The sequence below is a fragment of the Pseudomonas sp. KH_017 genome, from assembly GCF_057840285.1.
Map to the genome: position 1 here is coordinate 6,057,913 of NZ_CM174509.1, position 112,977 is coordinate 6,170,889.

The 112,977-nt window shown below is 60.7% G+C and carries 104 protein-coding genes, 1 other RNA gene and 1 pseudogene (2 of these 106 cut by a window edge); 36 read left to right on the forward strand and 70 right to left on the reverse strand.

The annotated features are described in order from the left end of the window. On the forward strand, positions 1–166 hold the end of the coding sequence (locus AC3IT6_RS27650) for a DUF2868 domain-containing protein (protein WP_489353740.1). 1,205 nt of this gene lie to the left of the window's left edge; only the last 166 of its 1,371 coding nucleotides appear in the window; its start codon lies beyond the left edge, outside the window; the stop codon is at positions 164–166. Then, complete coding sequence (locus AC3IT6_RS27655; RefSeq protein ID WP_489353741.1) at positions 159–1,523, forward strand: GTPase/DUF3482 domain-containing protein; 1,365 nt, start codon at positions 159–161, stop codon at positions 1,521–1,523. The genes AC3IT6_RS27650 and AC3IT6_RS27655 overlap by 8 nt, the downstream gene beginning before the upstream one ends. Positions 1,524–1,676: 153 nt before the next feature. Here the strand turns inward: AC3IT6_RS27655 and AC3IT6_RS27660 are convergent, their stop codons facing one another. The 7 genes from AC3IT6_RS27660 to AC3IT6_RS27690 form a co-directional block, all read right to left on the reverse strand. Then, a complete protein-coding gene (locus AC3IT6_RS27660) occupies positions 1,677–2,234 on the reverse strand; it encodes a phosphonate degradation HD-domain oxygenase (RefSeq protein WP_489353742.1) in 558 nt (185 codons plus the stop codon). Next, a complete protein-coding gene (locus tag AC3IT6_RS27665; RefSeq protein ID WP_489353743.1) occupies positions 2,234–3,367 on the reverse strand; it encodes a TIGR03364 family FAD-dependent oxidoreductase in 1,134 nt (377 codons plus the stop codon). The genes AC3IT6_RS27660 and AC3IT6_RS27665 overlap by 1 nt, the downstream gene beginning before the upstream one ends. Positions 3,368–3,495: 128 nt before the next feature. Then, positions 3,496–4,521: a putative 2-aminoethylphosphonate ABC transporter substrate-binding protein gene (locus AC3IT6_RS27670; protein WP_489353744.1), complete on the reverse strand. Its 1,026-nt coding sequence runs from the start codon at positions 4,519–4,521 to the stop codon at positions 3,496–3,498. A gap of 38 nt (positions 4,522–4,559) precedes the next feature. Then, the gene (locus tag AC3IT6_RS27675) at positions 4,560–6,284 is read right to left on the reverse strand and encodes a putative 2-aminoethylphosphonate ABC transporter permease subunit (protein ID WP_489353745.1); all 1,725 of its coding nucleotides are present in this window, start codon (positions 6,282–6,284) and stop codon (positions 4,560–4,562) included. Then, positions 6,284–7,360, reverse strand: coding sequence for a putative 2-aminoethylphosphonate ABC transporter ATP-binding protein (locus tag AC3IT6_RS27680; RefSeq protein WP_489353746.1), 1,077 nt, complete (start codon positions 7,358–7,360; stop codon positions 6,284–6,286). Before AC3IT6_RS27680 ends, AC3IT6_RS27675 begins: the two co-directional genes overlap by 1 nt. A 228-nt stretch (positions 7,361–7,588) precedes the next feature. Then, on the reverse strand, positions 7,589–8,452 hold the full coding sequence (locus AC3IT6_RS27685; protein WP_223445229.1) for a LysR family transcriptional regulator: 864 nt from the start codon (positions 8,450–8,452) through the stop codon (positions 7,589–7,591). Between the two features lie 16 nt (positions 8,453–8,468). Further along, positions 8,469–10,730, reverse strand: coding sequence for a heavy metal translocating P-type ATPase (locus AC3IT6_RS27690; RefSeq protein ID WP_489353747.1), 2,262 nt, complete (start codon positions 10,728–10,730; stop codon positions 8,469–8,471). A 93-nt stretch (positions 10,731–10,823) separates the two neighbouring features. Here AC3IT6_RS27690 and cadR point away from each other — a divergent pair, with 93 nt between their 5' ends. Next, a complete protein-coding gene (gene cadR / locus AC3IT6_RS27695) occupies positions 10,824–11,273 on the forward strand; it encodes a Cd(II)/Pb(II)-responsive transcriptional regulator (protein WP_150725011.1) in 450 nt (149 codons plus the stop codon). Between the two features lie 141 nt (positions 11,274–11,414). On the opposite strand, the gene AC3IT6_RS27700 is transcribed toward cadR, so the two are convergent. The 3 genes from AC3IT6_RS27700 to AC3IT6_RS27710 form a co-directional block, all read right to left on the reverse strand. Further along, positions 11,415–12,386, reverse strand: a complete 972-nt coding sequence (locus AC3IT6_RS27700) for a thymidylate synthase (protein WP_489353748.1) — start codon at positions 12,384–12,386, stop codon at positions 11,415–11,417. Positions 12,387–12,435: 49 nt separating this feature from the next. Next, the gene (gene lgt, locus AC3IT6_RS27705; protein ID WP_489353749.1) at positions 12,436–13,242 is read right to left on the reverse strand and encodes a prolipoprotein diacylglyceryl transferase; all 807 of its coding nucleotides are present in this window, start codon (positions 13,240–13,242) and stop codon (positions 12,436–12,438) included. A gap of 97 nt (positions 13,243–13,339) precedes the next feature. Continuing rightward, entirely contained in the window at positions 13,340–14,122 is a 783-nt protein-coding gene (locus AC3IT6_RS27710; RefSeq protein ID WP_150725009.1) for a sulfite exporter TauE/SafE family protein, read from the reverse strand. A gap of 134 nt (positions 14,123–14,256) precedes the next feature. On the opposite strand from AC3IT6_RS27710, the gene AC3IT6_RS27715 reads away from it, so the two are divergent. After that, complete coding sequence (locus AC3IT6_RS27715) at positions 14,257–15,003, forward strand: NRDE family protein (RefSeq protein WP_489353750.1); 747 nt, start codon at positions 14,257–14,259, stop codon at positions 15,001–15,003. A gap of 114 nt (positions 15,004–15,117) precedes the next feature. On the opposite strand, the gene ptsP is transcribed toward AC3IT6_RS27715, so the two are convergent. Beyond that, on the reverse strand, positions 15,118–17,397 hold the full coding sequence (ptsP, locus tag AC3IT6_RS27720; RefSeq protein WP_489353751.1) for a phosphoenolpyruvate--protein phosphotransferase: 2,280 nt from the start codon (positions 17,395–17,397) through the stop codon (positions 15,118–15,120). A 22-nt stretch (positions 17,398–17,419) separates the two neighbouring features. After that, complete coding sequence (locus tag AC3IT6_RS27725) at positions 17,420–17,899, reverse strand: RNA pyrophosphohydrolase (protein WP_003229203.1); 480 nt, start codon at positions 17,897–17,899, stop codon at positions 17,420–17,422. Between the two features lie 143 nt (positions 17,900–18,042). On the opposite strand from AC3IT6_RS27725, the gene AC3IT6_RS27730 reads away from it, so the two are divergent. Beyond that, positions 18,043–18,699 carry a histidinol-phosphatase gene (locus tag AC3IT6_RS27730; protein WP_223445194.1) on the forward strand — a complete coding sequence of 219 codons (657 nt, stop codon included), beginning with the start codon at positions 18,043–18,045 and terminating at the stop codon, positions 18,697–18,699. A gap of 122 nt (positions 18,700–18,821) precedes the next feature. Here AC3IT6_RS27730 and AC3IT6_RS27735 read toward each other — a convergent pair whose 3' ends face one another. Further along, on the reverse strand, positions 18,822–19,247 hold the full coding sequence (locus tag AC3IT6_RS27735; protein ID WP_150755057.1) for a DUF2269 domain-containing protein: 426 nt from the start codon (positions 19,245–19,247) through the stop codon (positions 18,822–18,824). 40 nt (positions 19,248–19,287) lie between these two features. Beyond that, positions 19,288–20,802, reverse strand: coding sequence for a threonine ammonia-lyase, biosynthetic (gene ilvA / locus AC3IT6_RS27740; RefSeq protein WP_223445192.1), 1,515 nt, complete (start codon positions 20,800–20,802; stop codon positions 19,288–19,290). A 145-nt stretch (positions 20,803–20,947) separates the two neighbouring features. Here ilvA and rpiA point away from each other — a divergent pair, with 145 nt between their 5' ends. Further along, on the forward strand, positions 20,948–21,622 hold the full coding sequence (gene rpiA, locus AC3IT6_RS27745) for a ribose-5-phosphate isomerase RpiA (RefSeq protein ID WP_489353752.1): 675 nt from the start codon (positions 20,948–20,950) through the stop codon (positions 21,620–21,622). 146 nt (positions 21,623–21,768) lie between these two features. On the opposite strand, the gene AC3IT6_RS27750 is transcribed toward rpiA, so the two are convergent. From AC3IT6_RS27750 to AC3IT6_RS27765, 4 genes are all read right to left on the reverse strand, one after another. After that, entirely contained in the window at positions 21,769–22,686 is a 918-nt protein-coding gene (locus AC3IT6_RS27750) for an SdiA-regulated domain-containing protein (RefSeq protein WP_489353753.1), read from the reverse strand. A gap of 106 nt (positions 22,687–22,792) precedes the next feature. Further along, positions 22,793–23,719, reverse strand: a complete 927-nt coding sequence (locus AC3IT6_RS27755; RefSeq protein ID WP_223445188.1) for an SdiA-regulated domain-containing protein — start codon at positions 23,717–23,719, stop codon at positions 22,793–22,795. A 271-nt stretch (positions 23,720–23,990) separates the two neighbouring features. Then, entirely contained in the window at positions 23,991–24,656 is a 666-nt protein-coding gene (locus AC3IT6_RS27760) for a fumarylacetoacetate hydrolase family protein (protein WP_150755054.1), read from the reverse strand. Between the two features lie 38 nt (positions 24,657–24,694). Further along, positions 24,695–26,089, reverse strand: coding sequence for an FAD-binding oxidoreductase (locus AC3IT6_RS27765; RefSeq protein WP_489353754.1), 1,395 nt, complete (start codon positions 26,087–26,089; stop codon positions 24,695–24,697). A 204-nt stretch (positions 26,090–26,293) separates the two neighbouring features. Here AC3IT6_RS27765 and serA point away from each other — a divergent pair, with 204 nt between their 5' ends. Next, positions 26,294–27,523: a phosphoglycerate dehydrogenase gene (gene serA, locus AC3IT6_RS27770; protein ID WP_489353755.1), complete on the forward strand. Its 1,230-nt coding sequence runs from the start codon at positions 26,294–26,296 to the stop codon at positions 27,521–27,523. 62 nt (positions 27,524–27,585) lie between these two features. Here serA and AC3IT6_RS27775 read toward each other — a convergent pair whose 3' ends face one another. Beyond that, positions 27,586–28,008 (reverse strand): DUF4399 domain-containing protein, encoded by a 423-nt coding sequence (locus tag AC3IT6_RS27775; protein ID WP_489353756.1) that lies wholly within the window; start codon positions 28,006–28,008, stop codon positions 27,586–27,588. Positions 28,009–28,143: 135 nt separating this feature from the next. Here AC3IT6_RS27775 and AC3IT6_RS27780 point away from each other — a divergent pair, with 135 nt between their 5' ends. Then, complete coding sequence (locus tag AC3IT6_RS27780) at positions 28,144–28,728, forward strand: transporter substrate-binding domain-containing protein (protein ID WP_489353757.1); 585 nt, start codon at positions 28,144–28,146, stop codon at positions 28,726–28,728. Positions 28,729–28,851: 123 nt separating this feature from the next. Here AC3IT6_RS27780 and AC3IT6_RS27785 read toward each other — a convergent pair whose 3' ends face one another. Then, positions 28,852–29,337 (reverse strand): 2-thiouracil desulfurase family protein, encoded by a 486-nt coding sequence (locus AC3IT6_RS27785; protein ID WP_489353758.1) that lies wholly within the window; start codon positions 29,335–29,337, stop codon positions 28,852–28,854. A 2-nt stretch (positions 29,338–29,339) separates the two neighbouring features. Next, a complete protein-coding gene (locus AC3IT6_RS27790) occupies positions 29,340–29,972 on the reverse strand; it encodes a 2OG-Fe(II) oxygenase (RefSeq protein WP_150757513.1) in 633 nt (210 codons plus the stop codon). A 108-nt stretch (positions 29,973–30,080) separates the two neighbouring features. On the opposite strand from AC3IT6_RS27790, the gene AC3IT6_RS27795 reads away from it, so the two are divergent. Then, entirely contained in the window at positions 30,081–30,833 is a 753-nt protein-coding gene (locus tag AC3IT6_RS27795) for a DUF2059 domain-containing protein (RefSeq protein WP_150757512.1), read from the forward strand. Between the two features lie 143 nt (positions 30,834–30,976). On the opposite strand, the gene bipL is transcribed toward AC3IT6_RS27795, so the two are convergent. Beyond that, a complete protein-coding gene (gene bipL / locus AC3IT6_RS27800; protein ID WP_489353759.1) occupies positions 30,977–31,924 on the reverse strand; it encodes a phospholipase BipL in 948 nt (315 codons plus the stop codon). Between the two features lie 96 nt (positions 31,925–32,020). Between bipL and AC3IT6_RS27805 the strand changes: the two genes are divergently transcribed. Together AC3IT6_RS27805 and AC3IT6_RS27810 are read left to right on the forward strand one after the other, a co-directional pair. Next, positions 32,021–32,602 carry a DUF6436 domain-containing protein gene (locus AC3IT6_RS27805; protein ID WP_489353760.1) on the forward strand — a complete coding sequence of 194 codons (582 nt, stop codon included), beginning with the start codon at positions 32,021–32,023 and terminating at the stop codon, positions 32,600–32,602. 103 nt (positions 32,603–32,705) lie between these two features. After that, entirely contained in the window at positions 32,706–35,105 is a 2,400-nt protein-coding gene (locus AC3IT6_RS27810; RefSeq protein ID WP_489353761.1) for a penicillin acylase family protein, read from the forward strand. A 141-nt stretch (positions 35,106–35,246) separates the two neighbouring features. On the opposite strand, the gene AC3IT6_RS27815 is transcribed toward AC3IT6_RS27810, so the two are convergent. Then, positions 35,247–36,212 (reverse strand): GlxA family transcriptional regulator, encoded by a 966-nt coding sequence (locus tag AC3IT6_RS27815; protein ID WP_489353762.1) that lies wholly within the window; start codon positions 36,210–36,212, stop codon positions 35,247–35,249. Between the two features lie 290 nt (positions 36,213–36,502). On the opposite strand from AC3IT6_RS27815, the gene AC3IT6_RS27820 reads away from it, so the two are divergent. Further along, a complete protein-coding gene (locus tag AC3IT6_RS27820) occupies positions 36,503–37,144 on the forward strand; it encodes an HD domain-containing protein (protein WP_489353763.1) in 642 nt (213 codons plus the stop codon). Between the two features lie 150 nt (positions 37,145–37,294). Here AC3IT6_RS27820 and AC3IT6_RS27825 read toward each other — a convergent pair whose 3' ends face one another. The 7 genes from AC3IT6_RS27825 to AC3IT6_RS27855 all read right to left on the reverse strand — a co-directional run bounded on the left by AC3IT6_RS27825 (position 37,295) and on the right by AC3IT6_RS27855 (position 45,682). Next, entirely contained in the window at positions 37,295–38,185 is an 891-nt protein-coding gene (locus AC3IT6_RS27825; RefSeq protein WP_008048751.1) for an ABC transporter permease subunit, read from the reverse strand. Next, positions 38,182–39,063: an ABC transporter permease subunit gene (locus tag AC3IT6_RS27830; protein WP_191624904.1), complete on the reverse strand. Its 882-nt coding sequence runs from the start codon at positions 39,061–39,063 to the stop codon at positions 38,182–38,184. Before AC3IT6_RS27830 ends, AC3IT6_RS27825 begins: the two co-directional genes overlap by 4 nt. A gap of 35 nt (positions 39,064–39,098) precedes the next feature. Further along, the gene (locus tag AC3IT6_RS27835; RefSeq protein ID WP_095964263.1) at positions 39,099–40,241 is read right to left on the reverse strand and encodes an ABC transporter ATP-binding protein; all 1,143 of its coding nucleotides are present in this window, start codon (positions 40,239–40,241) and stop codon (positions 39,099–39,101) included. 71 nt (positions 40,242–40,312) lie between these two features. Further along, complete coding sequence (locus AC3IT6_RS27840) at positions 40,313–41,410, reverse strand: polyamine ABC transporter substrate-binding protein (RefSeq protein WP_317853300.1); 1,098 nt, start codon at positions 41,408–41,410, stop codon at positions 40,313–40,315. 188 nt (positions 41,411–41,598) lie between these two features. Next, complete coding sequence (locus tag AC3IT6_RS27845) at positions 41,599–42,711, reverse strand: polyamine ABC transporter substrate-binding protein (RefSeq protein ID WP_008048745.1); 1,113 nt, start codon at positions 42,709–42,711, stop codon at positions 41,599–41,601. Between the two features lie 188 nt (positions 42,712–42,899). Beyond that, positions 42,900–44,264 (reverse strand): aspartate aminotransferase family protein, encoded by a 1,365-nt coding sequence (locus tag AC3IT6_RS27850; RefSeq protein ID WP_489353764.1) that lies wholly within the window; start codon positions 44,262–44,264, stop codon positions 42,900–42,902. Between the two features lie 59 nt (positions 44,265–44,323). After that, positions 44,324–45,682: a glutamine synthetase family protein gene (locus AC3IT6_RS27855; protein ID WP_489353765.1), complete on the reverse strand. Its 1,359-nt coding sequence runs from the start codon at positions 45,680–45,682 to the stop codon at positions 44,324–44,326. A gap of 667 nt (positions 45,683–46,349) precedes the next feature. Between AC3IT6_RS27855 and AC3IT6_RS27860 the strand changes: the two genes are divergently transcribed. Further along, on the forward strand, positions 46,350–47,726 hold the full coding sequence (locus AC3IT6_RS27860) for a glutamine synthetase family protein (protein ID WP_150716318.1): 1,377 nt from the start codon (positions 46,350–46,352) through the stop codon (positions 47,724–47,726). 156 nt (positions 47,727–47,882) lie between these two features. Further along, the gene (locus AC3IT6_RS27865) at positions 47,883–48,521 is read left to right on the forward strand and encodes a TetR/AcrR family transcriptional regulator (RefSeq protein ID WP_150724984.1); all 639 of its coding nucleotides are present in this window, start codon (positions 47,883–47,885) and stop codon (positions 48,519–48,521) included. Positions 48,522–48,697: 176 nt separating this feature from the next. On the opposite strand, the gene AC3IT6_RS27870 is transcribed toward AC3IT6_RS27865, so the two are convergent. From AC3IT6_RS27870 to AC3IT6_RS27910, 9 genes are all read right to left on the reverse strand, one after another. Then, the gene (locus AC3IT6_RS27870; protein WP_007967989.1) at positions 48,698–48,913 is read right to left on the reverse strand and encodes a TOBE domain-containing protein; all 216 of its coding nucleotides are present in this window, start codon (positions 48,911–48,913) and stop codon (positions 48,698–48,700) included. A 33-nt stretch (positions 48,914–48,946) separates the two neighbouring features. Further along, complete coding sequence (ssuB, locus tag AC3IT6_RS27875) at positions 48,947–49,753, reverse strand: aliphatic sulfonates ABC transporter ATP-binding protein (protein WP_489353766.1); 807 nt, start codon at positions 49,751–49,753, stop codon at positions 48,947–48,949. Then, on the reverse strand, positions 49,750–50,532 hold the full coding sequence (ssuC, locus tag AC3IT6_RS27880) for an aliphatic sulfonate ABC transporter permease SsuC (protein ID WP_489353767.1): 783 nt from the start codon (positions 50,530–50,532) through the stop codon (positions 49,750–49,752). Before ssuC ends, ssuB begins: the two co-directional genes overlap by 4 nt. 9 nt (positions 50,533–50,541) lie before the next feature. After that, entirely contained in the window at positions 50,542–51,690 is a 1,149-nt protein-coding gene (gene ssuD / locus AC3IT6_RS27885) for an FMNH2-dependent alkanesulfonate monooxygenase (protein ID WP_489353768.1), read from the reverse strand. Positions 51,691–51,716: 26 nt separating this feature from the next. Further along, positions 51,717–52,709, reverse strand: coding sequence for a sulfonate ABC transporter substrate-binding protein (locus AC3IT6_RS27890; RefSeq protein WP_489353769.1), 993 nt, complete (start codon positions 52,707–52,709; stop codon positions 51,717–51,719). A gap of 90 nt (positions 52,710–52,799) precedes the next feature. Then, positions 52,800–53,393 (reverse strand): NADPH-dependent FMN reductase, encoded by a 594-nt coding sequence (ssuE, locus tag AC3IT6_RS27895; RefSeq protein WP_007993145.1) that lies wholly within the window; start codon positions 53,391–53,393, stop codon positions 52,800–52,802. 333 nt (positions 53,394–53,726) lie between these two features. Continuing rightward, positions 53,727–54,365, reverse strand: a complete 639-nt coding sequence (locus tag AC3IT6_RS27900) for a peroxiredoxin (protein ID WP_150724979.1) — start codon at positions 54,363–54,365, stop codon at positions 53,727–53,729. A 292-nt stretch (positions 54,366–54,657) separates the two neighbouring features. Continuing rightward, entirely contained in the window at positions 54,658–56,001 is a 1,344-nt protein-coding gene (locus AC3IT6_RS27905) for an OprD family porin (RefSeq protein WP_489353770.1), read from the reverse strand. A gap of 412 nt (positions 56,002–56,413) precedes the next feature. Then, positions 56,414–57,745 (reverse strand): OprD family porin, encoded by a 1,332-nt coding sequence (locus tag AC3IT6_RS27910; protein WP_489353771.1) that lies wholly within the window; start codon positions 57,743–57,745, stop codon positions 56,414–56,416. A gap of 361 nt (positions 57,746–58,106) precedes the next feature. Between AC3IT6_RS27910 and tauA the strand changes: the two genes are divergently transcribed. Then, the gene (tauA, locus tag AC3IT6_RS27915; protein ID WP_489353772.1) at positions 58,107–59,099 is read left to right on the forward strand and encodes a taurine ABC transporter substrate-binding protein; all 993 of its coding nucleotides are present in this window, start codon (positions 58,107–58,109) and stop codon (positions 59,097–59,099) included. Between the two features lie 48 nt (positions 59,100–59,147). On the opposite strand, the gene argA is transcribed toward tauA, so the two are convergent. Then, positions 59,148–60,446 (reverse strand): amino-acid N-acetyltransferase, encoded by a 1,299-nt coding sequence (argA, locus tag AC3IT6_RS27920; protein WP_489353773.1) that lies wholly within the window; start codon positions 60,444–60,446, stop codon positions 59,148–59,150. A 258-nt stretch (positions 60,447–60,704) separates the two neighbouring features. Continuing rightward, entirely contained in the window at positions 60,705–61,856 is a 1,152-nt protein-coding gene (gene argE / locus AC3IT6_RS27925) for an acetylornithine deacetylase (protein WP_489353774.1), read from the reverse strand. Between the two features lie 157 nt (positions 61,857–62,013). On the opposite strand from argE, the gene AC3IT6_RS27930 reads away from it, so the two are divergent. Next, the gene (locus AC3IT6_RS27930; protein ID WP_489353775.1) at positions 62,014–63,381 is read left to right on the forward strand and encodes a CYTH domain-containing protein; all 1,368 of its coding nucleotides are present in this window, start codon (positions 62,014–62,016) and stop codon (positions 63,379–63,381) included. Positions 63,382–63,479: 98 nt separating this feature from the next. Here AC3IT6_RS27930 and AC3IT6_RS27935 read toward each other — a convergent pair whose 3' ends face one another. Next, positions 63,480–63,944, reverse strand: coding sequence for an Lrp/AsnC family transcriptional regulator (locus AC3IT6_RS27935; protein WP_008015415.1), 465 nt, complete (start codon positions 63,942–63,944; stop codon positions 63,480–63,482). A 126-nt stretch (positions 63,945–64,070) separates the two neighbouring features. Here AC3IT6_RS27935 and AC3IT6_RS27940 point away from each other — a divergent pair, with 126 nt between their 5' ends. The 5 genes from AC3IT6_RS27940 to AC3IT6_RS27960 all read left to right on the forward strand — a co-directional run bounded on the left by AC3IT6_RS27940 (position 64,071) and on the right by AC3IT6_RS27960 (position 68,133). Continuing rightward, positions 64,071–64,409, forward strand: coding sequence for a hypothetical protein (locus tag AC3IT6_RS27940; protein ID WP_489353776.1), 339 nt, complete (start codon positions 64,071–64,073; stop codon positions 64,407–64,409). A 90-nt stretch (positions 64,410–64,499) separates the two neighbouring features. Next, positions 64,500–66,284 (forward strand): type IV pilus assembly ATPase TfpB, encoded by a 1,785-nt coding sequence (tfpB, locus tag AC3IT6_RS27945; protein WP_223443921.1) that lies wholly within the window; start codon positions 64,500–64,502, stop codon positions 66,282–66,284. A gap of 84 nt (positions 66,285–66,368) precedes the next feature. Then, positions 66,369–67,289, forward strand: coding sequence for an SPFH domain-containing protein (locus AC3IT6_RS27950; RefSeq protein ID WP_489353777.1), 921 nt, complete (start codon positions 66,369–66,371; stop codon positions 67,287–67,289). Positions 67,290–67,297: 8 nt separating this feature from the next. Beyond that, on the forward strand, positions 67,298–67,747 hold the full coding sequence (locus AC3IT6_RS27955) for an NfeD family protein (protein ID WP_489353778.1): 450 nt from the start codon (positions 67,298–67,300) through the stop codon (positions 67,745–67,747). A 68-nt stretch (positions 67,748–67,815) separates the two neighbouring features. Next, positions 67,816–68,133 (forward strand): DUF2388 domain-containing protein, encoded by a 318-nt coding sequence (locus AC3IT6_RS27960; RefSeq protein ID WP_150724968.1) that lies wholly within the window; start codon positions 67,816–67,818, stop codon positions 68,131–68,133. Positions 68,134–68,327: 194 nt separating this feature from the next. Here AC3IT6_RS27960 and gcvP read toward each other — a convergent pair whose 3' ends face one another. From gcvP to AC3IT6_RS28010, 10 genes and pseudogenes are all read right to left on the reverse strand, one after another. Then, positions 68,328–71,201 (reverse strand): aminomethyl-transferring glycine dehydrogenase, encoded by a 2,874-nt coding sequence (gcvP, locus tag AC3IT6_RS27965; RefSeq protein WP_489353779.1) that lies wholly within the window; start codon positions 71,199–71,201, stop codon positions 68,328–68,330. 145 nt (positions 71,202–71,346) lie between these two features. Next, the gene (gcvH, locus tag AC3IT6_RS27970; RefSeq protein WP_489317624.1) at positions 71,347–71,730 is read right to left on the reverse strand and encodes a glycine cleavage system protein GcvH; all 384 of its coding nucleotides are present in this window, start codon (positions 71,728–71,730) and stop codon (positions 71,347–71,349) included. Positions 71,731–71,780: 50 nt separating this feature from the next. Next, on the reverse strand, positions 71,781–72,863 hold the full coding sequence (gene gcvT / locus AC3IT6_RS27975; RefSeq protein ID WP_489353780.1) for a glycine cleavage system aminomethyltransferase GcvT: 1,083 nt from the start codon (positions 72,861–72,863) through the stop codon (positions 71,781–71,783). 156 nt (positions 72,864–73,019) lie between these two features. Beyond that, the gene (locus AC3IT6_RS27980; RefSeq protein ID WP_150724964.1) at positions 73,020–74,636 is read right to left on the reverse strand and encodes an ABC transporter permease; all 1,617 of its coding nucleotides are present in this window, start codon (positions 74,634–74,636) and stop codon (positions 73,020–73,022) included. 138 nt (positions 74,637–74,774) lie between these two features. Next, on the reverse strand, positions 74,775–75,779 hold the full coding sequence (locus AC3IT6_RS27985; RefSeq protein WP_489317627.1) for an extracellular solute-binding protein: 1,005 nt from the start codon (positions 75,777–75,779) through the stop codon (positions 74,775–74,777). Positions 75,780–76,027: 248 nt separating this feature from the next. Continuing rightward, positions 76,028–77,245 (reverse strand): 2-octaprenyl-3-methyl-6-methoxy-1,4-benzoquinol hydroxylase, encoded by a 1,218-nt coding sequence (locus AC3IT6_RS27990; RefSeq protein WP_489356689.1) that lies wholly within the window; start codon positions 77,243–77,245, stop codon positions 76,028–76,030. A 9-nt stretch (positions 77,246–77,254) separates the two neighbouring features. Further along, positions 77,255–77,378 (reverse strand): annotated as a pseudogene (locus tag AC3IT6_RS27995) (tetrameric acyl-CoA thioesterase); the annotation flags it as partial. A 27-nt stretch (positions 77,379–77,405) separates the two neighbouring features. After that, complete coding sequence (gene ubiH, locus AC3IT6_RS28000) at positions 77,406–78,593, reverse strand: 2-octaprenyl-6-methoxyphenyl hydroxylase (RefSeq protein ID WP_489353781.1); 1,188 nt, start codon at positions 78,591–78,593, stop codon at positions 77,406–77,408. Further along, complete coding sequence (gene pepP, locus AC3IT6_RS28005) at positions 78,590–79,924, reverse strand: Xaa-Pro aminopeptidase (protein WP_489353782.1); 1,335 nt, start codon at positions 79,922–79,924, stop codon at positions 78,590–78,592. The genes ubiH and pepP overlap by 4 nt, the downstream gene beginning before the upstream one ends. A gap of 27 nt (positions 79,925–79,951) precedes the next feature. Beyond that, positions 79,952–80,509, reverse strand: a complete 558-nt coding sequence (locus tag AC3IT6_RS28010) for a YecA/YgfB family protein (RefSeq protein ID WP_150724959.1) — start codon at positions 80,507–80,509, stop codon at positions 79,952–79,954. A gap of 208 nt (positions 80,510–80,717) precedes the next feature. Between AC3IT6_RS28010 and AC3IT6_RS28015 the strand changes: the two genes are divergently transcribed. The 4 genes from AC3IT6_RS28015 to AC3IT6_RS28030 all read left to right on the forward strand — a co-directional run bounded on the left by AC3IT6_RS28015 (position 80,718) and on the right by AC3IT6_RS28030 (position 82,142). After that, positions 80,718–80,927: a TIGR02449 family protein gene (locus AC3IT6_RS28015; protein ID WP_007982902.1), complete on the forward strand. Its 210-nt coding sequence runs from the start codon at positions 80,718–80,720 to the stop codon at positions 80,925–80,927. Further along, positions 80,924–81,241, forward strand: coding sequence for a cell division protein ZapA (locus AC3IT6_RS28020; RefSeq protein WP_007982900.1), 318 nt, complete (start codon positions 80,924–80,926; stop codon positions 81,239–81,241). The genes AC3IT6_RS28015 and AC3IT6_RS28020 overlap by 4 nt, the downstream gene beginning before the upstream one ends. A 30-nt stretch (positions 81,242–81,271) precedes the next feature. After that, positions 81,272–81,450, forward strand: a non-coding RNA gene (ssrS, locus tag AC3IT6_RS28025) — 6S RNA. Positions 81,451–81,536: 86 nt separating this feature from the next. Continuing rightward, a complete protein-coding gene (locus tag AC3IT6_RS28030) occupies positions 81,537–82,142 on the forward strand; it encodes a 5-formyltetrahydrofolate cyclo-ligase (RefSeq protein ID WP_150724958.1) in 606 nt (201 codons plus the stop codon). A 35-nt stretch (positions 82,143–82,177) separates the two neighbouring features. Here AC3IT6_RS28030 and AC3IT6_RS28035 read toward each other — a convergent pair whose 3' ends face one another. Next, positions 82,178–82,333, reverse strand: coding sequence for a hypothetical protein (locus AC3IT6_RS28035; RefSeq protein WP_007982896.1), 156 nt, complete (start codon positions 82,331–82,333; stop codon positions 82,178–82,180). Positions 82,334–82,528: 195 nt separating this feature from the next. Here AC3IT6_RS28035 and AC3IT6_RS28040 point away from each other — a divergent pair, with 195 nt between their 5' ends. Continuing rightward, the gene (locus tag AC3IT6_RS28040) at positions 82,529–82,981 is read left to right on the forward strand and encodes an EVE domain-containing protein (RefSeq protein ID WP_223443903.1); all 453 of its coding nucleotides are present in this window, start codon (positions 82,529–82,531) and stop codon (positions 82,979–82,981) included. Between the two features lie 142 nt (positions 82,982–83,123). Here the strand turns inward: AC3IT6_RS28040 and AC3IT6_RS28045 are convergent, their stop codons facing one another. Further along, positions 83,124–83,531: a flagellar basal body-associated protein FliL gene (locus AC3IT6_RS28045; RefSeq protein WP_489353783.1), complete on the reverse strand. Its 408-nt coding sequence runs from the start codon at positions 83,529–83,531 to the stop codon at positions 83,124–83,126. Positions 83,532–83,681: 150 nt separating this feature from the next. On the opposite strand from AC3IT6_RS28045, the gene AC3IT6_RS28050 reads away from it, so the two are divergent. Continuing rightward, the gene (locus tag AC3IT6_RS28050; protein WP_489353784.1) at positions 83,682–84,659 is read left to right on the forward strand and encodes an NADPH:quinone oxidoreductase family protein; all 978 of its coding nucleotides are present in this window, start codon (positions 83,682–83,684) and stop codon (positions 84,657–84,659) included. Positions 84,660–85,048: 389 nt separating this feature from the next. Continuing rightward, positions 85,049–86,398 (forward strand): glycerol-3-phosphate transporter, encoded by a 1,350-nt coding sequence (gene glpT, locus AC3IT6_RS28055; RefSeq protein ID WP_489353785.1) that lies wholly within the window; start codon positions 85,049–85,051, stop codon positions 86,396–86,398. On the opposite strand, the gene AC3IT6_RS28060 is transcribed toward glpT, so the two are convergent. The 7 genes from AC3IT6_RS28060 to AC3IT6_RS28090 all read right to left on the reverse strand — a co-directional run bounded on the left by AC3IT6_RS28060 (position 86,374) and on the right by AC3IT6_RS28090 (position 94,725). Then, entirely contained in the window at positions 86,374–87,042 is a 669-nt protein-coding gene (locus AC3IT6_RS28060) for a gamma-glutamylcyclotransferase (protein ID WP_223443898.1), read from the reverse strand. The genes glpT and AC3IT6_RS28060 overlap by 25 nt on opposite strands. Before the next feature lie 320 nt (positions 87,043–87,362). Then, positions 87,363–88,331, reverse strand: coding sequence for a CDP-6-deoxy-delta-3,4-glucoseen reductase (locus AC3IT6_RS28065; protein WP_489353786.1), 969 nt, complete (start codon positions 88,329–88,331; stop codon positions 87,363–87,365). Further along, positions 88,331–89,797 carry a 4-hydroxy-3-polyprenylbenzoate decarboxylase gene (gene ubiD / locus AC3IT6_RS28070; protein ID WP_008048693.1) on the reverse strand — a complete coding sequence of 489 codons (1,467 nt, stop codon included), beginning with the start codon at positions 89,795–89,797 and terminating at the stop codon, positions 88,331–88,333. The genes AC3IT6_RS28065 and ubiD overlap by 1 nt, the downstream gene beginning before the upstream one ends. Before the next feature lie 69 nt (positions 89,798–89,866). Next, the gene (locus tag AC3IT6_RS28075) at positions 89,867–91,864 is read right to left on the reverse strand and encodes an acyltransferase family protein (protein WP_489353787.1); all 1,998 of its coding nucleotides are present in this window, start codon (positions 91,862–91,864) and stop codon (positions 89,867–89,869) included. 196 nt (positions 91,865–92,060) lie between these two features. Continuing rightward, the gene (rho, locus tag AC3IT6_RS28080) at positions 92,061–93,320 is read right to left on the reverse strand and encodes a transcription termination factor Rho (RefSeq protein ID WP_046039047.1); all 1,260 of its coding nucleotides are present in this window, start codon (positions 93,318–93,320) and stop codon (positions 92,061–92,063) included. A gap of 247 nt (positions 93,321–93,567) precedes the next feature. Continuing rightward, positions 93,568–93,897 carry a thioredoxin TrxA gene (gene trxA, locus AC3IT6_RS28085; protein ID WP_003206727.1) on the reverse strand — a complete coding sequence of 110 codons (330 nt, stop codon included), beginning with the start codon at positions 93,895–93,897 and terminating at the stop codon, positions 93,568–93,570. A gap of 120 nt (positions 93,898–94,017) precedes the next feature. Further along, entirely contained in the window at positions 94,018–94,725 is a 708-nt protein-coding gene (locus AC3IT6_RS28090) for a FadR/GntR family transcriptional regulator (RefSeq protein ID WP_056726675.1), read from the reverse strand. A 256-nt stretch (positions 94,726–94,981) separates the two neighbouring features. On the opposite strand from AC3IT6_RS28090, the gene AC3IT6_RS28095 reads away from it, so the two are divergent. The 5 genes from AC3IT6_RS28095 to ppx all read left to right on the forward strand — a co-directional run bounded on the left by AC3IT6_RS28095 (position 94,982) and on the right by ppx (position 99,588). Continuing rightward, entirely contained in the window at positions 94,982–95,767 is a 786-nt protein-coding gene (locus tag AC3IT6_RS28095; RefSeq protein ID WP_008048680.1) for a transporter substrate-binding domain-containing protein, read from the forward strand. Between the two features lie 22 nt (positions 95,768–95,789). Beyond that, positions 95,790–96,458, forward strand: coding sequence for an amino acid ABC transporter permease (locus AC3IT6_RS28100; protein ID WP_046039042.1), 669 nt, complete (start codon positions 95,790–95,792; stop codon positions 96,456–96,458). Further along, positions 96,455–97,105 carry an amino acid ABC transporter permease gene (locus tag AC3IT6_RS28105; protein WP_489353788.1) on the forward strand — a complete coding sequence of 217 codons (651 nt, stop codon included), beginning with the start codon at positions 96,455–96,457 and terminating at the stop codon, positions 97,103–97,105. The genes AC3IT6_RS28100 and AC3IT6_RS28105 overlap by 4 nt, the downstream gene beginning before the upstream one ends. Further along, positions 97,092–97,829 (forward strand): amino acid ABC transporter ATP-binding protein, encoded by a 738-nt coding sequence (locus AC3IT6_RS28110; protein ID WP_489353789.1) that lies wholly within the window; start codon positions 97,092–97,094, stop codon positions 97,827–97,829. The genes AC3IT6_RS28105 and AC3IT6_RS28110 overlap by 14 nt, the downstream gene beginning before the upstream one ends. A 256-nt stretch (positions 97,830–98,085) precedes the next feature. Continuing rightward, a complete protein-coding gene (gene ppx / locus AC3IT6_RS28115) occupies positions 98,086–99,588 on the forward strand; it encodes an exopolyphosphatase (protein ID WP_489353790.1) in 1,503 nt (500 codons plus the stop codon). 186 nt (positions 99,589–99,774) lie between these two features. Here ppx and ppk1 read toward each other — a convergent pair whose 3' ends face one another. Continuing rightward, positions 99,775–102,003 carry a polyphosphate kinase 1 gene (gene ppk1, locus AC3IT6_RS28120; RefSeq protein ID WP_223443885.1) on the reverse strand — a complete coding sequence of 743 codons (2,229 nt, stop codon included), beginning with the start codon at positions 102,001–102,003 and terminating at the stop codon, positions 99,775–99,777. 18 nt (positions 102,004–102,021) lie between these two features. Next, the gene (gene hemB, locus AC3IT6_RS28125; RefSeq protein WP_489353791.1) at positions 102,022–103,035 is read right to left on the reverse strand and encodes a porphobilinogen synthase; all 1,014 of its coding nucleotides are present in this window, start codon (positions 103,033–103,035) and stop codon (positions 102,022–102,024) included. Between the two features lie 475 nt (positions 103,036–103,510). Here hemB and AC3IT6_RS28130 point away from each other — a divergent pair, with 475 nt between their 5' ends. Continuing rightward, a complete protein-coding gene (locus AC3IT6_RS28130) occupies positions 103,511–104,143 on the forward strand; it encodes a DedA family protein (protein ID WP_150757487.1) in 633 nt (210 codons plus the stop codon). On the opposite strand, the gene AC3IT6_RS28135 is transcribed toward AC3IT6_RS28130, so the two are convergent. Beyond that, a complete protein-coding gene (locus AC3IT6_RS28135) occupies positions 104,124–105,359 on the reverse strand; it encodes a sterol desaturase family protein (protein WP_489353792.1) in 1,236 nt (411 codons plus the stop codon). The two genes, AC3IT6_RS28130 and AC3IT6_RS28135, sit on opposite strands and share 20 nt — an antisense overlap. Before the next feature lie 115 nt (positions 105,360–105,474). Between AC3IT6_RS28135 and elbB the strand changes: the two genes are divergently transcribed. Further along, positions 105,475–106,143: an isoprenoid biosynthesis glyoxalase ElbB gene (gene elbB / locus AC3IT6_RS28140; RefSeq protein WP_489353793.1), complete on the forward strand. Its 669-nt coding sequence runs from the start codon at positions 105,475–105,477 to the stop codon at positions 106,141–106,143. A 122-nt stretch (positions 106,144–106,265) separates the two neighbouring features. Here elbB and AC3IT6_RS28145 read toward each other — a convergent pair whose 3' ends face one another. The 5 genes from AC3IT6_RS28145 to AC3IT6_RS28165 all read right to left on the reverse strand — a co-directional run bounded on the left by AC3IT6_RS28145 (position 106,266) and on the right by AC3IT6_RS28165 (position 112,243). After that, entirely contained in the window at positions 106,266–106,721 is a 456-nt protein-coding gene (locus AC3IT6_RS28145; protein WP_046039029.1) for a YaiI/YqxD family protein, read from the reverse strand. 107 nt (positions 106,722–106,828) lie between these two features. After that, positions 106,829–108,727 carry an FTR1 family protein gene (locus AC3IT6_RS28150; RefSeq protein WP_489353794.1) on the reverse strand — a complete coding sequence of 633 codons (1,899 nt, stop codon included), beginning with the start codon at positions 108,725–108,727 and terminating at the stop codon, positions 106,829–106,831. Positions 108,728–108,867: 140 nt separating this feature from the next. Further along, positions 108,868–109,500: a homoserine/homoserine lactone efflux protein gene (gene rhtB, locus AC3IT6_RS28155; RefSeq protein WP_223443875.1), complete on the reverse strand. Its 633-nt coding sequence runs from the start codon at positions 109,498–109,500 to the stop codon at positions 108,868–108,870. A 251-nt stretch (positions 109,501–109,751) separates the two neighbouring features. After that, positions 109,752–110,333 carry a mechanosensitive ion channel domain-containing protein gene (locus AC3IT6_RS28160; RefSeq protein ID WP_489353795.1) on the reverse strand — a complete coding sequence of 194 codons (582 nt, stop codon included), beginning with the start codon at positions 110,331–110,333 and terminating at the stop codon, positions 109,752–109,754. Further along, the gene (locus AC3IT6_RS28165) at positions 110,333–112,243 is read right to left on the reverse strand and encodes an ATP-binding cassette domain-containing protein (RefSeq protein WP_489353796.1); all 1,911 of its coding nucleotides are present in this window, start codon (positions 112,241–112,243) and stop codon (positions 110,333–110,335) included. Before AC3IT6_RS28165 ends, AC3IT6_RS28160 begins: the two co-directional genes overlap by 1 nt. Positions 112,244–112,293: 50 nt before the next feature. Here AC3IT6_RS28165 and AC3IT6_RS28170 point away from each other — a divergent pair, with 50 nt between their 5' ends. Next, positions 112,294–112,758, forward strand: a complete 465-nt coding sequence (locus tag AC3IT6_RS28170; protein ID WP_489353797.1) for a TIGR02444 family protein — start codon at positions 112,294–112,296, stop codon at positions 112,756–112,758. On the opposite strand, the gene AC3IT6_RS28175 is transcribed toward AC3IT6_RS28170, so the two are convergent. Next, positions 112,755–112,977, reverse strand: partial view of an AlgP family protein gene (locus AC3IT6_RS28175; protein WP_489353798.1) — the 3' end only. 911 nt of this gene lie beyond the right edge of the window; only the last 223 of its 1,134 coding nucleotides appear in the window; its start codon lies off the right edge, out of view; the stop codon is at positions 112,755–112,757. The genes AC3IT6_RS28170 and AC3IT6_RS28175 overlap by 4 nt on opposite strands.

Sequence of the window (112,977 nt, forward strand, 5' to 3'; positions counted from 1 at the left end):
ACTGGCCCGCAGCGCCAGCGCCACCCGCGTGTGGTTGTTGCAGGCGCCCCCCGGTGAAGCGCTGGACGCCGAACGCCTGGGCGACTGGCACGTGGCGCTGCAACAGCTTGAGCTACCTTTTGCCGATTGTGCGCCGATGAACTGGCTGGAGACGGGTCATGACTAACCCTCTGAAACTCGCCGTCGTCGGCCACACCAACGTCGGCAAAACCTCGCTGTTGCGCACCCTTACCCGTGACGTGGGTTTCGGCGAGGTGTCCCACCGTCCCAGCACCACACGACACGTAGAGGGCGCACGGTTGTCGGTGGACGGCGAGCCCTTGCTCGATCTCTACGACACCCCGGGCCTGGAAGACGCCATCGCCCTGCTCGACTACCTCGAACGCCTGGAGCGTCCCGGCGAACGCCTCGACGGCCCGGCGCGGCTGGCGCGCTTCCTGGATGGCAGCGAAGCCCGGCAACGCTTCGAGCAGGAAGCCAAGGTGCTGCGCCAGTTGCTGGCGTCGGACGCCGGGCTCTACGTGATCGACGCCCGGGAGCCGGTGCTGGCCAAGTATCGCGACGAGCTGGAAGTACTGGCCAGTTGCGGCAAACCCTTGCTGCCGGTGCTGAATTTCGTCAGCAGCACCAACCACCGCGAGCCGGCATGGCGTGAAGCGCTGGCGCGGCTGGGCTTGCATGCCCTGGTGCGCTTTGACAGCGTTGCGCCGCCGGAGGATGGCGAGCGTCGACTCTATGAAAGTCTCGCCCTGCTGCTAGAATCTGCCCGGCCGCAACTGGAACGCCTGATCGCCGATCAACAAGCCCAGCGTCTGGCTCGCCAACAAAGCGCAGAGCGATTGATTGCCGAATTGCTGATCGATTGCGCAGCTTGTCGGCGCAGCGTGGTCAGTGAAGCCGAGCAGGAACAACAAGCGATCAACGAACTGCGCAAAGCCGTACGCCAGCGTGAGCAGCGTTGTGTCGAGGCCCTGCTCAAGCTCTACGCCTTCCGCCCACAGGATGCCGCTGCCAGTGATTTACCGCTGCTCGACGGCCGTTGGGGCGATGATTTGTTCAATCCGGAAACCCTGAAACAACTGGGCGTGCGGGTCGGTGGCGGAATCGCTGCCGGCGCGGCTGCCGGGGCCGGGGTCGATCTGCTGGTCGGTGGCATCACCCTCGGCGCCGCGGCGCTGGCCGGGGCTATCGCCGGCGGCGCCCTGCAAACCGCCCGCAGTTATGGCAGCCGCTTGCTCGGCAAGCTCAAGGGCCAGCGCGAACTGACGGTGGATGACAACGTGCTGCGCCTGTTGGCGCTGCGTCAGCGGCAATTGCTGCAAGCGCTCAATGCCCGTGGGCATGCGGCGATGGACAGCATTCAGGTGGCCACGCCACAGGATAAAACCTGGCGCGAAGGCAAACTGCCTGAGGTGCTGAACAAGGCGCGGGCGCATCCGCAGTGGTCGTCGTTGAATCCTCATCCCAAATTGAATCAGGCGGAGCGGCAAGAGCAGGTTGAGGTGTTGGCGCTGCAGCTTTAGTGGCCTGACCGATGATTTATGGTGTCAGCGCTGGCCTCTTCGCGAGCAAGCCCGCTCCCACAGGGTTTTGTGCTGGAACAACAATCCGTGACCAGACACAAATCCAATGTGGGAGCGGGCTTGCTCGCGAAGGCAGCCACTCGGTGCCGAGACTTACACCGCCAGCAAACGCACCGCTTTGCCCTTCAACACCGCCAGATCAATCACCGACACATGCATCTCTTTCGCCATTTCATCCCACTGACGCATGCGCAAGCTCACGGCACACAGCGGGTCCAGCTCGAACGCCTCAGCCTCTTCAGCGGTCATCACCCCACCCTGATATTCCAGGGTTCGGCGACTGGCCTCACTCAAACGCTCGTAGTATCCCGCCTCTTTCAGCGTCAGATAACGCTTGGCCTGCACGTGGTATTCGACCAGCCGCGCCATGCGCTCGCTGAATCCGGCGCGGCGCAGATAATCCGCGCCCAGACGCTCATGGCTGACCACACCGAAGCCGCCCATGTTCTCCGCGCGCTCAGTGCAGATATGCCCGATGTCGTGAAAGAACGCCGCCAGAATCACCTCATCGTCGAAGCCTTCGGCCATGGCCAGCTCAGCGGCCTGGGACATGTGCTCGATCTGCGACACCGGTTCACCGATGTAATCGCTGTCGCCAAAACGCTCGTACAAACCGAATACTTCGGCGACAACTTGTTCATTGCGCTCCATCAGACTTCCCCCAACACAGCTGCGATGTTTCGTTCAGCCATCGCCGGGCCGACGCTCATGCCGACACCGGTGTGCATCAATGCCACGCCCAGGCCCTTTGCCGGGCGCAGGAACGAGAACGGTCCCGGCCCCCGTGAACCATAGACCCCCTGCCAGCGTTCGATCACTTGTACCTTGCAACCCAGGGTCTGCTCGGCCAGCTCGATCATCCAGTCGTCGACCTGCTCGGCATTGAAGGGTGACGGATCGCTGCCGTAATGGTGCGAATCACCAATGATCAACTCGCCATAGGGCGTCGGGCTGATCAGCAGGTGGATGCCGTTTTCATACAGATGCGGCGCGTAATTCAGGATTTCTGCCTGTACCGCCGCGGCCTCCGGCAAGTCGGCGAAGGCGCCGTAGTGCACGCAACTCAATCCGGTCAGCAACGCGTGTTGCAGGTTGAGGTTGATTTGCGGGCGGGCACGGAGCATTTGCAGGCGGCAGATTTGCGGCTCCAGTTCGGCGATCTGTTCGGCCAGCAACGTCTGATAATCGTGGCCGGAGCAGACGATGATCTGCTCGGCACTGAAGCTGCCGGCGGTGCTGTGCAGGTGACCCGGCTCGATATCGCGCACCAGGGTGGAGAAGTGAAACTTGACGCCCAGATCGCGGCGCAGGAAGTCGATCAGCGCCGGAATCGCTTCGCGGGAATACAGTTGCTGGTCGTCCATGCCATGCAAGGCCGCGCGGTGATGGCGGAACTGGCCGCCGTACAAATCGCGCAGCGCGGCGCCGCGCAGCAGGTCGACACGGTAACCGTGTTCGACGGCGCGGCCCTCGCAGAAGGCTTCCAGCAGTTGCTCTTGCGCTTCGGTGCGGGCGAACAGGTACGAGCCATTGCGCTTGAGTTGCAGGCCGGCGAGCTGCGCCCAATCGCCCCAGATTGCGCGACTGGCGCGGGCGAGTTCCAGCATCGGTCCCGGTGGTTGGCCGGTGACCAGTGCCTGGCCGAAGTTACGCACCGAAGCGCCAACAGGCGTTTCGCTGCGCTCGAAAACCGTGACCTTCAGACCGCGCTTGGCGGCGGCATACGCGTGGGACAAACCCAGGATGCCGGCGCCGACGATCAGCATGTCGTTGTGTTGTGTCATCTAGAGATGCCCTGAATTTGAATCCGCTATCGCGAGCAAGCTCGCTCCCACATTGGTTTTGTGTTCGACGCACATCCCCTGTGGGAGCGAGCTTGCTCGCGATGGGGCCCTGTCAGTCGATAAAGATCTTACTTGGCCGCCACTTTCTCGGACTTGCCGTCATAGCGCTTGCGCCATTCGGTCAGGATCTGGTCGCGGTTTTTCGAGGCCCAGGCAAAGTCGTTCTTGATCAGGCGCTGTTCGTAGTCGGCCGGCAGTTCGGTCTGCGGCTTGGCGATGCCAGGCTGGGCGAGCACGGCGAAGTTTTCTTTGTAGAGCTCCATCGCCTCGGGGCTGGCGGAGAAGTCAGCCAGTTTCTTCGCCGCTTCTTCATGGGCAGTGCCCTTGATCACCGCAGTCGCTTCGATCTCCCAGCCCAAACCTTCCTTCGGCAGGATGATGTCCAGCGGCGCGCCCTGGCGCTTCAGCTGAACGGCCGGGTACTCAAAGGAAATACCGATCGGGAATTCCCCAGCCGCCGCCAGTTTGCAAGGCTTGGAACCGGAGTGAACGTACTGGCCGATGTTCTGGTGCAAGCCGTCCATGTAGGCCCAACCCTGCTTCTCGCCGAAGGTTTGCAGCCAGGCGCTGACATCGAGGAAACCAGTGCCGGACGAGGCCGGATTCGGCATGACGATCTTGCCCTTGTACTCAGGCTTGGTCAGGTCCTGCCAGCTCACCGGCTTGGTCAGGCCCTGCTTCTCGGCTTCGACGGTGTTGAAGCAGATGGTCGCGGCCCAGACGTCCATGCCGACCCAGGCTGGCGGGTTTGCAGCGTCGCGATAGTTGGCGCCGATCTTGCCCAGGTCTTTCGGTGCGTAGCTTTGCAGCATGCCTTGCTGATCGAGAATCGCCAGGCTCGAAGCGGCCAGGCCCCACACGGCGTCAGCCTGCGGACGGGCTTTTTCGGCCAGCAGTTTGGCGGTGATGATGCCGGTGGAATCACGCACCCATTTGATTTCGACGTCCGGGTTGGCCTTTTCGAAAGCTTCTTTGTAGGTCTTCAGTTGTTCGGCTTCGAGGGCGGTGTACACCGTCAACTCGGTTTTCGCCGCAAAGGCGTTCAGGCTGAAAGCGGTAAGGACAGCAGCGGCCAGGGCCATAGGCTTGAACATGATCTTTTCCTGTTTTTGAGTTGAGGGGTTGTGCAGATTCATTGACCGGGCGCGGTCTGCCGCCAGGCCTGGGAACGGCGCAGCAAACCGCGCGAGGCCCAGGCCAGCAGCAAGGACACGCCCGCCGAGGTAATCAGGATCAGGGTCGACATCGCTGCCGCACCGCCGACGTTGCCGGCGTCATCCATGTTCAGCACCGCCACCGCCGCGAGGATGGTGTCGGGGCTGTAGAGGAAGATCGCCGCCGAAACGGTGGTCATGGCCGAGACGAACAGGTAGCGCACGATGTCCAGCAGCGCCGGCAGGCAGATCGGCACGGTGACACGCAGGTAATGGCGGTACAGCGGCGCCTTGAGCGACAGCGCGGCGGCTTCGAACTCGGCATCGAGTTGACGCAGCGCGGTGGTGGCGGTCATTTGTGCGGTGGTCAAATAGTGCGCAATAGTGCAGACGATCAGCAGGGTCATGGTCCCGTACAGCACGTGCAGCGGGTTGCCGGTGAGGTTGAAGAAGAAGACGTAACCCAACCCCAGTACCAGGCCCGGCACCGCCATCGGTACGAAACTGAGCATGCGCAGCGTCAGATTCAAGCCGCGCTGGTCCTTGGTTTTTTCCATCAGGTAGGCGCCAGTGAAGATCAGAATGCTGCCGATCAACGCCGTGCCCAGGGCCATCTTCAGGCTGTTGCCGTAGGCCAGCCAGCCACCGCCGGCGGTTTCGTTGAACTGATAATGGTTAAGCGACAGCGACAGGTTGTACGGCCAGAACTTCACCAGGGACGAGAACACCGCCATGCCGAACACCAGCAGCAGCGCGGCGCAGATCAGCAGGACGATGGCCAGGTAGCAGCTGTCGCGCAGCTTCGAAGGCGCGGGTTTGAACACCTGGGCGCGACCGCTCATGGAGTCACCGTGACGACGACGCAACCAGGCATCGACCCCGAAACTGAACAGCGCTGGCAGCAACAGCACCATGCCGATCAACGCACCACGACCGAACTGTTGCTGGCCGACCACCGCCTTGTAGGCTTCCAGCGCCAACACCTGATAGTCGCCACCGACCACCACCGGCACACCGAAGTCAGTGATAGTCAGGGTGAACACCAGACAGAATGCAGCGAACACGGCCTGACGGGTCGCCGGCCAGGTGATGCTGCGGAAGGCTTTTGCAGGACTCGCGCCCATGCTGGAGGCCGCGTCGAACAGTCGTGCATCGGCCAGGGACAGGGCCGACAGAAGAATCATCAAGGCGTGCGGGAAGGTGTAGATGACTTCACCAAGCACAATGCCCCAGAAGCCGTAGATGTTGTCCGAGAGCAGGCCACGCAGCATGCCCTGGTTGCCGAACAGATAAACCAGCGCGATGCCGGGCAGCATCGATGGCGCCATCAATGGCAGCAGCGAAATGCCACGCCAGATGCCTTTGGCCGGAATCAAGGTGCGTTGCAGCGCGTAGGCAAACAGGTAAGCCAGCGGTACGACAATGGCCGCGACGCTGAGGGAAACCTTCAGGCTGTTACCGAGCAACCAATGGAAGTTTTCGCTGGTCACCAGTTCTTTCGCTGCGACCCAGCCACCACCCTGCCCGGCTTCGGCGCTGAAGCCGCGCCAGAAAATCGCCAGCAACGGCATCAATACGGCAACACCCAACAACACCAGCATGAGGACTTTGCCGCCGACCACGAACAACCGGTCACCGACCTCGGCGCGGGTGGTTTGTCGAACCTGCTTGTGCGGCAGCGGCAGCGCGATGTTCGCGCTCATCAGGCAAACACCTGCAGGCTGCGCGGCGGCAAGGCGACCATGATCTGCTGGGCGCCAAGGCGCGGCATGGCTTCCGGTGCCAGTTCGGCCAGCAGCGCATGGCCCGGCAATTGATCGAGTTCGAAGCTCATGCGGCAGCGGTTGCCGAGGAAGGTGATTTCACGAACCTTGGCCGGGAACAGGTTTTCCTCGTGCACCAGCGGGTTGACGTTGATCGCTTCCGGACGGCAGAACAAACGGCCGGACGCGGTCTTGGCGCCGCCATCGGCCAGACGCATGCTCATTCCACCGACCTGGGCGTGGCTGTCGCTGCTGCGCTGGAAGGGTAGCCAGTTACCCTGGCCGACGAACTCCGCCACGAATGGTGTGGCCGGGCGGTTGTAGATTTCCTGCGGTGTGGCGTATTGCTCGACCTTGCCATTGTTCATCACGGCGATGCGGTCGGCCATCAGCATGGCCTCGTCCTGATTGTGGGTGACCATCAGGGTGGTGATGCCGAGGTTGCGTTGCAGTTGGCGCAATTCGGTGCACAGATGCTCGCGCACCCGGGCATCGAGGGCCGACATCGGTTCGTCCAGCAACAACAGCGAAGGTGCCGGTGCCAGGGCGCGAGCCAGTGCCACACGTTGCTGTTGACCGCCGGACAACTGGCCCGGGTATTTTTTCTCGCTGCCGGTCAGGCCGACCAGTTCCAGCATCTGGCCGACACGACGGCGCACCTCGTCGCGACTGCTGCCGGCGAGGCCGTAGGCAATGTTCGCTTCGACGGTGAGATTGGGAAACAACGCGTAGGACTGGAACAGAATGCCGTAGTCCCGCGCCTGGGGCGCCAGGTGGGAAACGTCGCGATCACCCAGGTACAACTCGCCGCTGTCCTGCTTCTCCAGACCGGCGATGCAGCGCAGCAAGGTAGTTTTGCCACAGCCCGACGGCCCCAGCAGACACACCAGTTCACCGGCCGCTACGTCGAGGGAAACGTTATCCAGCGCCGTGAAGGCGCCAAAGCGTTTCTGTACGCCGCGCACTTTCATCGGTGCGCCGGGGTTGGTCAGGGCAGTTGCGATCGAGTTGTTCATGGACGGGCCTCATCTGGCAGATGGGGCCATCCTAGGGTTGTAATGAGTCCGTCATGTGGCAGTAAGGCAAAAACTGCCGATAGTGGTATTCGGGATTTTTGGTTAAGCCTTCAAGCCCTGTGTTGTTTGATCTGGCGCCTTCGCGAGCAAGCCCGCTCCCACAGTTGATCGCGGTCCCCTGTGGGAGCGGGCTTGCCCGCGAAGAGGCCAGAACAAGCACCACAAATCTCAGGCCGGAGCCATTTCCTGCGCCAACCCCAGAAACGCCGCCGGCAGTCGCGCGTTTTTACGCTCCTTGAGGCAATACAGGTATTCGGGAATCTGCGGCGCATTCTCGATGGTCAGCACCCGCAGTTGCGGATCATGGGGCACTTCCTGCCGGGCAATGATGCTGATGCCGATGTTGCGCAGCACCGCTTCGCGGATCGATTCGCGGCTGCCGATTTCCAGCAGCGGACCGAAACACACGCCGGCGCTGGCCAGCAACTCTTCGGTCAAACGACGGGTGGTCGAGCCCGGTTCGCGCATCAGCAGGGTGTGCCCGGCCAAGGCGCCGAGCGGCACGTGATCATGAACCGCCAGCGGATGATTGCGATGCACCGCCAGCACCAGCGGATCACTGCCGAGCACCCGGCGAACCAGTCGCGCGTCATCGAGCAACTGCGACGACGCCGCGACATCGACCCGGTAATCTTCCAGCGCTTCAAGCACCTGTTGGGAGTTGCCGATTTCCACCGACACCTCAACCTGCGGCAGGCGCTCGCGGAAGGTTTTCACCAGATCGAGGATGTAATACGGCGCCGTAGCGGCAATACGCAATGTGCCCTGGACCTGACCGCAGTTACGCAGGAAAAACTCGATGTCGGCTTCCTGCTGCATCAGCACCTTGACCATCGGCAGCAGCCGCGCGCCCTCCTCGCTGACGCTGAGACGCCGGCCGCCACGGTAGAACAGCTCGACCGAGTACTGACTTTCGAGGTTGCGGATCTGCGTCGTCACCGTCGGCTGGCTCAGGCCGAGCTTTTTGGCAGCCTGGGTAATGCTGCCCAGGCGGGCCACCATGTAAAACGCCTTCAGCTCCGCACTCAGCACAACCGTCCCTCATCCTTTACTTGCGCAGCAGGCGCAAACCGTTGAACACCACCAGCAGACTCACGCCCATGTCGGCGAACACTGCCATCCACATGGTAGCGACCCCGGCGAAGGTTACCCCAAGAAAGATCGCCTTGATGACCAAAGCCAGGGCGATGTTCTGTTTGAGGATGCTCGATGTCTGCCGCGACAGGCGAATGAATGCCGGGATTTTGCGCAGATCGTCGTCCATCAGGGCGACATCGGCGGTTTCGATAGCGGTATCGGTGCCTGCGGCGGCCATGGCGAAACCGATCTCGGAACGCGCCAGCGCCGGGGCGTCGTTGATGCCATCGCCGACCATGCCGACCCGATGCCCCTGGGCATAAAGAGCCTCGATGGCCTGCAATTTGTCGCCCGGCAACAGGTCGCCCTTGGCCTCGTCGATACCGACCTGCGCAGCAATGGCCTGGGCGGTGTGGACGTTATCGCCAGTGAGCATCAGGGTTTTGATGCCCAGGTCATGCAGCTGCAGGATGGCTTCGCGGCTGGACACTTTTACCGTATCGGCGACGGCGAACAGCGCCAATGGGCCAGACGAATCAAGCAGCAGCACCACCGACTTGCCCTGTTTTTCCAGGGCAAACAGCTTTTCTTCCAGCGCCGGCGAACACAGGCCCAGATCCTCTACCAGTCGATGGTTGCCCAAATGGTAGAGCTGGCCGTTGATCTCGCCGCGCACACCGCGCCCGCCCAGCGCTTCGAAGTTATCCACAATCAATGAGACGGTCTGGTTATCCACAGCCGCTTTGGCGATGGCCAGGGAAACCGGGTGATCCGAGCGCCCGGCCAGCGCGGCAGCAATGGCAGGTGCCGCGTCGTCGGCGGTCGGGGCCAGCGACAGGTAATCGGTCTGCACCGGCTTGCCGTGGGTGATGGTGCCGGTCTTGTCCAGGGCCAGATAGTCGAGCTTGTAACCGCCCTCCAGATAAACGCCGCCCTTGACCAATATGCCTTTGCGCGCCGCCGCCGCGAGGCCGCTGACGATGGTCACCGGCGTGGAAATCACCAGCGCACACGGGCAGGCCACCACCAGCAGCACCAGCGCCCGGTAGATCCAGTCGAACCACAACTCGCCCATGAACATTGGCGGGATCACCGCCACGGCCAAGGCCAGGATGAACACTGCCGGGGTGTAGATTTTCGAGAAGCTGTCGACGAAACGCTGGGTCGGCGCCCGCGCGCCCTGAGCCTGCTCGACGGCGTGGATGATGCGGGCCAGGGTCGAGTTATCCGCCGCGGCGGTCACCGCGTACTCCAGGGAACCGGCCTGATTGATGGTCCCGGCGAAGACTTTGTCGCCGAGGGTCTTTTCTACCGGCAAACTTTCACCGGTGATTGGCGCCTGGTCGATGGTCGAGCGACCGGACAGCACTTCACCGTCCAGGCCGATACGCTCACCGGGACGGACCCGTACCCGCGCGCCGAGCCCAATGCTTTTGACATCCTGCTCAAGCCAGCTCCCGTCAGCCTGCAACACCGTGGCCGTGTCCGGGGTCATCTGCATCAGGCCGCCGATGGCGTTACGCGCACGGTCTAGGGATTTGGCTTCGATCAACTCGGCCACGGTGAACAGGAACATCACCATCGCCGCTTCCGGCCACTGGCCGATCAGCACTGCGCCGGTCACGGCAATGCTCATCAGGGCATTGATGTTCAGGTTGCGGTTTTTAAGGGCGATCCAGCCTTTTTTGTAAGTGCCGAGGCCACCACTGAGGATCGAGACCAGCGCGATAACCGCCACCACCCAGTTCGGCGCGAAACCGGTGAAGTGGATAACTTCTGCCAGCAATGCACCAACACCGGACAGCGCCAAGGGCCACCACGGCTTTTTCCGAGGCGCCGGCGTCGGGGCTTCAGCACCCTGGTCCAGCGGTTCGGCCTGCATGCCCAAGGACTTGATGGCCTCGACGATCGGCTCGACTCCGGGAAAATCGTGGGTCACGCCGAGCACCCGATTAATCAGATTGAACTCCAGCTGCTGCACCCCGGTCAGTTTACTTAGCTTGTTTTGAATAAGTGTCTGCTCGGTCGGGCAGTCCATTGCCTCGATACGGAAACTACTCAGCCTAGCGCCAATCGTCGGCGATTCGCTCAGTTTTACCAGCGCAGGCGCTGCCGCTTTAGATGAGCAACAGGCGTCGCCATGATCGCCGTGGTCATGTTTTTGCACGGGTTTGAGCTTGTGGTTGTGCTCGTGTTCAGCCCCGGGTTTGCGGGAATGCAGGGAATCGCTCATTGGTTACGTCCATAGGAGTGCCTGTTGCCAAGTAAAGACCCTGTAGCCACTATAGGGTCAAGCACCCTTTCTGGAGTTTTGGAGATTGGCGTCATGAAAATTGGAGAATTGGCGAAACTCACGGACTGCGCCGTGGAAACGATCCGCTACTACGAGCGCGAGAACCTGCTGCCGGAACCGGCCCGCAGTGATGGCAATTATCGCGTCTACACCCAGGCCCACGCCGAGCGCCTGACCTTCATCCGCAACTGTCGCACCCTCGACATGACGCTCGAAGAAATCCGCAGCCTGCTGGCGTTTCGCGACAGTCCGCAGGATCAGTGCGAAAGCGTGAATGCGCTGATCGACGAGCACATCCACCATGTAAAGGCGCGGATCGACGGCTTGCTGGCCTTGCAGACGCAACTGCTCGACTTGCGCCAACGCTGCGACGAGGGGCCGGGGGTCGATCAATGCGGGATTTTGCAGCGGCTGGAAGTGAGCGGCGGGGTGGTGGCGACGGAGGTGGAGCATTCCCATGTCGGCCGTAGTCACGGCCACTAAGAACACCGCAAAACCAAATGTGGGAGCGGCGGTGCGACGATTCGACTTGCTCGCGAATACGGTTGTTCATTCAACATTGATGTCGACTGATCCACCGCTTTCGCGAGCAAGCCCGCTCCCACATTGGTTCGGTGTCGTGCTTCAGACCGCCATCGGCGCGGTCATCGGCGCGTGGTGTTCGTAGCCTTCCAGCGAGAAATCGCCCGGCTCCACCAGCTCCAGCCATTCCGGCTGGTAAAAGCCCGTCTTGGCAAACTCCGGCACACGGTCGGAAATCACCAGTTGCGGCATCGGGAACGGCTCGCGCTTGAGCTGTTCGTTGAGCATGTCCAGGTGGTTTTCGTAGACGTGCGCATCACCGATGAAATAGGTGAACCAGCGCGGAGTGTAGCCCGTCAGACGACCAATCAGGCTCAGCAACGCGGCGCCTTCGGTGAGGTTGAACGGCGTGCCCAGGCCCAGGTCGTTGGAGCGGATGTAGAGGGTCAGGGAAATCTCCCTGGTCTCGACATTCGGATGGAACTGGTACAGCAAGTGGCACGGCGGCAGGGCCATTTCATCGAGCTGGGCGCAGTTCCAGCCGTGGAACAGGATGCGGCGGCTGCCCGGGTCCTTGATGATGGTGTCGACGCACTGGCGAACCTGGTCGATGGCCTTGTACAGCACCACGTAGGCCTGACCGTCCTCCTCGCCTTCGGCAATCTGGCGATAGCCTTGCTTCAGGGTCTGCTCGATGGCAGCCGGGTTGCTGACCGGGATCTGCTTGTACGCCGGCCATTTGCGCCATTGCACGCCGTAGATTTCGCCGAGGTCGTCTTCGCCCTGGCGGAACGGGTTGGCCAGCCACTGGGCGTTTTCGTTGGCGTTCTGGTCCCAGACCTTGCAGCCCAATGCGCGGAATTCGGCAGCGTTGTTCACGCCACGCAGGAATCCGCACATTTCGCCGATGGCCGATTTGAACGCCATCTTGCGCGTGGTGATCGCCGGGAAACCTTCCTGCAGGTCATAACGCAGCATCGCACCGGGAAAGCTGATGGTGTTCACGCCGGTACGGTTGGCCTGTTTGGTGCCGTTCTTGATGACGTGGGCGACCAGTTCGAGATATTGCTTCATGAATTACCTGTGTCCTTGAACCCGCAACCATCGCTGCGGGGTTCGAATTTTATACGGCTGCCGCTGGAGTCGCCGGGGCGCGGTGATACGCCAGCCAGATCAGGAACAGCCCGCCGACGATCATCGGCACGCACAGCACCTGGCCCATGGTCAGCCAGTTCCAGGCCAGATAGCCCAGCTGGGCGTCCGGTACGCGGACGAACTCGACGATGAAACGGAAGATGCCATAGAACAGCGCGAACATCCCCGATACCGCCATGGTCGGCCGCGGCTTGCGCGAGAACAGCCAGAGGATCAGGAACAGTGCCACGCCTTCGAGGGCGAACTGGTACAGCTGCGACGGATGACGCGCCAGTTGCGCCGGATCGGTCGGAAATACCATCGCCCACGGCACATCGGTTGCCTTGCCCCACAACTCGGCGTTGATGAAGTTGCCGATGCGCCCGGCACCCAGGCCAATCGGCACCATCGGCGCAACGAAATCCATCAGCTGGAAGAACGACTTGTTGTTCTTCTTGCCGAACCACAACGCCGCCAGCATCACACCGATGAAACCGCCGTGGAACGACATGCCGCCCTTCCACACTTCGAAAATCAGCGTCGGGTTGGACAGGTAAGCGCCCAGGTCGTAGAACAGCACATAACCCAGACGTCCGCCGACGATCACCCCCATCGACATCCAGAACACCATGTCGGAGAGTTTCTCCTTGGTCCAGGTCGGGTCGAAGCGGTTCAAGCGGCGGGACGCCAGCAGCCAGGCGCCGCCGATGCCGATCAGGTACATCAGACCGTACCAGTGGATTTTCAGCGGACCGATGGCCAGGGCCACCGGGTCGATCTGCGGGTAAGGCAGCATTGCGACTCCTCGTTAGAGTTCAAATCTTAAAAATTCCCGGGCGACGCTGCCACCTCAGGATTAAGCCAGGATTGCGCTGCCCGTCAGAGCAGATGCTTCAGACTAGAAAGTTCAGACCGACGCAGAACAGCAAAGCGGCAAACAGCCGTTTCAGCAACTTCGGCGACAAATTGTGGGCCAGTCGCGCACCGAAGCGGGCGAAGACCATGCTGGTCAAGGCAATGCCCAGCAACGCCGGCAGATAAATGAAACCGAGACTATGGGCCGGGAGCAATGGATCGTGCCAGCCCAGAATCATGAAACTTAATGCACTGGCCAAAGCAATCGGCAGACCGCAGGCCGATGAAGTGGCCACGGCTTGCTGCATCGGCACACTGCGCCAGGTCAGGAATGGCACGGTCAACGAACCACCGCCAATGCCGAAAATCGCCGAAGCCCAGCCAATTACGCTGCCGGCCACGGTCAGACCGAGTTTGCCCGGCACGGTTCGGCTGGCCTTGGGTTTGACCTCCAGCGCCAGCTGAGCGGCGATCACCAAGGCGAATACACCAATGAGCTTCTGCAGGTTGGGGCCGGAAATCGCTTCGGCCGTCAGCGCGCCGAACCCGGCACCGACCAGAATGCCGACGGTCATCCACATGAAGATCGGCCAACGCACGGCGCCACGGCGGTGATGCTCACGTACCGCGTTGACCGAGGTAAAGATGATTGTCGCCAGGGAGGTGCCCACTGCCAGGTGCGTGAGGATCGACGGATCGAACCCCTGGGCCTTGAAGCTGAACACCAGCACCGGGACGATGATGATCCCGCCGCCCACGCCAAACAGCCCGGCGAGTACACCTGCACAGGCGCCGAGCGCCAGATAGAGCAGAAATTCCATGGTCGTCCCGCCCGTATCCCCAAAACCGGAGCGGCATGGTAACGGATGCATGGCCTCAAGCTCCACTGCGCAAGGCGATGGATCGATGAGCGATGTCTGCGTAGAGTGAGCAAAAAACACACAAGGACAGCCTGATGTGCCTGATTGTTTTTGCCTGGCGACCGGGTCATGCCCTGCCGCTGGTCGTGGCGGCCAATCGCGATGAATTCTACGCCCGCCCCAGCCTGCCGCTGGCGCCATGGCCCGAAGCGCCGCACGTGCATGCGGGGCGCGACCTCGAGGCCGGTGGCACCTGGCTCGGTGTCGGTGCCAACGGACGATTTGCGGCGTTGACCAACATCCGCGATCCCCATCGACCGCCAGGGCGCAAGTCTCGTGGGGAGCTGGTCGCGCGATTCCTGGAGGGCGACTGCTCGATTGACGACTATTTGGCCGACGTTGTCAGGCGTTCGCCTGAATATGGCGGTTTCAATCTGTTGGTTGGCAACAGGAACGAGCTCTGGCACTTCAATGCCCGGGAGACGGAAGCCGTGATGCTGCAACCGGGAGTCTACGGCGTGTCGAACGCCGGGCTGGATACGCCGTGGCCGAAGCTGCTCAAGGCCAAGGCTGCATTGAGCGAGGTGCTGGATGATCCGCTGCCTCAGGCGCTGTTGGCGTTATTGAGCGATGCGCAGACCGCGCCGTTTGCCGAGTTGCCGGACACCGGTGTCGGGCTGGCTACCGAAACATTGCTGTCGAGCGTGTTCATTGCCAGCCAGAGTTATGGAACGCGGGCGAGTACGGCGTTGATTGTGCAGGCGGATGGGGCGTTGCATATGGTCGAAAGGAGTTTCGGGCCGTATGGCGGGCATCTTGGGGAAGTGGAGATCAGGCTGTAGTTGTGTGTTGTCTGGACTGGCGCCATCGCGAGCAAGCTCGCTCCCACAAGGGATTTGCGTCGTACACAGATCCAGTGTGGGAGCGGGCTTGCCTGCGATGGGGCCGTCAGCGTTTTAGAGAGGCTTGATCGCTGCCGGATTGATCATCCGCGCCAACCCGAGGTTCTTCAGCGCCAGCTGCAACGAGCTGTGAATCACTTGCGGGTTGTCGATGGTCATTAGTTCCGCCAGTAATTCCTTGGCCTTGCTCAGGTTGATCTGGCGCAGCATCCACTTCACTTTCGGCAAGTTGGTGGCGTTCATCGACAGGCTGTCGAAACCCATCGCCATCAACAGCACCGCCGCCGCCGGATCACCGGCCATTTCACCACAGATACTCACCGGCTTGCCTTCGGCGTGGGCATCACGCACCACGTTCTGCAGCGCCTGAAGCACCGCCGGGTGCAGGTAATCGTAGAGGTCGGCCACCCGCGGGTTGTTGCGGTCCACGGCCAGCAGGTACTGGGTCAGGTCGTTGGAGCCGACCGACAGGAAGTCCACTTGCCGCGCCAGCTCCTTGGTCTGGTACACCGCCGCCGGAATCTCGATCATCACGCCAATCGGTGGCATCGGTACATCGCAGCCCTCGTCACGCACTTCACCCCAGGCACGGTGGATCAGGTGCAGGGCTTCCTCCAGCTCGTGGATGCCGGAAATCATCGGCAGCAGGATGCGCAGGTTGTTCAAGCCTTCACTGGCCTTGAGCATGGCGCGGGTCTGCACCAGGAAAATTTCCGGGTGATCAAGGGTGACGCGAATACCGCGCCAGCCGAGGAACGGGTTGTCTTCCTTGATCGGGAAGTACGACAGCGATTTGTCGCCGCCGATGTCCAGGGTTCGCATGGTCACCGGTTGCGGGTGGAACGCGGCCAGTTGTTCGCGGTAGATCGCCAGTTGTTCCTTTTCGCTCGGGAAGCGCTGGTTGATCATGAACGGCACTTCGGTGCGGTACAGGCCCACGCCTTCGGCACCACGCTTCTGCGCACGCGCCACATCCGCCAGCAGGCCGGTGTTGACCCACAGCGGCATGCGGTGGCCATCGACCGTCACGCACGGCAGATCGCGCAGCGCATCCAGCCCGAGGGCCAGTTGCTTCTCTTCCTCGACCACTTCGGCGAACTGCTTGCGCAGCACTTCACTCGGGTTGGTGTAGACCTCGCCGTGGTAACCGTCGACGATCATCTGGATGCCGTCGACCTTCGAGTACGGCAGGTCGACCAGGCCCATCACCGTCGGGATACCCATGGCGCGGGCGAGGATGGCGACGTGGGAGTTACCGGAACCGAGTACCGACACCAGGCCGGCCAGCTTGCCTTCCGGCACCTCGCCGAGCATCGCCGGCGTCAGCTCTTCGCTGACCAGAATGGTGTTGTCGGGGTAGACCAGGGTTTGCTGGCGTTCTTCCTGCAAGTAAGCCAGCAAGCGACGGCCAAGGTCCTTGACGTCGGATGCACGCTCACGCAGGTAAGCGTCGTCCATCAATTCGAAACGGTTGACGTGATCGGTGACCACCTGGCGCAACGCGCCCTGAGCCCACTGGCCGGTCTTGATCACGGTGGTGACTTCGCTGCCCAGCGCGGCATCGTCGAGCATCATCAGGTAGACGTCGAACAAGGCCCGCTCTTCCGGGCGCAACTGTGTGGCGAGCTTGGCGGACAAGGTGCGCATGTCGGCGCGTACGCCTTCGATGGCGGTCTTGAACAGCCCGAGTTCGGCGTCGATGTCGCTGATGGCCTTGTCCGGCACCACGTCCAGATCGGCCGGTGGCAGCATGACCACCGCCGTACCGACTGCCGCACCCGGCGAGCCCGGCACGCCGACGAACTTGGCTTCCTGGATACCTTTGCCCTGACGACCGAGGCCACGGATCGAGCCGGTGGCTTCGGCGTGGGCGATAACGCCGGCGAGCTGCGCGCTCATGGTCACGAGAAAGGCTTCTTCCCCTTCATCGAACTGGCGACGTTCTTTTTGCTGGATGACCAACACGCCGACGACGCGACGGTGGTGAATGATCGGCGCCCCAAGGAACGAAGCGAAACGCTCTTCACCGGTTTCGGCAAAGTAGCGGTAGCGCGGGTGGTCCGCGGCGTTTTCGAGGTTCAGGGGTTCTTCACGCGTGCCGACCAGACCCACCAGACCTTCGTTGGGGGCCATGCTGACCTTGCCGATCGAGCGCTTGTTCAAGCCCTCGGTGGCCATCAGCACGAACCGGTTGGTCTCCGGGTCAAGCAGGTAGACCGAGCAGACCTGGCTGCCCATGGCCTCTTTGACGCGCAACACAATAATCCCCAACGCCGCCTTGAGATCCTTGGCGGAGTTAACTTCCTGGACGATCTTGCGCAGCGTATTGAGCATGGCTCGGGGTCGAACTCCGTCGTCAGTCGCGCGCTAAAAGGCGCGGGGCAAGCTCTTTGAGAGCGCGTCGATACACCTCGCGCTTGAATGTCACCACCTGGCCCAACGGATACCAATAGCTGACCCAGCGCCAGCCATCGAATTCCGGTTTACCGGTCAAATCCATCCGCACCCGCTGCTCGTTGGAGATCAGGCGCAGGAGAAACCATTTCTGTTTCTGGCCGATGCACAGCGGTTGGCTGTGGGTACGTACCAGACGTTGCGGCAAACGATAGCGCAACCAGCCCCGGGTGCAGGCGAGAATTTCAACATCTTCGCGTTCAAGGCCCACTTCTTCGTTCAGCTCGCGGTACAAGGCGTCTTCCGGCGTCTCTTCGGGGTTGATTCCCCCCTGCGGAAACTGCCAGGCATCTTGATTGATTCGGCGAGCCCATAGCACCTGGCCGGCGTCATTCGTCAGAATGATCCCGACATTGGGGCGAAAACCATCGGGGTCGATCACGGCTACAACCTCGCAAACGCATGTCGTCGCATTGTTCCACAAAGGTTGTGAAGGCGGCAACGAAGGTTCCTACCTTATGTGCACTCTTGTGAAAAGACCGTATTCTTGTCGCCTTTTTACTGACTTTTCAGCGGGTAACTGCAATGCGCCTGGCTTTATTCGATTTGGACAACACCCTTCTGGGCGGTGACAGCGATCACGCCTGGGGCGATTACCTGTGCGAGCGCGGCTTTCTCGACGCCGTCGCCTACAAGGCACGCAACGATGAGTTCTACCAGGATTACCTGGCCGGCAAACTGGATAACGCTGCTTACCTGAACTTCTGCCTCGAAGTCCTCGGCCGCACCGAAATGGCCACGCTGGATCAATGGCACAGCGACTACATGCGCGACTGCATCGAACCGATCATGCTACCCAAGGCTATCGAGTTGCTGGCCAAGCACCGCGCGGCTGGCGACAAACTGGTGATCATCACCGCGACCAACCGCTTCGTCACCGGGCCGATTGCCGAGCGCCTGGGCGTCGAAACCCTGATCGCCACCGAATGCGAAATGCTCGACGGCCGCTACACCGGGCGCAGCACCGACGTGCCGTGCTTCCGCGAGGGCAAGGTGACGCGCTTGAATCGCTGGCTGGAGGAAACCGGGTTTACGCTGGAAGACAGCTACTTCTATAGCGACTCGATGAATGATTTTCCGTTGCTGGAGCAGGTGACCCATCCGGTGGCGGTCGATCCTGATCCGAACCTGCGGGCCGAGGCCGAGAAGCGGGGTTGGCCGGTAATCAGTCTGCGCGGCTGATATTGCTTTCGCGAGCAAGCCCGCTCCCACACTAGATATTCAGTGAACACAGATTTTGTGAACGACGCCGATCAAATGTGGGAGCGGGCTTGCTCGCGAAGAGGTCGACGCGGTCTCAAGCCTTAAACCGGCTTGGCCCCCATCAGCCCGGCAATGGCCACAAGACAGACAAAACTGAACAACGCCAAGGCAAAGGTGAATTTCCCCACGCCACCCGGCGTCTTGCGCAGTTTGTTCAGCCGCACCAGCAGCCAGAACCACGCCAGTGCCGCCACCGTGTAAAGCACGCTGGAGGCCAGCAACCAGGTCTGCCCCAGCGGCCAGCCCATCAGGTGCACCATCCACCAGCCGGTAAACGGCATGCTCAGCAGCGCCAGGCCCATCAGCAGCCAGATGAACACCCTTGGCCGCTGCAAGGTACGACTACCCGCCGTCGCATCACCCTTGCGCCGCGCAAGAAAAACCCAGACTCCCAGCCCCAGCGCACAAGCCAGCAGTACAACAGTTGCCACCATGTGCGCCGCTTTCAGGGCAGTTAACGTTTCCATTGTCAGATTTCCTTATTGCCTTGCCCGTCAGCGTAGCCGTTCAGCCAAGAAACAGCTGATAGGCCGGGTTGTCGCTTTCGTCCCAGTACGGGTAACCGATTTCTTCCAGCGCCGCCGGCACCAGGTGGCGCTCGTCGTGGGGCACTTGCAGGCCCGCGACGACCCGGCCATCCGCCGCGCCATGGTTGCGGTAGTGGAACATCGAGATATTCCAGCGCCCGCCAAGCTTGTTGAGGAAGTTGAACAGCGCCCCCGGACGTTCCGGGAATTCGAAACGCAGGATCACTTCATCGACCACATGCGCCGCACGCCCGCCCACCATGTGGCGGATGTGCAGCTTGGCCAACTCGTTGTCGGTCAGGTCCAGCACCGGGAAACCTTGCTCGCTCAGACTGGCGATCAACGCACTGCGCGGGTCGTTTTCCGGGTGGGTCTGCACGCCGACAAAGATGTGCGCTTCGCTGCCGGTGTTGTAGCGGTAGTTGAATTCGGTGATCTGGCGCTTGCCGATGGCCTCGCAGAACGCCTTGAAGCTGCCCGGTTTCTCGGGAATGGTCACGGCGATGATCGCTTCGCGGCCCTCGCCCAGCTCCGCACGCTCGGCGACGTGGCGCAGGCGATCGAAGTTGACGTTGGCCCCGGAGTCGATGGCCACGAAGGTCTGGCCGCTGACGCCGCGCTGCTCGACATACTTCTTGATCCCGGCCACGCCCAAGGCGCCGGCAGGTTCGGTGATCGAGCGGGTATCGTCGTAGATATCCTTGATGGCGGCACAGATTTCGTCGGTGCTGACGGTGATCACCTCATCGACATAGTCTTTGCAGATATCGAAGGTGTGCTGACCGATCTGGGCCACCGCCACGCCGTCGGCGAAGAGGCCCACAGTCGGCAGCACCACTCGCTCGCCGGCCGCCATCGCCGCTTGCAGGCAATTGGAGTCATCCGGCTCGACGCCGATGACCTTGATGTCCGGGCGCAGGTACTTCACGTACGCCGCGATGCCGGCGATCAGGCCGCCGCCGCCCACCGGGACGAAAATCGCATCCAGCGGCTGCGGGTGCTGGCGCAGAATCTCCATCGCCACGGTGCCCTGCCCGGCAATGGTGTGGGGATCGTCATACGGGTGAATGTAGACGTAGCCTTTTTCGTCGACCAGTTTCAGCGAGTAAGCCAGGGCTTCCGGGAACGAATCGCCATGCAGCACCACTTTGCCGCCACGGGAGCGCACGCCTTCGACCTTGATCTCCGGGGTGGTCTTGGGCATGACGATGGTCGCTTTCACGCCCAACACCTTTGCCGCCAGGGCCAGGCCCTGGGCATGGTTGCCCGCCGACGCGGTGACCACGCCGCGAGCGCGTTCTTCGTCGCTCAACTGGGTCAACTTGTTGTAGGCGCCGCGAATCTTGAACGAGAACACCGGCTGCAAGTCTTCGCGCTTGAGCCAAATGCTGTTGCCCAGCCGCTCGGAGAGCTGGCGGGCAGTCTGCAGCGGGGTTTCTACGGCAACGTCATAAACGCGCGAGGTGAGGATCTTTTTGACGTACTGTTCAAGCATCGGAAAGCATCACTGAGCGGGTTGGGCAGGACCAAGGAGTCTAACCCGGCTTTCAGCTGTACGACCACACGAATGCAGAGGTTTCAGCCCCGCTTAGGGCTATAATGCCGGCCTTTCGTCCCCTCCTCGGCACCCCGGAGCCCGCATGAACCAGGATCAACTCAAACAGGCAGTGGCTCAGGCCGCCGTCGACTTCATCCTTCCGAAACTCGACGACAAGAGCATCGTCGGGGTCGGCACCGGCTCCACCGCCAACTGTTTTATCGACGCGCTGGCCAAGCATAAGGGCGCATTCGATGGCGCCGTCGCCAGTTCCGAAGCCACCGCCGCGCGCCTCAAGGGCCACGGGATTCCGGTGTACGAACTGAACACCGTCAGCGACCTGGAGTTCTATATCGATGGCGCCGATGAAAGCGACGAGCACCTGAACCTGATCAAGGGCGGCGGCGCTGCCCTGACCCGCGAGAAGATTGTCGCGGCCGTGGCCAAGACCTTCATCTGCATCGCCGACGCGAGCAAACTGGTGCCGGTCCTCGGTACTTTCCCGTTGCCGGTGGAAGTGATCCCGATGGCCCGCAGCCACGTGGCCCGCGAACTGGTGAAGCTTGGCGGCGACCCGGTTTACCGCGAAGGCGTGCTGACCGACAACGGCAACATCATCCTCGACGTGTTCAACATGCAGATCACCAATCCGGTGGAACTGGAAACGCAGATCAATGCGATCGTCGGCGTGGTCACCAACGGTTTGTTCGCGGCGCGTCCGGCGGATCTGTTGTTGCTGGGTACCAGCGAAGGTGTGAAAACCCTGCGCGCCGAGTAACCAAGACCGCCCACATTTTTGTGAGCAGATGAAAAAACCTGTGGGAGCGGGCTTGCTCGCGAAAGCGGCCTGTCAGTTGATATCTCTGTCGACTGACACGACCCCTTCGCGAGCAAGCCCGCTCCCACAGTATTTTGTGGTGTTGGTTAGAGTTGCGTGGGTTTCTTGAACACGTAGAACAGGTTCGGCTCACTGACGAGGTACAGCGTACCGTCGTCGTCCACGGCGATCCCCTCCGCTTGCGGCACGGTTTTTTGCAGGCCATGGCGCCCCTTGCTCAATGACATTGTGCTCAGCGGCCGCCCATCCACATCCAGTTCCAGAATCAATCGCGACTCATCCGACAGCGCCAGCAAATGCCCGCTGCGCTCGTCGTATTGCAGGCTCGACAGATCCCGCACGAACATCCCGGCATCACGCTTGGGGTCGTTGATCACGTGCACCGAGTAGGATTCTTCAGGGTTGAAGCGCGGAAAACCGTGCACCTCGTAGATCAGCATCGGGTTGCGCTCCTTGGCGACGAACAGGCGCTTGCCCACCGAATCGTAAGCCAGACCCTCGAAGCCCTTGTTGCCGCCCATGTGTACGCCAATGGTCATCTGCTCGGCGTCTGCCGCATCGACGAAGGTGGTGTCCTGCTCCAGACGAATCTTGATCAGCCGCTGCTGGCTTTCGTCAGTGACCACGTAGATGTCCTCACTGATGAACTCCACCGCCTCCGGATCGCCGAAGCCAACCAGCGCCACACGACGCAGGATCCTGCCGTCGAGGGACAACTCGATCAGCTCGCTCCGTTTGTTGGTGACGGTGAACAGGCTTTTGCGCACCGGGTCGTAGGTCAGCGCCGAAACGTTGTCGGCCAGGCCATCGATCACCTGCGCTTCGGTCACGACCTGATACTGGTCCAACCCCATGGAGCGGGAACTCACCGGCTGCCACAGCGTATGCAGATTGAACCAGGTGCGCTCGAACAGACGCATGTACTGGGCGATCGCTATCAACGCGATCAGCAAGATCACCGACAGGATCAGAATCAGGGATTTGGGGCGGGCAAATCGACGCATTCGGGTGGGCTCGGGTCAGAACAGGCGGATGAAATATCACGCCCGTCTGAACTGAAGCTTAATGGCCGCTGGCCTTTTACGTACAGGCAATCAGCGCAGGCGTTGGTTACTTCTGTTTTTCGAAGCGATAAAACAGGTTCGGCTCACTCACCATGTACAGCGTGCCCACTTCATCCATTGTTACGCCTTCGGCACGGGGAATGGTATTTTTCAGGCCGTTGAAGCCACGCAGCAGAGTGATGAAACTGACCTGCTCACCCTTCTTGTCCAGTTCCAGCAACAGGTGCGAGTCGGCGGACAGCACCAGCATGTGGCCAGTCCGTGGATCGACGGCCAGGGCAGACAGGTTGCGCATGTCCAGTGCATGGCTGGCCAGCTTCAGCTTGTCGCCGGTCAGGACCTTGCCGTCACCTTTCCAGGCAAACAATGCCGGCGGGCGCTCTTCGCCCAGCAGCAGTTGCTGATTGCTCGAATCCCAGGTGACACCCTCGAACGCTTTGTTCTGGTCTTTGGAAGGCCCGAGGTCGTATTTCGGGAAGTCGGCCATATTCAATTCGCGGGTCTCGGCATCGACCTTGACGATAGCAATCAGATGCTCGCGCTCATCGACAATGGCCAGTCGGCCGTCACCCAGCACGGTGATGCCCTCAGGGTTGCTCCAGCCGACCAATGGCATTTTGCGCAGCACATCGCCCTGCAAGTTCAATTCGACCAGGAACGGGTTCTTGCCCATGACCGCAAACAGAGTCTTGGTCTGAGGGTCGTAGGCCAGGTCCGATGCTTCGTCCTTCTCCATGCCCGGCAACGGCTTGGCATCGATCACCGCCCGGTAGTCCGGGAGCCAGATACTGGCCTGACGCTCGGCCGGGCTTTTGAATTGCTCTTTCACCCAGAGCACGCCCCGCGAATCCCAGTGCATGGCAAATGCGACGCCGTAGGCAACAACGGCCACCAACAGCAGCCAGGTGTGCCAACGCAGGGCGAAGCGCGAGCGGCGGACAGGTTCAAGCGTGGAAAGCGGAGGAGTGGCCATCGGGGAATGCGTTCCAGAAATTCAGGCTAGGGGTAATAGCACAGTTTGGGGTCGGCTCAGAGGCCGAAGACCCTGAAATTTTATCCAGACTGGATGTGAAAAAAACGGGAAATGACAGGGTGGAACTGTGTGGAATCCGGACTTCAGCCCACCAAATACTTCTGTGGGAGCGGGCTTGCTCGCGAAGAGGGTGTGTCAGGCAACACTTATGTCGACTGACACGCCCTCTTCGCGAGCAAGCCCGCTCCCACAGGGTTTGGCGGTGTCTGGACTAGCGAACGCTGCTGGTGAAGCTGCTTACGCCCGGCAATTCCAGAACGATCTCGTCACCGACATTCAGCGGACCAACGCCCACTGGCGTGCCGGTGAGGATCACGTCCCCGGCCTGCAACGAGAAGCAGCCGGCCATGTGCTGGATCATCGGCACGATCGGGTTGAGCATCGCGCTGCTATTGCCATCCTGGCGCACTTCACCGTTGATGGTCAGGCGGATGCCGATGTCGGTCAGGTCGGCAAACGAGCTGCCGGACACGAACGGAGCAAGCACTGCCGCGCCGTCGAAGGACTTGGCGATTTCCCAGGGCAGGCCCTTGGATTTCAGCTCGGCCTGCTTGTCGCGCAGGGTCAGGTCCAGGGCTGGAGCGAAACCGGAGATGGCGTCGAGCACTTCTTCACGGCTCGGCTTGGTCGACAACGGCTTGCCGATCAACACCGCGATTTCCGCTTCGTAATGCACCGAACCGCGCTCGGTCGGAATGCTGAAACCGCCTTCCAGCGGCACCACGCAACTGCCCGGCTTGATGAACAGCAGTGGCTCGGTCGGCACCGGATTGTCCAGTTCCTTGGCGTGTTCGGCGTAGTTACGGCCGATGCACACCACTTTTCCCAGCGGGAAGTGAATGCGCGTACCGTCGACATACTGGTGCTGATAGCTCATTACCGACTCCTGCTTCGTTGGCTCTTAAAGTTCGAAAATCAAACAGCGAAAATCTTGCCCGGGTTCATGATGCCGTTCGGGTCGAACACCGCTTTGACCGCTTTCATGTACTCGATCTCGACCGGTGAACGGCTGTAGGTCAGGTAGTCACGTTTGGTCATGCCCACGCCGTGCTCGGCGGAGATCGAACCGTTGTACTTCTCGACGGTTTCGAACACCCACTTGTTGACGGTCGCGCACTTGGCGAAGAACTCATCCTTGCTCAGGTCATCCGGCTTGAGGATGTTCAAGTGCAGGTTGCCGTCGCCGATGTGGCCAAACCAGACAATTTCGAAGTCCGGATAGTGTTCGCCGACGATCGCGTCGATTTCCTTCAGGAATGCCGGGACTTTCGATACGGTGACCGAGATGTCGTTCTTGTACGGCGTCCAGTGGGAAATGGTTTCGGAGATGTATTCGCGCAGTTTCCACAGGTTCTGCAACTGGGTTTCGCTCTGGCTCATCACGCCGTCCAGCACCCAGCCCTGCTCGACGCAGTGCTCGAAGGTTTCCAGGGCATGGTTGGCTACTTCTTCGGTGGTCGCTTCGAACTCCAGCAGCGCGTAGAACGGGCAATCGGTTTCGAACGGCGCCGGTACATCGCCACGGGCCATGACTTTGGCCAGGGCTTTGTCGGAGAAGAATTCGAAGGCGGTCAGGTCAAGCTTGCTCTGGAAGGCGTGCAGCACTGGCATGATCGAGTCGAAATCGGCGGTGCCGAGAACCATCGCGGTGAGATTTTTCGGCGCGCGGTCCAGGCGCATGGTCGCTTCGACCACGAACCCCAAGGTGCCTTCGGCACCGATGAACAGCTGACGCATGTCATAGCCGGTGGCGTTCTTGATCAGGTCGCGGTTCAGTTCCAGCACGTCGCCCTTGCCGGTGACCACTTTCATGCCGGCGACCCAGTTACGGGTCATGCCGTAGCGAATCACCTTGATCCCGCCGGCATTGGTGCCGATATTGCCGCCAATCTGGCTCGAACCCGCCGAAGCGAAGTCCACCGGGTAGCACAGGCCCTTTTCTTGCGCGACGTTCTGCAGGTGCTCGGTGACCACGCCCGGCTGGCAAACGGCTGTGCGGTCAGTGAGGTTCACGTCGAGGATCTGGTTCATGTAGTCGAAGGACACCACGACTTCACCATTGGCCGCCACCGCTGCTGCGGAAAGACCGGTACGACCGCCGGACGGCACCAGCGCCACCTTGTGTTTGTTGGCCCACAGGACAATGGCCTGGACTTGCTCGGTGGTCTTGGGGAACACGATGGCGGTCGGGGCTGGGGCGAAATGCTTGGTCCAATCCTTTCCGTAAGCATTCAGGGAGTCGGCATCGGTCAGCACCTTGCCAGGCTCAACCAAGGTCTTCAGCTCTTCAATCAGGGCAGGATTGGTCATCGACAGAACTCTCGAACAATTCATGGTCATCCTGAGAACGCTTCACGTCGCAGGAATGAGTGTTTAGCGGGGTGCATATGCTAGCATAACGACCCCGCAGGATAGTGCCCAAGGGCTGTTCTGCGGTGACGGTTTAGTTGCCGTCCGGGTCAGCATCTGTTGACCATTTCCTGCCATTTTTCTCCGGGATACAGGTTTACGCAGATGAGCAAGACTTCTCTCGATAAGAGCAAGATCAAGTTCCTTCTTCTCGAAGGCGTCCACCAATCGGCTGTCGACGTCCTCAAGGCGGCGGGCTACACCAGCATCGAGAACCTCACTGGTTCTCTGCCGGAAGCCCAGCTCAAGGAAAAGATCGCTGATGCTCACTTCATCGGCATTCGCTCCCGCACTCAACTGACCGAAGAGATCTTCGATCACGCGAAGAAGCTCGTGGCTGTAGGGTGTTTCTGCATCGGCACCAACCAGGTCGACCTGGACGCCGCCCGCGAACGCGGCATCGCGGTGTTCAACGCGCCGTACTCCAACACCCGTTCCGTAGCGGAGCTGGTGCTGGCCGAAGCGATCCTGCTGCTGCGCGGCATCCCTGAGAAGAACGCTTCCTGCCACCGTGGCGGCTGGATCAAGAGCGCGGCCAACTCCTTCGAGATCCGCGGCAAGAAGCTGGGCATCGTCGGCTACGGCTCGATCGGTACTCAACTGTCGGTCCTGGCGGAAGGCCTGGGGATGCAGGTGTACTTCTACGACACCATCACCAAGCTGCCGCTGGGTAACGCCACTCAGGTAGGCAACCTGCACGAGCTGCTGGCGATGTCCGACATCGTTTCGCTGCACGTACCGGAAACCGCCGCCACCCAGTGGATGATGGGCGAGAAGGAAATCCGCGCCATCAAGAAAGGCGGCATCCTGATCAACGCCGCCCGCGGCACCGTGGTCGAACTGGACCACCTGGCGGACGCGATCAAGGACAAACACCTGATCGGCGCGGCCATCGACGTATTCCCGGTGGAGCCACGCTCCAACGACGAAGAGTTCGAAAGCCCGCTGCGTGGCCTGGACAACGTGATCCTGACCCCGCACATCGGTGGCTCCACCGCTGAAGCCCAGGCCAACATCGGTCTGGAAGTGGCGGAAAAGCTGGTCAAGTACAGCGACAACGGTACTTCGGTATCGTCCGTGAACTTCCCGGAAGTGGCCCTGCCGGCTCACCCTGGCAAGCACCGCCTGCTGCACATCCACGAAAACATTCCGGGCGTGCTCAGCGAGATCAACAAGGTCTTCGCCGAAAACGGCATCAACATCTCCGGTCAGTTCCTGCAGACCAACGAGAAAGTCGGCTACGTGGTGATCGACGTCGACGCCGAGTACTCGGACCTGGCGCAAGAGAAGCTGCAACACGTCAACGGCACCATCCGTAGCCGTGTGTTGTTCTGATCACGATCTGAGCAACAAAAAAAGGGAGCCTTCCGGCTCCCTTTTTCATTCACTCAACAACCTTACTTGACGTTGACGGTGATCTTCTCGGAAACGATCGGCGGATCGAACGGCATGTGGTTGCTATCGCCCAGTTCCAGCTGCAAGGTGTGTTCGCCCGGCGTGAGCGTTACTTCAGCCTGGGTCTGCGCGTTGCCGAAATGCTGGTGGTTGGCATCTTTTGGAATCGGCGCACCGGCGGCTGGCAGTTCGTCGACGTCGATCAGCAAGTGGTGATGACCGGTGTTCTTGGTGGTATTGCCCGCCGGTGCCAAGGCAATGTTCTCGACCGCGAACTTGACCACGACTGTCTGTGGAACCGTCGCGCCATCCTTGGGAGACACGATGGACACTTCGGCGCCTTTCGGAGCCGGCGTTGCACTGGCCAGCACCGAAACACCCATCAACAGGCCAGCCAAAGCAGCACGTGACATAAAGGTTTTCATTCTCTTCTCCAGTTTTTCCGTAAAATTCGCGTGACCATGACAACTTCACGGCCATTCGTTGTCGAAGGCACTCGACAACCATAGCAAAGCGAGCCTGAATCAGAGGGTCGCGATAATAAATTCAAAGGAGTGACCATGCGCTTTCTGCCTGGCCTGATCTGCCTGCTACCCCTTCTGAGCCCTTTGGCTCACGCCGAACTGATTGATGACATCAACGACCGGGGCGAATTGCGCATTGCCGTTGAAGCCAACACCCCCCCATTCAATTTCAAGGATGACGACAAACTCACCGGTTTCGAAGTCGAGCTGGGCCAACTGCTGGCAAGTGAACTCGATGTCCGGGCCGACTTTGTCGTCACCGACGGCAGCGATCTGCTGACCGGTGTCGAAAGCGGCAAATACGACATCGCCATCAACCACATAGCAGCGACCCCGGATCTCCAGGATCGTTTCGACTTTAGCGAACCCTACATTCAAACCAACGCGCAACTGACCGCGCAGAAAGAAGAGCCGCGCTCCATTCTGCTTGTGCAGTCGCTGACAGAAGAGAAGCCCAAAACCAACCCGGTCGTGAGCCTGGCTATTCCGTTTCAGAAGGGTAATCCGGCGTTCCATGCCAGCCTGGAGAACGCCTTGCAGCGGATCAAGGATGACGGGCGACTGCAAGCGCTGGAGCAGAAGTGGTTGGGGGCGGATTCGGGCGAAGTGCCGAAGCCTTGAAGATGATTGAGATCCATTGTGGGAGCGGGCTTGCTCGCGAAGACGGTGTGTCAGGCAAGATTAATATCGACTGACCCGGCGCATTCGCGAGCAAGCCCGCTCCCACAGGGGGGGTTGTGTTGGTCAGTCCTGCGCAGCCAATGCCTGAGCCGCTTCAGCCAGCTCCAGCTCACTGAACACCTGCACCCCATGGCGCTTGAGCAGCGCCGCCGTCACGCCCTCGCCACTGACCTTCACTCCGCTGAACGTCCCGTCATAGGTCAGCAGATTGCCGCAGGACGGGCTGTTGGCCTTGAGGACAGCGATGCGGATGCCGTGCTTTTGTACCAGCTCCAGTGCCTGATAAGCCCCCGACAGAAACTGCGCACTGACGTCCTCGCCCTCGGTGGTGATCACCAACGCCTGGCCATCGAGGACTTGCGCGCCCTGCCCGCCTGGAATTTCCGCCGCCGCCCGTGGCGTTGGCAAACCACCGGCGACCTCCGGGCACAACGGCACGACCCGCCCCTCATCAAGCCACTGCTGAAGCTGATCGAACGGCCCGCTGGCCCCACCGTCGTAACGAACCCGGTGGCCCAACAGGCAGCGGCTGACGAGAACTTTCCGCATGATCAGAACGGCTCGTTGCCGCGCCGGCGGAACCAGCCGGTCAGCGACAGGCGATCGCGGGTCGCGGGCAGGACTTCGTGAGGAACCTCTCCGGAGAGAAACACCACCAGGCAGCCGCCGATAGGTTGCACGTCGTGGACGCGATCATTGTCGAGGTACATGCGCAACTGGCCGCCGTGTTCGGGAAGCCAGGCGTCATTGAGGTAAACCACCGCCGAAACCATGCGCCGGTCGTCATCGCGAAAGCGGTCGACATGCTTCAGGTAGAACGCCCCGGGCGGGTACATCGCAAAATGGCTTTCGAAATCCTCCAGGCCGAGAAACAGACCGCGATTGATCGCCTCGCGCAGGCTGTCCATCAAACTCAGGTAGCTGTCGCAAGCCTCGGCCTGGCCGGGGTCGATCCACTGGATATGGTCGCCACGAATCCCTTCGCGGATCTCCGATGACGGCCCACGGCCTACGGCGGCCGGAGCCAGCTCACCTTCGGCAGCACGTTTGCGACACTCGCCCGCCAGCGCTCGGGTCAGATCCAGAGGCAGGAAAATATTCTGCTGCGACCAGCCGTGCTCAGCCAGGTCATCGACGATTCGTAACAGCAGCGGGTGATCAGAGGATATTTGCATGCCGCGCATAGTATTCCTGTGTCCGAAAATCCGACAGAGCCGCGCAGCGGGTTGATACGAATTCTCGACAAGCAGGGATGCCGCACGGAGAATAGTCGCCTGCTGACTGGAGTCCCTATGCGCCGTTTGCTTTTATCACTGCTGATGTTCTGCGTTTTGCCCGCCTGGGCAGACGGCCACGACCAGTTGTACAAGGTCGCCGGCTGGCCGGAACAACGCGCGCATTTCAACGACGCCCTCTCGGCCGCTCAGCAACGCTACCAGGGCAGCCTGCCTCCGGCGGTGTTTCAGACACTGGTCAATAACAGCAATCAGCGTTTTTCCGCCCGAGCAGTGGACCAGCGCGCCGAAGCGCAATTGCGCAAGAACCTCGCCGACCCCAAACCCGCGCTGACGTTTTTCCAGTCGCCCCTGGGCAAGAAAATCGTTGCCGCCGAGCTGCTGGCGACCCGACGCGACCAACTGGCGAAAAACGCCAAGGGCCTGCCGAAGATGCAGGCCAGCGACAGCCGCATGCTGATCATCGGCCACTTGGCACAAGCCCTGCCCGCACGCGAGGCCGGCGCGGAAGTCAGCCTGGCGATTGCTGGCGTCGCCGCCGATAGCTTGAGTTCGATGATCCCGGGGTTGCTCGGTGCCGGCCAGGCCCAGGGCATGCTCAACGGCCAGCGCCAGCGCCTGATGGACCAGATCGGCAGCGACCTGAACAACACGCTGCTGTATGTCTATCGCGACCTGTCGGACAACGAGCTGGAAGAGTTCGCGACCTTTGCCGAATCGGCGGAAGGCCAGGCTTATTATCAAGCGGCGTTGGCGGCAATTCGGGCGGGGTTAGCGGTGGGGCAGAGCAATTCGAACCTGACCCAGTGATCTTCGGCACCTGACAGATCGCTATCGTCGGAACGCCGCCCGGAGCAAGCTCGCTCCCACAGTGTTTTGAGTCAACCCACAATTTTGTGATCACCGCACATCCTGTGGGAGCGAGCTTGCTCGCGATGGGGCCGGAACAGGCACTAGGGATTGCGACCCTTGATCCGCCTGGTCAAAAACCCGAAATACTCCTGCCGCATCACCAGCGTCTCATTCGCCAGATGATGCCGTGCCTCGGGCAGCATCAGCACCTGCGGCCGATCAAACTTGCCCCGCAACACCTCCAGGTTGTGTTCCCAATCCACCGTCATATCGGCCTGCCCCTGCACGATCAGCGGCCGACGGGTACTCATGGGGGCGGCCTCGATGCGTTTGATCCAGCGCGCCAACGCGCCCACCCAGGCTGTCGGCAGGCGCAGCGGCTGCAGCGGATCGGCCTGCAGGAACGGCAGAAAGGCCGGGTCGTTGGAGTTCTCGCTGAAACGCCGGGCGATGGCTTTGACGAAAGGCTTGAGCAGGTAGTAACTCAGTTGCGACCAACCCCACGCCCGCGGCCGCACCAGCGGCGACAGCAGAATCACCTGACCCTGCGCCGGGCTGTTCACCCCCGCATTCAACACATGATCGATCACGATCGCCCCGCCTGTACTCTGCCCGCACAGGTGCCACGGCTGCGGCAAGTCGAGAGATTGCGCCTCGCTGAACAAGCCTTGCAGCGTGTCCTGATACTCAGCGAAATCCTTGATGCTCGCCCGTTCGCCACTGGACAGACCATGCCCCGGCAAGTCGCAGGCAATCACCGCAAAGCCCTGGTCCAGCGCCCACTCGATCACATGCCGGTAAAGCCCGGTGTGGTCGTAGAATCCGTGGATGACAAACAGCGTCGCCTTGGCTCGCTCAGGCCACCAGAACTGGCTCACCAGCTCATAACCGTCGACCTCGAATCGCCCAAGGCCACTGCGCACCTGACGCTGCGCAAAATCCAGCCCGTAGAATCGCTGGTAAGCCTGCGCCTGCGCCGACAACGGCTGCCAGGCCGCCAGTGGCAGCAGGCTGGCGCGTAGAAGATCGGGGTCGAAAGTAGCCGGCATGGACGATTCCAGAACGTGAAACGGACTTTATAGGCCTGCGATATTCATCTGTCGCGGCAAGCATGGCAAGCTAGCCGCCCTTCGAGGATTGAACCGATGCGCTCGCCCTTTCGCGCCACCCTGTTTGCCAGCCTGCTCGCCGTGGTGTGTGCCGGCGCATTGTGGGCGGCCTACGACTGGTTCCAGGGGCGTTACCTGCGGGCGTTCAGCGAGCACACCGCGATGTTTTCCGGCGATCCGCTGCGCCTCCCCGAATCCCTCGCCGGCCCTGGCGCCATCCGCCTGGTGCACTTCTGGGACCCGGCCTGCCCGTGCAATGTCGGCAATCAACAACACCTGACCGAACTGGTCGAGCGCTACGTTCCCCATGGCGTGGAATTCTATGCCGTGCAAAAAACCGGCAGCCACGGCCAATTGCCGGGCACCTTGAGCAGCCTGAAAACCATCGACATCCTGCCCGGATCCGAACAGATCCCCGCCAGCCCGGCCGTGGCGATCTGGGATCGCAGCGGCAAACTGGCGTACTTCGGCCCCTACAGCGAAGGCCTGACCTGCAATTCCAGCAACAGCTTTATCGAACCGATCCTGCAAGCGCTCGATGAAGGCCGTGCAGTGAGTGCCACGCACACACTGGCCGTGGGGTGTTATTGCCCGTGGCCTGTCGATCCAGCGAAGTAGGCAAAGACCCGCCAATACGAATCCCTCCTACGGGCGATGCGCCAAATCGGCGCGCCGTGTTACACAGTGACGCCAGGAATCACAATAACAACAAGGAGTCTCCATGAAACGCAGCCTGACCGCTCTCGTGCTGTTGATCGTCGTGCTGGCCGCCGGGGCCGGCGGGTACCTCTACAGCAAGCAGCCGTCACGCCAGGGCATGGTGGAACTGCAACACCTGCAAGGCTCCGTCACCGTGCGCTACGACGAGCGCGGCGTCCCGCACATCCGCGCCGACAATGAAACCGACCTGTACCGCGCCCTCGGCTATGTGCATGCCCAGGACCGCCTGTTCCAGATGGAAGTCCTGCGTCGCCTGGCCCGTGGCGAACTGGCCGAAGTGCTGGGGCCAAAACTGCTCGACACCGACAAACTGATGCGCAGCCTGCGCATTCGCGAACGCGCCGAAACCTACTTCGCGAACCTCGACAAGCAGTCGCCCTCCTTCATCGCCATGCAAGCCTATCTGGACGGCATCAACCAGTATCAGGACAGCCACGCCAAACCCGTGGAGTTCGATGTGCTGGGCATTCCAGAACGCCCGTTCACGGCCCAGGACACCATCAGTATCGCCGGCTACATGGCCTACAGTTTTGCCGCGGCATTTCGTACCGAACCCTTGCTGACATTCGTGCGCGATCAACTGGGGCCCGAATACCTGAACATCTTCGATCTCGACTGGCAGTCCAAGGGCGTGCTCAACGGGACCGGCACCACCTTGGCCAGCGCCGACTGGAAAGACCTCAACGCCCTCGCCCGCCTGAGCGAACAAGCCCTGGCTGACAACGGCCTGCCACAGTTCGAGGGCAGCAACGCCTGGGTCGTCGCGGGCAGCCGGACCCAAAGCGGCAAGCCGCTGCTGGCGGGTGATCCGCATATCCGTTTTTCCGCGCCGTCGGTGTGGTACGAAGCGCACCTCTCGGCGCCCGGCTTTGAACTCTACGGCCACTATCAGGCCCTGATGCCGTTTGCGTCGCTGGGCATGAACCGCGACTTCGGCTGGAGCATCACCATGTTCCAGAACGACGACCTCGACCTGATCGCCGAGAAGGTCAACCCGGACAACCCCAATCAGGTCTGGTATCGCGGCAAGTGGGTGGACATGACGACCAGCGAACAGCAGATCGCGGTCAAGGGCCAGGCGCCATTCACCCTGGTGTTGCGTCAATCGCCCCACGGCCCGATCGTCAACGATGCCTTGGGCAGCGGCACCGGCAAAACGCCGATTGCCATGTGGTGGGCGTTTCTCGAAAGCCAGAACCCTATCCTGGAGGGCTTCTACCAGCTCAATCGCGCCGACACCCTGGCCAAGGCCCGCAGTGCCTCGGCAAAAATCCAGGCCCCGGGCCTGAACGTTGTCTGGGCCAATGCCAAGGGTGACATCGGCTGGTGGGCGGCGGCGCAATTGCCTAAACGCCCGGCGGGTGTACGCCCGTGGTTCATCCTCGACGGCAGCACCGCCGAGGCGGACAAGGATGGCTTCTACCCGTTCACGGCCAACCCCCAGGAAGAAAACCCGGCCCGGGGCTATATCGTCTCGGCCAACTTCCAGCCGGTGTCGCCGACCGGCATGGAGATTCCCGGCTACTACAACCTTGCCGATCGCGGCCAGCAGCTCAATCGCCAGCTCAGCGACAAGGCGGTCAAATGGGACCTGGAAAACAGCCAGAAACTGCAACTGGGCACCACCACCGCCTACGGCCCGCGCCTGTTGGCACCGCTGTTGCCAGTGTTGCGCGAAGTGGTGAGCGATCCCGCCGAGCTCAAACTGGTGGAGCAACTGGCCCAGTGGCAAGGCGATTACCCGCTCGACTCGACCAGCGCCACGCTGTTCAACCAGTTCCTGTTCAACCTGGCTGACGCGACGATGCGCGATGAGCTGGGTAACGACTTCTTCGAAACGCTGCTCTCGACCCGGGTGATCGACGCCGCGCTCCCCCGCCTGGCCGCCAGCACTGATTCACCGTGGTGGGACAACCGCAGCACCCTCGGCAAGGAAACCCGTGCCGACACGGTGAAGGCCGCCTGGCTAGCCAGCCTCGCGCACCTCAAGAGCACCCTCGGCGCAGACGCCTCGCAATGGCAGTGGGGCAGCGCACACACATTGACCCATGGCCATCCGCTGGGGCAGCAAAAGCCGCTGGACCTGTTCTTCAATGTCGGCCCCTTCGCCGCACCCGGCACCCATGAAGTACCGAACAACCTCTCGGCGAAAATTGGCCCGGCACCCTGGCCCGTCACCTACGGCCCCTCGACCCGGCGCCTGATCGACTTCGCCGACCCGGCCCACAGCCTGACCGTCAACCCGGTTGGCCAGAGCGGAGTCCTGTTCGACAGTCACTATGATGATCAGGCCGAGGCCTACATCGAGGGGATGTACTTCCAGGCGCATTTCAATGACGAAGAAGTCACGGCTAATACGCGCAGTACGCTGAAGCTGTTGCCGGCGCGGGCTGCGCCTTAGATTTTTGCTGGCCGGGCTGGCCCCTTCGCGAGCAAGCCCGCTCCCACAGGTTTCTCTGGTGTTCACAACATTTGTGTTCAACAAAGATCCTTGTGGGAGCGGGCTTGCTCGCGAAGGGGCCCTGAAGAGCAACACAAAACTTCAAACCATCGCCGCAAAGTTCAGCCTGAACTGCTGCGGCGTCACCCCCAATCTACGATTGAACACACTGCGCATGTGCTGGGCATCGCGAAAGCCGCATTGATAGGCCACGGTCTTGAGCGGCGCGCGGGTGCTTTCCAGCAGCGTCCTCGCCGCATCGACCCGCGCGCGCTCGACAAACTCGGCCGGGGTGATTTTCGCTTCCCTGGCAAACACCCGGGAGAAGTTGCGCGCGCTCATGTTGGCGGCATTGGCCAGGTCGGCGATGGCCAGGTCGCCCGTCAGGTTGGCCAGCACGTAATGCTGCACCATCGCCACCGCCGAATCCGCTTCGGCGTGGGGCGTGAGGAACGGGCTGAATTGCGATTGCCCGCCCGAACGCTGGGTGAAAACCACCAGGCGCTTGGCGACATTCAGCGCCACTTCCGGACCGTGATCCCGACCCAGTAGATACAACGACAGATCGATCCCCGCGGTGACCCCGGCCGAGGTGAACAACTCGCCGTCCTCAACATACAGTCGATCCGCCTCCACCCGGGACGAGGGGCACAGCGCCGCCAGATCCGATGCGTCCTGCCAGTGCGTGGTGACCGTGCGCCCCTCCAACAATCCGGCCCGGGCGAGCATGAACGCGCCGTTGCAGATCGAACCAAAGCGCTTGGCCCGGGCGCAGGCATCGCGCAACCAGCCATCGAATGCCCTGCCGAAATCCATGAACGGCAACTGCGGCCCGCCAGCCACCAGCAACAGGTCATACGGCTCCAGCGCTTCGCCGAAATGCCGATGGGCATTGAGTGCCAAACCGTTGGAGCACGCCATCATCCCGCGCTCGACGCCGATCACCTCAAGACGATAGCGATCCTCCGGGGCAAGGAAGCGATTGGCCTCGGAAAACACATCCATGGGTCCGGTGACATCCAGCGACTGGACGCCGGCGAACACCACGATGGCTACGGTTTTACTCATGGTTCAAAACGTCTCTGATGGCACTGATTGCAATGCTCACCTGTAGGAGCGAGCCCGCTCGCGATGGACGTCAACGATGACGGGGGCTACCTGGATGTACGCGGCGCCCTCACGTGCATCGCGAGCAAGCTCGCTCCTACAGGGTCTGCATGCACCCTAGCCAATCCAGGTCCAACAAGCGAGGTTGGCGCGATATGCACGCTCATTGACCGGGATCGCAGCCATGGATCGATTGTCCGGTTTCGGGGGCCGGAACAGACTGAAACCCTCATCACGACGAGGAAAACTCCATGAGCACCACCATCGCCGGCATCAAGATCCCCGACAGCGCACTGGCCAAGGCCACCACCGAATACATCCGCGACATCGAGTCCGACCTGCTCTACCACCACTCGCGCCGGGTCTTCCTGTTCGGCGCGCTGAGCGGCGAGCGCAAGCAACTGGCCTACAACCCGGAGTTGCTGTACGTCGGCGCGATGTTCCATGACCTGGGCCTGGTGCAAGGTCATCGCAGCGACAACGAACGCTTCGAAGTCGATGGCGCCAACGCGGCAGCAGCGTTCCTCAAGCCTTACGGACTGAGCGATGACGACATTGAACAGGTCTGGCTATCGATTGCCCTGCACACCACGCCAGGCGTGCCTCAGCACTTGCGGCCTACCGTGGCACTGGTCACGGCTGGCGTCGAGATGGACGTGCTGGGCATGGACTACGCGGCGTTTTCCAGCGTGCAGCGCGAAGCGGTGGTGCATGCGCATCCACGGGGCGAGGGTTTCAAGAAGTGCATCATCTGCGCGTTTGCCGACGGCTTGCGCCATCGTCCGCAGACCACGTTTGGCAACGTGAAGACTGATGTGCTGGTGGATCAGGAGCCGGGGTTCAAGCCGATGAACTTCGTCGAGGTCATCCGCAAATCGCCTTGGATTTCCTGACTGCCAAAGAACCTGTGGGAGCGGGCTTGCTCGCGAAGGGGTCGTGTCAGTCGACATCAAAATTGACTGACACACCGCTTTCGCGAGCAAGCCCGCTCCCACATTTTGAATCGGGGTGACCACATTGTTGTGGTCACCCCTGGTTCAGACTCAAGCCGCTTCCGGTGCCTGCGCGCGACGCACGTCCGGTTGCTTCCACGAGTCGGCTGCAGCTTCTTCGATCGCCTGTTGGATCGCACGCTTGCGGCTTTCTTCGGCACGACGGCTGAAGAACCAGACCATGAAGGTCACGATCGACACCGCCAGCAGGATCAGGCTGGCCACGGCGTTGATCTCGGGTTTCACGCCCAGACGCACCGCCGAGAACACTTCCATCGGCAGGGTCGTGGAACCCGGGCCCGACACGAAACTCGCCAGCACCAGGTCATCGAGGGACAACGCGAAGGACATCATGCCGCCCGCCGCCAGCGACGGTGCGATCATCGGGATGGTGATCAGGAAGAACACCTTCCACGGCCGTGCACCGAGGTCCATGGCCGCTTCTTCGATGGACAGGTCCAGCTCGCGCAAGCGCGCCGACACCACCACCGCCACATAGGCCGCACAGAACGTGGTGTGGGCGATCCAGATGGTGACGATGCCGCGTTCCTGCGGCCAGCCGATCATCTGCGCCATGGCCACGAACAGCAGCAACAGCGACAGACCGGTGATCACCTCAGGCATCACCAGTGGCGCAGTCACCAGGCCACCGAACAGGGTACGGCCCTTGAAGCGCGTAATGCGCGTCAGGACGAACGCCGCCAGTGTCCCCAGTGCCACCGCCGCCACCGCCGTGTAACAGGCGATTTCCAGCGAACGCACCACCGAGCCCATCAACTGGCTGTTGTCGAGCAGGCCGACGTACCACTTGATCGACCAGCCGCCCCACACCGTTACCAGCTTGGAGGCGTTGAACGAGTAGATGACCAGAATCAGCATCGGCAGGTAGATGAACAACAGACCCAGTACCAGCATCAGGCTGGAGAAACGGAAGCGCTTCATTCTTTACCCTCCATTTCCTTGGCCTGACTGCGGTTGAACAGGATGATCGGCACAATCAGGATCGCCAGCATCACCACCGCCAGGGCAGACGCCACCGGCCAGTCACGGTTGTTGAAGAACTCTTGCCAGAGCACTTTACCGATCATCAGGGTTTCCGGACCGCCGAGCAGTTCCGGGATCACGAACTCGCCCACCACCGGGATGAACACCAGCATGCAGCCCGCGATGATGCCGTTTTTCGACAGCGGCACGGTGATTTTCCAGAAGCTGTTGAAGGTGCTCGAACCCAGGTCCGACGCAGCTTCCAGGAGGCTCTGGTCGTGCTTCACCAGGTTGGCGTACAGCGGCAGGATCATGAATGGCAGGTAGGAATAAACCACACCGATGTAGACCGCCAGGTTGGTGTTGAGGATCTGCAGGGGTTCGTCGATCAAGCCCATGCTCATCAGGAAACCGTTGAGCAGGCCGTTGTTGCTGAGGATGCCCATCCACGCGTAAACGCGGATCAGGATCGCGGTCCAGGTCGGCATCATGATCAGCAGCACCAGCACCGTCTGCACTTCCTTGCGGGCAACGGAGATGCCGTAGGCCATCGGGTAGCCGATCAGCAGGCAGAGGATGGTGCTGAAAAGCGCCATCTTCAACGAGCCGAGGTAAGCGGCGATGTACAGCTCGTCACCGGCCAGCATCGCGTAGTTGCCCAGGTTAAGCAGCAACTGCAGCTTCTGCTCGGCGTAGCTGTAGATTTCGGTGTAGGGCGGAATGGCCACGTCCGCTTCGGCGAAGCTGATCTTCAGTACGATGAAGAACGGCAGCATGAAGAACAGGAACAGCCAGATGAAGGGAACCCCGATGACCATCTGACGGCCACCGGGAATTATTCGATTGAGTCGACGTTTGAACTTGCGCATGTTCATGAGCGGAGCACCACGCCGCTGTCGTCTTCCCAGTACACGTAGACCTGATCACCCCAGGTCGGACGCTGCCCGCGACGTTCGGCGTTGGCCACGAACGACTGCACCAGCTTGCCGCTTGGCAGTTCGACGTAGAACACCGAGTGCCCGCCCAGGTAAGCGATGTCGTGCACCTTGCCGCTCGACCAGTTGTACTGGCAGGTCGGCATGTCGGCGGTGACCAGCAGTTTTTCCGGACGGATCGCGTAAGTGACCGACTTGTCCTGCACCGAAGTGCTGATGCCGTGGCCGACGTAGATCTGACGATCCAGGTCTTTGCAGGTAATGATCGCGTGGCCTTCGGCGTCATCGATCACTTCGCCTTCGAAGATGTTCACGTTACCGATGAATTCGCAGACCAGGCGGCTGGTCGGGGTTTCGTAAATGTCGATCGGGCTGCCGATCTGGGCGATCCAGCCCAGGTGCATGATCGCGATGCGCTCGGCCATGGTCATGGCCTCTTCCTGGTCGTGGGTCACCATGACGCAGGTTACGCCGACGCGCTCGATGATCTCCACCAGCTCCAGCTGCATTTGCGAACGCAGCTTCTTGTCCAGCGCGCCCATCGGTTCGTCGAGCAGCAACAGCTTCGGACGCTTGGCCAGGGAACGGGCCAGGGCCACACGCTGACGCTGGCCGCCGGACAATTGATGCGGCTTGCGCTTGGCGTACTGGCTCATCTGCACCAGCTTGAGCATGTCGGCCACGCGGGCATCGACTTCAGCGGCCGGCAGCTTGTCCTGCTTGAGGCCGAAGGCGATGTTTTGCGCCACGGTCATGTGCGGGAACAGGGCGTAGGACTGGAACATCATGTTGATCGGCCGCTCGTAGGGCGGCATGTCAGTGATGTCTACGCCATCGAGGAAAATGCGCCCCTCCGTGGGCCGTTCGAAACCTGCGAGCATGCGCAGCAAAGTGGATTTGCCCGATCCCGAACCGCCGAGCAGGGCGAAGATCTCGCCTTTCTTGATTTCCAGGGACACATCGTCCACGGCAATCGTCTCGTCGAACTTCTTCGTGACCCGGTCGATTTTGACCAGCACCTGTTTAGGTTGCTGGTCGCCCTCGAGGGCTTTCTTATAGGCGCCGGAGGCAACTGCCATTTACGAAACTCCCAGAAAAAAGAGTGCAGTTCGCTCAAGGTGAGCCAACCTGGATAGTTTGAGCCTTGAAGCTATTTACCCGACTTGACCTTGGTCCAGCTGCGGGTCATCAAACGTTGAATGTTCGGTGGTAACTCGACCGACACGTAGGTCTTGTCGAGCACCGCTTGCGGTGGATAAACCGCTTCGTCGGTGCGAATGGACTGTTCCATCAGTTTGTCCGAACCCGGGTTAGGGTTGGCATAGCCGACGTAATCACTGACCTGGGCAATCACCTCAGGCTTCAGTAAATAGTTGATGAAAGCGTTGGCCTGCTTGACGTTGGCCGAGTCCTTCGGAATCGCCAGCATGTCGAACCAGAGCGCGCCGCCCTCTTTCGGGATCGAGTAGGCGATGTTCACGCCTTTCTTGGCTTCTTCGGCGCGGTTCTTGGCCTGGAAGATGTCGCCGGAGAAACCGATCGCCACGCAGATATCGCCGTTGGCCAGATCCGCGATGTACTTGGAGGAGTGGAAGTAGGTCACGTAAGGCCGCACTGCAAGCAACTTGGCGGTAGCCTTTTCGTAGTCCTTGGGATCAGTGCTGTTAGCGTTCAGGCCCATGTAGTTGAGCACGGTCGGCATCATTTCATCAGCCGAATCGAGAAAAGCTACGCCGCAACTTTGCAGCTTCTTGATGTTCTCCGGTTCGAACAGCACGCCCCACGAATCAATCGTATCGACGCCCAGCACAGCCTTGACCTTGTCGACGTTGTAACCGATGCCGTTGGTGCCCCACAGGTACGGCACGGCGTACAGGTTGCCCGGATCGTTCTGCTCCAGACGCTTGAGCAGCACCGGGTCGAGGTTCGAATAGTTCGGCAGCTGCGACTTGTCGAGTTTCTGGAATGCCCCGGCCTTGATCTGTTTGCCGAGGAAGTGGTTCGACGGCACGACCACGTCGTAGCCGGTACGCCCGGCCAGCAATTTACCTTCCAGGGTTTCGTTGGAATCGAAGACGTCATAAACCGGCTTGATACCGGTCTCTTTCTGGAAATCGGCCAGGGTGGTCTCGCCGATGTAGTCCGACCAGTTATAAATATGCACGGTACCGGCGGCCTGGACACTGACAGCCAGCGTCAATCCGGCGCCCACCAGCATGGCATTGCGCAACAAAGAAAAAATAGGCAAGTGGAGGTCCTCTGAATTTAGTTGGGCCCAAGTTGCCCCGCGCTACATGACAACCGTGGTTGCCCGGCAACAAAACCGGCGCGCAACTTACCCTCGAAAAACCGTTCCAGCAAAACTTTCTGTCATTTAATTACACCTGTTGTCGCCACCGCGCGGGTGGCGACAACAGGTTGTTGTATCAAACCGGCTTATTTACCGGATTTGATCTTGGTCCAGCTGCGGGTCATGATCCGCTGGGTCGCGGCCGGCAAGTCGGCAATCGCGTACAACTTGGCCAGCACGTCCGCCGGTGGGTAAACGCCCGGGTCGCTGGTGATGTCTTTATCGACCAACGCAGTTGCAGCCGCGTTACCGTTCGGGAAACGCACGGCGTTGGTGATTTCAGCCATGATTTCCGGCTTCTGCAGGAAGGTCATGAACTTGTAGGCGCCTTCGACGTTTTCGGCATCTTTAGGGATGGCGACCATGTCGTAGAAGCTGCCGGCACCTTCTTTGGGAATGTTGTAGCTGACTTTCACCTTGTCACCGGCTTCTTCCGCGCGGGACTTGGCCTGGTAAATGTCACCCGAGTAACCCACGGCCACGCAGATGTTGCCGTTGGCCAGGTCGGAGATGTACTTGGACGAGTGGAAGTAACCTACCGAAGGACGGATTTTCAGGAACAGCGCTTCGGCTTCGGCCAGTTGTTTCTTGTCCTGGCTGTCGGTTGGATAGCCCAGGTAGTGCAACGCCACCGGAATCATCTCGGTTGGCGAATCGAGGAAACTGATACCGCACGACTTCAACTTCGCGGCGTTTTCAGGTTTGAACAGCAGGTCCCAGGAGTTGGTCGGCGCGTCGGCACCCAGCGCAGCCTTGACCTTCTCGGGGTTGAAGCCGATACCGATCGAACCCCACATGTACGGGAAGGCGTGCTCGTTGCCCGGGTCGCTCACGGAAACGGCCTTGAGCAGGTCGGTGTTCAGGTTCTTCCAGTTAGGCAGCTTGGACTTGTCCAGCTTCTGGTAGACGCCAGCCTTGATCTGCTTGGCCAGGAAGTTGTTCGACGGTACAACGATGTCGTAACCGGACTTGCCTGCGAGCAACTTGGCTTCCAGGGTTTCGTTGCTGTCGAAGACGTCATAGACAACCTTGATGCCCGACTCGTCTTCAAACTTCTTGACGGTGTCCGGTGCGATGTAGTCGGACCAGTTGTACACGTGCAGTACTTTGTCATCGGCCTGAACCGCGCCCGCCATCAAACCCATCACGGACATGGCAAGGAGGGTCTTGCCAGCGAGCTTTTTACCTAGTGCCTTCATGCGTAATGCTCCAAATTTTTCTTTTTTGAACCACTTGTTCAGCAACCGAACCCGGGCAGCTGGAACCGCGGCTAGTCTGGCAAGATCCACATCGGTCTTTCAAGGAAACGGCCACGCTTTCTGACAGTTCCGAGCGAAAGTTCCTACTTCATTTGCAGAACTTTGGACTTCCGCTCAGAGCCTAGCACTTAGCCCTGCAATGCACTCAGGGTCAGGTCAAGACACTTGCGAGCCTTGGTCACCAACTCATCGATTTCCGCCGGTGTAATCACCAGTGGCGGAGCGATGATCATGGTGTCGCCGACGGCGCGCATGATCAGGCCGTTATCGAAGCAGAACTGACGGCAGATCATGCCGACGCCCTTGCCCTCGTAACGCTTGCGCGTGGCCTTGTCCTGGACCAGTTCGATGGCCCCCAACAGACCCACCCCACGAACTTCACCCACCAGCGGGTGATCGTTCAGTTCCCGCAGACGCTTTTGCAAATACGGTGCCGTTTCGGCATGAACGCGCTCGATAATCTTCTCGTCGCGCATGATGCGGATGTTTTCCAGCGCCACTGCGGCAGCTACCGGGTGACCGGAGTAAGTGAAGCCGTGGTTGAAGTCGCCGCCCTCGTTGAGCACGTCCACCACTTCATCACGCACGATCAGGCCGCCCATCGGGATGTAGCCCGAGGTCAGGCCCTTGGCGATGGTCATCATGTCTGGCTTGAGGTCGTAGAAATCGGCACCGAACCACTCGCCGGTACGACCGAAACCGCAAATCACTTCGTCAGCCACGAACAGGATGTCGTACTTGGCGAGGATTTCCTTGATGCGCGGCCAGTAGGTCTCTGGCGGAATGATCACGCCACCGGCGCCCTGGATCGGCTCGGCAATAAAGGCACCGACGTTGTCGACGCCGACTTCCAGAATCTTTTCTTCCAGCTGGTTGGCCGCCCAGATACCGAATTCTTCCGGGGTCATGTCGCCGCCTTCGGCGAACCAGTACGGCTGGGCAATGTGGACGATGCCCGGGATCGGCAAATCACCCTGTTCGTGCATGTAGGTCATGCCGCCCAGACTCGCGCCGGCCACGGTGGAGCCGTGATAGCCGTTCTTGCGGCTGATGATGACTTTCTTCTTCGGCTGGCCCTTGATCGCCCAGTAGTGGCGAACCATACGCAGCATGGTGTCGTTGCCTTCGGAGCCGGAACCGGTGAAGAACACATGGTTCATGCCTTGCGGCGCGATGTCGGCGATGGCCTTGGCCAGCTCCAGTACCGGCGGGTGCGCGGTCTGGAAGAACAGGTTGTAGTAAGGCAGTTCGCGCATCTGTTTGCTGGCGGCATCGGCCAGTTCATCGCGACCATAACCAATCGCAACACACCACAGGCCGGCCATACCGTCGAGGATCTTGTTGCCTTCGCTGTCCCAGAGGTAAACGCCCTTGGCGTTGGTAATGATCCGCGGGCCTTTCTCTTTCAGCTGCTTGAAGTCGCTGAACGGAGCCAGGTGGTGGTCATTGCTCAGGATTTGCCATTCACGGGTTTGCGGATTGTTGCTGGTCATACGAATCTCCTAAAAAAATCAGGTGAAAGCGCCACCAGACAGCGGTGGCGCCCGGCGTATCAGACGGCAAAGAGCAGGAATTCCCTTTCCCACGAACTGATCACGCGCTTGAAGTTTTCATGCTCGGCTCGCTTGACCGCAACGTAGCCAGTGATGAAATTTTTGCCCAGGTACCGCTCGATGGTCGCACTGTGTTCCATACGCTCCAGCGCGTCTTCGATGGTCAGCGGCAGACGCAGGTTGCGGCGTTCATAGCCACGCCCCACCACCGGTGCACTCGGGTTCAGGCCTTCGACCATGCCGATGTAACCGCAGAGCAGGCTCGCGGCAATTGCCAGGTAGGGGTTGGCATCGGCGCCCGGCAGGCGGTTTTCCACCCGACGGTTTTGCGGCCCCGCATCCGGCACCCGCAGGCCCACGGTGCGGTTCTCTTCGCCCCACTCCACGTTCACCGGCGCCGAGGTATCCGGCAGGAAGCGGCGGAACGAGTTGACGTTGGGTGCGAACAGCGGCAACAGCTCGGGAATGAGTTTCTGCAAGCCACCGATGTGGTGCAGGAACAACTGGCTCATGGTCCCGTCTTCATTAGAGAAGATGTTCTTGCCGGTCTCGATGTCGATGATGCTCTGGTGCAAGTGCATGGCACTGCCCGGCTCGCCGGTCATCGGCTTGGCCATGAAGGTCGCGGCCACGTCGTGCTTGAGCGCGGCTTCGCGCATGGTGCGCTTGAACACCAGGATCTGGTCGGCCAGGGACAGGGCATCGCCGTGACGGAAGTTGATTTCCATCTGCGCCGTGCCGTCCTCGTGGATCAGCGTATCGAGGTCCAGGTCCTGCAGTTCGCACCAGTCGTAGACGTCTTCGAACAGCGGATCGAATTCGTTCGCCGCTTCAATGGAGAACGACTGGCGACCGGTTTCCGGGCGACCGGAGCGGCCGATTGGCGGTTGCAGCGGGTAGTCCGGGTCGTCACTGCGCTTGGTCAGGTAAAACTCCATTTCTGGCGCCACGATCGGCTGCCAGCCTTTGTCGGTATAGAGTTTCAGGACCTTCTTGAGCACGTTGCGTGGCGACAGCTCGATCGGGTTGCCTTGCTTGTCGTAGGTATCGTGGATGACGATGGCGGTCGGCTCGATGGCCCACGGCACCAGGTACACCGCGCTCTGGTCGGGACGGCAGATCATGTCGATGTCGGCCGGGTCGAGCAGTTCGTAATAGATGTCGTCTTCGACGTAATCGCCGGTCACGGTCTGCAACAGCACACTTTCTGGCAGGCGCATGCCTTTTTCGGCGATGAATTTGTTGGTCGGCGAAATCTTGCCCCGGGTAATCCCGGTCAAGTCGGCGATCATGCATTCGACTTCTGTGATCTTGTGGTCTTTCAACCAATCGGTGAGCTGGTCGAGGTTGTTACTCATAAATGCCTCTAGGCTTGAGTTGTCTGACCTTTTTAAGGTCAGGCGTTGTTTGACGCATCGGCGTCGCGTTGTAGAGCGTTTGCGCGGCAGATTATCGTGCTGGCCGACACGGCTGCGGAGGCCGGGCGTGCAGAATCGCGAGCGGTGCTCTGAACGATGGTCAGGCCGCTATTGTGAATCGGTTCTATATTGAATGGAGTAACCGTAATGGGGGTGCCATCGCAACCGTCCAGAATATCGGACGGGGACGGTCGAACCGTCACGGATGGGAGGATCACCAGAACCGCTGAGGCCACGGAACGGACGGACGTGTCATCACTGTTGTGATAAACATGCCGACCGACCTGTCTTGAGCAGTCGGTGACGCCGATTATCGGCAGGCGAGACATGAAGCACCCCGGTATTATTGCTGTTATGGGTTTGATTCGAGCTTAGCCTTGTTCATTTTTTTACACAACACCCCCGTAAAAAATACAACACGGCCCGCTCAAGCCTGCGGGCGCCATAGAGGCCAAAGGCATAAAAACGCCCCAAAGTGCCTCAAAAAAGCCACACGGGCGCTTTTTTAGGGCAAAAAAGGCCTCGCTTGACTTCGGCATGCCGTTCGGGTTGACTGGAATCTGAAAAGATCAATGATTGATATTTTTAACAACAAAGGTGTTGCATCATGTCGGTACCCCCGCGTGCCGTTCAGCTTAACGAAGCGAACGCGTTCCTTAAGGAACATCCTGAGGTTCTGTACGTTGACCTTCTGATTGCGGATATGAATGGTGTGGTGCGCGGCAAGCGCATCGAACGCACCAGCCTCCACAAGGTTTACGAGAAAGGCATCAACCTGCCGGCCTCTTTATTTGCTCTGGATATCAATGGCTCGACGGTGGAAAGCACCGGCCTGGGCCTGGACATCGGTGATGCTGACCGAATCTGCTATCCAATCCCCGATACCCTATGCAACGAGCCATGGCAGAAGCGCCCGACCGCGCAACTGTTGATGACCATGCACGAACTCGAAGGCGAGCCATTCTTCGCCGACCCGCGTGAAGTGCTGGCCAATGTGGTACGCAAGTTCGACGAAATGGGCCTGACCATCTGCGCCGCGTTCGAACTGGAGTTCTACCTGATCGACCAGGAGAACGTGAACGGTCGTCCGCAACCACCTCGCTCGCCGGTTTCCGGCAAACGTCCGCACTCGACTCAGGTCTACCTGATCGACGACCTCGACGAATACGTCGACTGCCTCCAGGACATTCTGGAAGGTGCAAAAGAGCAAGGCATTCCGGCCGACGCCATCGTCAAGGAAAGTGCCCCGGCGCAGTTCGAAGTGAACCTGCACCACGTGGCCGACCCGATCAAAGCCTGCGACTATGCGGTCCTGCTCAAGCGTTTGATCAAGAACATCGCCTACGACCATGAAATGGACACCACCTTCATGGCCAAGCCTTACCCAGGCCAGGCGGGTAATGGACTGCACGTCCACATCTCGATTCTCGACAAAGACGGCAAGAATATTTTTGCCAGTGAGGATCCCGAGCAGAACGCCGCACTGCGTCACGCGATCGGCGGTGTGCTCGAGACCCTACCGGCGCAGATGGCTTTCCTCTGCCCGAACGTCAACTCGTACCGTCGTTTCGGCGCACAGTTCTACGTGCCGAACTCGCCGTGCTGGGGCCTGGATAACCGCACCGTGGCGATTCGCGTACCGACCGGTTCTTCCGACGCCGTGCGCATCGAGCATCGTGTAGCCGGCGCCGATGCCAACCCGTACCTGCTGATGGCTTCGGTCCTGGCAGGCGTGCACCACGGCCTGGTCAACAAGATCGAGCCTGGCGATCCGGTCGAAGGCAACAGCTACGAACAGAACGAGCAGAGCCTGCCGAACAACCTGCGCGATGCCCTGCGCGAGCTGGACGACAGCGAAGTCATGGCCAAGTACATCGATCCGAAATACATCGATATCTTCGTGGCGTGCAAAGAAAGCGAGCTGGAGGAGTTCGAACACTCCATCTCCGACCTCGAGTACAACTGGTACCTGCATACCGTTTAATCGGTTGCAGTAAAAAAGAAACGCCGCTGGCTGTAAAAGCCTGCGGCGTTTTTTTATGGCCGCCTGCGGCGGATCGCGAGCAAGCTCGCGATGGCGGCCAACGAGACAACGCACAACCCGACTCGTACAATGCCCGCTGCCCCGCAGGAGACTCCAATGACACGCGTAGCCACCCCCCGCAAACCCCGCGCACGCAGCCAGGCCCGGATCGATTCGATACTCGACGCCGCCCGTACACTGCTGGCCGCCGAGGGCGTGGCCAGCCTGTCGATCTACAGCGTTGCCGAGCGCGCGGAGATCCCGCCCTCCTCGGTCTACCACTTCTTCGCCAGCGTGCCTGCCCTGCTCGAAGCCCTGACCGCCGACGTCCATGCGGCCTTCCGCGCCTGCCTGCAAGCTCCCATCGACCACCTCGCCTTGAATGGCTGGCGCGATCTGTCGCGACTGGTGGAACAACGCATGCTCGACATCTATGCAGAGGACGCTGCCGCCCGCCAACTCATTCTGGCCCAGCACGGTCTGACCGAAGTCACCCAGGCCGACCGCCAACACGACATCGAACTGGGCGACCTGATGCACAAGTTGTTCGACCATCACTTCGAGTTGCCGACATTGCCGAGTGATGTCGATGTGTTCGCCCTGGCCATGGAACTGGGCGACCGGGTGTATGCGCGCTCGGTGCAGCAGCACGGGCAGATTACGCCGCGCATGGCCGAGGAAGGGATGCGGGTGTTTGATGCTTATGTGGGGTTGTATTTGCCACCGTATCTGCCCAAACGCAGCGTTCCAGCCTGAGATCTTTATTGGTCACACCGGCCTCTTCGCGAGCAAGCCCGCTCCCACATTTGGAATGCATTCCCCTGTGGGAGCGGGCTTGCTCGCGAAGGCCGCGCCGCGAATCTCGCTGATACACACGCACAAAACACCCCGAAGGGCTCAAACCCTTCGGGGTTGTTGTTTACGCATGTGGCTTACAACTTGGCGATCGACACCTCGGTGGATTTCACAAACGCGATCACTTCACTGCCGACCGCCAGTTCCAGCTCTTTCACCGAGCGTGTGGTGATCACCGAAGTGACGATGCCGGACGCGGTTTGCACGTCGATTTCCGAGAGCACGTCGCCGAGGACGATTTCCTTGATGGAGCCTTTGAACTGGTTGCGAACGTTGATGGCCTTGATCGTCATGATGTTGATTCCTGTCGTTGGGTAAGACTTGAGTTATTGAGCCCAGCGCAATTGCGTAGGCAAGGGTGAAACAGGTTCCGGTTCCGGCGGTTGGCCGGGCAGCGCCAGCACGCGATTGAGCACTTCGGTTTCCAGCGCCGCCAGCCGATGGGAGCCACGAACCCGAGGGCGCGGCAGTTCCACGTGCAGGTCGAGGCCGACTTCGCCGTCTTCGATCAGGATCACCCGATCGGCAATCGCCACGGCTTCACTGACGTCATGGGTCACCAGCAACACGGTGAAACCGTGCTGCTGCCAGAGCCGTTCGATCAGTTGCTGCATTTCAATTCGGGTCAGGGCATCCAGCGCACCCAAGGGTTCGTCGAGCAACAGCAGGCGCGGCTGATGAATCAACGCACGGGCCAAAGCCACGCGCTGCTTTTGTCCACCGGACAGCGCGGCCGGCCACTCGTCGGCGCGATCGGCCAGGCCCACTGCTTCCAAAGCTGCAAGCGCTTGCGGCCGCCAGTTACCCTTGAGGCCCAGACCGACGTTGTCGATGATCTTTTTCCAGGGCAGCAAACGCGCTTCCTGGAACATCAGCCGCGTGTCTTCCCGCGCGTCACTCAATGACGCGGCACCGGCGAGCAACTCGCCGCCTGTTGGTTGATCGAGGCCGGCGAGCAAGCGCAGCAAGGTACTTTTGCCACAGCCGCTGCGACCGACCACGGCGACAAACTGGCCCGCCGGAATGTGCAGGTCGATCTCACGCAGCACCTGCCGTGAGCCAAAGGTTTTTTGCAGCTTGCGCACCGCCAGCGGAATGCCGCGCAGCAGGCGTGGAGGTTGCTCTGCGATCATGCTGCACCTCCCTTGGCAACCTGATACGCCGGGTGCCAGCGCAGCCACACTCGCTCAAGCCCACGGGCCGCGAGGTCGGCCAGTTTGCCGAGCACCGCGTACAACAGAATCGCCAGCACCACCACGTCGGTCTGCAAGAACTCCCGGGCATTCATTGCCAGATAGCCGATGCCGGAACTCGCGGAAATGGTTTCCGCCACGATCAACGTCAACCACATGAAACCCAGGGCGAAGCGCACGCCGACCAGAATCGAAGGCAGCGCCCCCGGCAGAATCACCTGCCAGAACAGACCGAAACCGGACAGGCCATAACTGCGCGCCATCTCCACCAACGCCGGGTCGACGTTGCGGATGCCGTGATAGGTGTTGAGGTAAATCGGGAACAAGGTGCCCAGCGCTACCAGGAAAATCTTCGCTGACTCGTCGATGCCGAACCACAGGATCACCAGTGGAATCAGCGCCAGGTGCGGCACGTTGCGGATCATCTGCACCGAACTGTCGAGCAAGCGCTCGCCCCACTTCGACAGGCCGGTGATGAAACCAAGCGTCAGGCCGATGCCACCACCGATGGTGAAGCCCAGCGCAGCACGCCAGCCACTGATCGCCAGGTGCGTCCAGATTTCGCCGCTGCGCACCAGGCTCACGCCGGCCTCGATCACGGCAATGGGTGCCGGCAGGATCCGTGTCGACAACCAACCCGCCGACACACTCAACTGCCACACCGCCAGCAGCAACACCGGCAACGCCCAGGGCGCAAGGCTGTGGATGATTTTCTTCATGACCGCGCCTCAGCTCTGGGACGCGGCTTTGGGCAGAATGTCGTTGGCGACCATCTCGCCGAACGGGCTTACGTAACCGGCACTTTTCGGCAACTCGGGACGCTCGACATCGAGGTGCGGGAACAGCAACTCGGCCACCCGGTACGACTCTTCCAGGTGTGGATAACCGGAGAAGATGAAGGTATCGATGCCCAGGTCCGCGTACTCCTTCACGCGGGCGGCCACGGTCGGACCATCGCCCACCAGCGCCGTACCGGCACCGCCGCGCACCAGACCGACGCCGGCCCACAGGTTAGGGCTGACTTCAAGATTGGCGCGGTTGCCGCCATGCAATGCGGCCATGCGTTGCTGACCGACCGAATCGAATCGCGCCAGCGAAGCCTGGGCACGAGCGATGGTCTCGTCGTCGAGATGGGAGATCAGCCGATCCGCGGCTTTCCAGGCTTCATCGTTGGTTTCGCGCACGATCACATGCAGGCGAATGCCGAAGCGCACGGTGCGCCCGAGCTTGGCGGCCTTGGCACGGACCTGTTCGATTTTTTCCGCGACGGCGGCCGGTGGTTCGCCCCAGGTCAGGACCATTTCCACCTGTTCGGCGGCCAGGTCTTGCGCGGCTTCCGAGGAACCGCCGAAGTACAGCGGCGGACGCGGTTGCTGGATCGGCGGATAGAGCAATTTCGCCCCCTTCACGCTGATGTGCTGGCCGTCGTAATCGACGGTTTCGCCTTCCAGCACCCGACGCCAGATGCGGGTGAATTCCACCGAAGCCTGATAACGTTCTTCGTGGCTAAGGAACAGTCCATCGCCCGCCAATTCCTCCGGATCACCGCCCGTCACCAGATTGAACAGCGCACGACCGCCGGACAGTCGATCCAGGGTTGCGGCCTGACGCGCTGCCACCGTCGGGGAAATGATCCCGGGGCGCAGCGCGACAAGGAACTTCAAGCGCTGGGTCACAGGAATCAGCGATGCCGCTACCAGCCACGAGTCTTCGCAGGAACGCCCGGTAGGGATCAGTACCCCGCCAAAACCCAGGCGGTCAGCGGCTTGCGCGACTTGTTGCAGATAACCGTGATCGACGGCGCGCGCGCCTTCGGCGGTGCCAAGGTAATGGCCGTCGCCGTGGGTAGGCAGGAACCAGAAAATATTGAGGCTCATGGAGTGGTCTCCTTGGGGGAATCGATTTATTGGGCTTTGGTTACTGAGCTTTGGGCAACGGCAGCCGGAGGCGTCCAGATCACGTCTTTGATGCTCAACTGCTTGGGAATCAGCTTGAGCTGGTAGAAGCTGTCGGCGATTTTCTGCTGCGCCGCGACCACTTCCGGGGTGAGGAACAGCGCGCCATAGCCTTGGCGTTTCACCGAGGTCAGGGTGATGTCTGCTGGCAGGCCGAGCAGCGGAGAAACCTGTTGGGTCACCTCTTGCGGGTTAGCCCTGGACCACTCGCCCACCGCGCGCACTTCTTCCACCAGGGTCTTGATCACCTCGGGATTTCTCTGCGTATAAGGCTTGGTTGCCAGGTAGAACTGATGGTTGTCGACGATGCCCAGGCCATCGCGCAGGGTGCGCGCTTGCAGCTGTTGTTCGGCGGCGGCCTGGTACGGGTCCCAGATCACCCAGGCGTCGACGCTGCCGCGCTCGAACGCGGCGCGGGCATCGGCCGGCGGCAGGAATACGGTCTGGATGTCGGTGTATTTGAGGCCGGCGTCTTCCAGCGCACGCACCAGCAGGTAGTGCACGTTGGAGCCCTTGTTGAGCACGACTTTCTTGCCCTTGAGCTCCGCTACCGATTTGATCGCCGAGTCCTTCGGCACCAGGATCGCCTCACTGTGCGGCGCTGGCGGTTCATAGGCGACGTAGAGCAGATCGGCACCCGCTGCCTGGGCAAACACCGGAGGCGTTTCGCCGGTGACGCCGAAGTCGATGGAGCCGACGTTCAGGCCTTCTAGCAGTTGCGGGCCGCCGGGAAATTCAGTCCATTGCACGTCCACGCCTTGGGCGGCGAGACGTTTTTCCAGGGTGCCCTTGGCTTTGAGCAGCACCAGGGTGCCGTATTTCTGATAACCGATTCGTAGCACGCCTTCCTGGGTAGAAAGCGCCTGAGCTTGAGTAATAACGCCGAAGGCGGCCGCAGCAAACAGAGCGACCAGACCACGACGCAAAATGACAGGGCGCATGGCGCTCTCCTTTTTGCAGTTGGGTTTTGGCTGCACCTGCTTGCCCGTTGGCGGGCGAGTAAGGCCAGTACTTCAATTTTTCGGTGAGGCTCAAATGCTCCAGCGAGCACTCAACAAACGATCATTCAACAGGTTCGGGTCGAGCGGCTTGGGCCGTCGCGCCATGGCGCTGAAAAACAGCTCCAGCGATTCATTCAGTCGTTGTTCCAGCTCCGGCGCCAACTGCGCCAGGGCGCTGCCTTCGCCGTAGGCGATTTGACTGTCGACGGCGAAAATGCCTTGCAGCATTTCCTGGGCCTTCAATGCCGACAGCACCGGCTTGAGCGCGTAATCCACCGCCAGCATGTGAGCGATGCTGCCGCCAGTGGCCATCGGCAGAACCACCTTGTGGCTTAAGGCGCGTTCGGGCAGCAGATCCAGCACGACTTTCAGTGCTCCGGAAAACGATGCCTTGTAAACCGGTGTGGCGATCAGCAGGCCATCGGCGTTTTCAATCTGTTGCAACAGGTCGATCACCTTGGGGCTGTCGAAGCGTGCGTGCAGCAAGTCCTCGGCCGGGAAGTCCCGTACCTGATAACTCACCACTTCCACGCCCTGCCCTTGCAACCAACGCTGGGAGCGATCCAGCAGCACCCCGGAACGAGAGCGCTGACTGGGACTGCCACCGAGTGAGACAACCAACATTCAGACGATTCCTTGCACGGTGTTGGCGATTCGCGGCTTGCGATCTCGCTTCGATGGAGTGACCTTAACAGTTGATTTATATATCCATAAATCATATTTATTCATTTGGTTATGCGTTATGGAAATATGCAAACCGGTTTCTTCCAGGCAAAAAAACAGGCCGTCGAAACGGCCTGAAAATCCCCTGCTTTGTGGGTACTGTTAACTGTGAGGTCTGTGGTGTCTGACCCGACGCCTTCGCGAGCAAGCCCGCTCCCACAGATGGACGCGGACAAATGTGGGAGCGGGCTTGCTCGCGAAGACGGCATCAGCCACACCGCCGATGCCGGCGACTTACCGGTTCGGCTGCGGCGTCAGGCGCAAGTAAGGCTTGACCGCCCGATAGCCCTTGGGAAAACGCTGCTTGATTTCATCCTCATCCTTGAGCGACGGCACGATCACCACCTCATCACCGTCCTGCCAGTTGGCCGGTGTGGCCACCTTGTAGTTATCGGTGAGTTGCAGCGAGTCGATCACCCGCAGGATTTCATTGAAGTTGCGGCCGGTGCTCGCCGGGTAGGTAATCGTCAGCCGGACCTTTTTCTTCGGGTCGATCACGAACAGACTGCGCACGGTCAGGGTGTCGTTGGCGTTGGGATGAATCAGGTCGTAGAGGTCCGAGACCTTGCGGTCGGCGTCATCTAGGATCGGAAAGTTGACCACGGTGCCCTGGGTTTCGTTGATGTCCTCGATCCACCTATGGTGCGACTCCACCGGGTCCACCGACAAAGCGATGGCCTTGACGCCGCGCACTGCGAACTCATCCTTGAGCCTGGCGGTGAAGCCCAATTCAGTAGTGCACACCGGTGTGAAGTCTGCGGGATGGGAAAACAGCACGCCCCAACTATCGCCCAGCCACTGATGGAAACGGATGGTGCCGGCGCTGGAGTTCTGTTCGAAATCGGGGGCGATATCGCCAAGTCTGAGACCCATGGTGCTGCTCCTTGTGAGTGCTTGATGAGTTCAACTGTGCCTGTGTTTTTTATCTATTAAAAAGAATAAATATCGATTTATTTAGATCATAAAGAAATATTAAATATCTGTTCACTGGACGTGCCCGCACAACCGGCCGAACATCGCCCCCAAGGTTCGAGAAGGCCTTGAGTTGCTGCAAAGAGGGAAGTTCAAGGCGGGATTACGGGGGTGAACCCGTCTTGAAAATGTAAAAGCCCCGCCCGGTGCAATACCGGGCGGGGCTTTTTTTGTCTCGGTTACGCGAGTGCTATTACAGCAGCGGGATCGAGTAGCTGAGGATCACGCGGTTTTCGTCCTGCGAACGCGTGTTCGGCAGGTCGGTGCGCCAGGTCGCGTTTTTCCACGCCAGGCCCAGGTTTTTCAGCGGACCTTCCTGAACGACGTAAGCCAGGCTCAGATCGCGCTCCCACTCGGAAGCACCATTGGCCGCCTCGCCACCCTTGGCGTTAACGGTATCGATATCGTCACCGTGCAGGTACACCAGGCCCGCCGTCAGGCCAGGTACGCCGACCTTGGCGAAGTCATAGGAGTAGCGTGCTAGCCAGGTACGCTCGCCGGCACGGCCGAACTTCTGGATTTGCGAGTCGGTGATGGTGTAGTTCGACGAACCGTCGCCCTGGTTCAGCCAAGGGAAGTCACTGCTGCCGTTGCTGACCTGATAACCGCCACCGAAGGTGTGACCGGCAACGGTGTACAGGAACAGACCGCTGTACAGGTTGTTGTCGACCTTGCCTTTGCCATTGGCTGCACCGCTGTAGTTGCCAGTGGTGAAGTACAGAGGGTCGTGACCGTTGGCACCGTCGTCGGAGCTGTTGAAGTAACGCAAGTCAGACTTCAATACGCCAGGGCCGATTGCCCAGTTGTGCACCAGACCCAGGAAGTGTTGCTTGTAGAACTCTTCCAGGTTGCCGTAGTAGTACTGGGCCGTCAGGTCCTTGGTGATCTTGTAGTCGCCACCGGCATAGATGAACTTGTTGCTGTCGCGGCCTGTAGCGGAACGGCTGTTGGCGCCGGAGATAGACAACTGTTCGTTGTTGCTCGAGTTACGACCTTTTACCTGCTCGATCTGACCGCCGATCAAGGTCAGGTCCTTGATGTCGCTCGAGGCGATCTGGCCGCCCTGCCAGGTTTGCGGCAACAGACGACCGTCGTTGGTTACGATCACCGGCAGCTTTGGCTGCAAGGTACCCAGCTTCAGCTCGGTCTGGGAGATCTTGGCTTTGGCAGTCAACCCCAGGCTGGAGAAGTCATCAACCGCTTCGCCGTTGGACTTGCTCGGGAACACGGTGCCGCCGTACGAGTTGTTGCTCGCGCCGTTCGTGCCGCCACCGGAATCCAGTTTGACGCCCAACAGGCCGATCGCATCCACACCAAAACCGACAGTGCCTTGGGTGTAACCGGAGATGAAACGCAGATCGAAGCCTTGGCCCCATTCTTCGTTTTTGTTCGGGCCAGTACCGTCACGGTAATCGGTGTTGATGTAGAAGTTACGCAGCCCCAATGTTGCCTTGCTGTCTTCGATAAAACCCGCGGCGCTTGCCTGCTGGGTCAAAACCCCGACGGCCACAGCGATGGCCAAGGTGGACTTGTTCATGTTTCGCTCCTCTCGTTTCTAATTCTGATGTTCCTGGTCCCGAATCGATTGCCCGGGATCCTGAATGCATAAATTCGCGGCAAACCGTCTGAGCCGGTCGTTTGGCGGGCCGCAGGATACATGGCCTTAAAGCCAAAAAGAATTTCTTGATGCTTTTTAATATCGTCTCGGAATATGACTTCCCACGACAGATCCGAGGTATCGGCGGCTAGGCCAATTCCTGAACCTGATCGTTGGTCGAGGGACGAAACTGCCAAATCCGAGCTCTAGGATGAGTGTCGGACAGGCGCACTTTAAGCGGGATATTTAAAAACTAAAAAGAATAATAAATAATCACTAAAGATCTTTATGGAATATTAAAAAACAGACAAAAAAAACCTCGCCAGCAGGCGAGGCTTTTTTACAAGGCTTGTTACAGGAAGCTGTAGGTGTAGTTGAAGATCAGACGAGTCTGGTCAACATCAGGGTTGTTGGAGACTTCACTGCCACGGTAGACACCATTACGCAGCGTTACGCCGAAACCTTTGAGAGTGCCCTGCTGGATGGTGTAGTCGATCCGCATGTCGCGTTCCCACTCGGAGCTATCAGGGCCGCTGCCGTTGGTAGCCTTGATGTTGTCGCCATGCAGGTAGGCGATCGAAGTTTTCAGGCCCGGCACGCCCAGTCCGGCGAAGTCATAGGAGTACTGACCGAAGGTAGTGTTTTCACCGGCACGAACAAAGCCGTTGATCATGGCGTCGGTGAACAGGTAGAAGCTGGCGCCGCCGTTCCCTTCCGGACGGCCATTGCTATCAACCACGTTGCCCTGGTTCAGGAAAACAAAACCGCCGTCATCGTTGACGCGCTGATGGCCGACCAGGAAGGCGTTGCCACCCAGGGTGTAGGTGAACATGGCGCTCCAGGTCTTGTTATCGACCTCGCCCGGGGTCTTGGCGAAACCGTTGTTGTTGTTGAAACGGAAACCCGGATCACCGTTCTTGCCGTCGGAGCTGCTGTCGAAGTAGCGAATATCAGTCTTGAAGGACTGCTTGGCGTCGATCGTAAACACGTGGATCAAGCCAAGGAAGTCCTGCTTGTAGTAGTCCTTCAGATTCGAGTGGTAGTACTGCAGGGTCAGGTCCTTGGTGACCTTCCAGTCAGCACCACCGTAGTAGAACTTGTTGCTGTCCTCTGTACCGCCAGCCACGGCCAAGCCGGTGGAGTTCGAAGAGGCGCGACCTGCCGAGTGCTCCAACTGACCTGCGTTGAAGGTCACGTTGTCGATTTCTTTCGAGGTGATGGTGCCACCGTCAAAGGTCTGTGGCAGCAGACGACTGTCGTTCGCGACCAGAATCGGCAAGTTGGGTGCCAGAGCGCCACCCAGGTGGGCCTCGGTCTTCGAGAAGCGCGCCTTGACGTTGGCCGCCGCACGGCTCCATTCGTGTACGGCCGAACCATCGGTGTCGCTTGGGAAAAAGGTGTTGGCATCCGGATGGTGCCCCTTGCCGCCATCCAGGTGGATACCCAGCAGTGCCTGGGCGTCGATACCGAAGCCGACAGTACCTTGGGTGAAACCGGACAGATAATCGAATTTCAGGCCTTCCGCGGACTCTTTCTGATCCGCACCGCCTTCACGGTTATCGTTGTTGTAATACATGGTCCGGGAACTGATGGACGCCTTGCTGTCTTCCAGGAAACCTGCGGCGCCTGCCTGCTGCGCCAAAACCCCTACGGCCACGGCCAAAGCCAAGGTGGACTTGTTCATTGTGTAGCTCCTCTCGATTCTAATTCTTGTATTCCTGGTCTCGAGTCGTCGCCCGAAATCCTAAGATGCACGATTAGCGCCAGACCGCGACCCACAAGTCAATCGTAACCATGTGTGTCTACGACCATAGTCTAACCCCCGATTTTTTGGTCCCTGCCGGGTCATGAATTCGTCATGAACCTGAAAAGAATTACCCGCTTCTTTTCTAATACCGTTTAGGAATTTAGCTCTCAATTTCCAGATCCCCCAGAACAGAGGGTTCGGCTAATAAGCTAATTCCTAAACGGTATTTATTTTTGCTTTTTTAGATCGATTAGTTTCTGACGCAATTCGGAAAAAATCCTTACCGAAAGGCAGCCCCATGACGACCAAACGCGCACTATCCGGACCAATTGTTACAGTTTGTGTATCTCTCGCATTTTCTCTCACCGCCCAGGCGGCGAACCTCACCGTCGGCTATCAAACCGGAATCGACCCGAGCAAAGTCCCCCAGGCCGATGGCCTTTATGAAAAAACCATCGGCCAGCCCATCGACTGGCGGCGCTTCAACAGCGGCCCGGAAGTGGTCACGGCGATTGCTTCGGGCGATGTGCAAATCGGCAATCTCGGCTCCAGTCCGCTGGCCGCTGCCGCCTCGCGCAACCTGCCGATTGTCGCGTTCATCGTCTCGGCCCAGATCAATGCCGCCGAAGCACTGGTGGTGCGCAATGGCAGCGGCATCGAAAAACCGCAAGATCTGATCGGAAAGACCATCGCCACGCCTTTCGTTTCAACCTCCCACTACAGCCTGCTTGGTGCGCTGAAGCATTGGGGCCTGGACAGTTCGAAAGTCAAAGTGGTGAACCTGCAGCCGGCGGAAATCGCGGCAGCCTGGAAGCGTGGTGATATTGATGGCGCGTTTGTCTGGTCGCCCGCCCTGGGGGAAATCCGCAAGAGTGGCAAGACCCTGACCGACGCTGCGCAGGTAGGCCAATGGGGAGCACCCACTTTTGAGGTCTGGGTGGCGCGCAAGGAATACGCCGAGAAGCACCCGGAGGTGGTGGCAAGATTCGCCAAGGTCACCCTCGATTCCTTTGCTGATTACGCTGCACATAAAGCCAACTGGACGGTCGACTCGGAGCCCGTGCAAAAAATCGCCAAACTGACCGGTGCCAACGCTGCCGACGTGCCGGAGTTACTGGCCGGTTCCGCATTCCCGGATGCCAAGGCGCAACAGAGCACCGCGCTGCTGGACGGTGGCACGGCCAAGGCCATTGGCGAGACGGCGAAATTCTTGAAGGAGCAAGGGAAGGTGGAGACGGTGTTGCCGGATTATTCGCCGTTTGTCAGTGCGAAGTTTGTCCAGGAGCAATGAAAATCCGTGGCGAGGGAGCTTGCTCCCTCGCCACAAAAAGCTGCTGGGTTACAGGGATTTTTCGAAGATCTTCGAATTACGCTGATAGTTGTACAGCGACGCCCGCGCCGACGGCAGACGGTCAACGCTGCTCGGCACAAAACCACGCTCGCGGAACCAGTGCGCAGTGCGGGTGGTGAGCACGAACAAGGTTTTCAATCCCTGAGCCCGTGCGCGGTTTTCAATGCGTTCCAGCAATTCATCACCGCGACCGCCATGGCGATACTCCGGGTTCACCGCCAGGCACGCCAACTCACCCGCGTCCGAATCGGCAATCTGATACAGCGCCGCGCAGGCGATGATCATGCCTTCGCGCTCAACCACACTGAACTGCTCGATTTCACGCTCCAGCACCTCGCGGGAACGGCGCACCAGGATGCCCTGCTCCTCCAGCGGGCTGATCAAGTCCAGCAAACCACCGACGTCTTCGATGGCCGCTTCGCGCACCACTTCGAACTGCTCCTGCGCCACCAGCGTACCGCCGCCGTCACGGGTGAACAGTTCGGTCAGCAGTGCACCGTTCTCGGCATAACTGACGATATGACTACGGGCCACACCGCCACGACAAGCTTCGGCAGCGGCATCCAGCAACTCCGCCTGATAGTTACTGCCCAACCGCTGCAGATGCGCCGGCACCTGCTGTGGACGCAGTTCGCGCACCAGGCGCCCGTGTTCGTCGATCAGGCCCAGGTCGGCGCCGAACAGCAGCAGCTTATCTGCGCCCAGGTCGATGGCCGCGCGGGTGGCGACGTCTTCGCAGGCCAGGTTGAAAATCTCCCCGGTCGGCGAATAGCCCAGCGGCGACAGCAGCACGATGGAGCGCTCGTCCAGCAGACGGTTGATGCCCTTGCGGTCGACCCGGCGCACTTCGCCGGTGTGGTGATAGTCGACGCCTTCAAGCACGCCGATCGGCCGTGCCGTCACCAGGTTGCCGCTGGCCACCCGCAGGCGCGAGCCCTGCATCGGCGACGAAGCCATGTCCATCGACAGGCGAGCCTCAATGGCAATGCGCAACTGGCCAACCGCGTCGATCACGCACTCCAGGGTCGCGGCATCGGTGATGCGCATGCCGTGGTGGTAATGCGGGGTCAGGCCACGGGCCGCGAGGCGCGCTTCGATTTGCGGGCGGGACCCGTGAACCAGCACCAGACGCACACCCAGGCTGTGCAACAGCACCAGGTCGTGGACGATATTGCCGAAGTTCGGGTGTTCAACGCCGTCGCCGGGCAGCATGACAACAAAGGTGCAATCGCGGTGGGCGTTGATGTAAGGCGAAGCGTGACGAAGCCAATTGACGTATTCGGGCATGAACCTGGGCCTGTAATAAATAGCAGCCGAAAAAAGGGCGAAACTGAAAACGCACAGCGGGCTGATGGTTATCGTCGGAACAGGCTTGGCGACACGCGCGCTCTCCTCATGAATACGGGTTTGGGTACCGGCAATTTATACGGCTTGTCAGGCAAATCACAGACCCTGTGGGAGCGGGCTTGCTCGCGAAGGCAGTGTGTCATTCAGTATTGAGGTGGCTGACACGACGCCTTCGCGAGCAAGCCCGCTCCCACATGATCAAGTTGCCGGTGTCAGGCAATAGTGTTCGATCAGTTGCCTTAATAGATGCACCGTAGGCTGCAAACGTGACATTTCGAGGTATTCCCCTGGCTGGTGGGCGCAGGCGATATCACCCGGGCCAAGCACCAGCGTTTCACAGCCAAGGCGCTGAAGATAAGGTGCTTCGGTGCCGAACGCCACTGCTTCGGCGCTGTGACCGGTGAGCTTTTCGGCAAGACGCACCAACTCGGCGTCCTCGGCCTGTTCGAACGGCGGCACTTCGGGGAACAACGGCGCGTAGGTGATCTTCACCTGATGCCGCTCGGCAACCGGGTTGAGCTTCTGCAGGATCTCTGCACGCAAGACCTTGGGGTCCATGCCGGGCAACGGGCGCAGATCAAACTCCAGCGAACACTGGCCGCAGATGCGGTTGGGATTGTCGCCGCCATGGATGCAGCCGAAATTCATCGTTGGCATTGGCACGCCAAACTGCGGATTGCGGAATTCGCGCTGCCACAACAGGCGCAGGCCACGCAGTTCACCGATGGCATCGTGCATGGCTTCCAGGGCGCTGTGGCCCAGGCGCGGATCGGAGGAATGACCGCTCTGACCGAGGATGTCGATGCGCTCCATCATGATGCCCTTGTGCATGCGGATCGGCTTGAGCCCGGTCGGCTCGCCGATCACCGCCGCCCGCCCCAGCGGTCGCCCCGTCTCGGCCAGCGCGCGGGCGCCGGACATCGAGCTTTCTTCATCGCAGGTGGCAAGAATCAGCAACGGCTGTTTGAACGGCTGATCGAGCAGCGGTTTGACCGCCTCGATGGCCAGGGCGAAAAAGCCCTTCATATCGCAACTGCCCAGGCCAATCCAACGACCGTCGACTTCAGTCAGCTTCAGCGGGTCGGTTTGCCACAGCGCGCCGTCGAAGGGCACGGTGTCGCTGTGCCCGGCCAGCACCAGGCCGCCGGGGCCGGAGCCGAAACTGGCCAGCAGGTTGAACTTGCCAGGGCTGACCTGCTGAATCTCGCAGGTAAAACCCAGCTCACCGAGCCACGTCGCCAGCAGATCGATGACCGGGCGGTTGGATTGATCGAGACTGGGCTGTGTGCAACTGACCGACGGTGCGGCGATCAACGCAGCGAATTGTTCTTTCATCGACGGCAATGGCATCGCTGACTCCCGGCACCCGAATTGAGGTCCATCATAGAACCAACCGATGACAGGAATAAACCGTCTCGGCGCGTACTAACCTTGAGTCCTGTACACTGCACGACCTTGGCAGCCACACATTCCCCCGGCTGCGCTCCCGATCCTGGATTTTCCGGCCATGCAGAAAGAAACCGAAATCAAACTCCGCGTCAGCCGCGAAACCCTCGCCGCCCTGCGCGAGCACCCGTTACTGAAAAAACGCAACAAAAGTGGCTGGGAACGCCGTGAGTTGATGAATCAGTACTTCGACACGCCCGAGCGCGACCTGGCCCAGGCCAAAGTCGCCCTGCGCCTGCGCAAAGATGGCGACGAAGTGATTCAGACCCTCAAGACCCGTGGCCAGAGCGTCGCCGGCTTGTCCGAGCGTAATGAATTCAACTGGCCCCTGCCCAAGGCCAAGCTCGACCTGAAGAAACTCGACGGCGAATGCTGGCCCGAGGAACTGGCCGAGCTCGACAAGAAGACCCTGAAGCCGATCTTCACCACCGACTTCGTCCGCGAACGCGCGGAAATCGCCTGGGGTCGCGGCAAGACCAAAGTGGTCATCGAAGCCGCGCTGGACCTGGGTCACGTCGTGGTTGGCAAGCAGAAAGAAGAAATCTGCGAGCTGGAACTGGAACTGCGCGAAGGCGAGCCGGCAGCCCTGCTGGAACTGGCCGCCGAGCTGGCCGAGAAACTGGCCCTGATGCCCTGCGACATCAGCAAGGCCGAGCGCGGTTATCGCCTGTACGACGCCCACAGCTATTCGTTGAGCCTGCCGGCGCCGCAGATCACCGCCGAAACGCCGCTGGACGACGCGTTCGCCGCGCTGAGCTGGCATTTGCTGGGCAGCAGCCAGCGTCTGGCCGAGCAGTATCGCTTCAACGGTCACTGGCGCCTGTTGCAGGACTGGGTCGAATGCCTGGCGGAAATGCGCGCGCTGATCAGCAGCCTGGGCCAGGCCGCACCACGTCAGTCGACCCACGATCTGCGTATCGCCCTCGATGCCTTGCTGGAAGACTGGCGCCCGCTGGTCCAGGCCGGCCTGGAAGATGAAGACGTGCGCAAAGCCGCGCCCGAGCAGTTCCTCGAAGAGCTCGAAGACCCGCGCTGGGGCCTGTTCTCCCTGACCACCTCGCGCTGGCTGCTGGCCCGCACCTGGGCCGCCGACCGCAACACCCGTGGCAATCGCCAGGGCGCTGCGCAACTGGGCAGCTGGTTGCCGCGCCTGCTGGGCGAAGAAGCCACTTCGTTGCAATTGCAGCGTTACCAGCAACAACCGGAAGACCTGGCCGAGCAACTGCCGCGCATCGAACGCATCCAGGTCTGGCTGCACCATGCGCGTAACGTGCTGGAGATCCCGGAAATGGATCGCCTGTACGGCGAGTTGAACAAGCTGTCGCAACTGGCCAACGAATCGATCACCGACGAAGTCCTGGATGCGCGCAAGCAGCAGGCGATCGCGGTGTATCAGAACCGTGCCTGGAAAATGTTGCTGCGCCTGTAAATCCGCCTTCTCTGGCAAGCCAGCTCCTACAGGGCATCACCGAAACCCTGTGGGAGCGAGCTTGCTCGCGATGAGGCCAGCACAGTCACCACAAGATTTCAGACCGGCAAACTGGTGGTCGATTTGATCTCCGACAACGCCACGATCGAATTCACTTCCTGAATCCCCGGCACCATCGACAGCTTCTCGAAGAAAAAGCGCTCGTAAGCCTCGATGTCCGCCGTGACAATCCGCAGCAAGAAATCCACCGCCCCCATCAGCACGTAACACTCCAGCACCTCCGGAAAGCCGCGAATCGCTTCGGTGAATTCGGTGAAGTTCGAACGCCCGTGGGCATTGAGTTTCACCTCCGCGAAGATCTGCGTGTTCAGGCCGATTTTCTTGCGGTCGAGCAAGGTCACCTGGCCGCGAATGATGCCCTCCTCTTTCATCCGCTGAATCCGCCGCCAGCACGGCGATTGCGAGAGCCCCACTTGCTCGGCGATCTGTGCGCTGGAAAGCGAAGCATCCTCTTGCAGCAAGGCGAGGATCTTGCGGTCGTAGCTGTCCAGTTCGCTTTGCATAAAAAAACCCTTAACCGAGTAACAAGTGAATTGATTGATTCTTCATTTCTGCAATAAAGCCAATCATAGAGAAGAAATACCCGGCACAGGATGTAAACATTTCTCCAATGATTTTGGAGCCTGACCATGCCGTATCTCGAAGCCGTGAACACCCCACCTGCCCGCGCCGATGTCTGGAACGTCGGCAACACCCATTGCCGGGTTCGCTATCAAATGACGGCCGAGGCTGAACCGGACCTGCTGTGTCGCGCCCTCAATCTGTTCGCCCTGCAATTGCTCACGCCGGAGCAGGTCAACGTGCAGCGCCAGGACGACTGGCTGACCATCGAAATCGTCATCGACGGTTTGAGCTGGCACCGCGCGCAAGTGATTGCGGAAAAACTTCGTAACCTGATCAGCGTCTGCTCGGTGGAGCTGCAAGAAGCTGATTCCCCATGGGCCGAAGCGGTTCAAGCGGCGGGTTGAAAAACTCCGAAACGGCTTTGTCGGGTAGTGGCCCAGCGGTCAGCCGGGCCACGGCTATCCTTTGCGCACTGTCGTTCAAAAGGAGCCCGCATGTCCGTACATCTCGCCTTTCAGGACCGCTGGCTGGATCTCAATGACCTGCTGCGCGAACTGGTCGCCCAGGGCTTTATCAGTCAGGATTCGGCCGAACACGCGCTCAATGCCCGCCGCCGCAACGCCTCCCTTGGCCAGATGCATCCGCTGGAGTTCATTGCCAGCCAACAGCTGGACGATCTCAGCCGTCCCGGCAAACCGCTGGACCTCGAGAGCCTGACCCTGTGGTTATCCCGGCAGGCCGGCCAGCCTTACCTGCGCATCGATCCGTTGAAGATCAATGTCGCGGCCGTGACCCCGCTGATGTCCTATGCCTTTGCCCAGCGCCACAAGATCCTCGCGGTAGCGATCGATCGCGAGGCAGTAACCGTGGCCAGCGCCCAGCCTTATGTCAGCGGCTGGGAGGCTGACCTGACCCACGTGCTCAAATTGCCGATCAAGCGCGTGGTGGCCAACCCGGTGGACATCCAGCGCTTCAGCGTCGAATTCTTTCGCCTGGCCAAATCGGTCACCGGAGCGAACAGCGCCGACCCGCAAGTCAGTACCCTCGGCAATTTCGAACAGCTGCTCAACCTCGGCGCCAGCGACCAGGAGCCGGACGCCAACGACGCACACATCGTCAATATCGTCGACTGGCTGTTCCAGTACGCGTTCCAGCAACGCGCCAGCGACATCCACATCGAACCCCGGCGCGAGCAAGGCACGGTGCGTTTTCGCATCGACGGCGTGCTGCACAACGTCTATCAATTCCCACCCCAGGTGACCATGGCCATCGTCAGTCGCCTGAAAACCCTGGGGCGCATGAACGTCGCGGAGAAACGCAAACCCCAGGACGGCCGGGTGAAAACCAAGACCCCGGACGGCGGTGAAGTCGAACTGCGCTTGTCGACACTGCCCACCGCCTTCGGCGAAAAAATGGTCATGCGGATCTTCGATCCGGAAGTATTGCTCAAGGACTTCGACCAGCTTGGTTTCTCCGCCGACGACCTGCGCCGCTGGCAAGACATGACCCGCCAGCCCCACGGCATCATCCTCGTCACCGGGCCGACGGGTTCGGGCAAAACCACCACCCTCTACACCACCCTGAAAAAACTGGCGACGCCGGAGGTCAACCTCTGCACCATCGAAGACCCGATTGAAATGGTCGAGCCGGCGTTCAACCAGATGCAGGTCCAGCACAACATCGACCTGACCTTCGCCGCTGGCGTGCGCGCGCTGATGCGGCAAGACCCGGACATCATCATGATCGGCGAGATCCGCGACCTCGAAACCGCGGAGATGGCGATCCAGGCTGCGCTCACCGGGCACCTGGTGCTGTCGACCCTGCACACCAACGACGCTCCCAGCGCCATCAGCCGCCTGCTGGAACTCGGCGTGCCGCACTACCTGATCAAGGCCACGGTGCTCGGCGTCATGGCCCAGCGACTGGTGCGAACCCTGTGCCCGCACTGCAAGGCGCCGCTGACGCTGGGCGAAGACGACTGGCAAACCCTGACCCGCCCCTGGCAAGCACCCTTGCCGACCAATGCCCAGCGAGCCATCGGTTGCGTGGAATGCCGCGACACCGGTTATCGCGGTCGTGCCGGGGTCTACGAAATCATGCAGCTGAGCGATGGCATCAAAGCGCTGATCAGTCCCGACACCGATCTGCTGGCCGTACGGCGCCAGGCATTCAAGGAAGGCATGCGCAGCCTGCGGTTGTCAGGAGCGCAAAAAGTCGCCGCCGGGCTGACGACCATCGAGGAGGTTCTGCGAGTGACGCCCCAGAGCGAGCAGAACTGAGCCCGGCTGTACTTATCCGGCATCGGCACAGCTACACTCCAGCGATTGCAACTCCACAGATCCACACATCAACAAGGAATCGTTATGCAGATCGGTAGTGTGCTTTTGCTTTTTGTCGGCCTGGTGGTCGCCATTCTGTTCATGGGTTTCAAGGTCGTGCCCCAAGGTTTTGAATGGACCGTCGAGCGTTTCGGTCGCTACACCAACACGCTCAAGCCGGGGCTGAACGTGATCATTCCGGTCATGGACCGCATCGGTCGCAAGATGAATGTGATGGAAAGCGTGCTGGATATTCCGCCGCAGGAAGTCATCACCGCCGACAACGCCACGGTGCAAATCGACGCCGTGTGCTTCTTCCAGGTGGTCAACACGGCCCAGGCGGCCTACGAGGTCAACAACCTCGAACACGCCATCCGCAACCTGCTGCAAACCAACATCCGTACGGTACTCGGCTCGATGGAACTCGATGCCATGCTCAGCCAGCGTGACGGGATCAACGAAAAACTGTTGCGCACCGTCGATGAAGCGACCGCGCCGTGGGGCATCAAGATCACCCGGATCGAGATCAAGGACATCAGCCCACCCGCCGACCTGATGGCGGCGATGTCGGGGCAGATGAAAGCCGAACGGATCAAGCGTGCACAAATCCTCGAGGCCGAGGGCCTGCGCGCCGCAGCGATCCTGACCGCCGAAGGCAAGAAGCAGGCGCAGATCCTCGAAGCCGAAGGCAGTCGCCAGGCCGCCTTCCTGGAAGCCGAAGCCCGCGAGCGGCAAGCCGCGGCAGAAGCCCAGGCGACCAAAGTGGTGTCCGAAGCCATCGCCAGCGGCAACGTGCAGGCGGTCAACTACTTCGTGGCGCAGAAGTACATCGATGCGCTGGGCAAGCTGGCTTCGGCCAACAACAGCAAGGTGATCCTGATGCCGCTGGAGGCCAGTTCGATGATCGGCGCGGTGGGCGGCATTGGCGAAATCGTCAAGGCCACTTTCGATAACAAGAAAGCCTGAGGCGCGCCATGTGGGCATTTTTGCAGCACCTCTCGTTCTGGGACTGGTTGGCGCTGGGCACAGTGCTGTTGATTCTCGAAGTGTTCGGCGCTGGCGGTTACCTGCTGTGGATCGGCATGGCCGCGGCATCCGTGGGCGTCTTGATCTTCCTGCTGCCGGACCTGTCCTGGGAATGGCAGTTTCTATTGTTCAGCCTGCTGTCGATCACCACCGCGTTGTACTGGTGGCGGCGTCAGCGCACGGCGGCGCGTCCGAGCGATCAGCCGCACCTGAATCTGCGCGGCCAGGAACTGATCGGCAAGACCTTCGTGGTGCATGAAGCGATTGTCGACGGTCGCGGCAAGATCAAGGTGGCCGACGGCGTGTGGATGGCCCGCGGACCGGACGCCGCCATTGGCAGCCGCGTGCGGGTGGTCGGCCAGCAAGGCGCGATCCTGCTGGTCGAAGCAGAGGAATAGGCAACCACGGAACTCGATTGGGGGTTGGCAATCCAACCGCGTAGTCAACCCAGTGGAGTCACCCTGTCATGCGTTTCAAACTTGCTGTCGCTACCGTCGCGCTGTTGTCCCTGCCTGTCGGTTCGGCGATGGCCGATACTTTTTGGCGTAACGTTCTTACGTCCGGTGCAACCACCGGTTCGAGCTATCTGACATCCAAGGATAACAAGCTGGTCGTCGCGGCCCAGGACGATGCCAGCAGCTTCGTCGCCAGTGCTGGCAGTATTCGCGGTCCGTACCTGGAAGCGGCCATGCAGAAAGTCCGCGCCGACAACCCTGGCCTGCAAGCCACGGACATGGAGCTGGCGAACGCGATCCTGGCGAAGAATGCCGTGGCTTCGGAGTAACAGTCGCGAACACAAGAATGCCGCTCACTTGAGCGGCATTTTTTTGCCCGGCGAACACAAATCCCATGTTCACTGATACCCCTGTGGGAGCGAGCTTGCTCGCGATAGCGGTGGATCAGTAAAAACTTCATTGACTGTCACACCGCATTCGCGAGCAAGCCCGCTCCCACAGGGGTTATGTGCAGCCGGAAATGTCAGCGGTAGTCATCCACCGGCACACACGCACAAAACAGGTTCCGATCCCCATACACGTTGTCCACCCGGTTCACCACCGGCCAGTACTTGTGAGCCTTGGTGTGCGCGTCCGGCGTGACCGCTTGCACGATGCTGTACGGCCGCTCCCACACGCCGGTGATGTCGGCCAACGTATGCGGCGCACCTTTCAACGGGTTTTCTTCAGCCGGCCAGTTACCGTTCTGCACCTCGTTGATTTCCGCGCGGATGCTCAGCATCGCTCCGATAAAGCGGTCCAGTTCCGCCTTCGACTCACTTTCGGTCGGTTCGACCATCAGCGTCCCCGGCACCGGAAACGACATGGTCGGGGCATGGAAGCCGTAGTCCATCAGGCGCTTGGCCACGTCCTCCTCGGTAATGCCGGTCAACGCCTTGAGCGGTCGCAGGTCGAGGATGCATTCGTGGGCCACCCGCTCGTTGCGCCCGGTGTAGAGCACCGGGAAGGCACCGGACAAATGCCGCGCCAGGTAATTCGCGGCGAGGATCGCCACTTCGCTGGCGTCAGCCAGTTGCGGCCCCATCATCGCGATGTACATCCAGCTGATCGGCAAAATGCTTGCGCTGCCCCAAGGCGCTGCGCTGACGGCACCATTTTGCGGGTGCGGCCCGTCGATCGGCACCACCGGATGGTTGGCCACGAACGGCGCCAGGTGCGCCCGAACACCAATCGGCCCCATGCCCGGCCCACCGCCGCCATGGGGAATGCAGAAGGTCTTGTGCAGGTTCATGTGCGAGACATCGGCACCAATGTCGGCCGGCCGCGCCAATCCGACCTGGGCGTTGAGGTTGGCGCCATCCATGTACACCTGACCGCCATGCTGGTGGATCACTTCACAGATTTCGCTGATGCCTTCCTCATACACGCCATGGGTCGAAGGATAGGTCGCCATCAGGCAGGCGAGTTTGTCTGCGGCCTGCGCGGCTTTTTCCTTGAGGTCATCCAGGTCGACGTTGCCCGCCTCGTCACACTCGACGATCACCACGCGCATCCCGGCCATTTGCGCCGACGCGGGATTGGTGCCATGAGCCGACGAAGGAATCAGGCAGATATCGCGGCCGCCCTGTTGCCGGCTCTCATGGTATTTGCGGATCGCCAGCAGCCCGGCGTATTCGCCCTGGGCACCGGAGTTGGGTTGCATGCAGATCGCGTCGAAACCGGTGATCGCACACAACCAGCGCTCCAGTTCTTCGATCATCAGCCCATAACCGGCAGCCTGTTCCTTGGGCACGAACGGGTGCAGGTTGGCGAACTGCGGCCAGGTAATCGGGATCATCTCGCTGGTGGCGTTGAGCTTCATGGTGCAGGAGCCCAGCGGGATCATCGATTGATTGAGCGCCAGGTCCTTGTTTTCCAGTTGCTTGAGGTAGCGCAGCATCTCGGTTTCGCTGTGATGGGCGCTGAACACGGGATGGCGCAGATAAGGCGAAGTTCGCGCCAGCCTTTCGGGAATTCCGCCAGGCAGGACCTCGGCATCCAGGTCATCGATGCTGAGCCCGTGATCGGCCCCCAGGAACACGTCGAACAGCTTCGCCACGGTGCCTTCGTCACAGGCCTCGTCGAGGCTCAAGCCCAGTTGGCCGCGCCCGAGAATGCGCAGGTTGATCTGCGCGGCCCGGGCACTTTCGATGATCGCGGTCTGGGCTCCGCCGACTTCCAGCGTCAGGGTGTCGAAGAAGTGCCGGTTGACCCGGGTGATACCGTTGCGTTCGAGCCCGGCGGCCAGGATGCAGGTCAGCCGATGAACCCGCTGGGCAATCCGCTTCAGCCCTTCGGGGCCGTGATAGACCGCATAGAAACTGGCGATATTGGCCAGCAGCACCTGGGCTGTGCAGATGTTGGAGTTGGCCTTCTCCCGGCGGATGTGTTGCTCGCGGGTTTGCAGGGCCATGCGCAGGGCGATGTTGCCCCGCGCATCTTTCGAAACACCGATGATCCGCCCGGGAATTGCCCGTTTGTATTCATCGCGGCTGGCAAAAAATGCCGCGTGCGGCCCGCCGTAGCCCATGGGCACGCCAAATCGCTGGGACGAGCCGAACACCACATCGGCACCCAGTTCACCCGGCGGGGTCAGCAACAACAGGCTCAACAAATCCGTGGCGACACAGGCCAGGGCCTGTTGCGCGTGCAGGTGATCGATCAGTGGCCGCAGGTCGTGGATTTCACCGTGGGTGTCGGGATATTGCAGCAGCGCGCCGAACACCCGGTGCTGCTTCAAGTTATCCACAGCGTCGACGATCAGCTCGAAGCCGAAACCTTCAGCGCGGGTCTGCACCACGGAAATGGTTTGCGGGTGGCAGTTTTCGTCGACAAAGAACAGGTTGCTTTTGGACTTGGCGACCCGCTTGGCCAGGGCCATGGCTTCCGCCGCGGCGGTGGCCTCATCGAGCAGCGAGGCATTGGCCAGCTCCAGGCCGGTCAGGTCGATGGTCAGTTGCTGGAAGTTCAGCAGCGCTTCGAGCCGCCCTTGGGCGATCTCTGGCTGATAGGGGGTGTACGCGGTGTACCAGCCGGGATTTTCCAGCACATTACGCACAATGACCGCCGGTGTAAGGGTGCCGTGGTAGCCCATGCCGATCAGGCTGGTCCAGACCTGGTTCTGCTCGGCATAACCGCGCAGTTTGGCCAGCGCGGCCTCTTCATCGAGTGCCGGGGGCAGGTCCAGCGCCCGGTTGAGGCGGATGCCCGGCGGCACCGTTTGCTCGATCAATTCGACCCGACTGCCCAGGCCGAGGCTGTCGAGCATCGCCTGTTGCTCGGCGGCATCGGGCCCGAGGTGGCGGCGCAGAAAGGCATTGGGGTCGCGTAACTGGCTCAGGGACGGCAATTGGGACATGACGGGCTCTCTCTTGACTGGCGCTCAGCGTCGATGCAACACGGTCAAACCAGCATAGCAGTCGATGCCACAGAGCCTTGAAGATCAGGATCCCGGAAACTGAAAAGCCCCGACAAGTCGGGGCTTTGGGGATGACGCTTAAGGCTTACTCGCCGATGGCGGCCTTGTAGGCCATCGCGTCGAGCAGGTTGTTCAGCTCAGAGGTATCGCTTGGCTCGAGTTTGAATATCCAGCTGTCATAAGGCGCGCTGTTGAGCAGTTCCGGGCTGTTGGCCAATTCTTCGTTAACGGCAATGACTGTACCGGAAACTGGCGAGTAGATATCCGACGCGGCCTTGACCGACTCGACGACACCCGCAGCCTCACCGGCAGCGAACACTTTGCCGATTTCCGGCAGCTCAACGAACACTACGTCACCCAAGGCTTCCTGAGCATGGTCTGAAATACCCACTTTCACGCCGCCATCATGGTCTAGACGGGCCCATTCGTGACTTTCGGCAAAACGCAGGTCGACAGGGATTTCGCTCATGTTCTGTGTCCTCAAGAAAAATGTCAGCGGTCATTGCCCGCCAAAAAAAGTTAGATCAAGGTTTTACCGTGGCGTACGAAGGTCGGTTTGACCACTCGGACCGGGTACCACTTGCCACGGATTTCCACTTCAGCGCGGTCGGCGGTAGCCACCGGCACGCGCGCCAGTGCAATCGACTTGCTAAGCGTAGGAGAGAAACTACCACTGGTGATCTCCCCTTCGCCAACATCGGCGATGCGGACCACCTGATGAGCGCGCAAAACACCGCGCTCCTCAAGGACCAGACCGACCAGTTTGTGCTGCACGCCGGCGGCCTGCTCGGCTTCCAGCGCCTTGCGCCCGATGAACTGCCGGGTGGCGGGTTCCCAGGCAATGCTCCAGGCCATATTGGAGGCCAAGGGGGAAATATCCTGCTGGATGTCCTGACCGTAAAGGTTCATGCCGGCTTCAACCCGCAAGGTATCCCGCGCGCCGAGGCCGATGGGAGAAATGCCGGCACCGACCAGATCGTTGAAAAAGCCTGGCGCCTGATCGGCCGGCAGAATGATTTCCAGGCCGTCTTCACCGGTATACCCGGTGCGTGCGATGAACCAGTCACCATCGGACAGGCCTTCGAAGGGCTTGAGGAGCTGGATCAGGTTGCCGCGGGACTGGCTGACCAGCTCGGCAATTTTTTGCCGGGCGTGGGGGCCCTGGATGGCCAGCATCGCCAACTCGGAGCACTCGCGAAGTTGCACGTCGAAACCGTCGAGATGCGCTTGCATCCAGGCCATGTCCTGATCGCGGGTGGAGGCGTTGACCACCAGGCGATAACCCTCATCGAGACGGTAGACGATCATGTCGTCGACGATCCCGCCCTGCTCGTTGAGCATGGTGCTGTACAACGCACGGCCGGGGCTGTGCAGGCGTTCGACATCATTGGCCAGCAAATGCTGGAGCCAGGCTTTGGCCTGGGCGCCGCCGACATCGATTACGGTCATGTGGGATACATCGAAGACACCGCAATCGCGGCGCACCTGATGGTGCTCCTCGACCTGCGATCCATAATGCAGAGGCATGTCCCAACCGCCAAAATCGACCATCTTCGCGCCGAGTGCGAGATGAAGGTCATACAGAGGCGTACGCTGTCCCATGGGTTTCTCCTTCCGGGCGTGGCGAAGGCGCGGGCAGGTGCTGCACGGACTGAATGCCTTGTAACAAAGGGCCTTCAGCCGATTTCAGCTACCTGGTCTGTCAGACGGACCGCACCGAATGCCGCGCATTGTAGCCGCAAGGTGTAGGACTGACACCTAGCTGTTTCGATGTGCTGAACGCCGGATCAATCCGATGACCGGTAACAGTCCGACCAGCACCAGGGTCAACGCCGGCAAAGACGCCCGTGCCCATTCGCCTTCGCTGGTCATTTCGAAGATTCGCACCGCCAGCGTGTCCCAGCCAAACGGGCGCATCAGCAAGGTCGCGGGCATTTCCTTGAGCACGTCGACGAACACCAGCAGCGCGGCGCTCAACGTGCCGGGTAGCAATAATGGTAGATACACTTTGAAAAACAGTCGTGGCCCACTGACGCCAAGGCTACGTGCCGCTTCGGGCAAAGATGGCCGTATACGCGCCAGACTGCTTTCCAGTGGCCCGAAGGCCACCGCAATGAAGCGCACCAGATAGGCCAGCAGCAACGCCGACAGACTGCCCAGCAGCAGCGGCTTACCCGCGCCACCGAGCCAGCTCGAGAGCGGGATCACCAGTTCGCGATCCAGGTAACTGAACGCCAGCATGATCGACACCGCCAGCACCGAACCGGGCAAGGCATAACCCAGATTGGCCAGACTGACCCCGGAACGAATGACCCGGGTGGGCGCCAATCGTCGGGCAAACGCCAGTAACAAGGCGACGCTGACGGTGATCAACGCCGCCATCGCACCCAGATACAAGGTATGGACGATCAACCCGGTGTAACGCTCGTCGAGATCGAAGCGCCCGCGCAGCCAGAACCACACCACCAATTGCAGCATCGGGATAACGAAAGCGCAGGCGAACACCAGACCGCACCACGTCGTGGCCGCCAGTGCCTTGACGCCTCGCAGGTGATACAGCGCCTTGACCCGAGGTCGCTCGTTGCTCGCCCGGTTGGCCCCACGGGCACGTCGTTCGCCGTAGAGCACGAGCATCACCACCAGCAGCAACAGGCTGGCCAGTTGCGCGGCGGACGACAGGCTGAAAAAACCGTACCAGGTCTTGTAGATGGCGGTGGTGAAGGTATCGAAGTTGAACACCGACACTGCGCCGAAGTCTGCCAGGGTTTCCATCAGCGCCAATGCCACGCCCGCGCCAATGGCTGGTCGCGCCATGGGCAACGCCACCCGCCAGAACGCTTGCCAGGGCGATTGGCCAAGGACTCGCGCGGCTTCCATCAGGCCTTTGCCTTGGGCGAGGAAGGCGGTGCGGGCCAGCAGATAGACATAGGGATAGAAAACCAGCACCAGCACCACAATCACGCCGCCCGTGGAACGCACGCGCGGCAGGCGCAGACCACTGCCAAACCACTCCCGCAACAGGGTTTGCACGGGGCCGGCAAAATCCAGCAGGCCGACGAAGACGAAGGCCAGCACATAGGCCGGGATCGCGAAGGGCAGCATCAGCGCCCAGTCCAGCCAGCGCCTGCCGGGGAATTCGCAAAGGCTGGTGAGCCAGGCCAGGCTGACACCCAGGACTGTCACGCCGACACCGACGCCTAGCACCAGGGTCAGGGTATTGCCCAGCAAACGCGGCATCTGTGTGTCCCAGAGATGGGACCAGATCTGTTGATCGATGGTTTGCCAGGAAAGCAGCAGGACGCTCAGGGGCAACAGGACCAGCGCAGCGATGGCGAAGACGACTGGATACCAGCGGCGTTGGGCGGGATGAGCCAAGGAAAATCTCTCGCGAAATTTTGAAGTGTAGAGAAAACGCAAAAAGATCGCAGCCTCCGGCAGCCCCTACATTGGGTTGGTGATCAACCTGTAGGGGCTGCCGGAGGCTGCGATCTTTTGACCTTTAAAACAGCAGGCTCAGTTCCAGCCAGCCTTGTCCATCAAGCGAATCGCTTCGGCCTGACGCTTGCCGGCGATTTCCACAGGCAAGGTATCAGCGATGAACTTGCCCCATGCGGCGACTTCAGCCGATGGCTGCACGGCCGGGTTCGCCGGGAACTCCTGGTTCACATCGGCAAAGATTTTCTGTGCTTCAGGGGTGGTCATCCACTCCACCAGGGCCTTGGCCGCTTCCGGGTGTGGCGCGTGTTGTGTCAGGCCGATACCCGACAGGTTGATGTGTACGCCACGGTCAGCCTGGTTCGGCCAGAACAGTTTCACCGGCAGGTCTGGCTTCTGCTTGTGCAGGCGGCCGTAGTAGTAGGTGTTGACGATACCGACGTCGCACTGGCCGGCATTGATCGCTTCCAGCACGGCTGTGTCGTCGGAGAACACGTCAGTGGAGAGGTTCTTGACCCAGCCCTTGAGGATTTCCTCGGTCTTCCCGGCGCCGTGCACTTCGATCATGGTCGCGGTCAGGGACTGGTTGTAGACCTTCTTCGCCGTACGCAGGCACAGGCGGCCTTCCCATTGCTTGTCGGCCAGCGCTTCGTAGGTGGTCAGTTCACCCGGCTTAACCCGATCAGTGGAATAGGCAATGGTCCGCGCCCGCAGGCTCAGGCCGGTCCAGGCATGGGAGGCGGCCCGGTACTGCAGCGGAATATTGGCGTCGATGGTTTTCGAGGTGAACGGCTGGAGGATGCCCATCTGCTCGGCTTGCCAGAGGTTGCCGGCATCGACGGTGAGCAGCAGGTCGGCCGGCGTATTCGCGCCCTCGGCCTTGAGCCGCTGCATCAGTGGCGCTTCCTTGTCGGTGATGAACTTCACCTTCACGCCGGTCTTGGCGGTGTAGGCATCGAATACTGGCTTGATCAGCTCGTCGATACGCGAGGAGTAGACCACCACCTCGTCAGCGGCCTGGGCGGCGGTGCTGCCGATCAGGGTCAAGGCCAGTGCAGTCAGTAGACGCTTCGGTGCCAACATGGGAGCGGTCTCTCGATTGATAAATGAGGACAAATGATAAGGACTCACATTTAGCTTCTCAATCGAAGCTGACCGTGGAGGAGTTACCAGATGTTGCATCGCCTGGAATTTGTGGTGCTTGTGCTGACGCCTTCGCGGGCAAGCCCGCTCCCACAGGGTTCTCCAGCGTTCACACAAGTTGCATTAACACCTGAATTCCTGTGGGAGCGAGCTTGCTCGCGATGGGGCCTTTAACCTCAACAAAAATCTCAGGCCTTGGCCAACGCCGGCAAATCCCCGGTCAACCCCAGCGCTTCACGCACGAACAACGCCTTGGCTTCTGGCATCTTCTCGACCATTTTCAACCCGGTATTACGTAACCAGCGCACCGGCAACGGATCGGCCTGGAACAAGCGCTCGAAGCCTTCCATTGCCGCCATCAGCGCCAGGTTGTGGGGCATGCGTCGACGTTCGTAACGGCTGAGGACCTTCACATCCGCCAGGCGTTCGCCACGTGTTGCCGCTTGCAGCAACACTTCGGCCAGCACGGCGGCATCGAGGAATCCGAGATTCACCCCCTGCCCGGCCAACGGGTGAATGGTGTGGGCCGCGTCGCCGATCAATGCCAGGCCTTCAGCCACATAACGCTTGGCATGCCGCTGGCGCAGAGGCACACACAGGCGCGGATCGGCGCTCAGTACTTCGCCGAGCCGACCTTCAAAGGCCCGCTCCAGCTCCTTGCAGAAACCTTGTTCATCCATCGCCATCAGGCGTTCGGCTTCGCCGGGTGTGGTCGACCAGACGATCGAACACCAATCCTGTTGGCCGTCGCGCTCAAGGGGCAGGAACGCCAACGGACCGTTATCGGTGAAGCGCTGCCAGGCCGTCATCTGATGCGGTTTGGCGCAACGCACGCTGGTGACGATGGCATGGTGCAGATAATCCCATTCGCGGGTCGCCACACCGGCCAGGCGTCGCACCGCCGAGTTGGCGCCATCCGCCGCGATCACCAGCGGCGCGCGCAAGGTGCGGCCGTCGGCCAGGGTCAGCAGCCAGTCATCGCCGGAGCGGCGCATCTGCTCCAGGCGAGCATTGGCCAGCAACCCCAGGTCGCAATCGTGCAGGCGCTCGAGCAAGGCATCCTGGACCACGCGGTTCTCGACAATATGCCCCAGCACCTCGGCATGCACGCTGGCCGCTGAGAAGTTGATTTGCCCGGTGCCGCTGCCATCCCAGACCTGCATGTCGGTGTAGGGGCTGCTGCGCCGCCCGGCGATGCCATCCCACACGCCCAGGCGCTCGAGAATCCGCTGGCTGGCGGCCGACAAGGCGCTCACCCGCGGCTCAAACGCAGCCTGCGCGTTGAATGGTTTGACGCTCATGGGGCTGCCGTCCAGCAGCAGGACTTCCAGCCCGCTGTCCTGCAACGCCAGCGCCAGGGCGCTGCCGACCATTCCGGCCCCGACAATCAGCAGATCTGCGCGCATTTCCATGCTTTAAGCCTGTCTCTCTTGCGGCTTGAGCCGCACGTAAAGGGTTTTCCCGACTCGCGCCACCAGGTGGCAGGAGCCGTCATGAATGTCGAACCTGCAATTGCGGCAGATATTTTTTATCAATCGCGCCTTGCCGAATCGGCGGATCAGCCAGTTACGCATCCGGTCGTGTACCCAACCCCATCGCCTGCCGGGCAAACCAGCGTTTGGCCGGTGGCAGCAGATCGAGGCCGAGCAAGCCGATGTTGCGCCCCAGAGACACCAGCGGCTGGGTGCTGCCGAACAGGCGCGTGACCTGATCGGAGAAGCCCACGGTGAGGTCCTGATCGAGACGCTGGCGTTCGCGATAGGCCTGCAACGTGGCGAAGTCGCCCAATGGCTTGTCGCTGGCGAGCAAGGCATCGGCAAGGGCTTGGGTATCGCGCAGGGACAGGTTGAACCCCTGGCCGGCAATCGGATGCAGGCTGTGCGCCGCGTTGCCGAGAATCGCCAGATGCGGGCGCACCTGTTCTTCGGCCTCGACCAGTGTCAGCGGATACAGATGCCGCGCACCGACCTGTTTCAATGTGCCGAGGCGATAACCGAACACACCCTGCAACTCGCTGAGGAAGCTGCGCTCATCGAGGGCCGCCAGGCGTTGCGCGTCCATGCCCAGGCGGGTCCAGACCAGTGCGCAGCGATTATCCGGAAGCGGCAGTAACGCCATCGGGCCTTCGTCGGTGAAACGCTCGAAGGCCATGCCGTTGTGGGCTTCGCTTGGGGTGATGTTGGCGATCAGCGCGCTCTGGTTGTACGGACGCTTGCGGATGCCGATCCCCAGTTGTTCGCGCAGGCCGGAGCGGCCGCCATCGGCGAGCACCGCGAGGTCGCACTCCAGGGTGGTTTCATCGTTGAGGGTCAGGCGGTAGCCATCGGTCAGCGGCTCCATGCGGGTGACTTCCGCCGGGCAGCGCCAACTGATCACGTCCTTGTCCAGGCCTTGCCACAGGCATTGGCCGAGCCAGGCGTTTTCAACGACATAACCCAGCGCTGGAACACCCTCCTCCATCGCCGACAACCGCGCCGTCGAGAACCGACCACGGTCGGAAACATGAATCTGCTTGATCGGCTCGGCGCGGCGCGAGACTTCCTGCCAGACGCCCAGCCGTTGATAGATTTGCCGCGAGCCGAAGGAAAGCGCCGAAGAACGGGCATCGTAACTCGGTTGATAGCTGTCGCCAGGGGCGAACGGCTCGATCAACACGATCTTCCAGCCTCGGGCCTTGGCCCCTGCCTGAAGCGCCAGTGCCAGGCTTGCACCAACCAGCCCGCCACCGATGATTGCCAGGTTCACTCGACTCATGCTGCCTGTGTCCGCGCGGCGGCCATCAGGGCCTCGATCTCGGCGACAGTTTTCGGCACGCCGTTCGTCAATATTTCACAGCCGGTTTTGGTGACCACTACGTCGTCCTCGATGCGCACGCCAATGCCGCGCCATTTCTTCGCAACATTCTGGTTGTCCGGGGCGATATAGATCCCTGGCTCCACCGTCAGCGCCATGCCGACTTCCAGCACGCGCCACTCGCCGCCGACCTTGTATTCGCCGACGTCATGCACATCCATACCCAGCCAATGGCCGGCGCGGTGCATGTAAAACGCCTTGTAGGCTTCGCTGGCGATCAGTTCGTCAACGTCGCCCCGCAGCAGACCCAGCTTGACCAGCCCGGCCGTGATGACCCGGACCGTGGCCTCATGCGCCTGATTCCAGTGCTTGTTCGGGGCGATTTCGGCAAAGGCGGCTTCCTGGGAAGCCAGCACCAATTCGTAAATCGCTTTCTGTTCCGCTGAATACTTGCCGCTGACCGGAAAGGTCCGGGTGATGTCGCTGGCGTAGCAGTCGATCTCGCAACCGGCGTCGATCAGCACCAGATCCCCGTCCTTGAGCAGCGCGTCATTCTGCTGGTAATGCAGGATGCAGCTGTTGCGCCCCGCCGCGACGATCGACCCGTAGGCCGGCATCTTCGCCCCGCCCTTGCGGAATTCGTAATCGAGCTCGGCTTCCAGGCTGAATTCGTGCACCCCGGCGCGACAGGCCTGCATGGCCCGTACGTGCGCCTGGGCGGAAATCCGCGCAGCCTCGCGCATCACTTTCACTTCTGCCGCCGATTTATACAGGCGCATGTCGTGCAGCAGATGATCCAGGGCAACGAATTCGTTCGGCGGCTGGGCACCGAGGTTGGCCTTGGAGCGGATCACATTGATCCACTCCATCAGGTGGCGGTCGAATTCGGGGTTGCTGCCCATGGCCGAATACACCCGGTCACGGCCTTCGATCAGACCCGGCAGGATGTCGTCGATATCAGTGATCGGAAAGGCGTCGTCGGCACCGAAGTCGCGAATCGCGCCTTCCTGCCCGGCACGCAGGCCATCCCATAGCTCGCGCTCGGCATTACGTTCGCGGCAGAACAGGATGTATTCGCCATGCACGCGCCCCGGCATCAGCACCAGTACGGCCTGGGGCTCGGGAAAACCGCTGAGGTACTGGAAGTCGCTGTCCTGGCGGTAGACGTGCTCGACGTCGCGGTTACGAATGGCCACCGCGGCGGCGGGCAGGATGGCGATGCTGTTGGGTTCCATCTGCGCCATCAGGGCCTTGCGGCGACGGCTGTATTCCGATTTCGGGATGTGGATCATGGGCAGATGGTTTTCCCTGTCTTACGATTAGTGCAAAGACGGTTTGGCGGCGGCCGGCACGTCTTTCTTGGTCTCGGAGAACAGCAGCAGCGGTGCGACGCGCAGGTACTCCATGACTTCCATGTAGTCGCTTTCGCCGTCTTCGGACTCTTCCAGCGCGTCTTGCACTTGGGAAATGGCCGCCAGATCCTGCAGCACTTCGGTGGCCTCGGTGCTCAGGGTGCTGCTGTCACGGCAGTTCAGGCCGAAGCCGCTGAGGAAACCCTGGCACCACTCGCCCAGTGCGGCGGCACGCTCGGTGAGCGGGGCGTCGTCGGTCGGCAACAGCAGAACGACGGTCACGTCATCGCCGGTGAGTTCGCCTTTTACCATCGCTTGCAGGCCGATCAGGGCGTTGCGAACGTTGTCCTGCGGCTCGCTTTCAAGCAGTTCGGCGGCGTCGATCAGCCAGCCTTCGGCGTCGAAACCGGCGCCGGCGCAGCTGCGGCCGAGCAACAGGCCGTGCAGTTCAGCAGGCGAGACGTTGTGACCGCTGGAAGTCAGCAGGGTGGCGAAGCCTTGGTACGGGGAATTCTGAATGGTCATGGGCAGCTAGGCGCCAGACGGCGCTATGTCTAGAATGAAGGCCTTGTATCCTACATCGACTACCCCTGTAGGAGCGAGCTTGCTCGCGATGGTCGTCAACGATAACGCTGGGTACCTGACACCCTGCGGCGTTCTCAGGTTCATCGTCGGAGTGCCGCCCGGAGCAAGCTCGCTCCTACAATCCAACACCCATCAGACAGTGAAGACAATGGAAGACACCGACCTGCAAGCGCTGATGGCCAGACTCGAGCTGCTGATTACCCGAGTCGAGCAACTTAAGAGTCAAAATGGACTCTTACTAGCTCAGGAAAAGACCTGGCGCGAGGAACGCGCACACCTCATTGAAAAAAACGAAATCGCCCGGCGTAAGGTCGAATCGATGATTTCGCGCCTCAAGGCCCTGGAGCAAGACTCATGAGTTCAAGCAATAGCGTCACCGTGCAGATCCTCGACAAAGAATATTCGATCATCTGCCCTCAGGAAGAGCGCAGTAATCTGGTCAGCGCTGCCCGTTATCTGGACGGCAAGATGCGCGAGATCCGCAGCAGCGGCAAAGTCATCGGCGCCGACCGTATCGCCGTGATGGCCGCGCTGAACATCACCCACGACCTGCTGCACAAGGAAGAACGCCCGGATATCCAGGCCAGCGGATCGACCCGCGAACAGGTGCGTGACCTGCTCGATCGCGTCGATCTGGCGCTCGCCACCGATCCGGACGTCACCAAAGGCTGATTCGCGCCGCCGCTTGCGGTATAATCCCCTCACTCCCTGGGGTGCTTGCCAGTTGGCGATGTCCCTGAGCCGATTTGCTATACCCTGGAGGTTGCACGTTGGGCTGGTGTGCATGTCCGCTAGACGGAAAGCCTTAAAGCCTACTGCATCTTCCACCTTGAACTTTCGGGTTCAAGGGCTAAGTCGACAGCGGCACATTCGGGGAGCCTGATTTCAGTCCAATGCCGGTTTTGATACCGGCATTGGCGTTTTTACGGGTACGCTTCACGTATCCGCATTGTTGAAGCCCGAATACATGACCGAACCTGCGCTGCTCCCCCGCCCGCAACTTCGACGCATGCTGCGCAAGGCCCGCCGCGCACTGACTCCCAGTCAGCAGCGCCAGGCCGCTCGCGGGCTGTACAAGCAATTGGCCCAGCAACCGCTGTTCCGCCGCGCCAGACACATCTCGCTCTACCTGCCGACCGACGGTGAGATCGATCCGCACCTGTTGCTGCGCGCCGCGCAACGCCGGGGCAAAGCCACCTATCTGCCGGTGCTGAGCGCCTGGCCGCGAACCAAAATGGTGTTCCAGCGCATCCGTCCCGGGGAAAAACTCAAACCCAACCGCTTCCGCATTCTTGAACCAAGGCACAACCTCGCCCGGCAACGTAAAGTCTGGGCGCTGGATCTGGTGCTTTTACCTTTGGTGGGATTTGACGATGTCGGTGGACGCCTGGGGATGGGCGGTGGCTTCTACGACCGGAGCCTGGCCTACCTGGCGCGACGAAACGACTGGCGCAAGCCGACGCTGCTGGGGCTGGCCCATGAATGTCAGAAGGTGGCGCGATTGGCTCAGGCAAGCTGGGATGTGCCGCTGCAAGGAACGGTGACGGACAAGGCCTGGTATTACGCAGGCTAGGCGCCACTTCGATCAGTGGCGCCGAGGCAACAGGATCAGCGCTTGAAGGCTGTGGACTGTTGCTGCAATTGGGCGAGTTCGACCGGCGCATCGGTCTTGTTGGCCCACAGGCTTTGGGCATAGCCGGTGGTCACGACGCCAAGGCCAAACAAAATGACCAAAATCCATAGTAAATCCGGTTTGCGTTTCATCGATTGCCCCCCAAAGGCACATCAACACGATGACAGCAGCGGTTTCCGTTTGTAGGCCGTGCAGCAGCGTCAAGCTTTAAAGGCCGGCATTTTGCGACAACGTGAACCGCTGCGCAAATGCTGACGCCAACCGACTGTCGGTTTGTCATAAAATCGCCGACAAGCTGCCCAATCACCACGCAAGGAGCAAAAGACATGGCCTACTGGCTGATGAAATCCGAGCCCGACGAACTCTCGATCAAGGGGCTGGAAAAGCTCGGCAAAACGCGCTGGGACGGGGTTCGCAACTATCAGGCACGCAACTTCCTGCGGGCCATGGCAGTGGGTGATGAGTTCTTTTTCTATCATTCCAGCTGCCCTGAGCCGGGCATCGCCGGAATCGGCAAGATTGTCGAAGCCGCGTATCCGGACCCGACGGCGCTGGAGCCGCAGAGCCATTATTTTGACCCGAAGGCCACCCCGGACAAAAACGCCTGGAGTGCGATCGATGTCGCGCATGTCGAGACGTTTGCCCGCGTGCTGAAACTCGATTACCTGAAGCAGCAGACGGCGCTGGCCGAGTTGCCGCTGGTGCAGAAAGGCTCGCGGTTGTCGGTGATGCCTGTGACGGCGGAGCAGTGGGCGGCGGTGATTGCCTTAAAGCCTTGAGTCATTTGTTGCCTGTACCGGCCTCTTCGCGGGCAAGCCCGCTCCCACAAGGTTCTGTGGCGAACATTTGATTGTATTTCAACACAAATCCACTGTGGGAGCGGGCTTGCCCGCGAAGAGGCCGGCCCTGACAGTAGAAGAATTACTGAATGATCAGGTTGTTGAACAACAAATCCTCAACCACCGGTTTTCCGGTTTCATCATTCATGATCTGCTGGGTCTGCTTCAGGGCCTCCTGACGCAGCTTTTCCTTGGCCTCGACGTTGTTCATCGTCTCGGTGGTCTGCTGGGCGAACAGCGCGACCAATTGATTGCGGATCAACGGCTCATTGGCCTTCACCGCTTTGGCGGCCTCGTCACCGGTCACCCGCAACGCCACATCGGCCTTGTAGACCTTCAGTTTCGGCGTGCCGTCCAGCCCGTAGTTACCCACGAACGGCGGGCTCAGGGTGATGTAACTGACCTTCGGAGCTGCATCTTCTTTGGCTTCTTCGGCCACCGCTGCCACAGGCAAAGACAGGGCCAGCATCAACATGATCCACGCTTTCAAAATTCGCTCCTTATCCGGTTTGCGGCCTGGCATAACGACCCGCCGCGCAAGCACAAGCTTATGGCTGACTATCAGGGCCGGGCATGCTCGTTGACCCATCGACCCACACACCTACACTTATCGGCCATCACTCCCAAAGGAATAGCCCTGATGAAAGCCGTGCTGTGCAAAGCCTTCGGCCCTGCCGAATCGCTGGTGCTGGAAGACGTCGCCAGTCCTGTCGCGAAGAAGAACGAAATCCTGCTGGACGTGCACGCCGCCGGGGTGAATTTCCCCGACACGTTGATCATCGAGGGCAAATACCAGTTCAAGCCGCCCTTCCCGTTTTCGCCGGGTGGTGAAGCGGCCGGCGTGGTCAGCGCAGTGGGCGAAAAGGTCAGCCACTTGAAAGTCGGAGACCGAGTCATGGCCCTGACCGGCTGGGGCAGCTTTGCCGAGCAGGTTGCCGTGCCGGGTTACAACGTGTTGCCAATCCCGCCGTCCATGGACTTCAACACTGCCGCCGCCTTCAGCATGACTTACGGCACCTCGATGCATGCCCTCAAGCAGCGCGGCAACCTGCAACCGGGTGAAACCCTGCTGGTCCTCGGTGCGTCCGGCGGTGTCGGCCTGGCGGCGGTGGAAATCGGCAAAGCCATGGGCGCCCGGGTGATCGCCGCGGCCAGCAGCGCAGAGAAACTCGCCGTGGCCAAGGCCGCCGGCGCCAACGAACTGATCAACTACAGCGAAACCAGCCTGAAGGACGAAATCAAGCGCCTGACCGACGGCCAGGGTGCCGACGTGATCTACGACCCGGTGGGCGGCGACCTGTTCGACCAGGCGATCCGCGCCATCGCCTGGAACGGCCGCCTGCTGGTGGTCGGCTTCGCCAGCGGGCGCATTCCCGAACTGCCGGTCAACCTGGCCTTGCTCAAGGGCGCGGCAGTGCTCGGCGTGTTCTGGGGCTCGTTCGCCCAACGCCAGCCGCAAGACAACGCGGCGAACTTCCAGCAGTTGTTTACCTGGTTTGCCGAGGGCAAGTTGAAACCGCTGGTGTCGCAGGTGTATCCGCTGAGTAATGCGGCGCAGGCGATCAATGATCTTGGTCAGCGTAAAGCGGTCGGGAAAGTGGTGGTGCAGGTTCGCTGAGGCCCTTGCGGCAAGAGGAGTGCGACCCTATGGTTGCGCTCCTTTTTTGACATCTATAGCAATACTCGTATCTCCTCCGGCAGAAACCGCACATACCGGTGAAAACCTGCAGATCCACCCCCGAGGAGTCTGCGATTGCCAGCGCCACCCGGGCGAAACCAAGGATCATTCCCAAAGAGCTGCCCTGCTTCAGGTACATCAAGCGCCTGCAAACGAAACCGTTAACCCTTCCTGCAACGCCCCTCACTTACATCTGAGCGACATGTTCATAAAGGAACGCGCGATATCCAACATTTCCGCTGTTTTGCCGATGAGAACCGGTGCTATTTTCGGTAACGAAACTGTAACATTCGTATCCGCAGTCAAAACAAGAAATCTGGAGCTCTTGAATGTTTGCTTTCTTTCGTCCTGCCGCACATCAGGCTCCATTGCCTGAAGAAAAAATAGACAGCACCTACCGACGCCTGCGCTGGCAGATTTTCGCCGGCATCTTCATTGGTTATGCCGGTTACTACCTGCTGCGCAAGAACTTCTCCCTGGCTATGCCGTACCTGATCGACGAGGGCTACTCCCGTGGTCAGTTGGGTCTGGCGATGTCCGCCATCGCGATTGCCTACGGTCTGTCGAAGTTTCTGATGGGCCTGGTGTCCGACCGTTCCAACCCGCGCTTCTTCCTGCCGTTCGGCCTGCTGGTGTCGGCCGGGGTGATGTTCGTTTTCGGTTTCGCGCCTTGGGCGACGTCCAGCGTGACCATGATGTTCATTCTGCTGTTCATCAACGGCTGGGCGCAGGGCATGGGTTGGCCGCCGAGTGGCCGGACCATGGTGCACTGGTGGTCACAGAAGGAACGTGGCGGTGTGGTGTCCGTGTGGAACGTGGCGCACAACGTCGGCGGCGGCCTGATCGGCCCGTTGTTCCTGCTCGGCATGGGTCTGTTCAATGACTGGCACGCCGCGTTCTACGTGCCGGCAGCCGTGGCGCTGGCAGTAGCGGTGTTTGCCTTTGTGGCCATGCGCGACACCCCGCAATCGGTTGGCCTGCCGCCGATCGAGCAATACAAGAACGACTACCCGGAAGGCTACGACGCCAGCCACGAAGAAGAATTCAGCGCCAAGGAAATCTTCGTCAAATACGTGCTGCGCAACAAAATGCTCTGGTACATCGCCCTGGCCAACGTCTTTGTTTATCTGCTGCGCTACGGCGTGCTGGACTGGGCACCGACCTACCTCAAGGAAGCCAAGGGTTTCACTGTGGATAAAACCTCGTGGGCGTACTTCTTCTACGAGTGGGCAGGTATTCCGGGCACGCTGCTGTGCGGCTGGATGTCGGACAAGATCTTCCGTGGCAACCGTGGCCTGACCGGCATGGTGTTCATGGCGCTGGTGACGGTCGCGACGCTGGTTTACTGGCTCAACCCGGCCGGCAATCCGATGGTCGACATGATCGCGCTGCTTTCCATTGGCTTCCTGATCTACGGCCCGGTGATGCTGATCGGCCTGCAGGCGCTGGAACTGGCACCGAAGAAAGCTGCCGGTACGGCGGCGGGCTTTACCGGTCTGTTCGGTTACTTGGGCGGTTCGGTCGCGGCCAGTGCAGCGATGGGCTACACCGTGGACCATTTCGGTTGGGACGGCGGCTTCGTGCTGCTGGTCGGCGCCTGCCTGCTGGCGATGGCCTTCCTGGCCCCGACACTACGGCACAAACAAATCGCCAGTCAGGGCCGCGAAGCACTCGCTTGATCGGCCGTTGATTTACAGCGCTTGAGCCGCGCCTCCAGATTTCGGTCTGGCATGGCGTGGCTGCGCAGGGCGTGCGCGGTCTGCTCGACATAATCGCGAGTGGTGCCGTAGCGCCCGCAGGCGTTTTCGAACACATGGCTCAGCACATGGTCCGGCAAGTTGCCGGCATAGCTGGGCAGATGTCGCTCCAGAACGAATCCCAATGCCTGAACCTGGCTGCCATCTTCGAGACGGCAGTTGAGCCAGTGCGGGCGGTAGGAAGGGAAAGGCATCTCGCGCTGCCAAAGTGCATACAGCGAGGCTTCGAGTTGCTCTTCGGGCAAGCGATAGGCGAAACCGCTGCAAGAACCGCCGCGATCCAGGCCAAACACCAGGCCGGGCATTTCCGGTGTGCCACGATGTTCGTGGGACCACAGGTACAACCCGCGATGATAGCCATGCACCCGGCCGCGAACCCGCTCAACCGCCGTGCATTCAGGGCGCCAGATCAGCGAACCATACGCAAACAACCAGACCGGCCCACCCTTGTGGCGCGCCATGGTCGATTGCATCGAGCTGAGCAGTTGTTCGTGAGTGAGCTGCGGCCCCAGATCGAGCCGCGGAGGATAAGCCAGATTCAAAAAAGCAGATTCAATGGCGCTCATGGCGAATAGCGTTCAGCTCCCCGCGGGTGAAGAATTACTTAATAGAACGCACAGCTGTAACAATAAGGCACATAAGTTTTAAGGCAATTTGAATGCCATGGCACCGGACTTATTTAAATGCCTGAATGACATATAACCTACCGACATTTATAGAAGTTTATAAATGCCGATTGGCTATATATAGAGTTATAAACCTGTAGGAGCGAGCTTGCTCGCGATGCACTCAAGGTCAACGCGTTCCTCCAGACTGCAAGCGTTATCGTTGACCTCCATCGCGAGCAAGCTCGCTCCTACAGGGGGAGCAGCATCAGGATCCAGGCTCAAGAGCGCGGTGCGTAGGCAAACACATCGGCACGCATCTGGTGAGCGTCCATCCCCGCTTCCACCAGCGCATCCAGCGTGCCGTAAACCATGGCCGGAGAGCCACTGGCGTACACATGCAGCGGCTTGAAGTCAGGGAAGTCTTCACAGACCGCTTCATGCAACATCCCGCACCGCCCTTCCCAGCCGCATTGATCGCTGACGACCTTGTGCAGGAACAGGTTGGGCAACTTCAGCCATTCGTCCCAGTGCTCGATTTGATAAAAATCTTCAGGACGACGCACGCCCCAATACAGATGCACCGGGTGCTTGAAACCCGAGGCCCGGCAATGCTCGATCAGACTGTGGATCTGGCCCATGCCGGTACCAGCGGCGATCAGCACGAGAGGACCGTCCGGCAACTCCTCCAGGTGGGTATCGCCAAACGGCAATTCGACCCGCACCATGCTGTTGCGCTGGAGTTGTTCGATCAGGCTCAGCGCACTGGATTCGCGCGCCAGTACGTGGATTTCCAGGTCGCGCCCCGCATGCGGTGCCGAGGCGAGGGAGAAGGCGGACTTTTCGCCGCTCTCGCGCTCGATCATCAGGTACTGGCCGGCGTGGTAGCGCGGCGGCTTCCCGGCAGGAGCCCGCAGACGCACGCGCCAGGTGTCGCCGCCCACCTCCTTGCACTCAATGACCTGACACGACACGCTACGCACCGGCAGTTCTCCCAGCGCGAGCACGCCATCCCACAGCACGATGCAGTCTTCCAGCGGCTCCGCTATGCAAGTGTAGAACTCGCCATGGTCGCGCACATCGCCGGTCTGCTCGACCCGGCCTTCCACCAGCAACGCCGCGCACACGTGGCAATTGCCGTTGCGGCAGCTTTGCGGGCATTCGTAGCCCAGACGTCGTGCGCCATCGAGAATCCGCTCGCCGGGCAATATCTCAAGCACTGCTCCGGAGGGCTGCAAGGTTACACGCATCAATCTATTCCTAACTGATTCCAGATTGCATCGATCCGCTGGGTCACGGCATCGTCCTTGACGATGACCCGGCCCCACTCGCGGGTGGTTTCGCCCGGCCATTTATGTGTGGCATCGAGGCCCATTTTCGAACCCAGGCCGGACACCGGCGAAGCGAAGTCCAGGTAGTCGATCGGCGTGTTGTCGATCATCACCGTGTCGCGCTTGGGGTCCATGCGCGTGGTGATGGCCCAGATCACATCGTTCCAGTCCCGGGCGTTGATATCGTCGTCGGTGACAATAACGAACTTGGTGTACATGAACTGTCGCAAAAACGACCAGACACCCAGCATTACCCGCTTGGCGTGGCCCGGATACGACTTCTTCATGGTCACGATGGCCATGCGGTACGAGCAGCCTTCGGGCGGCAGGTAGAAGTCAGTGATCTCCGGGAACTGCTTCTGCAGGATCGGCACGAACACTTCGTTCAATGCCACGCCGAGGATCGCCGGCTCATCCGGCGGACGGCCGGTGTAGGTGCTGTGGTAGATCGGCTTGATCCGGTGGGTGATGCGCTCGACGGTGAACACCGGGAAGCTATCGACTTCGTTGTAGTAACCGGTGTGGTCGCCGTACGGACCTTCATCGGCCATCTCGCCCGGATGGATCACGCCTTCGAGGATGATTTCGGCGGTGGCCGGCACTTGCAGGTCGTTGCCCCGGCACTTCACCAACTCGGTGCGGTTACCGCGCAGGAGGCCTGCGAAGGCGTATTCGGAAAGGCTGTCGGGCACCGGGGTCACGGCACCAAGGATGGTCGCCGGGTCAGCGCCCAGGGCCACGGAAACCGGGAACGGCTGGCCCGGGTGCTTTTCGCACCACTCGCGGTAATCCAGCGCGCCGCCACGGTGACTCAGCCAGCGCATGATGACCTTGTTGCGGCCAATCACCTGCTGACGATAGATGCCGAGGTTCTGGCGATCCTTGTTCGGGCCTTTGGTGACGGTCAGGCCCCAGGTGATCAGCGGGCCAACATCGCCCGGCCAGCAGGTCTGCACCGGCAGCATGGCCAGGTCGACATCGTCGCCTTCGATGACCACTTCCTGGCACACCGCGTCCTTGACGACTTTCGGCGCCATCGAAATGATCTTGCGGAAGATCGGCAGCTTGGACCAGGCATCCTTCAAGCCTTTGGGCGGCTCGGGTTCCTTGAGGAACGCCAGCAGCTTGCCGATTTCGCGCAGCTCGCTGACCGATTCGGCACCCATGCCCATGGCAACCCGCTCGGGGGTGCCGAACAGGTTGCCGAGCACCGGGATGTCATAGCCTGTCGGCTTTTCGAACAACAGCGCCGGGCCTTTGGCACGCAGCGTGCGATCACACACCTCGGTCATCTCCAGCACTGGAGAGACGGGGATCTGGATGCGTTTCAACTCTCCGCGCTGCTCAAGCTGCTGCACGAAATCCCGAAGATCCTTGAATTTCATTGATGATGGCACCCGAAAAATAGGCGTACATCCTACCTGCTCTGCCCGCCGCTGGCAGCTTATCGCTGCTTATCTGGATGCATTCACCTGCGGTTTCCCCGGGTTTGCCCCGGCTTGCAGACTGACAAACAGCGGTTCGAGGATCGGCGCCACCCACCGCGCACCCACCTCCGAGAGGTGATTGTCATCGGTGTACAACGAGTAGCCGCCACGTTCGGCGCGGCACAGACCGCTCGCGTCACACAGCCTTGGCGCCGGGTCCACCACCTGTACCGCCGGGTCTTGCGCCAGTTGTGCGAACAATTGACTGATGAATGCCTGACGCTTGTAGTGCTCTGCGAGCGCCAGCCCAACATCGTCGACCGGACGGTCCAGCATTGCCAGACGGGTGAGGCGATACGGTGGGCTGAAGGCCTGCAACGGCACCTCTTTTACCAGCCACACCCGATGCCCGCCGGCACGCAATTGCGCGACCCGGGTACGCAAGCCATCGGCCAGACGTTGTTCGGCACTGGCGCGGTCGTAATGCCCGTCAGCGCTTTTCAGAGCGTGACCCAGATCACCTTTACCGTCACCGTAGAGGTACAGGCTCCAGTGCGCGACCAACACCACATCGCTGACAGCTTGCGGCTTCAAGGCCTGCTCAAGGCGCCGATTGAACCGCGCACAACGTGCATCGTGCTCCAGGCCTTCGACAGGCAAACAACCAGCAGAACTGGCGAGCATCACGTTGACGTCATGGGCCTTGGCCCCCTCGTCGAAAACCGGAATCAATGCCGTGGCATGACTATCGCCCCAGACAAGCGCTCGGGGTAGGCGGTTTTGCACGCCATAACGACAGAACAACTTGTCATCCGGCGTCTTGTCATCGGCCAGGCAGGCCATCAGTTCCGGCCGCCATTCGCGAGCCTTGGCGTATTGCAGGGCCTGGTCAGACAGACGCCACGGCAAGCCGTCGGTCCAGCGCAAGGTCTGCCCGGCCAGGCCGAGCACCAGGACACCGCAGGCACCGGCCAGCAAAATCTGCCGGCGCCCGGCGAGCAGGCGACGCTCACGAAACGGGGTCTCGACGAATTTCCAGGACAGATAACCCAGCAACAGCGTCAGCAAAATCAACCCGGTACTGTCGACAGCACTCGGTTCACCGACGCTGGCATAGCTGGAGAATACGAACACCGGCCAGTGCCACAAGTACCAGGAATAAGAAATCAGGCCGAGGCCGACCATTATCCGACTGCTCAAAAACTGACCAATCCAGGTTTCACGATGACCATTGGCCAGAATCAGCAGCACCACGCCAAGCACCGGCAGCAACGCCGCAACGCCCGGGAATGGCGTGGCCTTGTCATAACCGAACACCGCCAACAGGATCAACAGCATGCCGAGCAGGCTCAGCCACTGCGCCGCAATCGGCTTGAGACGCCCCCCATGCCTGGGCGCGACCGCCAGCATCGCACCGGCCAACAGCTCCCACGCACGCATAGGCAACAGGAAGAAGGCTTTTTCCGGATGATGGGCGACGGCCCAGACGCTCAAGCCAAATGACAGCAGCAATACGCCGAACAGTGCCAGTCGCCAATGCTTGAGACGGCTCGACAGCAGTGTCAGCAGCAACGGGAAGACGATGTAAAACTGCTCCTCCACCGCCAGCGACCAGGTGTGCAGCAGGGGTTTGAGATCGGAGGCGACATCGAAATAGCCGTCCTGGCGCATGAACAGGATGTTGGACACGAACATCACCTGGTAACGCACCGATCGCCCAAGCTCTTCGTAATCCTTCGGCGCCAGCAACAACCAGCCGACCGCCAGCACCGCGATGATCATCGCGAACAACGCCGGCAAAATCCGCCGCGCACGCCGGGCCCAGAAATCGACGAAGCTGAATTGCCCGGCCTGACGCTGATTCCAGATGATCGATGTGATCAGGAAACCGGAAATCACGAAAAACACGTCCACGCCGACAAAACCGCCGGTAAACCCCGGAACGCCAAAATGAAACAGCACGACAGCGATCACCGCCACTGCGCGCAAGCCGTCGATATCCCTTCGATAAGCCAGTGAGCCCATAAACATAAAACCAGTCAGATCGTTGTTTTCAGCGCGCTTGAGCATCACCCCCGGAGATGACTGCTAACGCGGCTGGTTGAAGTGCTAACCAACTGACCTTGGCCAATCAAAAACCTCCCATGGCCTGGGCAAAAAATGCGGGCAAAAAAAATGGCGCCCCACCGGGGCGCCATTCTCTTGAACTCAACGGGCGATGTTACTTGCGCTTCATCGACAGGAAGAATTCGTCGTTGGTCTTGGTCGTTTTCAGCTTGTCGACCAGGAACTCGATGGCAGCCACTTCGTCCATCGGGTGCAGCAGCTTGCGCAGAATCCACATGCGCTGCAGCTCGTCGTCGGCGGTCAGCAACTCTTCGCGGCGGGTGCCGGAACGGTTGATGTTGATGGCCGGGAAGACGCGCTTTTCAGCGATACGGCGATCCAGCGGCAGCTCCATGTTGCCGGTGCCTTTGAATTCCTCGTAGATCACTTCGTCCATCTTCGAGCCGGTTTCAACCAGCGCGGTGGCGATGATGGTCAGCGAGCCGCCTTCTTCGATGTTCCGCGCAGCACCGAAGAAACGCTTCGGTTTCTCCAGGGCGTGGGCATCGACACCACCGGTCAGTACCTTGCCGGAGCTCGGGATCACGGTGTTGTAGGCGCGAGCCAGACGGGTGATGGAGTCGAGCAGGATCACCACGTCTTTCTTGTGCTCGACCAGGCGCTTGGCCTTCTCGATCACCATTTCGGCAACCTGCACGTGACGGGTTGGCGGCTCGTCGAACGTCGAGGCAACCACTTCGCCGCGCACGGTGCGCTGCATTTCGGTTACTTCTTCCGGACGTTCGTCGATCAACAGCACGATCAGGTGAACTTCAGGGTTGTTACGCGCGATGTTCGCGGCAATGTTCTGCAGCATGATCGTCTTGCCGGCTTTCGGCGGTGCAACGATCAGACCGCGCTGGCCTTTACCGATCGGGGCGCACAGGTCGATGACACGACCGGTCAAGTCTTCGGTGGAACCGTTACCGGCTTCCATCTTCATGCGCACGGTCGGGAACAGCGGGGTCAGGTTCTCGAAGAGAATCTTGTTTTTCGCGTTTTCCGGACGGTCGTAGTTGATCGTGTCGACCTTGAGCAGCGCGAAATAACGCTCGCCTTCCTTTGGAGGGCGGATCTTGCCAACGATGGTGTCACCGGTGCGCAAGTTGAAACGACGGATCTGGCTCGGCGAGACGTAGATATCGTCTGGGCCGGCGAGATAGGAAGCGTCAGCGGAGCGCAGGAAGCCGAAGCCGTCCTGGAGAATCTCCAGCACGCCATCACCGGAGATTTCCTCACCGCTTTTCGCGTGCTTCTTGAGCAGGGAGAAAATCACGTCCTGCTTGCGCGAACGGGCCATATTTTCTATGCCCATCTGTTCGGCCAATTCGAGCAGTTCGGTAATCGGCTTTTGCTTGAGTTCAGTCAGATTCATATAGGAATGACGTAATCATTTATGGAGGGGGGAAATTAAGCTTTTGGCTTAATGAGGCCGCGCCGCAGAGAAGGCGACAGGATCGCGTACTTATTCGAAAAGGAGTGCGTCGGCGACGGCTAGCAGGGGGCAATGGAGAAACCAGTGCGGGGCCGAATGTACCACCTGAGTTTAGGAGCGTCTAGCCCTGAATACGCAAAAAGCCCCGCTATTTGCGGGGCTTTTTCAGGATACTTTGCAGCGACGCTTAGATGTTGGCGTCGAGGAAGGCAGCCAGTTGCGACTTCGACAGTGCGCCGACCTTGGTCGCTTCAACGTTGCCGTTCTTGAACAGCATCAGGGTCGGGATACCGCGCACGCCGTGCTTGGCCGGGGTTTCCTGGTTTTCGTCGATGTTCAGCTTGGCAACGGTCAGCTTGCCTTTGTAAGTCTCGGCAATTTCGTCCAGAACCGGAGCGATCATTTTGCAAGGGCCGCACCATTCAGCCCAGTAGTCGACCAGTACAGCGCCTTCGGCCTTGAGTACGTCGGCCTCGAAGCTAGCGTCGCTAACGTGTTTGATAAGATCGCTGCTCATGGAATTCTCCAGGTTGTAAGCAAAAAAACGTGGCCCATCATAGCCGCCCTTCCCTCGTTCAGGAAGGTGCAGATGATTGAGTCTCGCTATGGTGATTCATGAGTTTGGGTATAGCTCAGGTCATGAAGCGACGGGAGCGATGAACGCGATTCCGGTACGCAACGCGGCATTGCGTACGTGCTCTTGCATGGCCTTTTGCGCGGCGCCAGACGCCCGGCGGGCCAGCGCACGAAGGATTTTGCGGTGTTCCTGCCAGGTTTCCATGGCCCGCTCGACCCGGATGAACGGTAGCTTCTGGCTTTCCAGGAAGATGTCGGCGCTGGCGGTCAGGATGCTCAGCATCGCCTGATTGCCGCTGGCCAGCAGGATGCGGCGGTGGAATTCGAAATCCAGGCGGGCAGCGGCTTCGAAGTCGCCGGACTTCAGCTCGTTGCGCATGGCGGCGACATTGTCTTCCAGTGCATCGAGTTCGTCGGTGCTCAAGGTTACGGCCGCCAACCCCGCCGCAAAACCTTCCAGCGCATAGCGCAACTGAAAGATGTCCAGCGGCGAAGCCTGCGCCGCGAACGGCCAGCCCGGCGCCGCATCGCCTCGCGGCAACTCCACCGGCGATTGCACGAACACGCCTTTGCCCGGCTGGATGCTGATGACGCCCAGCGCACTCAGCGATGACAACGCCTCGCGCAACGACGCCCGACTGACCCCCAATTGCACCGCCAGGTCCCGTTGCGAGGGCAAGGCATCCCCCGGCCCGAAGCCCTGTTCGGTAATCAGTTTGCGGATGGCTTGCAGCGCCACTTCAGGTACGGCGCGGGAGATCGAGTTCATGGTTTTCCAGACGAACCAGGCCAATGTGCGCACAGTTGTAAAGCTATTCGCGACGCCCGGCAAGTCGTGCCCCATGGGGGTTCGGTGATTTTCACGGCTGCGCCATCGGGGTGCGAAACGCAACCTGACTGTTCAGACCAGTAAGACCGTGCGACGCCAGCAAAACCGCGCTCTGGCGCCCCCAAAACCCTATGTTGGCATGGCCCATGCTCTGTCGATCCGCAGAAATCACTTCTTGCCGATTCGGAGATTTGCCATGACCCAGCGTTACAGCGCCCTCCTCGCAGCCTTGTTTGCCAGCCTGATGCTGAGCCAGGCACCCGCCCACGCCGACGGTCTGGAGGATGTGGTCAAGCGCGGCGTCCTCAAGGTCGCCGTGCCCCAGGACTTCCCGCCGTTCGGCTCGGTCGGCCCGGACATGAAACCCCGCGGCCTCGATATCGACACCGCGAAACTGCTGGCCGACCAGCTCAAGGTCAAACTCGAACTGACCCCGGTCAACAGCACCAACCGCATCCCCTTCCTCACCACCGGCAAGGTCGACCTGGTGATCTCCAGCCTCGGCAAGAACCCGGAGCGCGAAAAAGTCATCGACTTCTCCCGCGCCTACGCGCCGTTCTACCTCGCCGTGTTCGGTCCGCCAGACGCCGACATCAAAGGCCTGGACGATCTCAAGGGCAAGACCATCAGCGTCACCCGTGGCGCCATCGAAGACATCGAGCTGACCAAGGTCGCCCCCGAAGGCGTGACCATCAAGCGTTTCGAAGACAACAACTCGACCATTGCCGCGTACCTGGCCGGGCAAGTCGACCTGATCGCCAGCGGCAACGTGGTGATGGTCGCGATCAGCGAGAAGAGCCCGAAACGCGTGCCGGCGCTGAAAGTGAAGCTCAAGGATTCGCCGGTCTACGTCGGCGTCAACAAGAACGAGCCGGCGCTGCTGGACAAGGTCAACCAGATCCTCGTGACCGCCAAGAGTGACGGCGCACTGGAAAAGAACGCCCTGACCTGGCTGAAAGAACCGTTGCCGGCCGATCTCTGATTCGGCGCGCTGGAGACGTTTTATGGCTTATCAATTCGATTTCCTGCCGGTGGTGAACAACACCGACCTGTTGTTGCGCGGTGCGTTGTTCACCCTTGAGCTGACCGCCATCGGTGCTGTGCTCGGCGTGGGGCTGGGCATCGTCGGGGCGCTGGTGCGGGCGTGGAACATCCGGCCTTTCGCGGGGATTTTCGCGGTCTACGTCGAGTTGATCCGCAACACGCCATTCCTGGTGCAGTTGTTTTTCATCTTCTTCGGCTTGCCGTCCCTGGGCGTGCAGATTTCCGAATGGCAGGCGGCGGTGCTGGCGATGGTCATCAACCTCGGCGCCTATTCCACCGAGATCATCCGCGCCGGCATCCAGGCGATCCCCCGGGGTCAGCTGGAGGCTGCGGCGGCACTGGCGATGACGCGCTTCGAAGCGTTCCGTCATGTGGTGCTGCTGCCGGCATTGGGCAAAGTCTGGCCGGCCCTGAGCAGCCAGATCATCATCGTCATGCTCGGTTCGGCAGTCTGCTCGCAGATCGCCACCGAAGAGCTGAGCTTCGCTGCCAACTTCATTCAATCGCGCAACTTCCGCGCTTTTGAAACCTACGCCCTGACCACACTGCTGTACCTGTGCATGGCGCTGCTGATCCGCCAGTTGCTGAACTGGATCGGCCACCGCTTCATTGCAAGGAGCAGCCGATGAGCGACTTCACCTTCTGGGACATCGTGCGCAACCTGCTCACGGGCCTGCAATGGACGCTGGCGCTGTCGCTGGTGGCGTTCATTGGCGGCGGGCTGATCGGCTTGCTGATCATGGTCATGCGCATCTCGAAAAAACCCCTGCCGCGCAGTTTCGCCCGCACCTACATCGAACTGTTCCAGGGCACACCGCTATTGATGCAGCTGTTCCTGGTGTTTTTCGGCGTGGCGTTGGCCGGGATAGAGATTTCGCCGTGGATGGCGGCGGCGATTGCACTGACGTTGTTCACCAGCGCTTATCTGGCGGAGATCTGGCGCGGTTGCGTCGATTCGATTCCCAATGGTCAGTGGGAGGCCTCATCGAGCCTGGCGCTGAACCCGCTGGAGCAACTGCGCTACGTGATCCTGCCGCAGGCCCTGCGCATTGCCGTGGCGCCGACGGTGGGGTTTTCGGTGCAAGTGGTCAAAGGCACCGCCGTCACCTCGATCATCGGCTTCACCGAACTGACCAAGACCGGCGGCATGCTCGCCAACGCCACCTTCGAACCCTTCATGGTCTACGGCCTCGTCGCCCTCGGCTACTTCCTGCTGTGCTACCCCTTGTCGCTCAGTGCGCGCTACCTGGAAAGGAGACTGCATGCCTCTGCTTAGAATTTCCGCCCTGCATAAATACTACGGCGATCACCATGTGCTCAAAGGCATCGACCTGAGCATCGAGGAAGGCCAGGTGGTGGCGATCATCGGTCGCAGCGGCTCGGGCAAGTCCACCCTGCTGCGCACCCTCAACGGCCTGGAGTCGATCAACGACGGCGTGATCGAAGTCGACGGCGAGTACCTCGACGCCGCCCGCGCCGATCTGCGCAGCCTGCGGCAGAAAGTCGGCATGGTGTTCCAACAGTTCAATCTGTTCCCGCACCTGACCGTCGGCGAGAACGTCATGCTCGCGCCGCAAGTGGTGCAGAAAGTACCGAAAGCCAAGGCCACCGAACTGGCGCGGCAGATGCTGGAAAGAGTCGGGCTGGGGGAAAAGTTCGATGCCTTCCCTGATCGGCTGTCCGGCGGGCAGCAACAGCGGGTGGCGATTGCCCGGGCACTGGCGATGTCGCCGAAGGTTTTGCTGTGCGACGAAATCACCTCGGCCCTGGACCCGGAACTGGTCAATGAAGTGCTGAGCGTGGTCCGGCAACTGGCCAAGGAGGGCATGACGCTGATCATGGTCACCCACGAAATGCGCTTCGCCCGGGAGGTTGGGGATAAGTTGGTGTTCATGCACCAGGGCAAGGTGCATGAGGTTGGGGATCCGAAAGCACTGTTCGCCAACCCGCAGACGGCGGAGCTGGCGAATTTCATCGGGACGGTTGAGGCGGCGGGCTGAAGATCTTCGGTGCTATTGACGCCGCCTTCGCGGGCAAGTCGGACCGCCGCACCGCCGCTCCCACAGGGTTCTCTGTTGGAATACGATTGCGTATTCGCTGCAAAAACCTGTGGGAGCGGGCTTGCCCGCGAAGAGGCCAGTGGCCGCACCACTAGAGCCCCGTGGTAAAAGATCGCAGCCTTCGACAGCTCCTACGCGTTGGCGGCAGCCTTTGATCGTGGCACGATGTCGAGGTTATCGACCGAGACCCCTGACCATGCCGCAATCCCAAGCCAAGAATCTGTCCCTGATCGCCGCAATCGACCTGGGCTCCAACAGCTTTCACATGGTCGTGGCCAAGTCCCAGAACGACGAGATCCGAATTCTCGAGCGTCTCGGGGAGAAGGTTCAGCTGGCCGCTGGCATCGACGAAGAACGCCATCTCAACGAAGAATCGATGCAGCGCGGGCTCGACTGCCTCAAGCGCTTCGCCCAACTGATCAGCGGTATGCCCACCGGCGCCGTTCGCATCGTCGGCACCAACGCCTTGCGTGAAGCCCGCAACCGTGCCGAATTCATCCGTCGCGCCGAAGAAATTCTCGGCCACCCGGTGGAAGTCATTTCCGGCCGTGAAGAAGCGCGCCTGATCTACCTTGGCGTGTCCCACACCCTCGCCGATACCCCGGGCAAGCGCCTGGTGGCCGACATCGGCGGCGGCAGTACCGAATTCATCATTGGCCAGCGCTTCGAACCGCTGCTGCGCGAAAGCCTGCAGATGGGTTGCGTCAGCTACACCCAGCGCTATTTCAAGGACGGCAAGATCACCCCGGCCCGTTACGCCCAGGCATACACCGCGGCGCGGCTGGAGATCATGAGCATCGAGCACGCTCTGCACCGCCTGACCTGGGATGAAGCCATCGGCTCCTCGGGCACCATCCGCGCCATCGGCCTGGCGCTGAAGGCTGGCGGCCATGGTACCGGCGAGGTCAATGCCGAAGGCCTGGCCTGGCTCAAGCGCAAACTGATCAAGATGGGCGACGTCGAAAAAATCGATTTCGAAGGTATCAAGCCGGATCGCCGGGCGATCTTCCCGGCGGGCCTGGCGATCCTCGAAGCGATCTTCGACGCCCTCGAACTGCAACGCATGGATCACTGCGAAGGCGCCCTGCGCGAAGGCGTGCTCTATGACCTGCTGGGCCGCCATCATCACGAAGACGTACGCGAGCGCACCCTCACTTCGCTGATGGAGCGCTACCACGTCGACCAGGAACAGGCGATACGGGTCGAGCGCAAGGCGCTGCATGCGTTCGACCAGGTGGCGGAGGATTGGGATCTGGAAGACGGCGTCTGGCGCGAACTGCTCGGCTGGGCGGCCAAGGTCCATGAAGTGGGTCTGGACATCGCTCACTACCAGTACCACAAGCACGGTGCCTACCTGATCGAGCATTCGGACCTCGCCGGGTTCTCCCGCGAAGACCAGTTGATGCTCGCGCTGCTGGTACGCGGCCACCGACGCAACATTCCCAAGGACAGGTTCGCCGATTTCGGCGACGACGGCATCAAGCTGATTCGCCTGTGCGCGCTGCTGCGCTTTGCGATCCTGTTCCACCACATCCGTGGCACCCAGCAAATGCCCCAGGTGGAATTGAACGCCAATGGCAACCACCTGGAAGTGGTGTTCCCGGAAAACTGGCTGGACGAAAACCAGCTGACTCAGGCCGACTTCGAAATTGAAGCGCAATGGCTGACCCGGGTCGACATCGTGTTGACCGCTCGCTAGAGCCCCTGTAGGAGCGAGCTTGCTCGCGAAAAACCTGAGGGCAACGCGTTTATCCAGGCAGTACACATAATCGTTCACGTCCATCGTCGGATCGCCGCCCGGAGCAAGCTCGCTCCTACAGTGGGCAGTGCAGAATGAAAAAGGGCGATCCACATGGATCGCCCTTTTTTCACCCGCTGACTCCCGTTACCGCACAGCCAGGATCGGGCTGCCCAAGCGCTCCAGCAATGTCGCCTGGGCGCTGCGCGGGTTCTGGTTGCCGGTCGGCGTGTTACGGATGTAACGACCGTCCGACTGCAAGCTCCAACTGTGGGTGTTATCGGTCAGATACAACTCCAGCTCTTTCTTGACCCGCATGATCAGTTTCTTGCCTTCCACCGGGAAGCAAGTCTCGACGCGCTTGTCGAGGTTGCGTTCCATCCAGTCGGCACTGGACAGATACATCTGCTCATCGCCACCGTTGAGGAAGTAGAAGACCCGGGTGTGTTCCAGGAAGCGGCCAATGATCGAACGCACGTGGATGTTGTGTGAAACCCCGGCAATGCCCGGCCGCAGGCAGCACATGCCACGCACCACCAGATCGATACGCACACCTGACTGGCTGGCCTTGTACAACGCGCGGATGATCTTCGGATCGGTCAGCGAGTTGAACTTGGCGATGATGTGCGCCGGTTTGCCGTCGAGGGCGAACTGGGTCTCCCGGGCAATCATGTCGAGCATGCCCTTTTTCAGAGTGAACGGCGCGTGCAGCAGCTTCTTCATGCGCAGCGTTTTACCCATGCCGATCAACTGGCTGAACAGTTTGCCGACGTCTTCGCACAAGGCGTCGTCGGAGGTCAGCAGGCTGTAGTCGGTATACAGGCGGGCGTTGCCGGCGTGGTAGTTACCGGTGCCGAGGTGCGCGTAACGCACGATCTCTCCGGCCTCGCGACGCAGGATCAGCATCATCTTGGCGTGGGTCTTGAAGCCGACCACACCGTAGATCACCACCGCACCGGCCGCTTGCAGACGGCTGGCCAGTTGCAGGTTGGATTCCTCGTCGAACCGCGCGCGCAATTCGATCACCGCCGTGACCTCCTTGCCGTTACGCGCCGCATCCACCAACGCATCGACGATTTCCGAGTTGGCGCCGGAACGGTACAGGGTCTGGCGCACCGCCAACACGTGCGGGTCCTTGGCGGCCTGGCGCAGCAGGTCGACCACCGGGGTGAACGACTCGAACGGGTGCAGCAGCAGGATGTCCTGCTTGCTGATCACGCTGAAAATGTTCTCGCTGTTCTGCAGCAGTTTCGGGATCTGCGGGGTGAACGGCAGGTATTGCAGCTCGCGCTGGCTGTCCAGGCCGGTGATGCTGAACAGCCGCGTCAGGTTCACCGGACCGTTGACCTGATACAACTCCGTCTCGCTCAGGTTGAATTGCTTGAGCAGATAGTCGGACAGGTGTTTCGGGCACGTGTCGGCCACTTCCAGACGCACTGCATCGCCATAGCGACGGGAGAACAGTTCGCCGCGCAAGGCGCGGGCCAGGTCTTCGACGTCTTCGGAGTCCAGCGCCAAGTCGGCGTTCCGGGTCAGGCGGAACTGGTAGCAGCCCTTGACCTTCATGCCCTGGAACAGGTCATCGGCGTGAGCGTGAATCATCGACGACAGGAATACATAGTTGTCGCCAGCGCCGCCGACTTCTTCCGGCACCTTGATGATCCGCGGCAGCAGGCGTGGCGCCGGGATGATCGCCAGACCGGAATCGCGGCCAAAGGCGTCGATGCCTTCGAGCTCGACGATGAAGTTCAGGCTCTTGTTCACCAGCAACGGGAACGGGTGCGTCGGGTCGAGGCCGATCGGAGTGATGATCGGTGCGATCTCGTCACGGAAATAGCGGCGGACCCAGGTCTTGAGCTTGGTCGTCCAGTTACGGCGACGGATGAAGCGGACCTGATGTTTTTCCAGCTCCGGCAACAGAATGTCGTTGAGGATCGCGTACTGGCGATCGACGTGACCGTGGACCAGTTCGCTGATGCGCGCCAGCGCCTGATGCGGTTGCAGACCATCGGCGCCGGCCTGTTCACGGGCGAAGGTGATCTGCTTCTTGAGGCCGGCGACGCGAATCTCGAAGAACTCGTCCAGGTTGCTGGAGAAGATCAACAGAAACTTCAGCCGCTCCAGCAATGGGTAGGACTCGTCCAGCGCCTGCTCCAGCACGCGGATGTTGAACTGCAGTTGCGAGAGCTCGCGGTGGATGTACAGGCTGCTGTCATCCAGGCCGGGAATGGCCAGCGCTGGCGCTGGCGCTGTCGCGGCGGTTTCGACGACCGCCGCGGGCGGAGCTGGCTCCAGCTCCGGCGGGGTCTCGTCGACTTGCTCCACCACAGGTTGAGCGTCTTTTACGGCAACTTCAGTGAGTACTTCGGTATTCATCGAATGTTCCTGGGAGGGCTATTTTTGCTCTCGTAACAATTGAGCGGCACGAACGGCAAAGTACGTCAGGATGCCATCAGCCCCTGCACGTTTGAAAGCAGTCAAGGACTCGAGGATAACCCCTTCGCTCAACCAGCCATTCTGGATCGCCGCCATGTGCATGGCGTATTCGCCGCTGACTTGATAAACAAACGTCGGCACTTTGAATTCTTCTTTTACCCGGCACAGGATGTCCAGGTACGGCATGCCTGGCTTGACCATGACCATGTCTGCACCTTCTGACAAGTCCGCCGCCACTTCGTGCAGGGCTTCGTTGCTGTTGGCCGGGTCCATCTGATAGGAGGCCTTGTTGGCCTTGCCCAGGTTCAGCGCCGAACCGACCGCATCGCGGAACGGGCCGTAATAGGCGCTGGCGTACTTCGCCGAGTAGGCCATGATCCGCACGTTGACGTGACCGGCCACTTCGAGGGCTTCGCGAATCGCCTGGATGCGACCGTCCATCATGTCCGATGGCGCCACGACCTGAGCGCCGGCTTCGGCGTGGGACAGGGCTTGCCTGACCAGTGCGTCGACGGTGATGTCGTTCTGCACGTAGCCTTCTTCATCAAGAATGCCGTCCTGGCCGTGGGTGGTGAACGGGTCCAGGGCGACGTCGGTGATCACGCCCAGCTCAGGGAATCGCGCACGCAGCGCACGGGTCGCGCGTTGGGCGATGCCTTCGGGGTTCCACGCTTCGGCTGCGTCCAGCGACTTGAGTTCCGAGGGTGTCACCGGGAACAGCGCCAGCGCCGGAATCCCCAGTTCGACCCACTTGGCCGCCTCTTCCAGCAACAGGTCGATGGTCAGGCGTTCAACGCCCGGCATCGAAGCCACCGCTTCGCGACGGTTTTCACCGTCCAGCACGAACACCGGCAGGATCAGGTCATCGACGCTCAGGACGTTTTCCCGCACCAGACGACGCGAGAAGTCGTCACGACGATTGCGGCGCAGGCGGGTTGCGGGGAACAAGCGATTGGCGGGGGTAAAGCTCACGGCAGACTCCTGAGCCCGCGCTTACGGGCGAGCATGACAGTTATAAGCGGCCATTATGACGAACGTATTACAGTTGTGTGCATCCCTGTGACTAGGGGGCGTTCTCAATTAGTTTCCCCACCGCGTTGTCGCCTTAAAGCGGGCCAGGCAAGGCGCAGGCCGCTGGGAATGGTTGTTCCCTTTCCAAGGCCTGCAACGCAGCCTGGCCCGCTTTAAGGCACAACCCGAAGGGCCGGGCCTGCTGTTGTGCAGGGCTGCGTTGCTCGAAGCTGATTTGGAATGACCAAACTACGCTTCTCGCGCCTTGCCCTGCACAACAGCAGACCCGGCGCGGCGGGGAAACTAATTGAGAACGCCCCCTATAGCCGCATTCCATTGTCGTTGTAGGAAATGTTCACGTCGAGACACATTTGGACACTTTCCTGAATGTGTCCGAAGGGTTAGGCTGCGCGTTCATTTCGCCAGCACCCAGACAATGCTCCAACAATTTCTGCATGACTTCGGCTACTTTGCCCTTTTTCTAGGCACGTTCTTCGAAGGCGAAACCATCCTGGTACTCGCGGGCTTCCTCGCGTTCCGTGGATACATGGACATCAACCTGGTGGTGGTCGTGGCCTTCTTCGGCAGCTATGCCGGCGACCAACTGTGGTACTTCCTGGGACGCAAGCACGGCCGCAAGCTGCTGGCTCGCAAACCCCGCTGGCAGATGATGGGTGACCGGGCACTGGAACACATTCGCAAGCACCCGGACATCTGGGTACTGAGCTTCCGCTTCGTCTACGGTTTGCGCACGGTCATGCCGGTGGCCATCGGGCTGTCAGGCTATCCGCCGGGCCGTTACCTGCTGCTCAACGGCATTGGCGCAGCGATCTGGGCCACAGCCCTGGCGGCCGCCGCGTACCATTTCGGCGCCGTGCTCGAAGGCATGCTCGGCAGTGTGAAGAAGTATGAACTCTGGGTGCTCGGTGCGCTGCTGGTCCTGGGCTTCGTGCTGTGGCTGCGTCGGCGCTTTAAGAATGCCCGCCTGGCCAAACAGGTCTACGCCGACGAACAAGCCCTGAAAGCTACGCGGACCAGCACCGAAGGCCCTACGACGCCAACCGAGTGATGCGGTTTCTGCAACAGTAGAGACCGACGCCGCTCAACAGGCTGTAGCTGAGCAGGCCGACCCAGCCCACCGCGCCGGCCGGCCACAGCCCCACCATCGGGGCCAGCCATGCCAATGGCAGGTTCGACACCAGCCGCACCAGTTCCAGCTTCAACGCCCACGGGCGGCTCTCCAGGGCCACGCCCAGCACAAACAGACCGAACGCCACCGCTCCCCAGCCCGACACCAGGGCGGCGACTGGCAGCTTCGGTTCAAGACTCATCAAGTAACTGCCCAGCGCGATGTAGACGCAGAACTGCAAGAGGACGTAGAGCTGCTGACGCCCGTCCAGCGCCACTTCGAATTTGCGAAACTGACTCAGGTCCGGCTTTTTCATCGGGTATCTGGCCGCCACGTCCGCCGGGCGCCAGCCAGTGCGCATGAACCAGATCCGCAGCTTGTCCCAGGTGCTTTCGGTACGCCGCGCGTCTGCCCACAACTGCGCGTAGAACTGCACGTTCGCCCACACGGGGTTCCAGCTCGCCAGTGGCGTGGTCACGCCGAAGATCACCGGCTCGTTGTCGTCTTCTTCCTGGAACGAGCCGAACAGGCGGTCCCAAATAATGAACACGCCGCCGTAGTTGCGATCCATGTAGAGAGCGTTCTGCGCATGGTGAGCCCGATGATTGGACGGCGTGACAAAGAACCATTCGAACCAGCCAAGCTTGGGAATGTGCCGCGTGTGCACCCAGAACTGGTACAGCAGGTTCAGCGCCGCGACGCTGACGAACACCAGCAGCGGCACACCGAACACCGCCATCGGCAGATAGAAGATCCAGCTCAACAGGAATCCGGTACTGGTCTGGCGCAACGCCGTGGACAGGTTGTAGTCCTCGCTCTGGTGATGCACCGAATGGGCGGCCCAGAGGATGTTGCGCTCGTGGCCCATGCGATGCAGCCAGTAGTAGCAGAAATCGTAGAAGACAAAGGCAAACACCCAGGTCCAGACGCTGTCGGCCGACAACTCGAACAGGGCCAGATGCTGGAGGGCAAACGCATAGGTCACCAGCCCCACGCCCTTGGTCAACAGCCCCGTAGTGGTCGACAGCACGCCGGTGCTGATGCTGTTGATCGCGTCCGCCACCCGATAATTGCTTACCCCGCGCCAACGGTCGGCCAACAGCTCGACGGCGATCAGAAAAAAGAAAAACGGCACCGCATACAGAATGAAGTCCATGACGCGCCCTGATCGGAATCTTGAGGACAGATGCTATGTGCAGCCGTGAATTAACCCTATGGCAACGCGGGACAAATTAGTGGACATTTAACGCCATGAATCTGGAGAAAAGCCCATGAGCAAAAAAGTTGCAGTGATCCTTTCCGGTTGTGGCGTGTACGACGGCGCCGAGCTCCACGAGAGCGTCATCACCCTGCTGCGCCTGGACCAGCGCGGGGCCCAGGTGCAGTGTTTCGCACCTAACATCGCGCAGTTGCATGTGATCAACCACCTGACCGGCGAAGAAATGCCCGAATCGCGCAACGTGCTGGTGGAGTCGGCGCGGATTGCCCGGGGCAATATCAAGGATATCCGTGAAGCGAACGTCGATGAGTTCGATGCGCTGATCGTGCCCGGCGGCTTCGGCTCGGCCAAGAACCTGTCTAACTTCGCCATCGAAGGCGCCGCCTGCACCGTTCAACCGGATGTCCTGGCACTGACCGAAGCCTTTGCCGAGGCTGGCAAACCAGTGGGGCTGATGTGCATCTCCCCTGCCCTGGCGGCAAAGATCTACGGCCCTGGCGTCACCTGCACCATTGGCAACGACACCGACACGGCTGCCGCGATGAACAAGATGGGCGCGACCCATACCGATTGCGCGGTCAGTGAGATCGTCGAGGACAAGGCACGCAAACTGGTGAGCACACCGGCTTACATGCTGGCGCAATCGATCAGTGAAGCGGCATCGGGGATCAACAAGCTGGTAGACCGGGTACTGGAACTGACCCACGAAAACGACGCCTGACACTGTTCAGGACTGTAGGAGCGAGCTTGCTCGCGAAAGACGTGAGAGCGCCGCGTTCATCCAGCCAGCACTCGTCATCGTTGACGTCCATCGTCGGAGCGCCGCCCGGAGCAAGCTCGCTCCTACAGTTTGCGGGCCAGTCGGGTGAGAATCCGGTCCAGCGCATTGGCGAACGCCTGCTTCTCACGGTCGCCAAAGGGTGCCGGTCCACCACCCATTTGCCCCTGTTCGCGCAAATCAGTGAACAGGTTGCGCACCGCCAGCCGCTCGCCCATGTTCTGCGCATCAAACTCCTTGCCCCGTGGGTCGAGCGCTGCCACGCCCTTCTTCACCAGGCGATCGGCCAGCGGCACATCGCTGCAGATCACCAGCTCACCGGGCACCGCGTGTTCCACCAGATAATCGTCCGCAGCATCCGGGCCGCTCGGCACCACGATCAGCTTGACCAGTGCCAGCCCCGGTTTGGTCTGCGGCTGCCCGGCCACCAGCACCACTTCGAACTGGCGCTTGAGGGCGAACTTCACCACCAGATCCTTGGCTGCCCGGGGGCAGGCGTCGGCATCGATCCACACACGCATCAAATATTCCCCATCCAAAAAAAATCGCGAGCAGGCTCGCTCCCACAAGTTATACCCAATCCTGTGGGAGCGGGCTTGCCCGCGAATGTGAGCGCAGCGAATGCTTTTCAGGAAACCTGCACCCGCTGCCTCTCAACCACCCGACCGCGCCCATACAACACGACAATCGCAATGATCGCCACAGCCTGGGCGCTCAACGAATACGCATCGGCATGGATCCCCAGCCATTCGAAGTCAAAGAACGGCACCGGCCGCGTGCCGAAAATTCCGGCTTCCTGCAGCGCTTTCACGCCATGCCCGGCGAACACCACAGACAAGGCGCACAGCAGACCGGCATTGATACTGAAGAACAGCGCCAGCGGCAACTTCGCCGAACCGCGCAAAATCACCCAGGCCAGGCCGACCAGCAGCACCAGCGCCGTGGCCCCACCGGCCAGCACGGCGTTGTGCCCCGCGGGGCCTGCCTGCAACCACAGGGTTTCGTAGAACAGAATCACTTCGAACAATTCGCGGTACACCGAGAAGAACGCCAGGGTCGCAAAGCCGAAACGCCCACCGCCGCCCACCAGGCTGGTCTTGATGTAATCCTGCCAAGCCGCCGCGTGACGGCGATCGTGCATCCACACGCCCAGCCACAGCACCATGACGCTGGCAAACAACGCCGTCGCGCCTTCCAGCAATTCGCGCTGCGAACCGCTGACATCAATCACATAGGCTGCCAGCGCCCAGGTGCCCAGCCCCGCCACAAACGCCAGGCCCCAGCCGACGTTAACGCTGCGCACCGCCGCCTGTTGATCCGTGTTACGCAGGAAAGCAAGGATCGCCGCCAGCACCAGAATCGCTTCCAGACCTTCGCGCAGCAGAATCAGCAGGCCGGAAATGTAACTCAGCGACCAGCTCAAACCCTCGTTGCCCAACAGGCCGGCCGATGCCTTCAACTTGTCCTTGGCCACGTCCAGGCGCTGCTCGACCTCGCTCACCGGCAAGCCGTCCTGCAACGACTGACGGTAGGCCATCAGGGATTTTTCAGTGTCTTTACGCACGTTGGCGTCGATGTTATCCAGCGAGTTCTCAACCAGCTCGAAGCCTTCCAGATACGCCGCTACCGATAAGTCATAAGCCTGATCATGTTCACCGGCACGATACGCCGCGATGCTCTTGTCCAGAGTGGCGGCGGTGTAGTCGAGCAACTGCGCCGGGCCACGCTTGACCTGCGGCGGTTGCGCCCGCTGGGTACGGAAGGTCGCGGCGGCTTGCGGGCCGTCGGTAATCTGCACTTCGGCCGGGGTCTGACGGGCCAGATCGGCAATGTTGTAGACCTTGTCGCTGCTGGCGGTCGTCGGATCGGCACTGAAGCTGGCGATGTAGGTGGCCAGGTCCCAACGCTGACGATCATCCAGCTGATCGGCGAAGGCTGGCATGTCGGTGCCTTCGACCCCGAGGCCCAGGGTGTTGTAGATCGCGTAGAGACTCAGGTGATCCAGACGCGCGTTATCGCTCAGATTGGCTGGTGGCGGCGTCAGACCGACACCTGCCGGACCATCACCCGCCCCGGCATCGCCATGGCATACCGAGCAATGCTGGGCGTACAGCGGCGCCCCACGGGTCGGGTCCGGGGTAATGATCGGGGCCTGGCTGACTTCATAGGCCACGGCCAGCTTCGCCCCGAGCTGCCGCGCCTGGCGGGTAACGTCAGCGCCGTCCTGACGCGCAGTAATCGCGTTACGCAGTGCGCTGATGCCCTGCTCCAGCCCGGCCTTTTCCGGTTTGGCTGGCATGGCGGCCACCAAGCCTTGCAGGGCCTGGACGAACTCCAGTTGCTCGCGATATTCGGATTCGTTGACGACCTTGCCTGCCTGCACCGCTTGCGGGTAATCCGCACCAATGTAGTCGAGTAAATGCAGGGCTTGCGGTGCGCCTTCCACCGTGTCGGCCAGCAGGTTCAAGCTGCACAAGGCAAACACTGGCGCTATCAGCCAGGCCAGGAAACGGGACGGGGCAATCATGAATGAATCTCAATTGGAAACACGAAGTAACATATTGTTCCCTCCCAATCACTTTCACTCAAGCTTTGTTGTGGTTTGCAGGCATACCCCAAATGAAAAAGGCGACCTGAAAAGGTCGCCTTTTTTGTACCTGAGGGTTGTTAAACCGCCGCTTTACGCAAGGTCGCCATGAATGCCGCGGCGCCAATGAACAGCCCGGCAAAGGTACGGTTCATGCGTTTCTGTTGCTTGGGTGTGCGCAGCAGGCGCAGCACCTTCGAGGCCAATCCGGTATAGCCGGCCATGACGATCAGATCCACGCATATCATCGTCACACCAATGATCACGTACTGGATCAACAGCGGCGCATGCGGGTCAATGAACTGCGGCAACACCGCCAGCATGAACACCAGCGCCTTTGGGTTGCTGATGTTCACCAGAAAACCACGGAACACCAGGGCCATCGGCTTGCCGATCTGGCGTACTGCCGCGTCATCGCTCATATCGCTGGGCAGCGCACGCCATTGTTTGATCGCGAGGTAAACCAGATACGCCACGCCAAACCATTTGATTGCGTAGAAGGCCGTGGCCGACGCAGTAAGAATCGCGCCAACACCGGCACCGACAATCGCGATCTGCACCGCCAGGCCCAATTGCAAGCCCAGAGCGTTCCAGTAGCCGCGCCAGAAGCCGTATTGCAGGCCGCTGGACATCGACGCAATGGCGCCGGCTCCGGGGGACAGGCTGATCACCCAGCAGGCGGCAAAAAACGCCAGCCATGTTTGAAGCTCCATTGCACACCTCGACTCAGACTCGTGACAGACGTCTAAGCTAATGCGGCTTGGGTTGGATGACTATCGATTTTTTACAGGATGTGTCGGTGGCCGACCAGCGTTTGTGGCTTGAGGGCCTCTTCGCGAGCAAGCCCGCTCCCACATTAGGCCCGTGTCGTTCACAAGATTTGTGGCCACTGAAGATTTACTGTGGGAGCGGGCTTGCTCCGGGCGGCGTTCCGACGAAAGCGGTGTATCAGGCAACAGCAGGTTTACTTTTCAAACCCGCTGGAAGGAAACACATCCGTCCCGCGCCAGCGCCGTACCGAACGCTGGAAGAACAAACTGTTGGGCACCTGCACCATGGCGCTGCCAGTGCCGAGTTCTTCGGCCTCGACCAGCGTGGTGTAAAGAAGATTGATCGCCACCACCCGGCCTTTGACGCCAGGCTTGTCGGTGGTGTCCACCAACTCGACCACATCACCGAGGCGGAACGGGCCGACGGTAAAGATCAGAATCGCGCAGAGAAGATTGGAGAGAACGCTCCACATGGCGAAAAACGCGACCGCTGCGACCGCGACAAAACCGGATAGCGCGGTCCAGAGCACCGTGGCCGACACCCCGAGGCGCTCCAGCACGAAAATCAACGCACTGCCCATGATCAGCCAGCGCAGGCCCCCGCGCAGCGGCATCAGCAACTGCGGCGGAAACGGGTAGCGCTCACCAAGACGAGTCAGGCATTTGGCAACAAAGCGCTGGGCGATGTAACCGGCGAGCAGGATCAGCAGGATTTGCACGGCGAGCCAGATCGGCTCGACCCACACCGCCGGCAGCGGCAGCTTGAAGGCGTCCATCAGGACAGTTCCTCCAACTCCGCCTGCATGCTTTCCAGCAATTCCAGGGCTTCCATCCACGCTTCCTCCAGCTGCGCCTCACGCACCTTCAGCTTGGCCTGTTCGGCCAGCAGATCACGTAATTCGTTCTTGCGTGCCTGCTCGTAGATGTCGCTGTCGCCGAGGCTGGCATCGATCTTCGCCAGTTTTTCGTGGAGCTTGCCCAGCTCGGCTTCAAGCTTGTCAGCTTCGCGCTTGTGTGGTGCCAGTTGCTGGCGCAACGCAGCAGCAGCCTGACGCTGGGCTTTCTTGTCGGTCTTGTCCGGGTTGACCGGCGTGTTGCTGACCGGGGCGTTGCGCTGGCGATACTCCACCAGCCAGCGGGTGTAGTCCTCCAAGTCGCCGTCGAATTCCTCGACCTTGCCGTCCGCCACCAGATAGAAGTTGTCGGTGGTGCTTTTGAGCAAGTGGCGATCGTGAGAGACCACCAATACCGCACCACTGAACTCTTGCAGGGCCATGGTCAGCGCCAGGCGCATTTCCAGGTCCAGGTGGTTGGTCGGTTCGTCGAGCAGCAACAGGTTCGGTCGGTCCCAAGCGATCAAGGCCAACGCCAGGCGCGCTTTCTCGCCACCGGAGAAATTCAGTACCGGTTCGTCGATTCGCGCGCCACGGAAGTCGAAACCGCCGAGGAAGTCGCGCAGGGTCTGCTCGCGCTCGGTCGGCGCCAGGCGCTGCAAGTGCAGCAACGGGCTGGCCTTGGAGTCCAGAGAATCGAGTTGATGCTGGGCGAAGTAACCAACGACGGTGTTCTCACCACGGGTCAAGCGCCCGGCCAATGGCGAGAGCTCGCCGGCAAGGTTCTTGATCAGGGTCGATTTACCGGCGCCGTTAGGGCCGAGCAGACCGATCCGCGCACCCGGGGTCAGTTGCAGCTTGACCTTCTCCAGCACGGCTTTGTCGCCGTAACCCAGGCGGGCATCGGACAGGTCGATCAGCGGGCTGGAAATCTTCTGCGATTCACGGAAGACAAAATCGAACGGCGAGTCGACGTGGGCCGCGGTCAGCTCTTCCATCCGCTCCAGTGCCTTGATCCGGCTCTGGGCCTGACGGGCCTTGGTGGCCTGGGCCTTGAAGCGGGCGATGTAGCTTTCCATGTGCGCACGTTGCACCTGCTGCTTCTCGTACGCCTGCTGTTGCTGGGCCAGGCGTTCGGCACGGGCGCGCTCGAAGGCACTGTAGCCACCGCGGTACAGGGTGATCTTGCGCTGATCGACGTGGGCCACGTGATCGACCACGGCATCGAGGAAATCCCGGTCGTGGGAGATCAGCATCAAGGTGCCGGGATAACTCTTGAGCCACTCTTCGAGCCAGATAATGGCATCGAGGTCGAGGTGGTTGGTCGGTTCGTCGAGCAGCAGCAAGTCCGATGGGCACATCAAGGCCTGCGCCAGGTTCAGGCGCATCCGCCAGCCACCGGAGAAATCCCCGACCTGACGATCCATCTGCTCGTTGGTGAACCCAAGGCCGGCCAGCAACTTGCGCGCCCGGGCGTCGGCGGTGTAACCGTCGGCGCTGTCGAGTTCCGAGTGCAGGCGCGCCTGCGCGGCGCCGTCATGGGCCGCTTCGGCTGCCGCCAGGTCGCGTTGCACCTGGCGCAGGCGCAGGTCGCCATCGAGCACGTAGTCGACCGCCAGGCGCTCGAGGGTGTCGACCTCCTGGCGCATGTGGGCGATACGCCAGTCGGCCGGCAGGAAGCAATCACCCGAGTCCGGGTGCAGTTCGCCCCGAAGCAAGGCGAACAGGCTCGATTTGCCGGCGCCGTTGGCACCGATGAGGCCGGCTTTGTGGCCGGCGTGCAGCGTCAGCTCGGCGTCTTCTAGCAGACGTTGCGGGCCACGCTGTAAAGTCAGGTTCTGAAGTCGAATCATAATGGCGGCGGAGTCTACCAGCTTCGCTCGCAACTGGCGCGAGTAGCACTATGTCCTCTGACCTGTGGAGCTTTTCCCTGACCACTTACGCCCGCCCGGGCGTTGAGCAGGCCTGCCTGCAATTGCAGTCGGCGGGGGTCAATGTGTGCCTGCTGCTGTGTGGTGCGTGGCTGGGACAACGAGGCGTTGCCTGCGATGAGCAGCGCTTGCAGCAACTACGCAGCGTGGCAGTCGCCTGGGACACCGATGTCGTGCGGCCGTTACGCACCTTGCGCGCACAGTGGAAAGCCGCAGCCACGGGAGACGCCGATTTGTACACCCTGCGTGAACAAGTGAAGGCGCTGGAGCAGGAAGCCGAACGGCATCTGTTGTTGCGGCTGGAGAGAGCGGCGCAGAGTTGGCCGCAAAATGCCGGGGCCGATCTATCGGCCTGGCTGGAAGGTGCGGCGGCTGAGGCCGCCCACCTGCACCGCGACGCGCTGCATCAGCTGCGCGTCGCGGTAACCGGCACTTAGGAAGCGCTGGCTGGGGTGGTTACAACACTCGAAGTTGCGGCAGGCGTTGGCGCTGGCGCGGCTGTCGAGGTAGTTGCTGCCGGAGCAGGTGCTGCTGGCGCAGCCGGAGCGACTGGCTTGGCAACCGGCGCGGTGGCTGGCTTGGCGGCAACCGGCCTTTTCACTGCAGGTTTGGCCGCTGGTTTTGCAGCAGGTTTGGCAGCAGCCGGTTTGGCGGCA

What these genes read in the sequence shown, in the direction of transcription:
- AC3IT6_RS27655 (WP_489353741.1), top strand. Translation starts at nt 159, where the DNA reads ATGACTAACCCTCTGAAACTCGCCGTCGTCGGCCACACCAACGTCGGC.
- AC3IT6_RS27660 (WP_489353742.1), bottom strand. Translation starts at nt 2,234, where the DNA reads ATGGAGCGCAATGAACAAGTTGTCGCCGAAGTATTCGGTTTGTACGAG.
- AC3IT6_RS27665 (WP_489353743.1), bottom strand. Translation starts at nt 3,367, where the DNA reads ATGACACAACACAACGACATGCTGATCGTCGGCGCCGGCATCCTGGGT.
- AC3IT6_RS27670 (WP_489353744.1), bottom strand. Translation starts at nt 4,521, where the DNA reads ATGTTCAAGCCTATGGCCCTGGCCGCTGCTGTCCTTACCGCTTTCAGC.
- AC3IT6_RS27675 (WP_489353745.1), bottom strand. Translation starts at nt 6,284, where the DNA reads ATGAGCGCGAACATCGCGCTGCCGCTGCCGCACAAGCAGGTTCGACAA.
- AC3IT6_RS27680 (WP_489353746.1), bottom strand. Translation starts at nt 7,360, where the DNA reads ATGAACAACTCGATCGCAACTGCCCTGACCAACCCCGGCGCACCGATG.
- AC3IT6_RS27690 (WP_489353747.1), bottom strand. Translation starts at nt 10,730, where the DNA reads ATGAGCGATTCCCTGCATTCCCGCAAACCCGGGGCTGAACACGAGCAC.
- cadR (WP_150725011.1), top strand. Translation starts at nt 10,824, where the DNA reads ATGAAAATTGGAGAATTGGCGAAACTCACGGACTGCGCCGTGGAAACG.
- AC3IT6_RS27700 (WP_489353748.1), bottom strand. Translation starts at nt 12,386, where the DNA reads ATGAAGCAATATCTCGAACTGGTCGCCCACGTCATCAAGAACGGCACC.
- lgt (WP_489353749.1), bottom strand. Translation starts at nt 13,242, where the DNA reads ATGCTGCCTTACCCGCAGATCGACCCGGTGGCCCTGGCCATCGGTCCG.
- AC3IT6_RS27710 (WP_150725009.1), bottom strand. Translation starts at nt 14,122, where the DNA reads ATGGAATTTCTGCTCTATCTGGCGCTCGGCGCCTGTGCAGGTGTACTC.
- AC3IT6_RS27715 (WP_489353750.1), top strand. Translation starts at nt 14,257, where the DNA reads ATGTGCCTGATTGTTTTTGCCTGGCGACCGGGTCATGCCCTGCCGCTG.
- ptsP (WP_489353751.1), bottom strand. Translation starts at nt 17,397, where the DNA reads ATGCTCAATACGCTGCGCAAGATCGTCCAGGAAGTTAACTCCGCCAAG.
- AC3IT6_RS27730 (WP_223445194.1), top strand. Translation starts at nt 18,043, where the DNA reads ATGCGCCTGGCTTTATTCGATTTGGACAACACCCTTCTGGGCGGTGAC.
- AC3IT6_RS27735 (WP_150755057.1), bottom strand. Translation starts at nt 19,247, where the DNA reads ATGGAAACGTTAACTGCCCTGAAAGCGGCGCACATGGTGGCAACTGTT.
- ilvA (WP_223445192.1), bottom strand. Translation starts at nt 20,802, where the DNA reads ATGCTTGAACAGTACGTCAAAAAGATCCTCACCTCGCGCGTTTATGAC.
- rpiA (WP_489353752.1), top strand. Translation starts at nt 20,948, where the DNA reads ATGAACCAGGATCAACTCAAACAGGCAGTGGCTCAGGCCGCCGTCGAC.
- AC3IT6_RS27750 (WP_489353753.1), bottom strand. Translation starts at nt 22,686, where the DNA reads ATGCGTCGATTTGCCCGCCCCAAATCCCTGATTCTGATCCTGTCGGTG.
- AC3IT6_RS27755 (WP_223445188.1), bottom strand. Translation starts at nt 23,719, where the DNA reads ATGGCCACTCCTCCGCTTTCCACGCTTGAACCTGTCCGCCGCTCGCGC.
- AC3IT6_RS27760 (WP_150755054.1), bottom strand. Translation starts at nt 24,656, where the DNA reads ATGAGCTATCAGCACCAGTATGTCGACGGTACGCGCATTCACTTCCCG.
- AC3IT6_RS27765 (WP_489353754.1), bottom strand. Translation starts at nt 26,089, where the DNA reads ATGACCAATCCTGCCCTGATTGAAGAGCTGAAGACCTTGGTTGAGCCT.
- serA (WP_489353755.1), top strand. Translation starts at nt 26,294, where the DNA reads ATGAGCAAGACTTCTCTCGATAAGAGCAAGATCAAGTTCCTTCTTCTC.
- AC3IT6_RS27775 (WP_489353756.1), bottom strand. Translation starts at nt 28,008, where the DNA reads ATGAAAACCTTTATGTCACGTGCTGCTTTGGCTGGCCTGTTGATGGGT.
- AC3IT6_RS27780 (WP_489353757.1), top strand. Translation starts at nt 28,144, where the DNA reads ATGCGCTTTCTGCCTGGCCTGATCTGCCTGCTACCCCTTCTGAGCCCT.
- AC3IT6_RS27785 (WP_489353758.1), bottom strand. Translation starts at nt 29,337, where the DNA reads ATGCGGAAAGTTCTCGTCAGCCGCTGCCTGTTGGGCCACCGGGTTCGT.
- AC3IT6_RS27790 (WP_150757513.1), bottom strand. Translation starts at nt 29,972, where the DNA reads ATGCGCGGCATGCAAATATCCTCTGATCACCCGCTGCTGTTACGAATC.
- AC3IT6_RS27795 (WP_150757512.1), top strand. Translation starts at nt 30,081, where the DNA reads ATGCGCCGTTTGCTTTTATCACTGCTGATGTTCTGCGTTTTGCCCGCC.
- bipL (WP_489353759.1), bottom strand. Translation starts at nt 31,924, where the DNA reads ATGCCGGCTACTTTCGACCCCGATCTTCTACGCGCCAGCCTGCTGCCA.
- AC3IT6_RS27805 (WP_489353760.1), top strand. Translation starts at nt 32,021, where the DNA reads ATGCGCTCGCCCTTTCGCGCCACCCTGTTTGCCAGCCTGCTCGCCGTG.
- AC3IT6_RS27810 (WP_489353761.1), top strand. Translation starts at nt 32,706, where the DNA reads ATGAAACGCAGCCTGACCGCTCTCGTGCTGTTGATCGTCGTGCTGGCC.
- AC3IT6_RS27815 (WP_489353762.1), bottom strand. Translation starts at nt 36,212, where the DNA reads ATGAGTAAAACCGTAGCCATCGTGGTGTTCGCCGGCGTCCAGTCGCTG.
- AC3IT6_RS27820 (WP_489353763.1), top strand. Translation starts at nt 36,503, where the DNA reads ATGAGCACCACCATCGCCGGCATCAAGATCCCCGACAGCGCACTGGCC.
- AC3IT6_RS27825 (WP_008048751.1), bottom strand. Translation starts at nt 38,185, where the DNA reads ATGAAGCGCTTCCGTTTCTCCAGCCTGATGCTGGTACTGGGTCTGTTG.
- AC3IT6_RS27835 (WP_095964263.1), bottom strand. Translation starts at nt 40,241, where the DNA reads ATGGCAGTTGCCTCCGGCGCCTATAAGAAAGCCCTCGAGGGCGACCAG.
- AC3IT6_RS27845 (WP_008048745.1), bottom strand. Translation starts at nt 42,711, where the DNA reads ATGAAGGCACTAGGTAAAAAGCTCGCTGGCAAGACCCTCCTTGCCATG.
- AC3IT6_RS27850 (WP_489353764.1), bottom strand. Translation starts at nt 44,264, where the DNA reads ATGACCAGCAACAATCCGCAAACCCGTGAATGGCAAATCCTGAGCAAT.
- AC3IT6_RS27855 (WP_489353765.1), bottom strand. Translation starts at nt 45,682, where the DNA reads ATGAGTAACAACCTCGACCAGCTCACCGATTGGTTGAAAGACCACAAG.
- AC3IT6_RS27860 (WP_150716318.1), top strand. Translation starts at nt 46,350, where the DNA reads ATGTCGGTACCCCCGCGTGCCGTTCAGCTTAACGAAGCGAACGCGTTC.
- AC3IT6_RS27865 (WP_150724984.1), top strand. Translation starts at nt 47,883, where the DNA reads ATGACACGCGTAGCCACCCCCCGCAAACCCCGCGCACGCAGCCAGGCC.
- AC3IT6_RS27870 (WP_007967989.1), bottom strand. Translation starts at nt 48,913, where the DNA reads ATGACGATCAAGGCCATCAACGTTCGCAACCAGTTCAAAGGCTCCATC.
- ssuB (WP_489353766.1), bottom strand. Translation starts at nt 49,753, where the DNA reads ATGATCGCAGAGCAACCTCCACGCCTGCTGCGCGGCATTCCGCTGGCG.
- ssuC (WP_489353767.1), bottom strand. Translation starts at nt 50,532, where the DNA reads ATGAAGAAAATCATCCACAGCCTTGCGCCCTGGGCGTTGCCGGTGTTG.
- ssuD (WP_489353768.1), bottom strand. Translation starts at nt 51,690, where the DNA reads ATGAGCCTCAATATTTTCTGGTTCCTGCCTACCCACGGCGACGGCCAT.
- AC3IT6_RS27890 (WP_489353769.1), bottom strand. Translation starts at nt 52,709, where the DNA reads ATGCGCCCTGTCATTTTGCGTCGTGGTCTGGTCGCTCTGTTTGCTGCG.
- ssuE (WP_007993145.1), bottom strand. Translation starts at nt 53,393, where the DNA reads ATGTTGGTTGTCTCACTCGGTGGCAGTCCCAGTCAGCGCTCTCGTTCC.
- AC3IT6_RS27900 (WP_150724979.1), bottom strand. Translation starts at nt 54,365, where the DNA reads ATGGGTCTCAGACTTGGCGATATCGCCCCCGATTTCGAACAGAACTCC.
- AC3IT6_RS27905 (WP_489353770.1), bottom strand. Translation starts at nt 56,001, where the DNA reads ATGAACAAGTCCACCTTGGCCATCGCTGTGGCCGTCGGGGTTTTGACC.
- AC3IT6_RS27910 (WP_489353771.1), bottom strand. Translation starts at nt 57,745, where the DNA reads ATGAACAAGTCCACCTTGGCTTTGGCCGTGGCCGTAGGGGTTTTGGCG.
- tauA (WP_489353772.1), top strand. Translation starts at nt 58,107, where the DNA reads ATGACGACCAAACGCGCACTATCCGGACCAATTGTTACAGTTTGTGTA.
- argA (WP_489353773.1), bottom strand. Translation starts at nt 60,446, where the DNA reads ATGCCCGAATACGTCAATTGGCTTCGTCACGCTTCGCCTTACATCAAC.
- argE (WP_489353774.1), bottom strand. Translation starts at nt 61,856, where the DNA reads ATGCCATTGCCGTCGATGAAAGAACAATTCGCTGCGTTGATCGCCGCA.
- AC3IT6_RS27930 (WP_489353775.1), top strand. Translation starts at nt 62,014, where the DNA reads ATGCAGAAAGAAACCGAAATCAAACTCCGCGTCAGCCGCGAAACCCTC.
- AC3IT6_RS27935 (WP_008015415.1), bottom strand. Translation starts at nt 63,944, where the DNA reads ATGCAAAGCGAACTGGACAGCTACGACCGCAAGATCCTCGCCTTGCTG.
- AC3IT6_RS27940 (WP_489353776.1), top strand. Translation starts at nt 64,071, where the DNA reads ATGCCGTATCTCGAAGCCGTGAACACCCCACCTGCCCGCGCCGATGTC.
- tfpB (WP_223443921.1), top strand. Translation starts at nt 64,500, where the DNA reads ATGTCCGTACATCTCGCCTTTCAGGACCGCTGGCTGGATCTCAATGAC.
- AC3IT6_RS27950 (WP_489353777.1), top strand. Translation starts at nt 66,369, where the DNA reads ATGCAGATCGGTAGTGTGCTTTTGCTTTTTGTCGGCCTGGTGGTCGCC.
- AC3IT6_RS27955 (WP_489353778.1), top strand. Translation starts at nt 67,298, where the DNA reads ATGTGGGCATTTTTGCAGCACCTCTCGTTCTGGGACTGGTTGGCGCTG.
- AC3IT6_RS27960 (WP_150724968.1), top strand. Translation starts at nt 67,816, where the DNA reads ATGCGTTTCAAACTTGCTGTCGCTACCGTCGCGCTGTTGTCCCTGCCT.
- gcvP (WP_489353779.1), bottom strand. Translation starts at nt 71,201, where the DNA reads ATGTCCCAATTGCCGTCCCTGAGCCAGTTACGCGACCCCAATGCCTTT.
- gcvH (WP_489317624.1), bottom strand. Translation starts at nt 71,730, where the DNA reads ATGAGCGAAATCCCTGTCGACCTGCGTTTTGCCGAAAGTCACGAATGG.
- gcvT (WP_489353780.1), bottom strand. Translation starts at nt 72,863, where the DNA reads ATGGGACAGCGTACGCCTCTGTATGACCTTCATCTCGCACTCGGCGCG.
- AC3IT6_RS27985 (WP_489317627.1), bottom strand. Translation starts at nt 75,779, where the DNA reads ATGTTGGCACCGAAGCGTCTACTGACTGCACTGGCCTTGACCCTGATC.
- AC3IT6_RS27990 (WP_489356689.1), bottom strand. Translation starts at nt 77,245, where the DNA reads ATGCGCGCAGATCTGCTGATTGTCGGGGCCGGAATGGTCGGCAGCGCC.
- ubiH (WP_489353781.1), bottom strand. Translation starts at nt 78,593, where the DNA reads ATGAGTCGAGTGAACCTGGCAATCATCGGTGGCGGGCTGGTTGGTGCA.
- pepP (WP_489353782.1), bottom strand. Translation starts at nt 79,924, where the DNA reads ATGATCCACATCCCGAAATCGGAATACAGCCGTCGCCGCAAGGCCCTG.
- AC3IT6_RS28010 (WP_150724959.1), bottom strand. Translation starts at nt 80,509, where the DNA reads ATGACCATTCAGAATTCCCCGTACCAAGGCTTCGCCACCCTGCTGACT.
- AC3IT6_RS28015 (WP_007982902.1), top strand. Translation starts at nt 80,718, where the DNA reads ATGGAAGACACCGACCTGCAAGCGCTGATGGCCAGACTCGAGCTGCTG.
- AC3IT6_RS28020 (WP_007982900.1), top strand. Translation starts at nt 80,924, where the DNA reads ATGAGTTCAAGCAATAGCGTCACCGTGCAGATCCTCGACAAAGAATAT.
- AC3IT6_RS28030 (WP_150724958.1), top strand. Translation starts at nt 81,537, where the DNA reads ATGACCGAACCTGCGCTGCTCCCCCGCCCGCAACTTCGACGCATGCTG.
- AC3IT6_RS28035 (WP_007982896.1), bottom strand. Translation starts at nt 82,333, where the DNA reads ATGAAACGCAAACCGGATTTACTATGGATTTTGGTCATTTTGTTTGGC.
- AC3IT6_RS28040 (WP_223443903.1), top strand. Translation starts at nt 82,529, where the DNA reads ATGGCCTACTGGCTGATGAAATCCGAGCCCGACGAACTCTCGATCAAG.
- AC3IT6_RS28050 (WP_489353784.1), top strand. Translation starts at nt 83,682, where the DNA reads ATGAAAGCCGTGCTGTGCAAAGCCTTCGGCCCTGCCGAATCGCTGGTG.
- glpT (WP_489353785.1), top strand. Translation starts at nt 85,049, where the DNA reads ATGTTTGCTTTCTTTCGTCCTGCCGCACATCAGGCTCCATTGCCTGAA.
- AC3IT6_RS28060 (WP_223443898.1), bottom strand. Translation starts at nt 87,042, where the DNA reads ATGAGCGCCATTGAATCTGCTTTTTTGAATCTGGCTTATCCTCCGCGG.
- AC3IT6_RS28065 (WP_489353786.1), bottom strand. Translation starts at nt 88,331, where the DNA reads ATGCGTGTAACCTTGCAGCCCTCCGGAGCAGTGCTTGAGATATTGCCC.
- ubiD (WP_008048693.1), bottom strand. Translation starts at nt 89,797, where the DNA reads ATGAAATTCAAGGATCTTCGGGATTTCGTGCAGCAGCTTGAGCAGCGC.
- AC3IT6_RS28075 (WP_489353787.1), bottom strand. Translation starts at nt 91,864, where the DNA reads ATGGGCTCACTGGCTTATCGAAGGGATATCGACGGCTTGCGCGCAGTG.
- rho (WP_046039047.1), bottom strand. Translation starts at nt 93,320, where the DNA reads ATGAATCTGACTGAACTCAAGCAAAAGCCGATTACCGAACTGCTCGAA.
- trxA (WP_003206727.1), bottom strand. Translation starts at nt 93,897, where the DNA reads ATGAGCAGCGATCTTATCAAACACGTTAGCGACGCTAGCTTCGAGGCC.
- AC3IT6_RS28090 (WP_056726675.1), bottom strand. Translation starts at nt 94,725, where the DNA reads ATGAACTCGATCTCCCGCGCCGTACCTGAAGTGGCGCTGCAAGCCATC.
- AC3IT6_RS28095 (WP_008048680.1), top strand. Translation starts at nt 94,982, where the DNA reads ATGACCCAGCGTTACAGCGCCCTCCTCGCAGCCTTGTTTGCCAGCCTG.
- AC3IT6_RS28100 (WP_046039042.1), top strand. Translation starts at nt 95,790, where the DNA reads ATGGCTTATCAATTCGATTTCCTGCCGGTGGTGAACAACACCGACCTG.
- AC3IT6_RS28105 (WP_489353788.1), top strand. Translation starts at nt 96,455, where the DNA reads ATGAGCGACTTCACCTTCTGGGACATCGTGCGCAACCTGCTCACGGGC.
- AC3IT6_RS28110 (WP_489353789.1), top strand. Translation starts at nt 97,092, where the DNA reads ATGCCTCTGCTTAGAATTTCCGCCCTGCATAAATACTACGGCGATCAC.
- ppx (WP_489353790.1), top strand. Translation starts at nt 98,086, where the DNA reads ATGCCGCAATCCCAAGCCAAGAATCTGTCCCTGATCGCCGCAATCGAC.
- ppk1 (WP_223443885.1), bottom strand. Translation starts at nt 102,003, where the DNA reads ATGAATACCGAAGTACTCACTGAAGTTGCCGTAAAAGACGCTCAACCT.
- AC3IT6_RS28130 (WP_150757487.1), top strand. Translation starts at nt 103,511, where the DNA reads ATGCTCCAACAATTTCTGCATGACTTCGGCTACTTTGCCCTTTTTCTA.
- AC3IT6_RS28135 (WP_489353792.1), bottom strand. Translation starts at nt 105,359, where the DNA reads ATGGACTTCATTCTGTATGCGGTGCCGTTTTTCTTTTTTCTGATCGCC.
- elbB (WP_489353793.1), top strand. Translation starts at nt 105,475, where the DNA reads ATGAGCAAAAAAGTTGCAGTGATCCTTTCCGGTTGTGGCGTGTACGAC.
- AC3IT6_RS28145 (WP_046039029.1), bottom strand. Translation starts at nt 106,721, where the DNA reads ATGCGTGTGTGGATCGATGCCGACGCCTGCCCCCGGGCAGCCAAGGAT.
- AC3IT6_RS28150 (WP_489353794.1), bottom strand. Translation starts at nt 108,727, where the DNA reads ATGATTGCCCCGTCCCGTTTCCTGGCCTGGCTGATAGCGCCAGTGTTT.
- rhtB (WP_223443875.1), bottom strand. Translation starts at nt 109,500, where the DNA reads ATGGAGCTTCAAACATGGCTGGCGTTTTTTGCCGCCTGCTGGGTGATC.
- AC3IT6_RS28160 (WP_489353795.1), bottom strand. Translation starts at nt 110,333, where the DNA reads ATGGACGCCTTCAAGCTGCCGCTGCCGGCGGTGTGGGTCGAGCCGATC.
- AC3IT6_RS28165 (WP_489353796.1), bottom strand. Translation starts at nt 112,243, where the DNA reads ATGATTCGACTTCAGAACCTGACTTTACAGCGTGGCCCGCAACGTCTG.
- AC3IT6_RS28170 (WP_489353797.1), top strand. Translation starts at nt 112,294, where the DNA reads ATGTCCTCTGACCTGTGGAGCTTTTCCCTGACCACTTACGCCCGCCCG.